101 protein-coding genes, 2 pseudogenes and 2 riboswitches (2 of these 105 cut by a window edge) are annotated in these 112,437 nt (G+C 71.8%); of the genes and pseudogenes, 48 read left to right on the top strand and 55 right to left on the bottom strand.

The features are described from left to right. Positions 1–322: the 5' portion of an ACT domain-containing protein gene (locus F7Q99_RS06715; RefSeq protein ID WP_153460485.1), read on the bottom strand. The gene continues 77 nt to the left of window position 1, outside the view; 322 of the gene's 399 nt are visible here — the first part of the coding sequence; it begins with the start codon at positions 320–322; its stop codon lies beyond the left edge, outside the window. Positions 323–478: 156 nt separating this feature from the next. On the opposite strand from F7Q99_RS06715, the gene F7Q99_RS06710 reads away from it, so the two are divergent. Further along, positions 479–1,147 (top strand): PadR family transcriptional regulator, encoded by a 669-nt coding sequence (locus F7Q99_RS06710; RefSeq protein ID WP_407697752.1) that lies wholly within the window; start codon positions 479–481, stop codon positions 1,145–1,147. 39 nt (positions 1,148–1,186) lie between these two features. Here the strand turns inward: F7Q99_RS06710 and F7Q99_RS06705 are convergent, their stop codons facing one another. Beyond that, positions 1,187–1,384, bottom strand: coding sequence for a hypothetical protein (locus F7Q99_RS06705; protein ID WP_153460483.1), 198 nt, complete (start codon positions 1,382–1,384; stop codon positions 1,187–1,189). Between the two features lie 44 nt (positions 1,385–1,428). Continuing rightward, the gene (locus tag F7Q99_RS06700; protein ID WP_153460482.1) at positions 1,429–1,656 is read right to left on the bottom strand and encodes a hypothetical protein; all 228 of its coding nucleotides are present in this window, start codon (positions 1,654–1,656) and stop codon (positions 1,429–1,431) included. Positions 1,657–2,138: 482 nt separating this feature from the next. Here F7Q99_RS06700 and F7Q99_RS06695 point away from each other — a divergent pair, with 482 nt between their 5' ends. Next, positions 2,139–2,840 (top strand): bifunctional DNA primase/polymerase, encoded by a 702-nt coding sequence (locus F7Q99_RS06695; protein WP_153460481.1) that lies wholly within the window; start codon positions 2,139–2,141, stop codon positions 2,838–2,840. Between the two features lie 33 nt (positions 2,841–2,873). Here F7Q99_RS06695 and map read toward each other — a convergent pair whose 3' ends face one another. After that, a complete protein-coding gene (gene map / locus F7Q99_RS06690) occupies positions 2,874–3,719 on the bottom strand; it encodes a type I methionyl aminopeptidase (protein ID WP_153460480.1) in 846 nt (281 codons plus the stop codon). A 122-nt stretch (positions 3,720–3,841) separates the two neighbouring features. Here map and F7Q99_RS06685 point away from each other — a divergent pair, with 122 nt between their 5' ends. Next, on the top strand, positions 3,842–4,069 hold the full coding sequence (locus F7Q99_RS06685; RefSeq protein ID WP_153460479.1) for a hypothetical protein: 228 nt from the start codon (positions 3,842–3,844) through the stop codon (positions 4,067–4,069). Between the two features lie 3 nt (positions 4,070–4,072). On the opposite strand, the gene F7Q99_RS06680 is transcribed toward F7Q99_RS06685, so the two are convergent. Both F7Q99_RS06680 and F7Q99_RS06675 read right to left on the bottom strand, forming a co-directional pair. Continuing rightward, positions 4,073–4,264: a hypothetical protein gene (locus F7Q99_RS06680; RefSeq protein ID WP_153460478.1), complete on the bottom strand. Its 192-nt coding sequence runs from the start codon at positions 4,262–4,264 to the stop codon at positions 4,073–4,075. Between the two features lie 184 nt (positions 4,265–4,448). Next, complete coding sequence (locus tag F7Q99_RS06675) at positions 4,449–5,054, bottom strand: hypothetical protein (protein ID WP_153460477.1); 606 nt, start codon at positions 5,052–5,054, stop codon at positions 4,449–4,451. A 47-nt stretch (positions 5,055–5,101) separates the two neighbouring features. Here F7Q99_RS06675 and npdG point away from each other — a divergent pair, with 47 nt between their 5' ends. Further along, positions 5,102–5,794 (top strand): NADPH-dependent F420 reductase, encoded by a 693-nt coding sequence (gene npdG, locus F7Q99_RS06670; RefSeq protein WP_153460476.1) that lies wholly within the window; start codon positions 5,102–5,104, stop codon positions 5,792–5,794. A 109-nt stretch (positions 5,795–5,903) separates the two neighbouring features. Then, a complete protein-coding gene (locus F7Q99_RS06665) occupies positions 5,904–6,089 on the top strand; it encodes a hypothetical protein (protein WP_153460475.1) in 186 nt (61 codons plus the stop codon). A 14-nt stretch (positions 6,090–6,103) separates the two neighbouring features. Here the strand turns inward: F7Q99_RS06665 and F7Q99_RS06660 are convergent, their stop codons facing one another. Next, positions 6,104–6,919, bottom strand: coding sequence for a site-2 protease family protein (locus F7Q99_RS06660; RefSeq protein ID WP_153460474.1), 816 nt, complete (start codon positions 6,917–6,919; stop codon positions 6,104–6,106). Positions 6,920–7,119: 200 nt separating this feature from the next. Here F7Q99_RS06660 and F7Q99_RS06655 point away from each other — a divergent pair, with 200 nt between their 5' ends. Further along, positions 7,120–10,473 carry an AfsR/SARP family transcriptional regulator gene (locus tag F7Q99_RS06655; protein WP_326846348.1) on the top strand — a complete coding sequence of 1,118 codons (3,354 nt, stop codon included), beginning with the start codon at positions 7,120–7,122 and terminating at the stop codon, positions 10,471–10,473. Between the two features lie 54 nt (positions 10,474–10,527). On the opposite strand, the gene F7Q99_RS06650 is transcribed toward F7Q99_RS06655, so the two are convergent. From F7Q99_RS06650 to F7Q99_RS06635, 4 genes are all read right to left on the bottom strand, one after another. Continuing rightward, entirely contained in the window at positions 10,528–11,340 is an 813-nt protein-coding gene (locus tag F7Q99_RS06650; protein WP_153460473.1) for an ABC transporter permease, read from the bottom strand. Continuing rightward, on the bottom strand, positions 11,337–12,359 hold the full coding sequence (locus tag F7Q99_RS06645; RefSeq protein WP_153460472.1) for an ATP-binding cassette domain-containing protein: 1,023 nt from the start codon (positions 12,357–12,359) through the stop codon (positions 11,337–11,339). Before F7Q99_RS06645 ends, F7Q99_RS06650 begins: the two co-directional genes overlap by 4 nt. Before the next feature lie 294 nt (positions 12,360–12,653). Continuing rightward, positions 12,654–13,154, bottom strand: a complete 501-nt coding sequence (locus F7Q99_RS06640) for an NUDIX domain-containing protein (protein ID WP_326846347.1) — start codon at positions 13,152–13,154, stop codon at positions 12,654–12,656. 29 nt (positions 13,155–13,183) lie between these two features. Next, positions 13,184–14,536 (bottom strand): tetratricopeptide repeat protein, encoded by a 1,353-nt coding sequence (locus F7Q99_RS06635; protein ID WP_326846346.1) that lies wholly within the window; start codon positions 14,534–14,536, stop codon positions 13,184–13,186. A 270-nt stretch (positions 14,537–14,806) separates the two neighbouring features. Here F7Q99_RS06635 and F7Q99_RS06630 point away from each other — a divergent pair, with 270 nt between their 5' ends. The 3 genes from F7Q99_RS06630 (at position 14,807) to F7Q99_RS06625 (ending at position 16,953) form a co-directional block, all read left to right on the top strand. Continuing rightward, positions 14,807–15,928 carry a radical SAM protein gene (locus F7Q99_RS06630; protein ID WP_153460471.1) on the top strand — a complete coding sequence of 374 codons (1,122 nt, stop codon included), beginning with the start codon at positions 14,807–14,809 and terminating at the stop codon, positions 15,926–15,928. Further along, positions 15,925–16,059, top strand: coding sequence for a hypothetical protein (locus F7Q99_RS42480; RefSeq protein WP_268267535.1), 135 nt, complete (start codon positions 15,925–15,927; stop codon positions 16,057–16,059). The genes F7Q99_RS06630 and F7Q99_RS42480 overlap by 4 nt, the downstream gene beginning before the upstream one ends. A gap of 66 nt (positions 16,060–16,125) precedes the next feature. Further along, a complete protein-coding gene (locus F7Q99_RS06625) occupies positions 16,126–16,953 on the top strand; it encodes a protein kinase family protein (protein WP_153460470.1) in 828 nt (275 codons plus the stop codon). Positions 16,954–17,170: 217 nt separating this feature from the next. Here F7Q99_RS06625 and panB read toward each other — a convergent pair whose 3' ends face one another. Then, on the bottom strand, positions 17,171–18,040 hold the full coding sequence (gene panB / locus F7Q99_RS06620; RefSeq protein WP_153460469.1) for a 3-methyl-2-oxobutanoate hydroxymethyltransferase: 870 nt from the start codon (positions 18,038–18,040) through the stop codon (positions 17,171–17,173). Between the two features lie 306 nt (positions 18,041–18,346). On the opposite strand from panB, the gene F7Q99_RS06615 reads away from it, so the two are divergent. The 3 genes from F7Q99_RS06615 to F7Q99_RS06605 all read left to right on the top strand — a co-directional run bounded on the left by F7Q99_RS06615 (position 18,347) and on the right by F7Q99_RS06605 (position 22,047). Beyond that, a complete protein-coding gene (locus F7Q99_RS06615) occupies positions 18,347–19,957 on the top strand; it encodes an MFS transporter (RefSeq protein ID WP_153460468.1) in 1,611 nt (536 codons plus the stop codon). 165 nt (positions 19,958–20,122) lie between these two features. Next, on the top strand, positions 20,123–20,764 hold the full coding sequence (locus tag F7Q99_RS06610; RefSeq protein ID WP_153460467.1) for a TetR/AcrR family transcriptional regulator: 642 nt from the start codon (positions 20,123–20,125) through the stop codon (positions 20,762–20,764). A gap of 224 nt (positions 20,765–20,988) precedes the next feature. Next, positions 20,989–22,047: an endonuclease/exonuclease/phosphatase family protein gene (locus F7Q99_RS06605; RefSeq protein ID WP_153460466.1), complete on the top strand. Its 1,059-nt coding sequence runs from the start codon at positions 20,989–20,991 to the stop codon at positions 22,045–22,047. 15 nt (positions 22,048–22,062) lie between these two features. On the opposite strand, the gene F7Q99_RS06600 is transcribed toward F7Q99_RS06605, so the two are convergent. Beyond that, positions 22,063–23,817, bottom strand: coding sequence for an NAD+ synthase (locus F7Q99_RS06600; protein WP_153460465.1), 1,755 nt, complete (start codon positions 23,815–23,817; stop codon positions 22,063–22,065). A gap of 219 nt (positions 23,818–24,036) precedes the next feature. Here F7Q99_RS06600 and F7Q99_RS06595 point away from each other — a divergent pair, with 219 nt between their 5' ends. Both F7Q99_RS06595 and F7Q99_RS06590 read left to right on the top strand, forming a co-directional pair. Further along, entirely contained in the window at positions 24,037–25,398 is a 1,362-nt protein-coding gene (locus F7Q99_RS06595; RefSeq protein WP_153460464.1) for a glutamine synthetase family protein, read from the top strand. A 163-nt stretch (positions 25,399–25,561) separates the two neighbouring features. Beyond that, positions 25,562–28,585 carry a bifunctional [glutamine synthetase] adenylyltransferase/[glutamine synthetase]-adenylyl-L-tyrosine phosphorylase gene (locus tag F7Q99_RS06590; protein ID WP_153460463.1) on the top strand — a complete coding sequence of 1,008 codons (3,024 nt, stop codon included), beginning with the start codon at positions 25,562–25,564 and terminating at the stop codon, positions 28,583–28,585. 49 nt (positions 28,586–28,634) lie between these two features. On the opposite strand, the gene F7Q99_RS06585 is transcribed toward F7Q99_RS06590, so the two are convergent. After that, positions 28,635–29,600, bottom strand: a complete 966-nt coding sequence (locus F7Q99_RS06585; protein ID WP_153460462.1) for a phosphatase PAP2 family protein — start codon at positions 29,598–29,600, stop codon at positions 28,635–28,637. Positions 29,601–29,916: 316 nt separating this feature from the next. Here F7Q99_RS06585 and pulA point away from each other — a divergent pair, with 316 nt between their 5' ends. The 3 genes from pulA (at position 29,917) to F7Q99_RS06570 (ending at position 40,348) form a co-directional block, all read left to right on the top strand. Then, a complete protein-coding gene (gene pulA / locus F7Q99_RS06580) occupies positions 29,917–35,421 on the top strand; it encodes a pullulanase-type alpha-1,6-glucosidase (RefSeq protein WP_326846345.1) in 5,505 nt (1,834 codons plus the stop codon). Positions 35,422–36,011: 590 nt separating this feature from the next. Further along, positions 36,012–38,348, top strand: a complete 2,337-nt coding sequence (locus F7Q99_RS06575; RefSeq protein WP_153460461.1) for a M4 family metallopeptidase — start codon at positions 36,012–36,014, stop codon at positions 38,346–38,348. Positions 38,349–38,611: 263 nt separating this feature from the next. Then, positions 38,612–40,348, top strand: coding sequence for a carbohydrate-binding module family 20 domain-containing protein (locus F7Q99_RS06570; RefSeq protein WP_326846344.1), 1,737 nt, complete (start codon positions 38,612–38,614; stop codon positions 40,346–40,348). A gap of 71 nt (positions 40,349–40,419) precedes the next feature. On the opposite strand, the gene F7Q99_RS06565 is transcribed toward F7Q99_RS06570, so the two are convergent. Then, complete coding sequence (locus tag F7Q99_RS06565) at positions 40,420–41,163, bottom strand: SDR family oxidoreductase (protein WP_153460459.1); 744 nt, start codon at positions 41,161–41,163, stop codon at positions 40,420–40,422. Between the two features lie 428 nt (positions 41,164–41,591). On the opposite strand from F7Q99_RS06565, the gene F7Q99_RS06560 reads away from it, so the two are divergent. Next, positions 41,592–42,647 (top strand): alpha/beta hydrolase, encoded by a 1,056-nt coding sequence (locus F7Q99_RS06560; RefSeq protein ID WP_326846343.1) that lies wholly within the window; start codon positions 41,592–41,594, stop codon positions 42,645–42,647. Between the two features lie 64 nt (positions 42,648–42,711). On the opposite strand, the gene F7Q99_RS06555 is transcribed toward F7Q99_RS06560, so the two are convergent. Further along, on the bottom strand, positions 42,712–43,572 hold the full coding sequence (locus tag F7Q99_RS06555) for a hypothetical protein (RefSeq protein ID WP_153460458.1): 861 nt from the start codon (positions 43,570–43,572) through the stop codon (positions 42,712–42,714). 39 nt (positions 43,573–43,611) lie between these two features. Next, positions 43,612–44,121 (bottom strand): SigE family RNA polymerase sigma factor, encoded by a 510-nt coding sequence (locus F7Q99_RS06550; RefSeq protein ID WP_153460457.1) that lies wholly within the window; start codon positions 44,119–44,121, stop codon positions 43,612–43,614. 227 nt (positions 44,122–44,348) lie between these two features. Between F7Q99_RS06550 and F7Q99_RS06545 the strand changes: the two genes are divergently transcribed. Both F7Q99_RS06545 and F7Q99_RS40925 read left to right on the top strand, forming a co-directional pair. Further along, positions 44,349–45,083 (top strand): hemerythrin domain-containing protein, encoded by a 735-nt coding sequence (locus F7Q99_RS06545; RefSeq protein ID WP_153460456.1) that lies wholly within the window; start codon positions 44,349–44,351, stop codon positions 45,081–45,083. A 64-nt stretch (positions 45,084–45,147) separates the two neighbouring features. Next, positions 45,148–45,341 (top strand): annotated as a pseudogene (locus F7Q99_RS40925) (hypothetical protein); the annotation flags it as partial. A 38-nt stretch (positions 45,342–45,379) separates the two neighbouring features. Here the strand turns inward: F7Q99_RS40925 and F7Q99_RS06535 are convergent. Together F7Q99_RS06535 and F7Q99_RS06530 are read right to left on the bottom strand one after the other, a co-directional pair. Further along, complete coding sequence (locus tag F7Q99_RS06535; RefSeq protein ID WP_153460455.1) at positions 45,380–45,925, bottom strand: DUF1707 and FHA domain-containing protein; 546 nt, start codon at positions 45,923–45,925, stop codon at positions 45,380–45,382. Positions 45,926–46,057: 132 nt separating this feature from the next. Further along, on the bottom strand, positions 46,058–46,606 hold the full coding sequence (locus tag F7Q99_RS06530; protein ID WP_326846342.1) for a DUF1697 domain-containing protein: 549 nt from the start codon (positions 46,604–46,606) through the stop codon (positions 46,058–46,060). A gap of 110 nt (positions 46,607–46,716) precedes the next feature. Between F7Q99_RS06530 and F7Q99_RS06525 the strand changes: the two genes are divergently transcribed. Then, positions 46,717–47,187 carry a pyridoxamine 5'-phosphate oxidase family protein gene (locus F7Q99_RS06525; protein ID WP_153460454.1) on the top strand — a complete coding sequence of 157 codons (471 nt, stop codon included), beginning with the start codon at positions 46,717–46,719 and terminating at the stop codon, positions 47,185–47,187. Positions 47,188–47,234: 47 nt separating this feature from the next. Here the strand turns inward: F7Q99_RS06525 and F7Q99_RS06520 are convergent, their stop codons facing one another. Next, positions 47,235–47,591: an arsenate reductase family protein gene (locus F7Q99_RS06520; RefSeq protein ID WP_153460453.1), complete on the bottom strand. Its 357-nt coding sequence runs from the start codon at positions 47,589–47,591 to the stop codon at positions 47,235–47,237. A 116-nt stretch (positions 47,592–47,707) separates the two neighbouring features. Here F7Q99_RS06520 and F7Q99_RS06515 point away from each other — a divergent pair, with 116 nt between their 5' ends. After that, entirely contained in the window at positions 47,708–48,925 is a 1,218-nt protein-coding gene (locus tag F7Q99_RS06515) for a cytochrome P450 (protein WP_153460452.1), read from the top strand. A gap of 39 nt (positions 48,926–48,964) precedes the next feature. Here F7Q99_RS06515 and F7Q99_RS06510 read toward each other — a convergent pair whose 3' ends face one another. Continuing rightward, the gene (locus tag F7Q99_RS06510) at positions 48,965–49,591 is read right to left on the bottom strand and encodes a 3'-5' exonuclease (protein ID WP_153460451.1); all 627 of its coding nucleotides are present in this window, start codon (positions 49,589–49,591) and stop codon (positions 48,965–48,967) included. 245 nt (positions 49,592–49,836) lie between these two features. Between F7Q99_RS06510 and F7Q99_RS06505 the strand changes: the two genes are divergently transcribed. Next, complete coding sequence (locus F7Q99_RS06505; protein ID WP_153460450.1) at positions 49,837–51,069, top strand: trypsin-like serine peptidase; 1,233 nt, start codon at positions 49,837–49,839, stop codon at positions 51,067–51,069. 201 nt (positions 51,070–51,270) lie between these two features. Further along, positions 51,271–51,624, top strand: coding sequence for an amphi-Trp domain-containing protein (locus F7Q99_RS06500; RefSeq protein WP_153460449.1), 354 nt, complete (start codon positions 51,271–51,273; stop codon positions 51,622–51,624). Positions 51,625–51,817: 193 nt separating this feature from the next. Here F7Q99_RS06500 and F7Q99_RS06495 read toward each other — a convergent pair whose 3' ends face one another. The 3 genes from F7Q99_RS06495 to glnA all read right to left on the bottom strand — a co-directional run bounded on the left by F7Q99_RS06495 (position 51,818) and on the right by glnA (position 55,388). After that, positions 51,818–52,387 (bottom strand): phosphatase PAP2 family protein, encoded by a 570-nt coding sequence (locus F7Q99_RS06495; protein WP_153460448.1) that lies wholly within the window; start codon positions 52,385–52,387, stop codon positions 51,818–51,820. Then, positions 52,380–53,735, bottom strand: coding sequence for a diacylglycerol/lipid kinase family protein (locus F7Q99_RS06490; RefSeq protein WP_326846341.1), 1,356 nt, complete (start codon positions 53,733–53,735; stop codon positions 52,380–52,382). Before F7Q99_RS06490 ends, F7Q99_RS06495 begins: the two co-directional genes overlap by 8 nt. 240 nt (positions 53,736–53,975) lie before the next feature. Then, positions 53,976–55,388, bottom strand: coding sequence for a type I glutamate--ammonia ligase (gene glnA / locus F7Q99_RS06485; RefSeq protein WP_153460447.1), 1,413 nt, complete (start codon positions 55,386–55,388; stop codon positions 53,976–53,978). 275 nt (positions 55,389–55,663) lie between these two features. On the opposite strand from glnA, the gene F7Q99_RS06480 reads away from it, so the two are divergent. Beyond that, on the top strand, positions 55,664–56,131 hold the full coding sequence (locus F7Q99_RS06480) for an RDD family protein (protein ID WP_326846340.1): 468 nt from the start codon (positions 55,664–55,666) through the stop codon (positions 56,129–56,131). Positions 56,132–56,232: 101 nt separating this feature from the next. Here F7Q99_RS06480 and F7Q99_RS06475 read toward each other — a convergent pair whose 3' ends face one another. The 7 genes from F7Q99_RS06475 to F7Q99_RS06445 form a co-directional block, all read right to left on the bottom strand. Continuing rightward, positions 56,233–56,934: a DUF4191 domain-containing protein gene (locus tag F7Q99_RS06475; protein WP_407697751.1), complete on the bottom strand. Its 702-nt coding sequence runs from the start codon at positions 56,932–56,934 to the stop codon at positions 56,233–56,235. A gap of 126 nt (positions 56,935–57,060) precedes the next feature. Beyond that, the gene (locus F7Q99_RS06470) at positions 57,061–57,252 is read right to left on the bottom strand and encodes a hypothetical protein (RefSeq protein WP_153460445.1); all 192 of its coding nucleotides are present in this window, start codon (positions 57,250–57,252) and stop codon (positions 57,061–57,063) included. Positions 57,253–57,435: 183 nt separating this feature from the next. Beyond that, complete coding sequence (gene lipA, locus F7Q99_RS06465) at positions 57,436–58,389, bottom strand: lipoyl synthase (RefSeq protein ID WP_326846339.1); 954 nt, start codon at positions 58,387–58,389, stop codon at positions 57,436–57,438. Between the two features lie 140 nt (positions 58,390–58,529). After that, positions 58,530–59,327, bottom strand: coding sequence for a lipoyl(octanoyl) transferase LipB (gene lipB / locus F7Q99_RS06460; protein WP_153460444.1), 798 nt, complete (start codon positions 59,325–59,327; stop codon positions 58,530–58,532). A 145-nt stretch (positions 59,328–59,472) separates the two neighbouring features. Then, positions 59,473–61,407 carry a helix-turn-helix domain-containing protein gene (locus F7Q99_RS06455; protein ID WP_153460443.1) on the bottom strand — a complete coding sequence of 645 codons (1,935 nt, stop codon included), beginning with the start codon at positions 61,405–61,407 and terminating at the stop codon, positions 59,473–59,475. Positions 61,408–61,465: 58 nt separating this feature from the next. Beyond that, positions 61,466–62,839: an MFS transporter gene (locus F7Q99_RS06450; protein ID WP_153465875.1), complete on the bottom strand. Its 1,374-nt coding sequence runs from the start codon at positions 62,837–62,839 to the stop codon at positions 61,466–61,468. 261 nt (positions 62,840–63,100) lie between these two features. Continuing rightward, positions 63,101–63,862, bottom strand: a complete 762-nt coding sequence (locus F7Q99_RS06445; protein ID WP_153460442.1) for a 3-hydroxybutyrate dehydrogenase — start codon at positions 63,860–63,862, stop codon at positions 63,101–63,103. A gap of 311 nt (positions 63,863–64,173) precedes the next feature. Between F7Q99_RS06445 and F7Q99_RS06440 the strand changes: the two genes are divergently transcribed. Continuing rightward, a complete protein-coding gene (locus F7Q99_RS06440) occupies positions 64,174–66,048 on the top strand; it encodes a regulator (protein WP_230210165.1) in 1,875 nt (624 codons plus the stop codon). 238 nt (positions 66,049–66,286) lie between these two features. On the opposite strand, the gene F7Q99_RS06435 is transcribed toward F7Q99_RS06440, so the two are convergent. Continuing rightward, positions 66,287–67,618: an FAD-dependent oxidoreductase gene (locus F7Q99_RS06435; RefSeq protein WP_326846338.1), complete on the bottom strand. Its 1,332-nt coding sequence runs from the start codon at positions 67,616–67,618 to the stop codon at positions 66,287–66,289. 385 nt (positions 67,619–68,003) lie between these two features. Then, positions 68,004–68,909: a TIGR01777 family oxidoreductase gene (locus F7Q99_RS06430; RefSeq protein ID WP_153460440.1), complete on the bottom strand. Its 906-nt coding sequence runs from the start codon at positions 68,907–68,909 to the stop codon at positions 68,004–68,006. Positions 68,910–69,004: 95 nt separating this feature from the next. Between F7Q99_RS06430 and F7Q99_RS06425 the strand changes: the two genes are divergently transcribed. Both F7Q99_RS06425 and F7Q99_RS06420 read left to right on the top strand, forming a co-directional pair. Beyond that, positions 69,005–69,505: a GNAT family N-acetyltransferase gene (locus F7Q99_RS06425; protein ID WP_153460439.1), complete on the top strand. Its 501-nt coding sequence runs from the start codon at positions 69,005–69,007 to the stop codon at positions 69,503–69,505. 111 nt (positions 69,506–69,616) lie between these two features. Then, positions 69,617–70,645 (top strand): DUF2510 domain-containing protein, encoded by a 1,029-nt coding sequence (locus tag F7Q99_RS06420; RefSeq protein ID WP_195911003.1) that lies wholly within the window; start codon positions 69,617–69,619, stop codon positions 70,643–70,645. Here F7Q99_RS06420 and F7Q99_RS06415 read toward each other — a convergent pair whose 3' ends face one another. The 7 genes and pseudogenes from F7Q99_RS06415 to cobU form a co-directional block, all read right to left on the bottom strand. Further along, positions 70,646–71,161, bottom strand: a complete 516-nt coding sequence (locus F7Q99_RS06415) for a DUF4240 domain-containing protein (RefSeq protein WP_153460437.1) — start codon at positions 71,159–71,161, stop codon at positions 70,646–70,648. It abuts the gene before it with no gap. 125 nt (positions 71,162–71,286) lie between these two features. Beyond that, positions 71,287–73,044, bottom strand: coding sequence for a 2-oxoglutarate dehydrogenase, E2 component, dihydrolipoamide succinyltransferase (gene sucB / locus F7Q99_RS06410; RefSeq protein WP_153460436.1), 1,758 nt, complete (start codon positions 73,042–73,044; stop codon positions 71,287–71,289). Positions 73,045–73,099: 55 nt separating this feature from the next. Then, the gene (gene lpdA / locus F7Q99_RS06405; RefSeq protein WP_153460435.1) at positions 73,100–74,506 is read right to left on the bottom strand and encodes a dihydrolipoyl dehydrogenase; all 1,407 of its coding nucleotides are present in this window, start codon (positions 74,504–74,506) and stop codon (positions 73,100–73,102) included. A gap of 402 nt (positions 74,507–74,908) precedes the next feature. After that, entirely contained in the window at positions 74,909–76,408 is a 1,500-nt protein-coding gene (locus F7Q99_RS06400; RefSeq protein WP_326846337.1) for a leucyl aminopeptidase, read from the bottom strand. Positions 76,409–76,667: 259 nt separating this feature from the next. Next, the gene (locus F7Q99_RS06395) at positions 76,668–77,447 is read right to left on the bottom strand and encodes an adenosylcobinamide-GDP ribazoletransferase (protein WP_326846336.1); all 780 of its coding nucleotides are present in this window, start codon (positions 77,445–77,447) and stop codon (positions 76,668–76,670) included. A 37-nt stretch (positions 77,448–77,484) separates the two neighbouring features. Continuing rightward, positions 77,485–78,600 carry a nicotinate-nucleotide--dimethylbenzimidazole phosphoribosyltransferase gene (locus tag F7Q99_RS06390; protein ID WP_153460434.1) on the bottom strand — a complete coding sequence of 372 codons (1,116 nt, stop codon included), beginning with the start codon at positions 78,598–78,600 and terminating at the stop codon, positions 77,485–77,487. A gap of 28 nt (positions 78,601–78,628) precedes the next feature. Continuing rightward, positions 78,629–79,186: pseudogene (cobU, locus tag F7Q99_RS06385) on the bottom strand (bifunctional adenosylcobinamide kinase/adenosylcobinamide-phosphate guanylyltransferase); the annotation flags it as partial. Positions 79,187–79,297: 111 nt separating this feature from the next. On the opposite strand from cobU, the gene F7Q99_RS06380 reads away from it, so the two are divergent. After that, positions 79,298–79,498 carry a hypothetical protein gene (locus F7Q99_RS06380; protein ID WP_153460432.1) on the top strand — a complete coding sequence of 67 codons (201 nt, stop codon included), beginning with the start codon at positions 79,298–79,300 and terminating at the stop codon, positions 79,496–79,498. Between the two features lie 27 nt (positions 79,499–79,525). Here F7Q99_RS06380 and F7Q99_RS06375 read toward each other — a convergent pair whose 3' ends face one another. Beyond that, entirely contained in the window at positions 79,526–80,236 is a 711-nt protein-coding gene (locus F7Q99_RS06375) for a class I SAM-dependent methyltransferase (RefSeq protein WP_407697842.1), read from the bottom strand. A gap of 203 nt (positions 80,237–80,439) precedes the next feature. Continuing rightward, a complete protein-coding gene (locus F7Q99_RS06370; RefSeq protein WP_326846335.1) occupies positions 80,440–81,039 on the bottom strand; it encodes a DUF3043 domain-containing protein in 600 nt (199 codons plus the stop codon). A gap of 300 nt (positions 81,040–81,339) precedes the next feature. Here F7Q99_RS06370 and F7Q99_RS06365 point away from each other — a divergent pair, with 300 nt between their 5' ends. Together F7Q99_RS06365 and pspAA are read left to right on the top strand one after the other, a co-directional pair. Further along, positions 81,340–82,140, top strand: coding sequence for a PspA/IM30 family protein (locus F7Q99_RS06365; RefSeq protein WP_153460431.1), 801 nt, complete (start codon positions 81,340–81,342; stop codon positions 82,138–82,140). Between the two features lie 37 nt (positions 82,141–82,177). Continuing rightward, the gene (gene pspAA / locus F7Q99_RS06360; RefSeq protein WP_153465869.1) at positions 82,178–82,471 is read left to right on the top strand and encodes a PspA-associated protein PspAA; all 294 of its coding nucleotides are present in this window, start codon (positions 82,178–82,180) and stop codon (positions 82,469–82,471) included. Between the two features lie 80 nt (positions 82,472–82,551). Here the strand turns inward: pspAA and nadA are convergent, their stop codons facing one another. Continuing rightward, positions 82,552–83,736: a quinolinate synthase NadA gene (gene nadA, locus F7Q99_RS06355; RefSeq protein ID WP_326846334.1), complete on the bottom strand. Its 1,185-nt coding sequence runs from the start codon at positions 83,734–83,736 to the stop codon at positions 82,552–82,554. Positions 83,737–83,956: 220 nt separating this feature from the next. Here nadA and F7Q99_RS06350 point away from each other — a divergent pair, with 220 nt between their 5' ends. The 3 genes from F7Q99_RS06350 to F7Q99_RS06340 all read left to right on the top strand — a co-directional run bounded on the left by F7Q99_RS06350 (position 83,957) and on the right by F7Q99_RS06340 (position 87,046). After that, positions 83,957–84,880 (top strand): NADP-dependent oxidoreductase, encoded by a 924-nt coding sequence (locus tag F7Q99_RS06350; protein WP_153460429.1) that lies wholly within the window; start codon positions 83,957–83,959, stop codon positions 84,878–84,880. A 137-nt stretch (positions 84,881–85,017) separates the two neighbouring features. After that, the gene (locus F7Q99_RS06345; protein ID WP_153460428.1) at positions 85,018–85,482 is read left to right on the top strand and encodes an Lrp/AsnC family transcriptional regulator; all 465 of its coding nucleotides are present in this window, start codon (positions 85,018–85,020) and stop codon (positions 85,480–85,482) included. A 196-nt stretch (positions 85,483–85,678) separates the two neighbouring features. After that, positions 85,679–87,046 carry a pyridoxal phosphate-dependent decarboxylase family protein gene (locus tag F7Q99_RS06340; protein WP_326846333.1) on the top strand — a complete coding sequence of 456 codons (1,368 nt, stop codon included), beginning with the start codon at positions 85,679–85,681 and terminating at the stop codon, positions 87,044–87,046. A 94-nt stretch (positions 87,047–87,140) separates the two neighbouring features. Here the strand turns inward: F7Q99_RS06340 and F7Q99_RS06335 are convergent, their stop codons facing one another. Beyond that, a complete protein-coding gene (locus F7Q99_RS06335; RefSeq protein WP_153460427.1) occupies positions 87,141–88,001 on the bottom strand; it encodes a GNAT family N-acetyltransferase in 861 nt (286 codons plus the stop codon). 244 nt (positions 88,002–88,245) lie between these two features. Between F7Q99_RS06335 and erpA the strand changes: the two genes are divergently transcribed. Continuing rightward, positions 88,246–88,599, top strand: a complete 354-nt coding sequence (erpA, locus tag F7Q99_RS06330) for an iron-sulfur cluster insertion protein ErpA (RefSeq protein ID WP_153460426.1) — start codon at positions 88,246–88,248, stop codon at positions 88,597–88,599. 75 nt (positions 88,600–88,674) lie between these two features. Here erpA and F7Q99_RS06325 read toward each other — a convergent pair whose 3' ends face one another. After that, entirely contained in the window at positions 88,675–89,133 is a 459-nt protein-coding gene (locus tag F7Q99_RS06325; protein ID WP_153460425.1) for a hypothetical protein, read from the bottom strand. Between F7Q99_RS06325 and F7Q99_RS06320 the strand changes: the two genes are divergently transcribed. Then, entirely contained in the window at positions 89,132–89,380 is a 249-nt protein-coding gene (locus tag F7Q99_RS06320; RefSeq protein WP_153460424.1) for a hypothetical protein, read from the top strand. The genes F7Q99_RS06325 and F7Q99_RS06320 overlap by 2 nt on opposite strands. A gap of 121 nt (positions 89,381–89,501) precedes the next feature. Here the strand turns inward: F7Q99_RS06320 and F7Q99_RS06315 are convergent, their stop codons facing one another. Beyond that, positions 89,502–89,711, bottom strand: a complete 210-nt coding sequence (locus F7Q99_RS06315; protein WP_153460423.1) for a hypothetical protein — start codon at positions 89,709–89,711, stop codon at positions 89,502–89,504. A 263-nt stretch (positions 89,712–89,974) separates the two neighbouring features. Here F7Q99_RS06315 and F7Q99_RS06310 point away from each other — a divergent pair, with 263 nt between their 5' ends. After that, positions 89,975–90,952 (top strand): carbohydrate kinase family protein, encoded by a 978-nt coding sequence (locus tag F7Q99_RS06310; protein WP_326846332.1) that lies wholly within the window; start codon positions 89,975–89,977, stop codon positions 90,950–90,952. Here F7Q99_RS06310 and F7Q99_RS06305 read toward each other — a convergent pair. Then, positions 90,945–92,363, bottom strand: a complete 1,419-nt coding sequence (locus tag F7Q99_RS06305; protein ID WP_326846331.1) for a cysteine desulfurase/sulfurtransferase TusA family protein — start codon at positions 92,361–92,363, stop codon at positions 90,945–90,947. The genes F7Q99_RS06310 and F7Q99_RS06305 overlap by 8 nt on opposite strands. Before the next feature lie 368 nt (positions 92,364–92,731). Between F7Q99_RS06305 and ctaC the strand changes: the two genes are divergently transcribed. From ctaC to F7Q99_RS06285, 4 genes are all read left to right on the top strand, one after another. Beyond that, on the top strand, positions 92,732–93,586 hold the full coding sequence (gene ctaC, locus F7Q99_RS06300) for an aa3-type cytochrome oxidase subunit II (RefSeq protein WP_326846330.1): 855 nt from the start codon (positions 92,732–92,734) through the stop codon (positions 93,584–93,586). Beyond that, positions 93,583–95,358, top strand: coding sequence for an aa3-type cytochrome oxidase subunit I (gene ctaD, locus F7Q99_RS06295; RefSeq protein WP_407697750.1), 1,776 nt, complete (start codon positions 93,583–93,585; stop codon positions 95,356–95,358). Before ctaC ends, ctaD begins: the two co-directional genes overlap by 4 nt. Continuing rightward, positions 95,358–95,774, top strand: coding sequence for a cytochrome c oxidase subunit 4 (locus F7Q99_RS06290; protein WP_153460421.1), 417 nt, complete (start codon positions 95,358–95,360; stop codon positions 95,772–95,774). Before ctaD ends, F7Q99_RS06290 begins: the two co-directional genes overlap by 1 nt. A gap of 171 nt (positions 95,775–95,945) precedes the next feature. After that, positions 95,946–97,199 carry a L,D-transpeptidase gene (locus F7Q99_RS06285; protein ID WP_153460420.1) on the top strand — a complete coding sequence of 418 codons (1,254 nt, stop codon included), beginning with the start codon at positions 95,946–95,948 and terminating at the stop codon, positions 97,197–97,199. Between the two features lie 7 nt (positions 97,200–97,206). Here F7Q99_RS06285 and F7Q99_RS06280 read toward each other — a convergent pair whose 3' ends face one another. The 5 genes from F7Q99_RS06280 to ctaE form a co-directional block, all read right to left on the bottom strand. Continuing rightward, positions 97,207–97,578, bottom strand: coding sequence for a GntR family transcriptional regulator (locus F7Q99_RS06280; RefSeq protein ID WP_326846329.1), 372 nt, complete (start codon positions 97,576–97,578; stop codon positions 97,207–97,209). A 111-nt stretch (positions 97,579–97,689) separates the two neighbouring features. Further along, on the bottom strand, positions 97,690–99,354 hold the full coding sequence (gene qcrB / locus F7Q99_RS06275) for a cytochrome bc1 complex cytochrome b subunit (RefSeq protein ID WP_153460418.1): 1,665 nt from the start codon (positions 99,352–99,354) through the stop codon (positions 97,690–97,692). After that, entirely contained in the window at positions 99,351–100,403 is a 1,053-nt protein-coding gene (qcrA, locus tag F7Q99_RS06270; protein WP_195911002.1) for a cytochrome bc1 complex Rieske iron-sulfur subunit, read from the bottom strand. The genes qcrB and qcrA overlap by 4 nt, the downstream gene beginning before the upstream one ends. An 8-nt stretch (positions 100,404–100,411) precedes the next feature. After that, a complete protein-coding gene (gene qcrC / locus F7Q99_RS06265; protein ID WP_326846328.1) occupies positions 100,412–101,221 on the bottom strand; it encodes a cytochrome bc1 complex diheme cytochrome c subunit in 810 nt (269 codons plus the stop codon). A gap of 186 nt (positions 101,222–101,407) precedes the next feature. Continuing rightward, positions 101,408–102,028, bottom strand: a complete 621-nt coding sequence (gene ctaE / locus F7Q99_RS06260) for an aa3-type cytochrome oxidase subunit III (protein ID WP_153460416.1) — start codon at positions 102,026–102,028, stop codon at positions 101,408–101,410. A gap of 397 nt (positions 102,029–102,425) precedes the next feature. On the opposite strand from ctaE, the gene F7Q99_RS06255 reads away from it, so the two are divergent. Together F7Q99_RS06255 and trpD are read left to right on the top strand one after the other, a co-directional pair. After that, positions 102,426–102,851 carry a response regulator gene (locus tag F7Q99_RS06255; RefSeq protein WP_153460415.1) on the top strand — a complete coding sequence of 142 codons (426 nt, stop codon included), beginning with the start codon at positions 102,426–102,428 and terminating at the stop codon, positions 102,849–102,851. 117 nt (positions 102,852–102,968) lie between these two features. Next, positions 102,969–104,045 carry an anthranilate phosphoribosyltransferase gene (trpD, locus tag F7Q99_RS06250; RefSeq protein ID WP_153460414.1) on the top strand — a complete coding sequence of 359 codons (1,077 nt, stop codon included), beginning with the start codon at positions 102,969–102,971 and terminating at the stop codon, positions 104,043–104,045. 67 nt (positions 104,046–104,112) lie between these two features. On the opposite strand, the gene F7Q99_RS06245 is transcribed toward trpD, so the two are convergent. Then, positions 104,113–105,336 carry an IS30 family transposase gene (locus F7Q99_RS06245; protein WP_153460101.1) on the bottom strand — a complete coding sequence of 408 codons (1,224 nt, stop codon included), beginning with the start codon at positions 105,334–105,336 and terminating at the stop codon, positions 104,113–104,115. A gap of 128 nt (positions 105,337–105,464) precedes the next feature. Next, a riboswitch (SAM riboswitch) is annotated at positions 105,465–105,582 on the top strand. Between the two features lie 52 nt (positions 105,583–105,634). Between F7Q99_RS06245 and F7Q99_RS06240 the strand changes: the two genes are divergently transcribed. Beyond that, positions 105,635–106,999, top strand: coding sequence for an aminotransferase class V-fold PLP-dependent enzyme (locus F7Q99_RS06240; RefSeq protein ID WP_153460413.1), 1,365 nt, complete (start codon positions 105,635–105,637; stop codon positions 106,997–106,999). Between the two features lie 7 nt (positions 107,000–107,006). On the opposite strand, the gene F7Q99_RS06235 is transcribed toward F7Q99_RS06240, so the two are convergent. Both F7Q99_RS06235 and F7Q99_RS06230 read right to left on the bottom strand, forming a co-directional pair. Continuing rightward, positions 107,007–107,288, bottom strand: a complete 282-nt coding sequence (locus F7Q99_RS06235) for an Lrp/AsnC ligand binding domain-containing protein (RefSeq protein WP_326846327.1) — start codon at positions 107,286–107,288, stop codon at positions 107,007–107,009. A gap of 41 nt (positions 107,289–107,329) precedes the next feature. Beyond that, a complete protein-coding gene (locus tag F7Q99_RS06230) occupies positions 107,330–108,106 on the bottom strand; it encodes a rhomboid family intramembrane serine protease (protein WP_230210164.1) in 777 nt (258 codons plus the stop codon). 211 nt (positions 108,107–108,317) lie between these two features. Between F7Q99_RS06230 and F7Q99_RS06225 the strand changes: the two genes are divergently transcribed. The 4 genes from F7Q99_RS06225 to F7Q99_RS06210 form a co-directional block, all read left to right on the top strand. Continuing rightward, complete coding sequence (locus F7Q99_RS06225) at positions 108,318–108,596, top strand: hypothetical protein (RefSeq protein ID WP_153460412.1); 279 nt, start codon at positions 108,318–108,320, stop codon at positions 108,594–108,596. Between the two features lie 326 nt (positions 108,597–108,922). Further along, positions 108,923–110,212: an NYN domain-containing protein gene (locus F7Q99_RS06220; RefSeq protein WP_153465862.1), complete on the top strand. Its 1,290-nt coding sequence runs from the start codon at positions 108,923–108,925 to the stop codon at positions 110,210–110,212. A gap of 210 nt (positions 110,213–110,422) precedes the next feature. Further along, the gene (locus F7Q99_RS06215; protein ID WP_153460411.1) at positions 110,423–111,460 is read left to right on the top strand and encodes a C40 family peptidase; all 1,038 of its coding nucleotides are present in this window, start codon (positions 110,423–110,425) and stop codon (positions 111,458–111,460) included. Between the two features lie 330 nt (positions 111,461–111,790). Further along, a riboswitch (cyclic di-AMP (ydaO/yuaA leader) is annotated at positions 111,791–111,944 on the top strand. A gap of 10 nt (positions 111,945–111,954) precedes the next feature. Beyond that, positions 111,955–112,437, top strand: partial view of an NlpC/P60 family protein gene (locus F7Q99_RS06210; RefSeq protein ID WP_326846325.1) — the start only. It continues 651 nt past the right edge of the window; 483 of the gene's 1,134 nt are visible here — the first part of the coding sequence; the start codon lies at positions 111,955–111,957; its stop codon lies beyond the right edge, outside the window.

Below are 112,437 nucleotides of genomic sequence, written 5' to 3'. Positions count from 1 at the left end.
CGTGGTGGAAGCCGGCCACCACGTTGCAGCTGATCCCCTCCTCGGCGAGCCGCCCGGCGACTGCCGCGGTCAGTCCGACGGCCTCCAGCGCCGAGTGGATCTGCAGGGTGATCCAGGCCGCCACGTACTCGTAGCGCAGCCCGAGCGCGTCCGCCTCCTCCTGGGCGACCACCACCGTCACCCCTTCGGGTTCGGCGACGGTCACCACGGGCCGCATCCCGGCGGGCACCTTCGCGGGCAGCGTGCAGTAGACGTACCGCCCCGGGTTGAGCAGCGGGCGCATTCCGCCCAGCAGCGTCGCGAGATCTCTTTCACCGGCCATGCCCGCCACCGTAGCGGCTCGGGCGCGGCCGGGTGCTGCGTGCGGCGGCCGTGTCGGAAAGCGTTGAATCCATTGACGACCGACAGTCGCCGATATATCGTCGAACTATCGAGACAGTGACTCGACTGTTTCGATAACTCAGAGGAGGTGGGCGCCATGCGCTCAGGAATGCGATTTCGTGGGGAGGGCCCCCGCGGCGGACGCCGCCGCGGACCGGGCCCGGAGTTCGCGGGGATGCCCGAGGGCGGTTTCGAGGCCCGAGGGGCGTTCGGCGGCTTCGGTCCGCCGTTCGGCGGTCCCGGCCACCCGATGGGCGGCCCGTTCGGGCACGGCTTCGGCGGTCGCGGCGGACGACGCGGCGGGCCGCACGGCCGGCGGGGCGGCCGGGCCCGGCGCGGGGACGTCAGGGCCTCGCTGCTGGCGCTGCTCAAGGAGCGGCCGATGCACGGCTACGAGATGATCGCCGAGATCACCGAGCGGACCGGCGGGGCCTGGCGGCCCAGCCCGGGCTCGATCTACCCCAACCTCCAGCTGCTGGAGGAGGAGGGCCTGATCGTCGCCGAGGAGGTCGGCGGCAAGCGGCTGGTCTCGCTCACCGAGGCGGGCCGGGCCCAGGCCGAGGCGGGGCCCGCCGAGCCGTGGGCGGAGGCCGGCCGGGAGGTCGACTGGGAGGCCGTTCAGGAGGTCGGCCAGGCACTGGCCGCGGTCGACCAGGCGATCCGTCAGGTCATGGCCACCGGTACGGAGGCGCAGCGCGCGAAGGGCCTGGCGGTGCTCAACGAGGCCCGCAAGAAGATGTACCTGATCCTCGCCGAGGATGACTGACCGGCGCGGGGGGATTTTGGTGACGGGCGGTGCGGCTGCTCAGGGGTGGATCGCGAACAGGGCCACACAGGCGAGCAGCAGCACCGCCCAGCCGAACCAGAGCCAGCCGTCGGGCCCGATCGCGGCGGAGTAGAGGCTGACCGCCACCAGCAGTACGGCGGTGACGCCGGCCACCTGCCGGTTGTGGTGCGCGACCGCGTCGGACCTGCTCCTGGGGTGCCGTACGGTTCTCGCCATGGCCGTCCTCCCGGGGAGGCTGCGAAAGGGCGGCGGGCGCGGCGTCAGCCGGACGCGCGCTCGGTGGCCGCCTCGTCGTACTCGTAGCGCCAGAACCAGCTGGTGCCCCGCACCTGCTTGGACCGGACGTAGACCAGTGTGCGCGCGGGCGTGTCGCCGTGCGCGGGGACCGGCACCTGGTAGGTCTTGGGCACGCCGAGCATCATCCCCAGCTCGATGGCGAGGATCTGGCCGTCCAGGGGGCCGCCGACGAATTCGGTGTCCGCTTTCACCCCACCAGGGTCTCACCTCCGCACGGGTGTCCGAAGCCGGTGTCCGAAGCCGGCGACCGGAGCGAGCGGCAGGAGCCCGGTCGGGAAGCCGCTCGGGAATCCGGGACGAGAAGCCCGTGTGACGGCCGCGTGCCGGGAGTGTGACCGGAGAGGCACCGCCCCCGGTCATCCGAAGGCCCCGCGCACCCTTATCCTTCCTGTACGCCCTCGGGGTTCACCCGGGTCAGCGGGCCCCGTGCGGGCCGGGCGAGGCGCGAATCGGCGTGCTCTCCGGGCCTGTGAGCCGCAGCCTGTGCGCTGCCGTGACTCCGTACCGTGACCCGGGCGTCGGCCGTCCGGTGATCCCGGCCGCGGTCGGCAGGGCGCGGACGGCAAGGCCGAGCACCGACCCGGGAAGCAGCCGGGGGGCGCCGCGCGTTGCGTCGGAGTGGTACGTCGAACGCTGTGTCGCACCAGGCACGGCAGTGCGCGGAAGGGGCCCGATGGAAGCCGGCAGCAGGTGGACGACCTGGTGGCAGAAGCGTGAGCGTCAGCGGGTCCGCCCGGGCGACGCGGATACGCCCGCCGCCCGACTTGATCAGCTGCTCGGCGCGGTCGGCGCCGGTTTCCCGCTCGCACCCGCCGCCCATCCGGCCGGCTACCGCTGTTCCTGCGACCGCGTCGCCTGTCCGGCCCCCGCCCAGCATCCGGTGTCCTTCGCCTGGCAGACCCAGGCCACCACCGACCCCGAGCAGGTGGCCCGGTGGCTCTCCCGCGACCCGCGGGCCAACTTCGTGACCGCCACCGGCCGCGTGCACGACGTCCTGGACGTCCCGGCCGAGGCGGGGAAGCTGGCGTTGGAGCGGCTGACCGCGCTCGGCGTCGAGGGTCCGGTGGCCGCCGTCGGCGAGGAGCGCTACCTGTTCTTCACCGCCACGCGCGGCACCCCGCAGGACGAGGACGAGTGGTGGCCGAGCGCCCTCGACTCCACTCCGGACACCATGTCCGAGCACCCCGGCCTGCGTTGGCACTGCCGCGGTTCGTACACCCTGCTCCCGCCGGCCGCGCTGCCGGACGGCTCCCAGGTGCGGTGGCTGCGCGGGCCCGAGCAGCCCTTGCCGGACCCGCTGCGCGTGCTGGACGTGCTCACCGACGCCTGCACCGAGGTCGGCGCCGTGGCCGAGGAGCAGTGGCTCATCGGCTGAGGCGCCCGACCGAACGGTGCCACGGCGACGCGGTCACGGCAGGGTGAGGATCTCCGCGCCGTTCGCCGTGACCACCAGGGTGTGCTCGAACTGGGCGGTGCGCTTGCGGTCCTTGGTGACGACCGTCCAGCCGTCCGCCCAGATCTCGTAGTCGTAGGTGCCCAGGGTCAGCATCGGCTCGATGGTGAAGGTCATCCCCGGCTTGATCACCTCAGTGGCCCGCTCGCTGTCGTAGTGCGGGACGATCAGGCCGGAGTGGAACGACGTGTTGATGCCGTGCCCGGTGAAGTCCCGCACCACGCCGTAGTCGAAGCGCTTGGCGTAGGACTCGATGACCCGCCCGATCACGTTGATCTGACGGCCCGGCTTGACGGCCTTGATCGCCCGGTCGAGCGACTCCCTGGTCCGCTCGACCAGCAGCCGGGACTCCTCGTCCACGTCGCCGACCAGGTAGGTGGCGTTGAGGTCGCCGTGCACCCCGTGGATGTACGCGGTGGCGTCGATGTTGACGATGTCGCCGTCCTGCAGCACGGTCGAGTCCGGGATGCCGTGGCAGATCACCTCGTTGATCGAGGTGCAGACCGACTTGGGGAAGCCCCGGTAACCGAGGTCGGACGGGTAGGCGCCGTGGTCGCACATGTACTCGTGGGCGACGGCGTCCAGCGCGTCGGTGGTGACGCCGGGGGCGATCAGCTTGGCCGCCTCGGCCATCGCCCGCGCGGCGATCCCGCCCGCGATCCGCATCTTCTCGATCGTCTCGGCGGTCTGCACCTCGGGCCCGGTGTACGGCGCCGGCGCGGGCCGGCCGACGTACTCGGGGCGCGCGATGTGCGCCGGGACCTTGCGGGTGGGGGACTGGATGCCGGGTACGAGAGCCATGCCCGCGAGTCTATCGGCCGGGTCCCGCCGGCCTGGGTGGTGTGCGGAGCGGCCCCGCGCGGGGAATGATCTGTACCGGCCCATCCGTCCGAACGGGCCCACTGTCTGAACGGGAGGGCGCCATGCCCCTGGGATTCCACCGCAAGCCGACCGGCAGGCCCGGCGAGTGGTTCTACTGCATCAAGCACGCCAAGGTGGAGGAGGGCCCAGAGTGCCCCGCCAAGGACCGCCTCGGCCCGTACGCCACTCCCGACGAGGCCGCCCACGCCCTCCAGCTCGCCGACGAGCGCAACCGCGAGTGGCAGAACGATCCGCGCTGGCGCGACGAGCCGAGGCCGGACGCCGAGTAGCCGTCAGTTCGCAGCCGTGGCCGGGCTTTCCCCGGCGGCGGCTGCCGCGCGTTCGTGGTCGGCGCGGACGGCGGCGGTGTGCGGGTCGGTGCGGTCGTCGTAGCGCAGCAGGCTCGGCAGGGCGGCCGTGACCGCGAGGACGGCGAGTACGCAGGCCAGGCCGCCGCTCCAGACGGCGGCGCGGACGCCGACCACGCCGGCCACGGTGCCGGCCCGGACCGCGAGGACCGCCAGGGCGTGAGGTCGGGGCGGAGCGCGCGCAACAGCGTGCGCAACCGACCGGCACGCCGACCGGTATGTGGTGGTTCGTCGTCGTTCACGAACCACCATCCTCGGACGCCCACTCGGGCCCCCGCAACGCGTTTTCGCCGTCGCGGGTCTACCAGCGGCTGATCGGCGGCGCGGTGGTGAGCCGGACGGCCAGATCGGCGAGCCGGCCCAGCGCCGAACGCCGGGCCGGGGACTGCCCGGCGGCCGCGCCGACCAGGTGCTGGGCGAGGTCGAAGGGCTCCTCCGCGGCCGTGCCGACGGCCAGCCGCTCGTGCGCGAGCCCGCCGAGATCCCCGGTGTCCGCCGCGGCCGCGCCGTCCAGCGCGAGCACCGTCGCGCCGTGCCGACGGGCGTCCCGTATCCGCTCCAGCAACGGCGCGCCCGCCGCCTCGCGCGCCACCACGAGGACGGTCGCGCCGCGCCGGGCCTCGGCGAGCCGCGGCAGGCCCTGCGTCAGGTGCACCGGCGCCCCGGCCGGCGGACGGTGCCGCAGCAGCGTGGGCGCCAGCCCGGGGACGTCCGACCAGGCGGCCTCGTCCTCCAGGTGGGCGGCCAGATGCCACGGCTCGTACGCCTCGGTGCCGACCAGCAGCAACTCGCCCGCCCCGCGCCGGGACACCGACCGCCGCAGCGAACCGGCGAAGACGCCGACCGCCTCCAGCCAACCGGTGCCCGCCAGATGCTCCCGGAGTGCCGAAACTCTCACCACGTCCATGCGGCCCACGATGTCGCGACCGGCGCGGGATTTGGCAGGATCGGCCCATGACTTCCCTCGATTCAGCGACAAACCCGGCCCACCAGCTGCCGGACGTCTCGCAGCTGGTGGTCGGCGTCCTCGGCGGCACCGGCGACCAGGGGCGCGGGCTGGCCCTGCGACTGGCCAAGGCCGGCCAGCAGGTGATCATCGGCTCGCGCGACGCCGCCCGCGCCGAGGCCTCCGCCGCCGAGCTGGGCCTCGGCGTGCGCGGCGCCGACAACGCCACCGCCGCGCGGGAGAGCGACATCGTGATCGTCGCGGTGCCCTGGGACGGGCACGCCGCCACCCTCGCCGCCCTGCGCGAGGAACTGGCCGGCAAGATCGTGGTGGACTGCGTCAACCCGCTCGGCTTCGACAAGCAGGGCGCGTACGCGCTCGTCCCGGAGGAAGGCAGCGCCGCCCAGCAGGCCGCCGCGCTGCTGCCGGACTCCCGGGTCACCGCCGCCTTCCACCACCTGTCGGCGGTGCTGCTCCAGGACGAGTCCGTCGAGCGGATCGACACCGACGTGATGGTGCTCGGCGACGAGCGGGCCGCCACCGACATCGTGCAGGCCCTGGCCGCCCGGATCCCCGGCATGCGGGGCATCTTCGCGGGCCGGCTGCGCAACGCCCACCAGGTGGAGTCGCTGGTGGCCAACCTGATCTCGGTCAACCGCCGCTACAAGGCGCACGCGGGACTGCGGATCACGGACGTCTGAGTCCGGCCGTGTCGTGTCGGCCTCACCCCGGACCTGCTCCGGAGGTGAGGTCGGCGACAATGGGGTCCGGCCGCGACCGGCCGACTTCCCGCCTTAGGAGCACCCAGCCATGCCCCGTACGTCCCTCTTCGCCCTGATCGTCGTCGTCCTCGCACTGGCCGCCGCCGTGGTCTCGGTGGCCCAGGGCTTCTGGCTGGGGCTGATCTGGGTCCCGATGGCCGGCGTGGCGAGCAACGTGCTCTGGATGAACCGGCGCCGGGCGAAGCTGGCCTCGCAGAGCGCCGAGCAGGGCTAGTTCTTCCAGCAGCCCTAGTTCTTCCAGAAGGTGAACAGGTAGTGGCCGAGCGACGCGTAGTCGGCGTCCACGCCGAACAGGCTCATCAGGCCGTGCACGACCCCGAAGAAGAACGAGTTGACCTGCGGCTGCCACAGCAGCGCGAACACCGCCAGCATCCCGTACGGCGCGAACGGCTCGACGGCGCGCCGCACGTTGTACGACAGCCAGGGCTCGACGATCCCGTAGCCGTCCAGGCCGGGCACCGGCAGCAGGTTCAGCAGCGCCGCACTGAGCTGGAGGAGGCCGAGGAAGCCGAGCGCGCCGGAGAACGGCGAGACGGTCAGCTCGTAGCCCTGCAAGACCGCGTGCACCTGCGGGTCGTCCAGCCAGCCGGCGCCGATCGGGATCAGCAGCACCGCCGCGAACACCAGGTTCACCAGCGGCCCGGCCGCCGAGATCAGGCTGTGCTTGAGCCGGCCCTGGATCCGGTGACGCTCGATCCAGACCGAGCCGCCGGGCAGGCCGATGCCGCCGAGGATCACGAACACGATCGGCAGCACGAAGCTGAGCAGCACGTTGGCGTACTTGAGCGGGTTGAGCGTCAGATAGCCCTTGGCGCCGACGCTGATGTCGCCGCCGTGCAGCGCGGTGCGCGCGTGCGCGTACTCGTGCAGGCAGAGCGAGACCATCCAGCCCGCGACGACGAACAGGAACACCCCGAACCGGGCGTTGCCGTACCCCTCGTACAGTGCCCAGCCGGACGTGCCCAGTACGGCGAGGAGCACCCAGAACACCGGGCTGATCCGGCGGTCGTCGCTGCGCGAGCGCTGCGTTGCGGCGAAGGTCATGGCGTGGTGCTCCGGGTCTGTCGGGAAAAAGATGGGCTCTGGGTCCTGGAGGGACCGATCATGCCGGGCGCGCCGGTGACGGACAAGCCGTCCGGGGTGAACGTCCGGCGCCCCCGTCCGGGTTCCGGGCCGGCCCGCGCTCGATCCGGGGCCTGCACAATTGTGCGCCCGCATCCCCGGGCATCGACCAGAATGGTTCAGTGCATTACGGCATCCTCGGAACCACCACCGCCCACCACGACGACGGCACGCCGGTCCCGCTCGGCGGCGCCCGGCTGCGGGCGCTGCTCGCCGCACTGGCCCTGCGGCAGGGCCGCCCGGTGCCGGCCGACCTGCTGGTGGACGAGGTGTGGGACACCGAACCGCCGCAGGACTCCTCGGCCGCCCTGCAGACCCTGGTCGGCCGGCTGCGCCGCACCATCGGCCGGGACGAGGTCGGCTCCGGCCCGGCCGGGTACTGGCTGACCGGCCCGGCCACCGACGTCGCCGAGTTCAGACGGCTGTCCACCGAGGGGCGCCACGCCCTCGACGCCGGCGACCACGCCCTGGCCGCCGAGCGGCTGCGCGCCGCCCTGGCGCTCTGGCGCGGCCCGGCACTGGCCGACCTGCCGGACCGCAGCGGCCCGGCCGCCCGGCTGGAGGCCCAGCGCGACGAGGCCCGGCGCCACCGCATCACCGCCGACCTCGGGCTCGGCCGGGCCGCCGAGCTGGTCGCCGAGCTGGCCGAACTCTGCGACCGGCGCCCGCTGGACGAACCGTGGCAGTACCTGATGGTCCGGGCCCTGCACCAGAGCGGACGGACGGCCGAGGCGCTGCGCCACTACGAGCGGACCAGGCGCGCCCTCGCGGACGAGCTCGGCGTCGACCCGGGACTTCAACTCCAGTCCCTCCACGCCGAGTTGCTGGCACCCGAGGTTGCCCCGGCGCAAGCCGCGAGCGAAGCTCCGGCAAAGCCCGCGCCGCCGTCACCGCCCCAACTCCCGCGCGCCGCGGGCAACCTGCGCGGCCGGCTTACCAGCTTCGTCGGCCGCGAGAGCGATCTCGCAGCCCTGCGCCAGACCCTGACGACAAGTCGGCTGGTCACCCTGACCGGCCCCGGCGGCTCCGGCAAGACCAGCCTCTCGGTCGAGGCCGGCCGCGCCGAGCAGTCCGCCGCGCACTGGCCGGACGGTGTCTGGGTGGCCGAGCTCGCCCCGCTGGAGAGCCCGGACGCCGTCCCCGCCGCCGTGGTCTCCGCGCTCGGCCTGCGCGAGATCGTCCTGCGCAGCGGCAGCATGGTCGCCGAGGTGATGGAGAAACGCGCCGAGGACCCGCTGCGCCGGCTGGTCGAACACTGCGGCCACCGCCGGATGCTGCTCGTCCTGGACAACTGCGAGCACCTGATCCAGGCCGCCGCCGACCTCGCCGAGGTGCTGCTCGTCGAGTGCCCCGGCCTGACCGTGCTCGCCACCAGCCGCGAACCGCTCGGCGTGCCCGGCGAAACCGTCCTGCCGGTCGAGCCGCTGCCCGACCCGGTCGCGCTGCGCCTGCTCGCCGAGCGCGCCGCCGCCGCCCGCCCCGGCTTCGACCCGCGCAGCGAACCCGAGGCCTGCGCCGAGATCTGCCGCCGCCTGGACGGCCTGCCGCTGGCCATCGAACTCGCCGCCGCCCGGCTGCGGGTGATGACGGCCCGCCAGATCGCCGACCGCCTCGACAGCCGTTTCGGCCTGCTCACCGCGGGCAGCCGCACCCTGCTGCCGCGCCAGCAGACCCTGCGCGCGGTCGTCGACTGGAGCTGGGACCTGCTGGGCAAGCGCGAACGGGCCGTCCTGCGCCGTCTCTCGGTGTTCGCGGGCGGCTGGCGCCTGGAGGACGCCGAGGCGATCTGCGCCGACGACGCCGAGGTGCCCCGCGAGGAGGTCGCCGACCTGCTGCTCTCCCTGGTGGACAAGTCCCTGCTGGTCGCCGACCTCGGCGGCGGGGGCCTGCCGCGCTACCGGATGCTGGAGACCATCCACGAGTACGCAGTGGAGCGGCTCGCCGAGTCCACCGAGGCCGCCGACACCGAGGGCCGCCACCTTGCGCACTTCCGTGAGGTGGTCGCCACCGCCGACCTCAACATCCACGGCCCGCAGCAACTCCACTGGCTGGCGGTGCTGGAGACCGAGCAGGACAACGTCCGCGCCGCACTGCGCCGCGCGATCGACCGGCGGGACGAGGAACAGGCGCTGGTCATCACCCTCGGCATGAGCTGGTACTGGTCGCTGCGCGGCTACAGCATGGAGGCCCGCGGCTGGTACAACGCGGTGGCCGCGCTCGGCCCGGACCCGTTCGACCCGGCCGGACCGGCCCCCGCGCCGCTGGAGCGGAACGTGCTCGCGTACGGCCTGCCGATGCCCGAGGGCGTGCCCGAGGAGGCCCGCCGGCTGCTCGCGATGTACCGGCTGGTCGGCCTGTTCGAGGGGAACCTGGAGGTGCTCGGCGACCCGGAGGCGATCGCCGTCTCCCAGCAGCTGGTCGACGTCTACACCCCGGACCTGCCGCAGTCCTACCGCTTCCCGGCGCTGATGCGGGTGTTCGGCGCCTTCCTGGCCGGCCGGCTGGAACTGATGAAGGACATGCTCGACGACGCGGTGCGCGGCTGCGAGGTGCACGGCGGTCCGATGGACATGGCGTTCATCCTGCAGATCCGGGCCAAGATGATGAACGACTGGCCCGGCGGGGCGGAGCAGGGCATCCGCGACGGCGAGCGCTCCCTGGAGCTGTGCCGGCAGGTCGGGGACCTCTGGGGGATCTCCCAGGCGCTCGCGGCCCGCGGCGAGGCGCTGGCCAGCCGGGGCGAGCCCGAGCAGGCCGCCGCCGCGTACGAGCAGGCGATCGAGCTGGCCCTGGAGCTGGGCGCGCCGCAGGAGGTGCCGATCCTCCGGGTGAACCTCGGCAGCGCCCTGCTGGAGCTGGACCTGGACCGCGGCGAGCGGATCATCCGGGAGACGCTGGACGGACTCGACGCCACCGGGGCGAACCAGGCCGTCACCGGTGCGCTGCTGTTCGGCCACCTGACGCTCTGCGGCATCCACGCCCACCGCGGCGAGCACCGCAAGGCCCTGGCCGAGCTGGACCGGCTGGACGTGAGCAGGGTCGGCGGCTTCGCCCCCGGGGTGGTGGCCGGGCTGCTGCTGACCGCCCGGGGCTGGATCACGGCCCAGGCCGGCGAGCCGGAACAGGCGCTCACCCTGATGCAGGACGGCCGGCGGCTGCTGCGCTCGATGGAGGCCGCGAGCGGCTTCGCGGAGCAGATGACGGTCATGGTGGTGCCGGCCGTGGTGGGGGTGCTGCGCTCCTTCATCGAACGGGACGGCGACCCCGCCAAGGCGCGGCTGGGCGCCCGCCTGCTCGGTGCGCACAACGGGCTGAACGGCCCGAAGGGCGGCTACCTGGACCGCATGGAACGCGATCGCTCGGCAGCCGCCCTGCGGGCCTTCCTGGGTGACGACGAGTTCGAGGCCGCCCACTCCGCCGGGCTGGGCATGACCCCGCGCCAGACCAGGGACCTGCTGGACGAACTGATCGGCTGAGGCCGACTGGCCGGTCCTCCTCCTCCCCCCCCGCGAAGGGCCGGCCGGCCCGTCTCAGGTCCGCTTGCGGAACCGCGCCACCGCGAGCGGGGCGAAGATCGCGGTGGTGACGACCGACCAGATCAGCACCACCATCACCGGGTGGGCCACCGCCCCCTGGCCGTTGAGCAGGGCGCGGGCGGCGTCGGCCAGCGCCGACAGCGGGTTGACCTTGGTGAAGGCCTGCAGCCAGCCCGGCATGGTGTCGGTCGGCGCGAAGATCGAGCTGCCGAACTGCAGTGGCATCAGCACCAGCATGGAGACGCCCTGGACGGCCTGGGCGCTGCCCAGCGACATGCCCAGCAGCATCGAGATCCAGACAATCGACATGCCGAACACCAGCGACAGGCCGACCGCGGCCAGCAACTCCAGCGGGCCGGTCTTCAGCTCGAAGCCGAGGATGAAGCCGAAGCCGAGCAGGATCGCCGAGGAGAGCAGCGCCCGCAGGGTCTCCGCCACGATCTTGGACAGCAGCACGGAGGCGCGCCCGATCGGCAGGGTGCGGAAGCGGTCCATCACCCCGGTCTGGAAGTCGCTGTTCAGGCCGGTGCCGACGGCCAGCGCCAGGGTCATGCCGGTCTGCCCGAGCAGCCCGGGGATCATGTACTGCTTGTACGCGTCCGGGTCCTTCGAGATCGCGCCGCCGAAGACGTAGACGAACAGCACGGTGAAGATGATCGGCATCAGCACGGCGTCGAACATCGACTCCGGGTCGGCCTTGATCCGCATCAGGTTGCGCCGGGTCAGCGCGCCGACGTGGCGAATCGTTCCGGCCAGGCCGATCCGGGTGTCCTCGACCCGGGCGGCGGCGAGCGTGGCGGTGGTCATGCGACGGGCTCCTTGGCGAGGCTGGGGGCGGCGTCCGCGACGGTCGCGGGCTTGCCGGTGATGGCGAGGAAGACCTCGTCGAGGCTGGGCACCTTGGTGTCGATGCCGGCGATCGCGAAGCCGCGGGTACCGAGCACGGCGACGACGGCGGTCAGCTGCTCGTCGTCGGTGAGCGGCACGGCGAGCAGGCCGGTGTCGGGGGAGACGGTGGCGGTGGTGATGCCGCTCCCGTGCAGGCAGCGGGCCATCTCGGGCAGGTCGGCCGGGTGCACCGGGCGGACCTGCAGGGTCTGGCCGCCGACCCTGGCCTTGAGCTCGGCGACGGCGCCGTTGGCGATCACCCGGCCGCGGTCGATGACGGTCAGCTCGTTCGCGAGCTGCTCCGCCTCCTCCATGTACTGGGTGGTGAGCAGCACCGTGCTGCCCTCGGAGACCATCCGCTGCACCTCGTCCCAGACCTCGTTGCGGGTGCGCGGGTCCAGGCCGGTGGTGGGCTCGTCCAGGTAGAGCACCCGGGGGCGGCCGATCATGCTGGCGGCCAGGTCGAGGCGGCGGCGCATGCCGCCGGAGTAGGTCTTGGCGGGGCGTTTGGCGGCCTCGGTGAGCGAGAAGCGCTCCAGCAGCTCGGCGGCGCGGGCCTTGGCGTCGCGGGCGGAGAGGTCCAGCAGCCGGCCGATCAGGTACAGGTTCTCGTACCCGGACAGGAGTTCGTCGACGGAGGCGTACTGGCCGGTCAGGCCGATCGTGCGGCGCAGCTGCTTGGGCTGGCGCAGGACGTCGTAGCCGCCGACGTACGCGGTGCCGGCGTCCGGCTTGATGAGCGTGGAGAGGATCCGGACCAGGGTCGTCTTGCCCGCGCCGTTGGGGCCGAGCACGCCGAGGACGGTGCCCTCCCGAACGGTGAGGTCGACGCCGTCGAGGGCCTTGGTGGCGCCGAAGTGCTTGACGATGCCGTGGACCTCGACGGCGTTGCGCGCGGCGGTCCGCCGGTCGTTCGGGGCGGTGGCGATTCGTGTCATGCCCCCAGGCTGTCCGGTCCGGCTGTCAGCTTCCTGTCACCGGACCGGTCCCGCTGTCGGGCCGCTGTCACCCAGCTGTCATCGCTGTGCGCGTGTGTGCCCACACAACATTTCAGCACCACAGAAAAGATTCTGAATTCAGTGGCGCCTCCTCGATGGAGGAGGCGCCACTGAAAATAAATTCTGAACAAACAGGGCAGGATCAAGCACCGCCCCCTCGGAGGCCCGAGGGGCCGGGATTGGGAAGGCGCCCGCGACAGGAAGAAATCTTCTAACGATTAGATTGGGGCGACGTCAGTCCTGCCACGAGTCAAGGGAGACGCTTGGACCCTCATTGAGGTAGCTGATCAGAGCCGCTTTGGTGGTGCCGACGAATTCCTCCGGTACAGCGTCGGTTCCAACCCATGCAACTTCCGAGTGTTTGGCGGGTTCCCTGTTCGCGAGTTCACCGGACCACCGGTGGGCGGCGAAGACGACGGTCAGGAAGCCGTTGGGCGCCTCGACGCCTCGGGCGCCGTGGATGACATGCGCCAGACGCAAGTCCTCGGGAGCGACCATGAGCCCGGTCTCCTCCCTGAGTTTGCGGACTGCGGTTTCCGTGATCGGTTCGCCGGGTTCACTCTTGCCGACAGGAAGATCCCACATGCCTTGGGCGAATTTGGCCTTTGGCCCTCGCCGAAGGAGGACAAGGCGCTGGGCTTCAAGGTCATGAACGATAACTGCGGCGACCAGCAGGGTCATCGACTCCGTAGCCGGATAGAGAGTAGTGGTCTGATCAACGGTCGACTGAGCCACCTCGGTGGGTCCTTCCTGTGGTACGGCTGTCAGGCCCGTGCTTCTCGCGCTCGGCGTTCCAGGTCGACGGCTCCTGGAACGCCGCGTCTACGGTAGATCGCCAGGCAGGGGCGCATTGCAGAGATCGCTTTCTTGGTCCGGTCCGAGGTCATGCCGTCCATGAGGTCGAGGGCGCGCCCCCAGGTTGCTACCGCCTCGTCCGCTCGAGCTTGGGCAGCCAAGCTGTCCCCCAGATCTGCGTAGGTGAGGGCGTGAACACGTCTGTACTTTTCGGCGTCCCAACGAATCAGCGCGTCACGGTGCTGTTGTTCGGTTCCTGCATGGTCTCCGAGATCAGTGAGAGTGCGGGCCGTATGGCTGGCGACGGTACCGGCTGCTGGACCGCTGACGAGCGAGAAGCTCGACTGTGGAGCACTGTCACGTGTAAGGGCGTTCTCCGCAGCCAGGAGCGCCTTGGCTGCGGCGCGTTTGTCACGGGTGGCGGCGAAAGCGCGGGCGTGGGTGATGTGGAGAAGCGCCTCGGTCCTTCCGTCCACGTGGCCAATGCTTCGGGCGAGCGCATTCTCGATCAGCGCTACACAGTGGTGGGGCTGCTTGAGGCTGAGTGCCTGGTGGGCCAGGGCGCGCATCATCCATCCGGCATGGCCATGGGGGTCCGCCTCCACCGCGAGTTGGTAACCGACCTGGTAGTAGTGCTGAGCCGCGCCTTCCTGACCGAGGTCGTGGTGTTTCCACCCTGCGAGGTAGGCGAGTTCGGCCACGGCTCCGAAGGCCCGACGTCGTGCGCTCTCGTTGGGGAAGCGGCCGTCGAGCATCGGGGCTGCCGTGTCGGCGAGGTAGGCGGTAACGGTGGTCAGCCCGTGACCGCCGCCAAGTCGTTCATCTGCCGCGCTGAACATGGCGGTGATCTGCCGGACGACCTCGACCTCTTCAGCGCCGACCCGAGCCATGCCGGTCCGAGCCCGCATCAGACGCGAGATCGGTTCCGGGTCGTAGAGCAGCGGCATGGCCACCCCGGCGGTCGTGAATGCGGCAACGGCTAGAAAGGTGCGGCGCTCGACATCTGCACGACCGAGGTTGGCTACCGCCTCGACCGGATCGCTACTCACCGCGAAGGACTCTTCCGGGGTTGCGAAGCCGAGTTCGGCCAGGGTGATCCGACGACCGGAGCGGCGGGACAGCGCCTCGGCGATGTAGCGGCCCACCTGCCCTGCCGGCTGCGTGCCGTTGATCCAGTGGGCCACAGCGGACTTGTTGGTGAGGAGCGTCTCGCCATTCTCCGCACCGATGCGCCGTACGGCGTTGGCCAACGCCTCGTACGTCCATCCAACGGTTGAAATCGCCTCTCTGAGGCGCTGGTTGGGCTCCTTGCGTGTGGCCACGATGAATCCCCTGAGGTGGAGGAGCTGTAAACCGCATAAACCACTCTACGTGTCGGCAAGCCTACCGATCGTGCTGTTGCGCCGGTTCATGAATGCCAGCCGCTCGTGGCATCGAGCCCAGCTCCTCAAGGTCGAACCCTCCGATCGGCTGCCCTACCGCCTGCCGATCAACTCCTCAGTCTGGGAGGGCTGATGAACACCGAGGACTGCAGATGCGGGAGACCCGGGAGGTGCGGCCGACAACGAGCAACTATGTGAAGGAGGAGCACCATGCACGACCTGATCGCGAGTCCGTTCCTCAACGGCTTCGTTCTGCTGCGACCGGGCCGACTGGAAGGCATCAAGTTACCCGAACGGCGGTTCCGGGACTTGGCGCAGGCCCGTGACTCCGGGAGCGGCATTCCGTCCTGGCTCGCCGAGGCCACCCGCACGCGATGGGCCGTCCAACTGGCCCCTCGTTCGGTAGGTGATGCCACCCTGATCCGCGACGCCCCCGCGTACGGGCACAGTCGGGCGAGCTGGGAGATCAACCTCGGCTGCGACCTGGACTGTGAGCACTGCTACCTCGGGCCGAAGCGGTTCGCCGGTCTGGACGAGGAGGGCAAGCACCGCCTGCTTTTGATCCTGCGGGACTCCGCAGTCCTGTGGCTCCAAATCACGGGCGGCGAGGCGCTGATCGACCCCCACTTCGCCAGTTGCAGTCAGCTGGCGCACGACCTAGGGATGATGATCGAGGTACTGACGAACGGGACTCGGCTCTCGAACTCCCGGACCCTGGAGGTGCTCGTCGCGAGCAGGCCGTACAGGGTCACAGTCTCCCTCTATGGGGCGACTGCTGAGACCTACGACTCGTTCACCCGTCGCCGGGGGGCCTTCAAGAAGGTTACGCGTGGACTGGCCGCGGGGATCGAAGCCGGCCTTCCCCTGCAACTGGCGCTGATCGTCACCGCGCAGAACGCGCACGAGCACGACCAGATGCGCGCAGCGGCGGACGAACTCGGGCTTCCCTACAAGGAGTACAGCCACATGTCGCCGACGATCTACGGCGGCGCCGAATCGCTTGCGTCCCAGTCGCCCGCTCATCTGAAGCTGCTTCAACGGTTCGCGGGCTGCAACGCGGGACACACGTTCCTCCACGTCGACCCGCACGGAAGGGCCTCGATCTGCAAGGTCGGTCGCGATGAGCAGATCGACCTCATGACCGAAGGCGTCCAGGGTCTTGCCCGGCTCGGCGGAATCGCCGACCGCCTCATGCTTCGCACCGGTGGATGCTCCGGTTGCCAGCTCTCCGGGAACTGCTCGGTTTGCCGGCCGCTGGCCAAGCGCTACCAGGAGGCGAAGGCACCACTGAACACCTACTGCCAGCACGGACAGAAAGGAACCGCAACATGACCGCTGTCATGGTCGAGATGACCACCACCCGACGCGAGCAGGACGACGAGATGTTGGAGTTCATCGACAACATGGAGGACTTCGGCGCTGATGCCCTCCCCGGGTGCAGTGACGACAACCCGTACCGGTAAGTCGCAACCCAACCCCCGGAGGCCGACGGCTGTGGTGCCGTCGGCCTCCGGGCTGACTCTGGGAACATGGACACCGTGACCACCACCCGCATTCACTGGGCAGACCTGCCCGGATCCGTGCACCGGGGCGTCACCGCCCGTCTCGGCACACCGATCGTTGCCACGGAGACCGTCTCGGCCGGTTTCAACTCCGAGATCGCCGCCAAGCTCACCACCTCCAGCGGCGCTGTCTTCGTCAAGGGAATGCAGTCGAGCCACCCCCGCGTGTGGACACAGCAGCGCGAGGCGGAGATCAATCACCACGTGGCAGGTCTCGCTCCCACGCTGCTGTGGCATCTGGAGGTTGGCGGCTGGAGCCTCGTCGCGTTCGAGCACGTCGAGGCCCGCCACGCCGACTACAGGGTGGTGGGGGACCTGGAGCTGATGGTCGACACCCTCAGCCAACTCGGGCGCACCCCGTGCCCTCCGACCGAGCTTCGCCGGGCCGAGCAACGATGGGCAGCCTACGTGGACGACTCGGGGATGCTGGCCCGGTTCGCTGGCAGTTCCCTGTTGCACACCGACCTGAACAACGAGAACGTCCTGATTCGGGGGAACCAGGCACTTCTGGTCGACTGGGCGTGGTCGACCCGCGGGGCCCCTTGGATCGACCCGGCCCTATGGGTGATCTGGTTGGTCGCTGCCGGCGGCCACAGCCCGGCTTCGGCCGAAGCCTGGGCTGCCAGGATTCCCGCTTGGAGTCTTGGCGACCCCACGCTGGTGAACGTCTTCGCGAAAGCTCAGGCCCGCATGTGGGCCGACATCGCGGGAAACGATCCGGACCCGTGGACCGCTGGCCTGAACCAGGCAGCTCAGCAATGGGACCGCTTCCGAGAGGGCAGCTGCGCATTCTGAGTCCCAACCGGCCTGATGCGCTCTGCTTGCAGGCCGGGCCTTAATTTGTGGCGGTACAGCCCTGGGTCTGGGGGGACGCCGCTGCTTCGGCCTCGCCGAAGCAACGGCGGTAAGAATTCGTCTCGTCCCGCATCTCACCCTCCCGTCTTGCGGGAGGGGACTGCGGTGCCGCGCAGGAAGTCGGCCTCGCCGACTTCCTGCGCATAGGCAGACGCCGTCAGCGGAAGCTGTGCTCGGCCGCCGGGAAGGCGCCGCCGCGGACGTCCTCGGCGAACGCGCGGGCGGCGTCGCCGAGCACGGCCCGCAGGTTGGCGTACTGCTTGACGAACTTGGGCACCCGGCCCGCGGTCATGCCCGCCATGTCGGTCCAGACCAGCACCTGGGCGTCGCAGTCGGGCCCGCCGCCGATGCCGACGGTCGGGATCGCCAGCTGCTCGGTGACCTGGGCGGCCAGCTCGGCGGGCACCGCCTCCAGCACGACCGCGAAGGCGCCGGCCTGCTGGACGGCCTTGGCGTCGCGCAGCAGCTGGTGCGCCGCCTCGTCGCCGCGGCCCTGGACCGGGTAGCCGCCGAGGGCGTGCACGGACTGCGGGGTGAGGCCGATGTGGGCCATCACCGGGACGCCGGCCTCGACCAGCAGCTCGATCGAGCGGGCGCTGCGCTCGCCGCCCTCCAGCTTGACCGCGCCGACGCCGGCCTCCTTCATCAGCCGGGCCGCGTTGTGCATGGCCTGCGCGGGGGACTCCTGGTACGAGCCGAACGGCAGGTCGGCGACGATCATGGCCCGCTGGGTGCCGCGGACGACGGCGGCGGAGAGCATCACCATCTGATCCATGGTCACCGGCACGGTGGTCTCGTAGCCGAGGTGGCAGTTGCCGGCCGAGTCGCCGACCAGCAGGACGGGGATGCCCGCCTCGTCGAACACGCCTGCCGTGAGGGCGTCGTAGGCGGTGAGCATGGACCACTTCTCGCCGCGCTGCTTGGCGGCGGCGAGGTCGCGGACGGTGACGCGTCGGTTGGTGACCCCGCCGTAGAGGGTGGCGGACGACGCCTGGTTCTGGGCAGGCGAAGGCGAAGAAGCGTTCATCGAACGGGCTCCTGAAGGGTTGTCGTCTCGTGGCGCCGTACGGCGTCCCCGGATCACCTCCATGCTTGCACGCCCCGGCGTGCGCGCAAAGACCCGTGCATGGCGCCGGGTGCGATCTGCGGCACACCGGGTGCGACGCAGGGGTGCCCCGGTCGAGGCGCAGGGTGCCCGGCCCGGCTTTGCCTCATTTTTACGAAACGGGGTCGTCTCGTATCGAAAATGCCGCTACATTGATCCGGGGGGTTACGAGACGTCCGCGACTCGGAAAGCCCGCCAGTGCCACACCACCACGGACGGGGAAGCCCAATGACCACCGCAGCCGCGCCACCTCGAGTACCGGAAGCCATCCACCGCCGCCGCTGGGCGATCCTCGGCACCCTGGTGCTCGCCCTGCTCGTCGTCGTGCTCGACAACTCGATCCTCAACGTCGCGATGAAGACCATCGCCACCCCGGCGCCGGTCGGACTCGGCGCCACCCAGAGTGACCTGGAATGGTCGATCAACTCCTACACCCTGGTGTTCGCCGGGCTGCTCTTCACCTCGGGCCTGCTCGGCGACCGCTTCGGCCGCAAGCGCGCGCTGCTCGCCGGCATGGTGGTCTTCGGCATAGCCTCGCTGCTGTCCGCCCTGGCCGGGTCTCCCGGTGAACTCGTCGGCTACCGCGCCGTGATGGGCGTCGGCGCCGCGCTCGCGATGCCCGCCACGCTGGCCATCATCATGAACGTCTTCGAGCGCTCCGAGCAGCCCAAGGCGATCGGCATCTGGGCGGGTGCGGTCGGCCTCGCCATCGCCGTCGGCCCGATCACCGGCGGCCTGCTGATCGAGCACTTCTGGTGGGGCTCGGTCTTCCTGATCAACGTCCCGATCGTGATCGTCGCGCTGATCGCGATGGTGATCCTGGTGCCGGAGTCCAAGGACCCGAACCCGGGCAAGCTCGACCCGGTCGGCGTGCTGCTGTCGATCATCGGCCTGGTCGCGCTGATCTACGGCATCATCAAGGGCGGCGAGCTGGCCGACTTCACGGCCGTCGAGGCCTGGGCGCCGGTGCTGGTCGGCCTGGTGGCGCTGGCCGCCTTCGTCTGGTTCGAGCGCCGCACCGCGCACCCCGCGCTCGACGTCACCTGGTTCCGCAACAAGGTGTTCAGCGCCTCCGTCGTGGTCGTCGGCGTGGTGTTCTTCGCGCTGATGGGCGTCTCCTTCTTCGGCGTCTTCTACATCCAGAGCGTGCGCGGCTACAGCGCGCTCCAGGCCGGTGAGCTGATGCTGCCGCTGGCCGTCGCCCAGCTGCTGTTCGCGCCCCGGGCCCGGCTGGTCGTCGACCGCTTCGGCGTCGCCGCCACCGCCGCCGTCGGCATGCTGCTGATCGGGGTCGGCTTCGTCGGCTACACCCTGCTGACCGCCACCACGCCGATCTGGGTGCTGATCGTGATCGGCCTGGTCATGGGCACCGGCATGGCCCACGTCATGCCGCCGGTCACCGTCGCGATCATGGGCTCGCTGCCCCGCGAGAAGGCCGGCGCCGGCTCGGCCGTCAACAACACCTTCCGCCAGGTCGGCGGCTCGCTCGGGGTCGCCGTGCTCGGCGCGGTGCTCTCCAGCGTCTACCGCGACGGCATGACCGACACCCTCAACCAGCTGCCGGAGGGGCTGCGCGACAAGGCCGGCGAGTCCCTGGAGGCCACCCTGGCCATCGCCGGACGGATGGGCCCGAAGGGCGAGGCGCTGCTCGGCCCGGCCAACGACTCCTTCATCAGCGCCATGCACGTGGTGGCAGGGCTCTCCACGGGCATCACCGTGGCCGGCGCCGTGATCGCCTGGTTCCTGCTCCCGCGCAAGGCGGCCGGGCCCGCCGGCGGGCCCGCGAGCCCGGACGGACAGGCCGCCGACCGGCGGGAGCCCGCGGCGGCGGACGCCTGACCCACCGTCGCACTGAGCGACAATGGCCCTGCCGCCCCGGGTACGCCCGGAGCGGCAGGGCCACAGTCCAGGACTCCCGGCCACCACCCGGTCGGGCCCCTCGGACGGCCATCGGAAACGGAACGGCGCCCGTGCGCCCGCGCAGATCCAGGGAGAAACAGCGGGATGAAGACGGACACCCCGGCCGCCGAGGCCGCTCAGCCCTGCGCCGCCGCGCGCCGTGGCCGGCCGCGCAGCGAGGCCGCCGAGCAGGCCATCTTCACCGCCGTCGAGGACCTGATGGCGGGCGGCACCGCGCTGTCCGAGCTCACCATCGAGGGCATCGCCACCGCCGCCGGCGTCGGCAAGGCCACCATCTACCGGCGCTGGCCCAACAAGGAGGCCCTGCTGGTCGACGTGGTCAGCCGACTGGAGGTCCCGATGCCGGAGCCGACCGGCGGCGGCGCCCGGGACGACCTGGTCGCCGTGATCGACTACATGCGCCGGCGCGGCCTCGCCAAGCGCAGCCGCTGGCTGCTCAAGGCCGCCTTCGGCCAGCTGCACAGCCTCCCCGAACTGTCCGCCGCCTACCGCGACCGGGTGGTCAGGCCGCGCCGCGAGGCGGCGCTCGAACTGGTCCGCCGGGCCGTAGACGAGGGCGTGCTCCGCTCCGACCTCGACGTCGACCTGCTCTGCGACCTGCTGATGGGCCCGATCCTGTACCGGAGCATCCTCTGGGACGACTCCGACCTGGAGGACCCGGAGCTGGCCCGCACGATGGTCGACGCCCTGCTCGACGGCCTCGCGCCGCGGCCCGCGGCCTCCTGAACCGCGCCCGACGACTCAGCCCGACGGCTCCGCCCGACGTGTGGGCCTGACGTGTCCAAGCTCACCAAACCCGGCCACGCCGGAACCCGCTCCGGAGGCCTCGCGTCTGTCCCGGCATAGGCTGAGCCGGTATCCGAACGAACCGGCACCAGTCCGGTTCAGCGCCCGCGATCCGACGGGCCCGACACCGGACCGGCGGACGGCACGAGCGAACGGGAGCACGGATGACGCAGGCGGACGGGACCGACCGGACCACCGACCCGGCCCCGGGCGAGGAGAGCGCCCCGGCAGTCGAAGACCGTCCCGGGCGCCTCCTGGGCCTGCGGCACTGGGGCCGGGACAGCCGCGGCAGCACCACCTGGCGGCGCGGCCTGGTCGTCGCCGGCCTGGCCCTGCTCACCGCCGTGCTGCTGGCCTTCCACGCGGAGGTCCCGAACGGCGTCGGCAACCTCGGCAGCCTGCTGGAGACCTTCCTGCCCTGGCTCGGCCTGGCCGTCCCGCTGCTGCTGGTCCCCGCGCTGCTGCGGCGTTCGGCCACCGCGCTGATCGCCCTGCTGGTGCCCGCCGTGCTCTGGCTCAACCTGTTCGGCAGCCTGCTCACCGACAAGAACGGCGGCTCGGGCGACTTCACGGTCGTCAGCCACAACGTGGCCGCCGAAAACACCGACGTGTCGGGCACCGTCCGCCGGCTGGTCGACTCCGGCGCCCAGATCGTCGCCCTCGAGGAGCTGGCCGGTCGGGCGCTGCCCGGCTACGAGACCGGGCTGGCCGCGGCGTACCCGTACCACGCGATCGAGGGCACCGTCGGCCTCTGGTCGAAGTACCCGATCGCCGACGTCACGCCGGTGGACCTCAGGATGGGCTGGACCCGGGCCTTCCGGGCGCGGGTCACCACCCCGCAGGGCCCGCTGGCGGTGTACGTCGCGCACCTGCCCTCCGTCCGGCTGAAGGCAGAGGGCGGCTTCACCGTCGACCAGCGGGACGTCAGCGCGCAGGCGCTCGGCGACGCGATCCAAGCCGAACAGGTGAAGAAGGTGCTGTTGCTCGGCGACCTCAACGGCACCATGAACGACCGCAGCCTGGCGCCCATCACCTCGCAGATGCGCTCCGCCCAGGGCGCGGCCGGGGACGGCTTCGGCTTCAGCTGGCCGTCGGCCTTCCCGATGGCGAGGATCGACCAGATCATGAGCAAGGGCGGGCTGAAGCCGGTCGACTCCCGCACCCTGGCCCGGGACGGCAGCGACCACCTCGCGGTGGCCGCCACCTACCGGTACGCCTCGTGACCCCACGAGGTGGGATCAACCGCGCCGCCAGCGGTTGGTGATCGGTAGGCGGCGGTCCCGGCCGAAGTTCTTGAGCGAGACCTTCGGGCCCGGCGGGTACTGGCGCCGCTTGTACTCGGCGGTGTCGACCAGCCGGACGACCCGGTCCACCACGGCCGGGTCGAAGCCGGCCGCGACGATCGCGTCCCGGCCCTCGTCGCCCTCGATGTACCGGTCCAGCAGGCTGTCCAGCAGGTCGTAGTCGGGCAGCGAGTCGGTGTCCTTCTGGTCCGGCCGCAGCTCGGCGGACGGCGGCTTGGTGATGGTGTTCTCCGGGATCGGCGGTACCTCGCCGCGCCGCTCGGCCTCCTCGTTGCGCCAGCGGGCCAGCCGGAAGATCAGCGACTTGTAGACGTCCTTGATCGGCCCGAACGCGCCCACCGAGTCGCCGTACAGGGTCGAGTAGCCGACCGCCAGCTCGCTCTTGTTGCCGGGCGCGAGCACGATGTGCCCCTCCTGGTTGGAGATCGCCATCAGCAGGGTGCCGCGCAGCCGGGACTGCAGGTTCTCCTCGGCCAGGCCGGTCAGCTCGGTGGCGGCCATGTAGGCGTCGAACATCGGGGCGATCGGGACGGTCCGGAAGTTCAGCCCCGTCCGGCGGGCCAGCTCCGCCGCGTCGTCCCTGGAGTGCTGCGAGGAGTAGCGGCTCGGCATCGAGACGCAGTACACGTTCTCCGCGCCGATCGCGTCCACCGCGATCGAGGCGACCAGCGCCGAGTCGATGCCGCCGGAGAGGCCGATCAGCACGGACCGGAAGCCGTTCTTGGCGACGTACGCCCGGGTGCCGGAGACCAGCGCGGCCCAGATCTCGGCCTCGTCGGACAGCCGCGGCGCGACCTCGGCGGCCAGCCTGTCGGCGGGGGCGGGCTGCGCCTCGCCGCCCAGCTCGGTGCGGACCAGGTGCAGGCCGTCGCTCAGCAGCAGACCGTCGGTGTGGTCGCTGCTGGCGGCCGGCAGGTCGAGGTCGAGGACCAGCAGGTGCTCCTCGAACTGCGGGGAGCGGGCCAGCACCTCGCCGTCCGCGCCGACTACGATCGAGTCACCGTCGAAGACCAGCTCGTCCTGGCCGCCGACCATGTTGACGTAGGCCAGCGGGCAGCCCGCCTCGGCGGCCCGGCGCCGGACCAGCTCCAGCCGCTGGTCGTCCTTGTTCCGCTCGTACGGCGAGCCGTTGACCACCAGCAGCAGTCCGGCCTCGGCCTCGCGGGCCGCGGTGACCCGGCCGCCGTCCTGCCAGATGTCCTCGCAGATCGCCAGCGCGACGTCCACCCCGTGCAGCCGCAGCACCGGCAGCTGGTCGCCGGGGACGAACCAGCGGTACTCGTCGAACACGCCGTAGTTGGGCAGGTGGTGCTTGGCGAAGCGGGTCACCACCTCACCCCGGTGCAGCACCGCCGCGCAGTTCTGCGGCGAACCGGCCGGGCGGCCGAACCGCGGCGAGGCGTGCTCGGAGCGCCCCAGGTAGCCGACCACCACCGGCACCTCGCCGAGCCCGTCGTCGGCCAGCCGCCCGGCCAGCTCGACCAGCGCGCCGCGGGACGCCTCGACGAAGGAGCTGCGCAGGGCGAGGTCCTCGACCGGGTAGCCGGTCAGGACCATCTCGGGAAAGGCGACCAGCTGGGCGCCGGCCTCCACGGCCTGCTTGGTCCAGCGCACCACCTCGTCGCTGTTGCGGGCGATGTCACCGACCCAGGGGTCGATCTGGCTCAGGGCGAGTCGGAGATTCGGCATGCCTCCGAGTGTAATCGTCGATCTGACGCAATGTCGCCGCCGGGGGTCGGCGAGGAGTCCGTGAGGCGTCCGTGAGGGGATCGCGAGGGGATCGAGAGTGGGCTGGTGAGGGGGGCGGCACTGCCGGTGGCCGCGATGATCGGCCATGATGGGGGCAATCGCTTTCGGTGGCCTTCCGGGCGTAACACGAGCGTAAAGAGCAGAGGTGAGACTGTCCCCATGGGCAAGCAGCAGCAGTTCGTGCTTCGGACGCTCGAGGAGCGTGACATCCGGTTCGTCCGGCTGTGGTTCACCGACGTGCTCGGGTTCCTGAAGTCGGTCGCGGTGGCGCCGGCCGAGCTGGAACAGGCCTTCGAGGAGGGCATCGGCTTCGACGGCTCCGCGATCGAGGGCTTCGCCCGCGTCTACGAGTCCGACATGATCGCCAAGCCGGACCCGACCACCTTCCAGATCCTGCCGTGGCGCTCGGAGACGCCGGGCACCGCCAGGATGTTCTGCGACATCCTGATGCCCGACGGCTCGCCCTCCTTCGCCGACCCGCGGTTCGTGCTCAAGCGCACCCTGGAGAAGGCCTCCGACCAGGGCTTCACCTTCTACACCCACCCCGAGATCGAGTTCTTCCTGCTGAAGAACCTGCCCGGCGACGGCACCCCGCCGATCCCCGCCGACCACTCCGGCTACTTCGACCACACCCCGCGCGGCGTCGGCCACGACTTCCGCCGGCAGGCGATCACCATGCTGGAGTCGATGGGCATCTCGGTGGAGTTCTCCCACCACGAGGGCGCGCCCGGCCAGCAGGAGATCGACCTGCGCTACGCCGACGCGCTGTCCACGGCCGACAACATCATGACCTTCCGCCTGGTCATGAAGGAGGTCGCGCTGGAGCAGGGCGTGCACGCGAGCTTCATGCCCAAGCCCTTCTCCGAGCACCCCGGCAGCGGCATGCACACCCACGTCTCGCTGTTCGAGGGCGACCGCAACGCCTTCCACGAGTCCGGCGCCGAGTACCAGCTCTCCAAGGTCGGCCGCTCCTTCATCGCCGGCCTGCTCCGGCACGCCGCCGAGACGGCCGCCGTCACCAACCAGTGGGTCAACTCCTACAAGCGCATCTGGGGCGGCTCCCAGCGCACCGCCGGCGCCGGCGGCGAGGCCCCGTCGTACATCTGCTGGGGCCACAACAACCGCTCGGCGCTGATCCGGGTGCCGATGTACAAGCCCGGCAAGCAGGGCTCCACCCGGGTCGAGGTCCGCTCGCTGGACACCGGCTGCAACCCCTACCTCGCCTACGCGGTGACCCTCGCGGCCGGCCTCAAGGGCATCGAGGAGGGCTACGAGCTCCCGCCCGGCGCCGACGACGACGTCTGGGCGCTGTCCGACTCCGAGCGCCGCGCGCTGGGCATCCAGCCGATGCCGCAGAACCTCGGCGAGGCGATCGACCTCATGCAGCGCAGCGAACTGGTCGCCGAGACGCTCGGCGAGCACGTCTTCGACTTCTTTCTGCGCAACAAGCGCCAGGAGTGGGAGGAGTACCGCTCCGAGGTCACCCCGTTCGAGCTGCGCAAGAACCTCCAGGTGCTCTGAGCGCGCGAAGTCCTTACGGCCCGCCGCCGTCCGACCGGACGACGGCGGGCCGTCGTTCTGGGAGGGATCGGCAGCGGAAGAACGCGCGGGTCCCGCCCGTCGTCACGCCCGGCGCCGGGCCGTTCGGGCGCGTAACCTGCTGGAGCGGACGGATGGAGGGGCCATGGCGGTGGAGGAGCAGCGGGCCGGGAGCCGAGTCAGCCGGCCGGAGATCCGGCTGGTGCGGCGCGGGTTCACGGACCCCGCGCGGGCGGTCCGGCTGCTGGCCGGGCCCGGCCTGGAAGGGCTGGCCGACGACCCCGTCCTGCTGGACGCCCTCGGCGCCACCGCCGACCCCGACCTGGCCCTGCTCGGCCTGGCCCGGCTGCTGGAGGCCGCCGACGAGACCGACCGGCACACCCTGCGCGACACCCTCACCACCTCCAAGCCGCTGCGCGACCGGCTGCTCGGCGTCCTCGGCGCCTCCACCGCGTTCGGCGACCACCTGGCCCGGCACCCGCACGACTGGCACGCCCTGGTCACCTTCGAGCTGCGCGACATGCACCCCGGCCCGGAGGACTTCCGGCGCGCCCTCGCCGAGGACGTCCGGGACGGCGGCCGCCGGAGCCCCGCCGACGCGCTGCGCATCGCCTACCGCCGCTGCCTGCTCGCCATCGCCGCCCGCGACCTCACCGGCACCACCGACCTCGCCCAGACCGCCGCCGAACTCGCGGACCTGGCCGGCGCCACCCTGCAGACCGCCCTGGACCTCGCCGCCGCCCAAGACCCGGACGCCGCCCGGGCCTGCCGGCTCGCCGTGATCGGCATGGGCAAGTGCGGCGGCCGCGAGCTCAACTACGTCTCCGACGTGGACGTCATCTTCGTCGCCGAACCGCAGGAGGGCGTCGACGAGCACGAGGCGGTCAAGGCCGCCACCCGGCTCGCCGCCGCGCTCACCCGGCTCTGCTCGGACACCACCGGCGAGGGCACCATCTGGCCGGTGGACGCCAATCTGCGCCCCGAGGGCCGCCACGGCCCGCTGGTGCGCACCCTGGCCAGCCACCTCGCGTACTACCAGCGCTGGGCCAAGACCTGGGAGTTCCAGGCGCTGCTCAAGGCCCGCCCGGTCGCCGGGGACGCCGAACTCGGCGCCGCCTACCTGGAGGCGCTGGCCCCGATGGTCTGGCAGGCCGCCGCCCGCGAGAACTTCGTCGCCGACGTCCAGCAGATGCGCCGCCGGGTGATCGACTCCATCCCCGCCACCGAGCTGGACCGCCAGCTCAAGCTCGGCCCCGGCGGGCTGCGGGACGTCGAGTTCTCCGTCCAGCTGCTCCAGCTGGTGCACGGCCGCACCGACCCGGCCCTGCGCAGCGGCAACACCCTGGAGGCGCTGGCCGCGCTCTCCCGCGGCGGGTACGTCGGCCGGGCCGACGCCGCCTCGCTGGACGTCGCCTACCGCTTCCTGCGCACGCTGGAGCACCGCATCCAGCTGCACCGGCTGCGCCGCACCCACCTGATGCCCACCGGGGAGGAGGACCTGCGCCGGCTGGCCCGCTCACTCGCCTCGCTGATCAACGACGACACCCGGGCCGACCCGGTCGCCGCGCTCCAGCGGGAGTGGAAGCGGCACGCCGTCGAGGTCCGGCGGCTGCACGAGAAGCTGTTCTACCGCCCGCTGCTCGATGCCGTCGCCGAACTGCCGCCGGGCGCGGCCGGACTGACCCCGGACGCGGCCCGGGCCCGGCTGGAGGCGCTCGGCTACGCCGACCCGGCCGCCGCGCTGCGCCACATCAGCGCGCTCGCGTCCGGGGTCAGCCGCAAGGCGGCGATCCAGCGCACCCTGCTGCCGGTGCTGCTCGGCTGGTTCGCCGACTCCGCCGACCCGGACGCCGGGCTGCTCAACTTCCGCCAGGTCTCCGACGCCCTCGGCCGCACCCCCTGGTACCTGCGGCTGCTACGGGACGAGTCCGCCGCCGCCGAGCAGCTGGCCCGGGTCCTGTCGGCCGGCCGGCTGGCCCCCGACCTGCTGCTGCGCGCACCCGAGGCGGTCGCCATGCTGGGCGACCCGCAGGGCCTGGAGCCGCGCGGCCGGGCCGCCCTGGAGGGGGAGATCCTGGCCGCCGTCGGCCGGGCCGACTCCACCGCCGCGGCCGTCGCCGCCGCCCGCTCGGTGCGCCGCCGGGAGCTCTTCCGCACGGCTGCCGCCGACGTCCTCGGCCGCCTCGGCGACGACTCGGCCGAGGCCCTGGACACCGCGGGGGAGGCGCTGACCGCGCTCAACGCCGCCACCCTGCAGGGCGCGCTGCGCGCCTGCATCGCCGGCTGGGAGGCCGAGAACGGCGACCTGCCGACCCGGATCGCGGTGATCTCGATGGGCCGGTTCGGCGGCCACGAGCTGGGCTACGGCTCGGACGCGGACGTGCTCTTCGTCCACGAGCCGCTGCTCGGCTCGCTGGAGCAGGAGGCCGCCAAGGCCGCCCAGGCGGTCTGCCACGAGCTGCGGTCGCTGCTCGGCGCGCCGTCCACCGAGCCGCCGCTGCTGGTCGACGCCGACCTGCGGCCCGAGGGCCGCAGCGGCCCGCTGGTGCGCACCCTCGCCTCGTACACGGCGTACTACCGGCGCTGGTCGCACGCCTGGGAGAGCCAGGCGCTGCTGCGCGCCGAGCCGGTGGCCGGGGACGAGCAGCTGGGCGCGCGGTTCCGGCAGCTGATCGACCCGCTGCGCTACCCGGGCACCGGGGTGCCGGAGCGGGACCTGGTGGAGATCCGCCGGATCAAGGCCCGGATCGAGGCGGAGCGGCTGCCGCGCGGTGCCGACCCGACCACGCACACCAAGATCGGCCGGGGCGGGCTGGCGGACGTGGAGTGGACCGTCCAGCTGTTCCAGCTCCAGCACGGGCACGAGCTGCCCGCCCTGCGCACCACCCGGACCAGGGCGGCGCTCGCCGCCGCGGCCGAGGCCGGGCTGGTCGCGCGAGGCGACGCGGCGGTGCTGGACGCCGCCTGGGTGCTGGCCTCCCGGGTGCGCTCGGCGGTGATGCTGGTGCGCGGCCGGCCGGGGGACAGCTTCCCCGGGGAGGCCCGGGAGCTGTCCGGGGTGGCCCGCTACCTCGGGTACGGCGCCGGGCACAGCGGCGAGCTGGTGGACGACTACCGGCGCACCACCCGGCGGGCCCGGGCGGTGGTGGAGCGGCTGTTCTACGGGTGAGCCCGGCCGGAGAAAGAAAAGGGGCCCCGGTCGGGGCCCCTTTTCGTGACTAGCGCCGTGCGGTACTGACCGCCGGCTCGCTCCACTGCTCCGGGACGGTGATCGGCTCGTCCGCCGTCTCCCGGGCGGGTACCTGGGGCAGCCGGTAGACCCAGGAGTGGTACAGCCAGCGGGCGGTGAGGAAACCCACCAGCAGGCAGAGCACGCCCCCGACGGCGTCCATCCAGAAGTGGTTGGCGGTCGAGACGATGACGAGGAGGGTGGCCGCCGGGTAGAGCAGGCCGAGCAGCCGGACCCACGTCCGGCGGGCCAGGAAGAAGATGGCCAGGCCGCACCACATCGACCAGCCGATGTGCATCGAGGGCATCGCCGCGTACTGGTTGGAGACGTGCGCGGCGGGCCCGGAGGCCATCGAGCCCCAGGTGCCGTGGGTCTTCACGGTGTCGATGAACCCGCCGTCGGTCATCAGCCGGGGCGGAGCCAGCGGGAAGAAGTAGAAGCCGACCAGGGCGATGGCGGTGGTGACGAACAACACCGTGCGGGCGGCGACGTAGCGGCCGGGGTGGCGGCGGTAGAGCCAGACGAGCACGCCGATCGTCACGATGAAGTGCAGCGTCGCGTAGTAGTAGTTCATCCCGGTGATGAGCCACCCGACGCCGTCCATGGCGTGGTTGATCGAGCGCTCGACGGTGATGCCGAAGGTGTGCTCCAGGTCCCAGATCCAGCGGGCGTGCTTCTGGGCCACCGCCTCCTGTTCCGGGACGGCGTTGCGCACGATCGAGTAGATCCAGTAGCTGATCCCGATCAGGGCCAGCTCGAACCAGATCCGCGGCCTGGCCGGCGAGCGGCGCTGGTCGCGGACGCGGGTGCGAAGCACCGCGGTGCGGGACTGGGTGGCACGGGTGGCTCCGTCGGGCAGATCGCCGGACGAGGCCGGGTGCGCTCCGGAACCGCCACCGTGCTCCGTGTCGGCGCGCTGCGCGCCGATCTGCTGGATCTCGGTCGGTTCCCCCATGGACGAGAAGTCTGCCAGACGTCCCGTAGCCGTCTGCTCATCCTCCGGAAGTGGATTCTTCACCGGCTGTCCCCCTTGAGGGTTAGGGGGCGGCTCCCACCGGGGTAGGGGGTGCGGTCGGGTCTGGTGCTTACCGGTGGGACGGGCATATGACCCATTGTCGCGCCGACCGGTTAGGGGTGGGTAGTCAGGGTCCCCGGGACGGCCGGCGGGCGGGATTTTCCCGCCACGAAACGGTTTCTGCATCTTGCTGAAACATATTGCAGCCCGCTAGCTTCCTGGAAACTCGATCACCCCTTCCCCAAGGGAGCCCTCAGTGGCCGATGTCCCGCGCCGCCCCCGACGGAGCACCCCCCGACGCAGACCCGGCCGCACGGCCGTCCTGCTCGCCGCCGCCCTGACCGCCGCCACCCTCGGCAGCGCCCCCGCGGCCCTCGCCGCGGGCCCGCCCGCCCCGCCCTCGGACGCCGCGCTGGCGGCCACCGCCGGGCGGCACGACCTCACCCGCGAGCAGTTCTACTTCGTCCTGCCCGACCGCTTCGCCAACGGCGACGGCGCCAACGACACCGGCGGCATCACCGGCGGGCGGCTGGAAAACGGCTTCGACCCGGCCGACAAGGGCTTCTACCACGGCGGCGACCTGGCCGGCCTGATCCAGAAGCTCGACTACATCCAGAACCTCGGCACCACCGCGATCTGGATGGCCCCGATCTTCAAGAACAAGCCGGTCCAGGGCGCCGGCGACCAAGCCTCGGCCGGCTACCACGGCTACTGGATCACCGACTTCACGCAGGTCGACCCGCACTTCGGCACCAACGACCAGCTGAAGGAGCTGATAGCCAAGGCCCATGCCCGCGGCATCAAGGTCTTCTTCGACGTCATCACCAACCACACCGCCGACGTCATCGACTACGCGGAGCAGCAGCACACCTACCGCTCGACCGGCGCGTACCCGACGCTCGACGCGGACGGCAACCCGGTCGACGAGACCGCGATCGCCGACGCGGGCGCCCCCTGGCCGCGGACCACCAAGGACTCCTTCCCGTACACCCCGGTCCTGCGCACCCTGGCCGACGCGAACGCCAAGAGCCCGTCCTGGCTCAACGACCCCGCGCTCTACCACAACCGCGGTGACTCGACCTTCGTCGGCGAGTCCGCCACCGAGGGCGACTTCAGCGGCCTGGACGACCTCGACACCCAGAACCCCCGGGTGGTGAAGGGCTTCGAGAAGGTCTACCAGCAGTGGGTCCAGGACACCGGCGTGGACGGCTTCCGGATCGACACCGTCAAGCACGTCAACATGGCGTTCTGGCAGCAGTGGGCGCCCGCGCTCAAGGACTTCGCCGCGAAGCACGGCAACCGGAAGTTCTTCATGTTCGGCGAGGTCTACTCCGGCGACCCGGCGGTCACCTCGCCCTACGTCACCAAGGGCAGGCTCCAGGGCACCCTCGACTTCCCGTTCCAGGGCGCCGCCCGCTCCTACGTCTCCCAGGGCGGCTCGGCGAGGAACCTCGCCGACGTCTACGGTCAGGACTACCGCTACACCAGCGCCGACACCGACGCCTACGAGCTGCCGACCTTCCTCGGCAACCACGACATGGGCCGGTTCGGCTCCTTCCTGCTCGCCGACAACCCGGGCGCCGACGAGGCCACCCTGCTCAGGAAGGACCGGCTCGCCAGCGAGCTGCAGTTCCTCACCCGCGGCCAGCCCGTCGTCTACTACGGCGACGAGCAGGGCTTCACCGGCGCGGGCGGCGACAAGGACGCCCGGCAGGACATGTTCGCCTCGAAGACGCCGTCGTACAACGGCGACCGCGTACTCGGCGGCACCTCCGGCCCGGCCGACCGGTACGGGCAGGGCGGCGAGCTCTACCAGGGCGTCGCCACGCTGGCGAAGCTGCGCCGCGACAACCCGGCGCTCGCCGACGGCGCCCAGATCGAGCGGTACGCGGCCGACGGCGCGGGCGTGTACGCGTTCTCGCGGATCGACGCCGGGCAGCAGATCGAGTACCTGGTGGCGGTCAACAACGCCGCCGAGGCGAAGACCGTCACGCTCGACACCTTCTCGGCCGGCATGGGCTTCGACCGGATCTACCCGGCGGCGGGGGAGAAGGCGACCAGCGGCGCCGACCGCAAGGTCACCGTCACCGTGCCCGCGCTCTCCTCGGTCGTGTTCAAGGCCGGCGCCAGGCTCGCCCCGACCGCCGCGGCGCCGCAGATCTCCGTGCAGCCGCCCGCGGACCGGTCGACCGGCACCGTGACCGTCGGCGCCAAGGTCGACGGCGGCGGCTTCGACCGCGTCACCTTCGCCGCCCAGATCGGCAACGGGCCCTGGCAGACCCTGGGCACCGCCGACACCGGCAAGTACGCCGTCACCCAGGACCTCAGCGCGGTGGCGCCCGGCACGGTCGTGCAGTACAAGGCTGTCGTGCAGGACTCCAGCGGCCACCTCCGCTCCGCCACCGGCAGCTTCACCACCGGCACCCCCGCACCCAAGCCGGTGCCCACCGCCACCGCCCGCCCGTACGCCGTCGTGCACTACAACCGGCCCGACGGCGACTACGACGGCTGGAACCTCTACGGCTGGGGCGACCTCGCCGACGGCGAGGGCACCCAGTGGCCGGCCGGGCACGGCTTCGTCGGCCGGGACGCGTACGGTGCCTTCGCGTACGTGAGGCTCAAGCCGGGCGCCTCCGACGTCGGGTTCATCGTCGAGAAGAACGGCGTCAAGGACGTGGACGCCGACCGGCACATCGACGTCGGCAGCACCGGCGAGGTCTGGGTCAAGCAGGGCGACCCGACCGTCCGCACCGCCAACCCCGGCCCGGCCAACACCCAGCCGGCCAACACCGCCGTCATCCACTACAACCGGGCCGACGGCAACTACGACGGCTGGGGCCTGCACGACTGGACCGGCGCCGCCAACCCCACCGACTGGGGCAAGCCGCTGATGCCGGTGCGCCGCGACGCCTTCGGTGCCGTCTTCGAGGTGCCGCTCGCCCCCGGTGCGACCAGCCTGAGCTACATCCTGCACAACGGCAACGACAAGGACCTCCCCAACGACCAGTCGCTGGACTTCGCGGTCAACGGGCACGAGGTCTGGATCCTCGGCGGCCGCGAGGGCTACCTGCTGCCGCAGAACGCCGCCGCCTCTTCGCAGCTGGACCTCGGCACCGCCAAGGCCCAGTGGATCGACGAGAAGACCGTCGTCGTCCCGGCGAACTACGGCGCGAGCGACGCGGCCCTGGCCGGCGGCACCAGCGCCCAGCTGGTCTACGACCCCGAGGGCGGCATCCGCGCCGACAAGGGCGTGCTGACCAAGCCCGGCAAGTGGATCCGGCTCACCCCCGTCCAGGGCGGGCCGACCGACGCGCAGAAGGCCAAGTTCCCGCACCTTGCGGGCTACCGCGCCTTCACCGTGGACGCCCGCGACACCGCCCGCGTCCCGGCCGCGCTGCGCAGCCAGCTGCTGTTCACCGAGCACCTGCCGAGCGGCGCCGTGCTGGCCGCCACCGGTGTGCAGATCCCGGGCGTGCTGGACGACCGGTACGCGCGCCACACCGGCCGGGTCGACTTCGGCCCCGCGTACTACGACGGCAAGGTGGCGCTGTCGGTGTGGGCGCCGACCGCGCAGGAGGTGTCCGTCCAGGTCTTCGACAGCGCGACCGGGGGCACCCCGAGGACGCTGCCGCTGAAGCTGGACGACGAGACCGGCGTGTGGGAAGTCGTCCGTGACAAGGCCGAGTTGGACGGCAAGTACTACCTGTACCAGGTGAAGGTCTGGGCGCCCTCGGTGCAGCAGGTGGTCGTCAACACCGTCACCGACCCGTACTCGGTGGCGCTGTCCACCGACTCGAAGCGGAGCCTGGTCGCCGACCTCGCCGCCAAGGAGCTCAAGCCGCAGGGCTGGGACGACCACGCCGTCCCGAAGGCCGTCCCGCCCGCGCAGCAGCAGATCCAGGAACTGCACGTCCGGGACTTCTCGGTGGAGGACACCACCGTCCCGGCCGCCGAGCGCGGCACCTACCTGGCGTTCACCGAGTCCAAGTCGGCCGGCATGCAGCACCTGCGGGAGCTCGCCAAGGCCGGGGTGACCACCATCCACCTCCTGCCGACCTTCGACATCGCGACCATCCGCGAGAACCGGGCCGACCAGAAGCTGCCCGCCTGCGACCTCAAGTCCCTTCCCCCGGACAGCCCGAAGCAGCAGGAGTGCGTGGCCGCCGTCGCCGCCGACGACGCGTACAACTGGGGCTACGACCCGCTGCACTACAACGTGCCCGAGGGCTCGTACGCGACGGAGCCTGGGGGCACCGCCCGCACCGTGCAGTTCCGGCAGATGGTGCAGGCGATGCACGAGGCCGGGCTGAGGGTCGTGCTGGACGTCGTCTACAACCACACCGCCGCCAGCGGCCAGGCCGACCACTCGGTGCTGGACAAGGTGGTCCCCGGCTACTACCACCGGCTGGACGCCAACGGCAAGGTCACGACGGACAGTTGCTGCTCCGACACCGCGCCCGAGCACGCCATGATGAACCGGCTCGTGGTCGACTCGGTGACCACCTGGGCCCGCGAGTACAAGGTGGACGGCTTCCGCTTCGACCTGATGGGCCTGGACCCGAAGTCCACCATGCTGGACGTGCAGGCCGCGCTGCGGAAGATGACGCCGGACTCCGACGGCGTCGACGGGAAGAACGTCTTCCTCTACGGGGAGGGCTGGAACTTCGGCGTCGTCGCCAACAACGCCCGGTTCGAGCAGGCCACCCAGGTCAACATGGCCGGCACCGGCATCGCCACCTTCGACGACCGGATCCGCGACGCCGCCCGCGGCGGCAACTTCATGCTGGGCTCCGCCCCGCAGCAGGGCTTCGCCTCGGGCCTGTACACCGACCCGAACGGCTCGCCCGCCAACGGCACCCCGGAGCAGCAGAAGGCCCGACTCCTGCACCAGATGGACCAGTTGAAGGTCGGGCTCACCGGCAACCTGGCCGGCTACTCCTTCACCGACAGCTCGGGCAGGACCGTCACCGGGGCCCAGGTCGACTACAACGGCGCCCCGACCGGGTACGCGGCCAAGCCGGGCGAGGCGGTGGAGTACCTGGACGCCCACGACAACACCGACCTGTTCGACGCGTTCGCGTACAAGCTGCCGACCGGCACGTCCCCCGCCGACCGGGCCCGGATGCAGGCGCTCGGCCTCTCGCTCACCGCGCTCACCCAGGGCGCGGGCTTCGCCCAGGCCGGCAGCGACATGCTGCGCTCCAAGTCGCTGGACGCCAACGCCTACGACTCGGGCGACTGGTTCAACGCCATCCACTGGAACGCTTCCGAGGGCAACGGCTGGGGCCGCGGCCTGCCGATGGCAGCGGACAACAGGGAGATGTGGCCGACCGCCCAATCCCTGCTGGCCAACCAGAAGTTGACCGTGGGCGCGGCCGACATCCGGGCGACCGCGGCGCAGTTCCAGGACTTCGTGCGGATCAAGCAGTCCTCGCCGCTGTTCTCCCTGCCCACCCTCGCCGACGTCCAGCAGCGGCTCTCCTACCCGCTCTCCGGAACCGCCGGCGAGACGCCCGGGGTGATCACCCTGCACCTGGACGGCACCGGGCTGGCGGGCGCCGAGAAGGGCGTCACCGTGGTCTTCAACGCCACGCCCACCGCGCAGAGCCAGACCGTGGCGGCCCTCAAGGGGACGGCCCAGGCCCTGCACCCCGTGCAGGCGGGCGGCGCCGACCCGGTGGTCAAGCAGTCCGGCTTCGACGCCGCGACCGGCACCTTCACCGTGCCGGGCCGCACCGTGGCGGTGTTCGTCCAGGGCTGACCTTCGGTTCAAAAAAACTGTATTGAGCCACAGTTAAAAGGAACTCCCGGGCCCCGTACCGCTGTTGAGGTGGTACGGGGCCCTTGGCGCGTCAGCGCGCAGTGGCCGGAATCCGTCGCTGGCGCGACCGGAAAGGTGACGTGCCGCGCCCGACCGGCGCTGCGTCCCGTGAGGGCAGCCTCATCGCGGACCTGAGTGCTGGTCAATGCCACTGCGGGTCAGGTGAAGCGCGCGTGGTCATGAAAACCGTGGTCACAAGTTCGCGTGCCCGTAACACAGTTGGGCGTCCGTGCGATGACCGGACGCGGGTGCGAATCGGCCATTCCATGGCATGCATCTGTCATCAGCGGCTCATTTGCTGTCACGATTCCTCCGGCTGCAGGTTGAGGGGCCCCACCCCCCGGATACAGCCGGCCAGTTCACGTGCAGCGCATCCCCCCTCCGGAACGCCCTGCACCGCAACGACAGGTGAGCACTGCTACGCACCCCCGTCGCACACAGCCGCCGGGGGCCCCCACTGCGCCGCAACCCTGCGGCCCAGGTCGCCCTCCACCGTGCGCGTACCCGCGCCGGTCGGTTAAGGAGTCCGCATGTCCCGCTACGCTCACGCCCGGAAGGCGGCGGTCGTCATGGCCGCCACCACCGCGCTCGTGGTGACCGGTATGCCGGTCATCGCGCAAGCGTCCAGCCCCGACGCGCCGACCGCCGTCGCCCAGCAGCTCTCCGCCCGTGCGCAGCTGATCTCCGCCGCCAGCCAGCAGGCCCCGGCCCTCGCCCAGAGCATCGGGCTGGGCGACCAGGAGAAGCTGGTCACCAAGGACGTCGTCCAGGATGCCAGCGGCGCCCGCCACCTCCGGTACGAGCGCACCTACGCCGGACTGCCCGTCCTCGGCGGCGACCTGATCGTCCACCAGGACGCCTCCGGCGCCACCAAGAGCGTGACCAGGGCCAGCGAGGCCGTGCTGACCGGCGTGAACACCACCCCCGCCCTGGCCGCCCCCAAGGCCCAGGCCGCCGCCATCGCCGCGCAGAACGGCGCCGGCGTAGAGGTCGCCCCGCGCCTGGTCGTGTGGGCCGCCGACGGCACCCCGCGGCTCGCCTACGAGACCGTCCTCAACGGCAAGGAGGCGGACGGCACCCCGAGCAAGCTGCACGTCGTCACCGACGCCACCACCGGCGACGTGATCAGCAAGTCCGAGGGCATCCAGACCGGCACCGGCACCGGCGTGTTCGTCGGCACCGTCCCGCTGACCACCACGAACAGCGGCGGGCAGTACCAGCTCAAGGACGCCAGCCGTGGCGGCCAGTACACGACCAACATGAACAACGGCACGTCCGGCAACGGCACGCTGTTCGCCAAGTCGTCCGACACCTGGGGCAACGGCCAGGCCAGCAACCCGGAGTCGGCCGCCGTCGACGCGCAGTACGGCGCCGGCGCCACCTGGGACTTCTACAAGAACACCTTCGGCCGCAACGGCATCCGCAACGACGGGGTCGGCGCCTTCAGCCGCGTGCACTACGACAGCAACTACACCAACGCGTTCTGGGACGACTCCTGCTTCTGCATGACCTACGGTGACGGCGCGAGCAACACCCACCCGCTCACCGAGATCGACGTCTCCGGCCACGAGATGAGCCACGGCGTCACCGCCGCCACCGCCAAACTGAACTACTCGGGCGAGTCCGGCGGCCTCAACGAGGCGACCTCCGACATCATGGGCACCGGCGTCGAATTCTACGCCAACCTGCCCTCGAACCCGCCGAACTACTGGATCGGCGAGCTCATCAACCTCAACGGCAACGGCACGCCGCTGCGCTACATGGACAAGCCCTCCAAGGACGGCTCCTCGGCCGACTCCTGGTACTCGGGCGTCGGCAACCTGGACGTGCACTACTCGTCCGGCGTCGCCAACCACTTCTTCTACCTGCTGTCCGAGGGCAGCGGCGCGAAGACCATCAACGGCTTCAACTACGACAGCCCGACGGCCAACGGCGTCACCGTCGCCGGCATCGGCCGGGACAAGGCGCTCCAGGTCTGGTACAAGGCGCTGACCGCGTACATGACCTCGACCACCGACTACGCCGCCGCCCGCACCGCGACCATCAACGCGGCCACCGACCTCTACGGCGCGAACAGCACCGAGGTCTACCAGGTCGGCGTCGCGTGGGCGGCCGTCAACGTCGGCCAGGTGCCCCCGAACCCGGGCGGCGTCAGCGTCACCAACCCGGGCAGCCAGTCCACGGCGCTGAACGGTTCGGTGAACCTGCAGATCCAGGCGTCGGGCGGGACGGCTCCGCTGTCGTACTCCGCGACCGGGCTGCCGACCGGTCTGTCGATCAACTCCTCGACGGGTCTGATCTCCGGCACCGCCTCCGCCGCGGGCAGCTACAACGTGACGGTCACGGCGAAGGACTCGGCGGGCAAGACCGGGACGACCAGCTTCAGCTGGACCGTGTCCGGTGGTGGCGGCGCCTGCACCCCGACGCAGCTGCTGGGCAACCAGGGCTTCGAGACGGGTTCGGCCGCGCCGTGGACGGCGTCGGCGGGCGTGATCGACAACAGCGCCTCGCAGCCGGCCCACGGCGGCAGCTGGAAGGCCTGGCTGGACGGCTACGGCAGCAGCCACACCGACACGCTGTCGCAGACGGTGACGATCCCGGCGGGCTGCAAGGCGACGCTGAGCTTCTGGCTGCACATCGACACCGCCGAGTCGGGCACCACGCCGTACGACAAGCTGACCGTGTCGGTGAACGGCACCACGCTGAAGACGTACAGCAACGTGGACGCCGCGGCCGGCTACCAGCAGCGCACGTTCGACCTCTCCGCCTACGCGGGCAAGAGCGTCACGCTGAAGTTCACCGGCGTCGAGGACTCCTCGCTGCAGACGAGCTTCGTGATCGACGACACGTCCATCCAGACCGGCTGAGCGCCGGAAGGGACTTCCCGGCCCGGTGAAGTCCCGGTGAGTCCTGGTGCGTGAAGACAGGTGAGGGGCCCGGCAGCCACGGCTGCCGGGCCCTTGTCGTTCTCGTCGTCACCACTGTCGATACTGATGCGGAAACGTTTCGTCCGCTGTCTTGACGGTGTCTCCCGGCAGCCCTAAGTTCGCTGCAAGTTTCCGGCAAGTTACAGAAACTTCCTGCAGTTCCCCTCCCCGGCTGTCCCACCCCAGCCACCCCAGGAGACGACGTGGTCACCACCGCCCCCACCCGCCGGCCTGCCCGCGCGGCCGGCGCGCTCGCAGCCTCGGCGGCGCTCGCGCTCTCGCTCGGCGCGAGCCTCGGCACCCCCGCCGCCCAGGCCACCCCGCCCGCCAACAACGGCAAGGACGTCACCGCCACCCTCTTCGAGTGGCGCTTCGACTCCGTCGCCCAGGCCTGCACCTCCACGCTCGGCCCGAAGGGCTACGGCTTCGTCGAGGTCTCGCCGCCCCAGGAGCACATCCAGGGTCCGCAGTGGTGGACCTCCTACCAGCCGGTCAGCTACCAGATAGCCGGGCGGCTCGGCGACCGGACGTCCTTCAAGAACATGGTCGACACCTGCCACGCGGCCGGGGTCAAGGTCATCGCCGACGCGGTGGTCAACCACATGAGCGCCGGCTCCGGCACCGGCACCGGCGGCACCGTCTACAGCAAGTACAACTACCCCGGCACCTACCAGGACCAGGACTTCCACTCCTGCCGCCAGCCGATCACCAACTACAACGACCGCACCAACGTGCAGACCTGCGAGCTGGTGAACCTCGCCGACCTGGACACCGGCAGCACGTACGTCCAGCAGACCATCGCGCACTACCTGGACGACCTCGGCTCGCTCGGCGTGGACGGCTACCGGATCGACGCGGCCAAGCACATCGCCGCCACCGACCTGGCCGGGATCAAGGCCAAGATGGCCAACCCCAACGCCTACTGGGTACAGGAGGTCATCTACGGCGCCGGCGAGCCGATCCAGCCCACCGAGTACACCGGCAACGGCGACGTCGACGAGTTCCGCGTCGGCACCGACCTCAAGCGCATGTTCACCAGCGACAAGCTCGCCAACCTCAACGGCTGGGGCGCCTCCTGGGGCTACCTGCCCAGCGGCCAGGCCCGCAGCTTCCTCGACAACTGGGACACCGAGCGCAACGGCTCCACCCTCAACTACACCTACGGCAACACCTACACGCTGGCCAACGTCTTCCTGCTGGCCTCGACCTACGGCTCGCCGAACATCTACTCCGGCTACAGCTTCACCAACAAGGACGACGGCCCGCCCAACGGCGGCACCGTCAACGCCTGCTACCAGGACGGCTGGAACTGCACCCACGCCTGGCGGCAGGTCGCCAACATGGTCGGCTTCCGCAACGCCGTCGCCGGCACCGGCGTCACCAACTGGTGGTCCAACGGCAACAACGCCATCGCCTTCGGCCGCGGCAACCGGGGCTACGTCGCGATCAACCACGAGACCGGCGCGATCACCCAGACCTTCCAGACCGGCCTGCCCGCCGGCACCTACTGCGACGTCCAGCACGGCGACCCGCAGCCGGGCGGCGGCTGCACCGGCCCGACGTACACCGTCGGCGCGAACGGCCAGTTCACCGCGACGGTCGGCGCGGGCGACGCGGTCGCGCTGTACGTCCCGAGCGGCACGAACGTCACCGGCGCCTCGTTCAACGTCAACGCGACCACGTCGTTCGGCCAGAACGTCTACGTCGTCGGCGACAACCCCGCGCTGGGCGCCTGGGACCCGGCCAAGGCACTGCCGCTCTCCTCGGCCGGCTACCCGGTCTGGTCGCTGGCGCTCTCGCTGCCGGCCGGCACGTCCTTCCAGTACAAGTACGTCCGCAAGGACGGGAGCGGGGCGGTGACCTGGGAGTCCGGCGCCAACCGGACGGCGACGGTGCCCTCCTCGGGCACGGTCACGCTGAACGACACCTGGCGGCCGTAGGACGTCATCGGAGGGACCCCCGTCGGCCTGGCGCGACGGGGGCCCTCTCGGCGTGTCCCGCCCGACCGCCTCTAACCGCGACCGATGTACGGCATGGCGGTCGCCATCACCGTCGCGAACTGCACGTTCGCCTCCAGCGGCAGCGAGGCCATGTGCCGCACCGTGCGCGCCACGTCGGCCACGTCCATGGTCGGCTCGGGCGCGATCCGCCCGTCCGCCTGCCGCACCCCGGCGCTCATCGCCGCCGTCATGTCGGTCGCCGCGTTGCCGATGTCGATCTGCCCGCAGGCGATCCGGTACGGGCGGCCGTCCAGCGACAGCGACTTGGTCAGCCCGGTCACGGCGTGCTTGGTCGCCGTGTACGCGATCGAGTGCGGGCGAGGGACGTGAGCCGAGATCGAGCCGTTGTTGATGATCCGGCCGCCCTTCGGGTCCTGGGCCTTCATGACCGTGAAGGCGGCGCGGGCGCAGAGGAAGGCGCCGGTCAGATTGAGGTCGACCACCGCCCGCCAGTCGTCCACCGCCAGCTCGTCCACCGGGACGGCCGGGCCGAAGCTGCCCGCGTTGTTGAACAGCAGGTCCACCCGGCCGAAGCGCTCGACGGCCGTGGCGAACAGCGCGTCCACCGCCGCCGGGTCGGTGACGTCGGTGGGCAGGACGGCGGCGGAGGTGCCGCTCAGCCGGGCCGTCTCGTGCAACGGGTCGGCCCGCCGCCCGGCCAGCACCGGCTGCCAGCCGGCCGCGGCCAGTTCGACCGCGACGGCCCGGCCCACCCCGGACCCTGCTCCGGTCACGACGGCGATCTGCTGGGGCATGGCGGGCTCCTCGTCTCGGGGATCCTGGGTCTCGGGGGTCCCGGGCGTCTCGGGTGTGAGGCCTCGGGCGTGAGGTCTCGGGTGTGAGCCGATCGTTCCGGATGCGCCCGGCGCCGTCACTGGTGGAACGGCCCAGAGTTCCGGCGGCCCGGCCGGTCGGCGGCTGTGCACCCAGCCGTTCGGCGCCCGTCGCTCGGCGGGGATCTGTGAAGACCTTTACCTGATCGCGAACAAACATTGGATTGACGGTGGCCGACGCGCAACCGGCCCACCCCGACCCACGTCATAAGATCGCAGGCGGCGCGCGTCGGCGCGCCGCACTCCGGGGACCGCGTCCCACCGCGCCCCGGGGTCTGTGTCCGGCCCCACCGGGGGGCCGCCGCCCGGCCAGACGGACCGGGCGTGACATCGGTCGGAGAGTCCTCACCGTGCTAAGGCAGTCGTCTCGTTCCCGCGCCGTTCTGACCGGCGTCGCCGCGCTCACCCTGGCCGCCTCACTCGCGGCCTGCGGGAGTTCCGGCGGCGGTAAGGGGGACAGCGCCAAGGCGGACGGCACCCCGAGCGCCACCGGCAGCGCGGCCCCGGGCAGCCCGGCCGCCGCGAGCGCCGCCGCGCCCAGCACGACCGCCGCGGCCTCGAACGGCAAGGTGCTGATGCCCACCGGCCCGGCCGCCAACCTGACCAAGGCCCGGGACACCGCCGCCGGCCCGATCATGATGACCAAGGTGACCGGTGCGAAGTCCGGTGTCACCGGCCAGGTCTGGGTCTGGCTGCCGCCCGAGTACAACGACCCCAAGTACGCCAAGACGGGCTTCCCGGTGCTCACCCTCTACGCGGGCGGCCAGAGCAACGGCTACAACACCTGGACCGACAACCAGCTGCCGATCCAGGAGGAGGACGAGCAGCTGGTCAAGGCGGGCAAGGCCCACCCGTTCATCATGATCATGCCGGTGCAGAACTTCAACAGCGACGAGAACAACGCGCTGGACTGCTCCGACATCCCGGGCCAGCCCAAGATGGGCACCTGGATGGCCCAGGACATCCCGGACTGGGTCCGCGCCAACTTCCGCACCCTGAAGGGCCGCGACGGCTGGGGCATCATGGGCGCCTCCACCGGCGGGTTCTGCAGCGCCAAGCTCTCGCTCCAGTACCCGGACGTGTACAAGGCCGCCGTCCCGATCGACGGCTACTTCATCCCGGACTCCCACCTCTGGAAGGGGCACGAGACCGAGCGGCAGGCCAACGACCCGGACGTGCTGGTCACCCAGGGCAAGGCCGACGTGAAGATGCTGGTCACGGCCGGCGGCGCCAACGGGTACGAGAAGGGCGTCGTCAAGAGCTGGGTGGCCAAGGCCGCCCCGCCGGTGTCCATCGAGTACTACGAGCAGCCCGGCGGTAAGCACCTGACCTCGGACTTCAAGAAGATGATCCCGGACACGCTGCAGTGGCTGACCAAGAACCTGGCGGGCCCGGCCTCCGACTGACCCCGCCCGACCGTCATCCGCCGGTGCCAGGGACACCCCCGTGTTCCCCGGCACCGGCGGTGGTCTATCGGGCGGGCTCCTTGGCCTTGTAGTACCAGCCGTCGCGGATCGCCTCCAGGAAGCCCGGCGCGGCTGCCAGGTCCAGCAGCTGGGGGAGGGCGATGGTCTCGTCGGTCGGCTGGAACGGGGGCGTGCCCACCCGGCCGAAGGCCAGGCCGTATCGCCTGTTCTGGGGGGTCACCACGGAGAGCGCGCTCCACTGACCCCGGCCCGGGTTCAGCGGGTGGTAGGCCCAGGCGACCGAGCCGTCCGGCAGGGTCCGGCGCTCGCAGTCCCTGCCGACGGGGGGCACCGGGCCCCACTTGCTCGAGTTCGTCTCGCAGGGCGAGGCCTGGCCGCCCTCCGTGTCGACGTACAACTCGTCCTCCCGCCACGCCGCCACGGCGCCGCCGTCCTTCCTGGTGAAGTTGTACGACCGTGAGTTCCCGCCGTCGGTCATGCTGCTGAAATCCTCCGGCAGGTGGGCCTGGAGCACCTTCAGCAGGGCCTGGTGCCCGGCCGCGTTGACCTGGCGGTCCCACTCGCGGACCGCGGCCTGGTCCCACGGGGCGGGCGGTGGCGGGAAGCTGCTGGGCGCCGGGCTGGGTGCGGCCGAGGCGCTCGCCGACGCCGTTGGCCCCGCCGGGACGGTCGTGCGCTCCGCCGCAGTCCGTCCGTCGACCGCCCACCCGGCGGTGCCCAGCAGCGCCACCGCGGCCACCGTGGCGCCCAGCGCCGTCAGCCGGCGCCGTCGCCGCAGCCGCCCGCCCGCGTGGCGGACCTCCGGCAGGAGCGCCGGGGGAGCGGTGGGCTCCGGCTGGTCCAGCACCGTACGGAACAGTGCGCCCATCTCGTCGGCGCCGAACGCCGGATCGTCCCGGTTCATCCCGGTTTCCTCTCCTCTTCCGTGTTCGTCATCCCGTGCTCAGAGCGCCGCGATCTCGTGCAGCGAGTCGCCGAGGATCGTCCGCAGCTGGGCCAGTCCCCGGCTGGTGTTGGACTTCACCGTGCCGGTGCTCTGGCGCAGGACCGCTGCCGTCGCCTCGATCGTCTGGTCCTCCCAGAACCGCAGCACCAGCGCCGCCCGGTAGGCCGGGGTGACCTGCGCCAGCGCGGACAGCAGGGCCAGCCGCCGCTCCGGGTCCTCCGAGGCGCCAGCGCCGGGCGCGTCGGGTACGTCCGGTGCCGTCACCTCGTGCGAGCGGCGCCGCCGCCGGGTGTCGATGTAGCTGCGCACCAGCGTGGTGCGGGCGTAGCCGGCAGCGGACTCCGGGTCGCGCAGCCGGGGCCAGCGCGCGTACAGCTTCACCAGCGTGATCTGCACGAGGTCCTCGGCGAGGTGCCAGTCGCCGCTGAGCAGGTACCCGGTGCGGCGCAGCGCGGTGTACCGGCCCGCGACGAACTCGTCGAACGACTGCTCCAGGTCCGGTGACATGCGGCCTCGCTGTTCCTGTGGGTTCCGGCGCGCGGCGCGCGGCGCGCGCCCTCGCCCGGATACACGGGACGGGCGTCGCAAACTGTTGCGTCCGGCCGCCGAAACGGCTGTGACCTGCGCGTCAATCGGACATTGATTCACCTCTGATCGACTGAGCGCACTGTGAATGGGGCCGCCTTCCCGGAGGCCGTGACCCGGACGCCCTGCCGACTCGTGAAGAGAGTGTCATGCCGATCCACCTGCTGCCCCAGCCGTCCCCCGTCGCGCCGGAGCGCGCCGAGGACGAGGACCCGGCGGCCATCCGCTTCGCCGGACTGCGGCTCGTGCACGCCGCGCTCCGCCGGGACCTCGCCCGGCTGCCCAACGCGCTGCGGCTGCTCCAGCCCGGCGAGGACGACAAGGGCGAGGCGCTGCTGCGGCACTGGGACTTCGTCACCGCGATGCTGACCTGCCACCACGAGCAGCAGGACACCCGGATCTGGCCGATCGTGCGCCGCTTCGCGCCGGAGCTTCGGCTGCTGCTCAACTGGCTGGAGGCGGACCACCACAACCTCGACCACTCGTTCACGCGGGTCACCACCCTGGTCCGGATCGCCAGCCGGGACACCGGCAGCATCTGGCCCGTCGCGTACGCGATCGAGGACCTGGCGGCCCGGCTGGAGACGCACCTGCGGATCGAGGAGCGGCAGTTGCTGCCGCGGATGGAGCTGGTGTTCACCGCCCACTCGCGGCTCGGCGGCCTGGCCGAGCTGCTGGACCTGCTGCGCTCCGCGGACGGCCCGGGCACGGCCGACGCGCTGGCCTGGCTGCTGGAGGGCGTGGAGCCGGCGGCGGTCGAGCGGCTGCTCGCCGAGTGCGACGACGACGTGGCCCGCAGCTGGCCGCACTGGCAGTCGACGTACCAGCGCTGCACCTCGCCGCTGTGGGGTCCGGCGGACGACTGGGAGGTCGTCCCCGACTGACCGGGCCCTCTCCGCGGGTCCCCGATCTACGCGCGTGGCACGGGCTCGACCCGTCCCACTCCACCTGGGTTTCGGCATCGACGCCTACCACGGCGTCAACCACTCGCTGGTGCTGGAGAACCTTGCCTCCCTGGAACCGAGCACCGCTACCTGGGCCGGATCGAACACACCATGCTGATGCGACAGATCAGCACCGTCATCGAGGAGTTCCGGGACCGGCTGGCGCGCCAGCGCCCGCCCAGGCAGTTCCCGCACTGACCGCGGCCGGCCGTCCAGCCGTTCGTCCAGCCCTTCCGTCAGCCGTTCGCGAGCCGGAACTCCAGGTTGCCGAACCGGACCTGGTCGCCGGGGTGCACCCGTACGCCGCCGGCGATCCGCTGCCCGTTCACGTGCGTGCCGTTGGTCGAGCCGAGGTCGTACAGCACCCAGCCGCCGTCCTCGTGCCGCAGCTCCGCGTGGTGGCGGGACACCGAGGCGTCGTGCAGCCGCAGCCCGGAGCCTGGCAGCCGGCCGATCGTCAGCTGCCGGGCGCCGGCCTGCGGCAGGTTGAGGCCGGGCAGCCGCTCGGTGCGCCAGGCCCGGCCGAGCCGCTCCCCGAAGCCGGAGATCCGGCCCACCGTCCGCAGCACGAAGCGCTCCACCGGGCTTCCGGTCGGGAGGTCGGCCATCGCCGTGTCGAGCTCGGCGCGGCTCGTGGCGTGCAGGACGAGCTCCATGCGGCCGAGGAAGGTGTCGTGCGACAGCCGGCCGCTGCTCGCGCCGTCCCGCAGCACCCCGAGCGCCTGGTCCCGCTCGGCCTCGGACGGCCGGACCATGTTGGTCCGGATCTCAGGAGGCGTCATGTTCAAGATTGTCAGTGCCCCCGTGCACGCTGTCCAGATTCCGGCCGCCGGGCGACGAGCTCGAAGGACGCCCCCCACCTCACAGGACACCGGGGCCGCATCCTGCGGTTCCCGCGCCTCGCCGAAACCTCGTCAGGGCTTCCTGGCCGCCGCCAGGATCTTCTCGGTGGTGTGCAGGAACCGGGAGGTGACCGAGCCCCCGTAGCCCTTGCCGAACAGCTCGCCGGTGACCCACTTGCCGTTCTTCAGGTGGATCACCACGTACGCGGCGCCGTCGTCGGCGCCGATCACCTCGTGGTCGCCCTTCGGCGAGGTGTACGGGATCGCGAGGTCCGCGGGCAGCGGCTCGGAGAGGAAGGCGACGACCAGCCGGACGTCGGACGTCACCTCGACGCCGCGGAACGGCTCGGCCGCCAGCAGCTCGGCCACCTCGTCGACCGTCCGCAGCAGCACCGGGACGGGATAGCCGAGCGCCTCTTCCAGGTGCCGCTCGATCCGCCGGGTCAGGGCGGCGCGGTCGGGCTCGTCGGTGGTGAAGAAGACGTTGCCGCTCTGGATGTACGAACGGACGTTCCCCAGCCCCAGCTCCGCGAAGAGCGCCCGCAGCCGCTCCATCTTCACCGTCCGGCCGCCGACGTTGATGGCTCGCAGGAAGGCGATGTACGTGGTCGTGGTGGTCACCCCGCCAGTCTGGCACCGCCCACCGACAACGCTCCGGCACCGGGTGTCGCCCGGCGCCGGACGGCCGCCGGTGCCGGGCGGTTGTCGGTGCCTGGTGCCAGACTGGCGCCATGGCTACCTGGCAGGATTTCGAGCACGAGGCACCCGATCTCGCGCCCCTGGTACGGGCACGGTTCGAGGCCAACAAGCACCACGTCCTGGCGACGCTGCGCAAGGACGGATCGCCCCGGGTGAACGGCACCGAGATGGACTTCATCGGCGCCGACGTGATGCTCGGGTCGATGTACGGCTCGGTCAAGGCGCGCGATCTCCAGCGCGACGGCCGCTTCGCGATCCACTCCCACCCGGGGGACGAGACGATGGCGGGCGGGGACTCCAAGCTCTCCGGCCGCGCCGTGGAGATCACCGACGAGGTCGAACTCGCCGCCTACGTCGCCGATCTGCCCGAGCCGCCGCCCACCCCGTTCCACGCCTTCCGGCTGGACCTGGAGCAGGTGGTGCACACCGGCCTGGAGGACGGCCACCTCTGGGTCTTCAACTGGCACCCGGGCCGGCCGGTGGAGCGCATCCGGCTCCACTGACCGGCTCCCGGATCCTGCGGCGCAGTTCCTCCTGCGGAAGGATCCTGCTATGGCAGAACGGACTTGAGGGCCTCGGGGGTCCGGGCCACGACGGCGTGGCCGTCGTCCGCGGTGATGATCGGGCGCTGGATCAGGATCGGGTGCTCGGCCATCGCCGCGATCCAGCGCGCCCGATCGCCCGGCTCCCGGGTCCACTGCTTCATCCCGAGGTCCTTCGCGGCCTGCTCGTCGATGCGCGTGATGTCCCACGGCTCCAGGTCGAGCCGCTCCAGCACCGCCTCCAGCTCGGCCGCGGTCGGCGGGTCCTCCAGGTAGCGTCGCACGGTGTACTCGGCCCCGACGGCGTCCAGCTCGCCGAGCGCCGCCCGGCACTTGCCGCAGCGCGGGTTGATCCAGATCTCCATGCCGCCAGCCTACCCAGGCCCGCCCCGCGCCGGACGAACCGGCGCGGAGCGGGAACTCCCGCCCGCCCTTCGGTGGTTCACGAACCGGGACCACGAATCCGTGAGGGGAGCACCGGATGGACGGCACGGCGATCATCGAGCAACTGCTGACCAGCGAGGGCAGGGCGGATCCGTACCCGCTCTACGCGCGGGCGCACGAGCTGGGCACCGCGGTGTCCGCCGGGCCGGGCACCCTCCTCGCCCTCGGCCACGGCACCGCCGACAAGGTGCTGCGCACCGCCGGCTTCGGCGTCGCGACGGCCGAGATGCAGGCCGGGCTGGCCCCGGAGTTCGCCGAGCACTCGTCCCTGGCGCTGTTCGGCCGCTCGATCCTGGAGCGGAACGCGCCCGACCACGCCCGGGTCCGTTCGCTGATCGCCTCAGTGTTCACCGCCCGCCGGGTCGCCGCGCTGCGGCCGGCCGTCGAGGCGGCCGTCGCCGGCCTGCTGGACGAGATGGCCGAAGCCGGCTCCGACGGCTCGGCCGTCGACTTCATGGACGCCTTCGCCTTCCGGCTGCCGGTAGGCGTGATCTGCGAACTGCTCGGCGTGCCCGCGCGGGACCGCTACCGCTTCCGCGGCCTCGCCGGGGACCTCACCGTCGCCCTGGAGTTCGTCCAGGACCTCGCCGAGCTCGGCGCCGCCGACGCGGCGGCCGACGAGCTGGCCGGCTACTTCACCGAGCTGGCCGCCCAGCGCCTCGCCCACCCGCAGGACGACCTGGTCACCGACCTCGCCCGGATCGCCGCCGAGGACGCGGAGCGCCTCTCCGCCCAGGAGCTGCTGGCCAACCTGGTGCTGCTGCTCGTGGCCGGCTTCGAGACCACCACCAACCTGCTCGGCAACGGCCTCGCCCTGCTCTTCCGCCATCCCGACGTGATGGCCGGCCTGCGCACCGGCACGCTCGCCCCGGCCGGATTCACCGACGAGGTGCTGCGCTACGACTCGCCGGTCCAGCTGACCACGCGGATCGCGCTCACCGACGGCCTCGCCGTCGACGACCTGCCCGCGCCGCCCGGCAGCATGGTGCTCGTGATGCTCGGCGCGGCCAACCACGACCCGGCCCGCCACCACCGCCCGGAGGTCTTCGACCCGAGCCGCACCGGCAGCCAGCCGCTGAGCTTCGGCGGCGGCCCGCACTACTGCCTGGGTTCCCAGCTGGCCCGCCTGGAGGCCGAGGTCGCGGTGCCGGCCCTGCTGGACCGCTTCCCCCGGCTCACCCCGGGCGGCGTGCCGACCCGTCGTGACCGCCTGGTCCTGCGCGGCTACGAGACCCTGCCGGTCACCGTCCGCTGAGCCCGCCAGGGCCGGTCACCGTCCGGCGACCGGCCCTGATCAGGCGCGTTCGGCCGCGTCGACGCCCGGCCACTCCAGGAGGTTCGCGAACAGCACCGCCTGCTCCCGCGCATCGTCCAGCGCGTGGTGCGTGTGCGGCAGGTCCGGCAGCAGCTCCGGCGGCATGGACCGCTTCCCGACGCCCGCGAACGGCACGCCCGCCCGGGCCGCGTACAGCGTCTTCAGGTCCATGCACCCGGAGTGCCCGAACGGGCTGGAGCCGGTGAACCGGATCAGGTACCAGTACACGAACTGCCAGTCGTACACGGCCGGGTAGGCCACCATCACCGGCCGGTACCGCCGCCCGCCCGGCCCGGTCCGCAGCCGCTCCACCCACTGTGCGAACTCCCGCATCGCGGCCGCCGGTTGGGCTCCGCCCGCCTCCAGCGCGGCCCGGTCCAGCCCCGACACGGCGAGCGCCTCCGGGTTGTAGTCCGCACTGATCGGTCGCAACTCCCGGTAGAACGAGGCCGCCTGCCCGCCCGCCCGTCGGAACCCGTCGGCGTCGTGCCAGCCGGCCACCGCCGCCCCGAAGCTCACCATCGAGTACGGCCCCGGGATCGGCCCGTCCGCCTCCACATCCACCGACACGTACACCGTCGGCGTCACACCACGATTGCTCCCCATGCCGCCGATCCAACACCCCGTAGCCCCGGTCCCGCCAAGCGATTTACCGGCACGGAGCGCAGCCGGCCGGCCCGGGTCGTGGAACCGCACCTCCCTCCGTCGGCCACCGCCGTCGGCGGCCGGAGACGATCTCCGGCTCATGACAGGTCCGTGATAGGGGCTTCGATCATGCTGCTTGCGACCGGGCACGCGGGGGCGTGCTGACACCCGGCGCTTCATCAGTTTCACGGGGGAGTTGGAAACCCATGTCATCTGCTCGTAGAGCCAAGCGTTCCGCCCGTGCCGTCCTCGGGACGGCCGCGCTGGCGCTGACTGTGCTCACCACCACGTCGGCCTGCGGGCCGGACAACAGCCCGGGCGACGCGGCGACCACCGCGGCGGCTGCCAACAACGCGCCGAACCTCGGGCTGCCGGCCAACCTCGACGACCTCAAGAAGTGGAACTTCCAGGACTGGGAGAAGTGGGCCAAGGATTACGCCCTCCCAGCCGCAGTCAAGGGCTACTGGACGCTGGAGAAGATCCTCAGCGCCAAGCCGGTCGAGCCGCGGAACCCGCCGACCCCGGGGCCGCAGCCGACGAAGTCCGCGCAGCCGCCGGCTCCCAAGCCGACGAACACGCAGGCTCCGACCTCGCAGCCCTCGCAGTCGCCCGACGACGGAAACGACCCGCTGCCCACCACGGTCAACGCGCAGGCCGTGCCGCACCCGTACGCAAAGAACCTGGCCGTGAACGGCAAGATCCTCTTCGACGAGCCCGGTAGCACGGGGGGCCTGAAGGGCAGCTACGAGTGCTCCGGCACGGTCGTGGCCGACCCGGCCCATCCCGGCAAGAGCAACCTGGTGTGGACCGCCGCCCACTGCGTCCACCAGGGCAAGGGGGGAGCGGCCTTCAGCCACATCACGTTCATCCCGGGCTTCAACAGCAGCGGTGCGCTCAGCGGCGGCAAGAAGGCGACGGAACTCTCGCAGTTCGCCCCCTACGGCGCCTGGGCCGCGAGGGGGCAGGTCACCTCGCCGGTGTGGAAGGCCGAGGGCGGTGAGAAGGGCAACGCGGCGTCGCAGTACGACTTCGCGATCCTCCGGGTGGAACAGCCCGACGGTGACACCGGCAAGTCGCTGGAGGAGACGGTCGGCGGCGCGGTGCCGGTCTGGTTCAACGCCCCGCGCGACCAGCTGAACCTCTCCGAGTACGGCTACCCGGGCGCGGCTCCGTACGACGGCCTCGAGCTGAACCACTGCGAGAGCGGCAGGCCCGTCCGGCTGTCCTTCACCACCGAGCGCCCGGCGATGCTGGCCGTCGGCTGCAGCATGACGGGCGGCTCCAGCGGCGGTGGCTGGTTCACCGTCAAGGACGGCAAGCAGACCCTGGTCAGCAACGTCTCCATCGGCAAGCACGACGGCGAGCCGAAGATCCAGGCCGGTCCGTACCTGGACGACGTCGCCAAGGGCATGTTCGAGTTCATCTCCAAGAAGGGCTGACCCGGCCCCGCGAACGGCTGCCCCCCGCACCCGAGTCAGCCCGGGTGCGGGGGGCAGCGCCAAGTGTGGGGCGAGGTCTACAGGTCGTAGCAGAGCGTGAACATGCCCCTGAACAGGTCGTTCTGGTCGTCATCCTGCGGCTCCCCGGCGTGTTCGTGCACCTGATCACGCGGGACAGCGGATGGTGGTCACCTGCCAGGAATGCCCGGGACGGAGATCAGCGCGGCTCTTGAAGTCACCTGGTCTTCTTTACGGTTGGAGGAAGTCGTGAAGGACCTCAAGTTCGAGCAGAAGTCCTCACTGTCGCGCCTTGAGGCCGCGGATCTGCTGTCGGCGCTTGCGGCCGCGCTGCGGCACGGCGACGGTGCTCAGCTGGAGCTCGGCCCGGGGACGGTGAGCCTGCGGATCCCAGAGGAACTCCGAAGTGAGATCGAGATCGAGGTCGGCGATGGCGAGCTCGAACTCGAAGTCGAGCTCAAGTGGCCGGTCGCGCAGACCGACAAGGCTTCGGCTCGGTCGGCATCCGGCCCGCAGGACGAGTCCTCACCGAGCTGATGCCTCCATCACCCACCGCCACGGCCGACCGCTGGGCGGTCGCTTGTGCAGCGGTGTGAGAATTCGCTGCCCGCCGCCACTCGGTCGCTCGACGGATCGCCCTCGTCGCGCACGGCGCACTGCCCTCGGATGACGAAGCCGCAGGTGGCAATCATGGTGAGCGACCAGAACGGGTTGCGAAATCGGAGCGTGGTCACCGGCAAGGGGGCCTCGGTGCCCAGTGGTTCGCGCCGGCCGTGACGGCGGCGGCGCTGGCGATGCCGATCAGTGCTCCAGCCGCCACGTCGCCCGGGTAGTGGACTCCGGTGTGGACACGGGAGTACCCGACCGCGCAGGCGAGCGTGCCGAGGGGGAACGCGAGCGCGGGCAGAGCGGACCCGGTGACCGCGGCGAAGGCGACCGCGGCGGCGGTGTGCCCGGAGGGGAGGGAGGGCGAGGAGGGCATCCGGACGTGGCGCTCGGCGCTGCTCGCGGTCGCCAGTCGATCCGGTCGCGGCCGTCGTATCAGCTGTTTGACCACCAGGTTCGCACCGGCCGAGGCCAGACCTACGGCAAAGACGCCGAGCACTGCCGCGCGCCGCGTCCGCCCGGGACGAAGAGCGAGCAACCCGGCTGCGGCCAGAGAGAGCTTGGAGTGGTCGGCTGCGGATGACAGGCGTCGCAGACCGCGGTCGAGAGCCGGGGTCTCGGTGGCGGCCACCGCGGCGTAGACGGCGCTGTCGAGGACCATCAGGTCGCGTACCACGTCACGGGCGCTAACCATCGGAGTAGTCCGACGCGGTCGGGGCTGATCGGGGCCGGCCGAGGGCGAGCTTGAGCAGTTCGGGCCAGTCGAGGGGCGGAGCCGCCGTCGGCGTGCCGGGCCGGTTCCTGGGCACCAGGACCCGCAGGGCGCCCGGGTGGATGTCGCAGGTGACGGGGGTCGGCAGCTGGAGCGCTTCTCCGTCGACGGCGACCGCGATGAGGTCCGTGTCCGAGTCCACCGTGACCCGGGGAGACGTCAGGATGCTCAGCCCGGGAGCCCGAGAACCACGGAGAGCGACCTGCGCCGCCTGAGCGGCGTTGCTCACGTGGATCCCGACGACACCCAGCGTGCCGAGATCGAGCCGGGGTCTGCGGCCGACCAGGGCTGCGGGCTGGGGCGCGGCGTAGGGGTTGTTGCTGATCAGGAGGGCCTGCTGGGCTTCCAGCCGGGCAGTTGCCGTCCGTGCGTTGAGCGGGTGGCCGGAGTACCCGTGCAGCAGGTCGGGCAGCGCGTCCAGAGTGGCGCCGGCCTTGGCATCGCGGTACTCGGGGCGCTGCACGATCTGCGCGTACACCCCGAACGAGACCGTGTTCACGAACGGCCGGCCGTCGACCGTGCCCAGATCGACGAGTAGTTCCTCGCCGTCGCTGAGCGCGTCGAGGCATCGGTCGGGAGCGTCGCGGTCAAGGCCCAGGTCCATGGCGAAGTGGTTGCGGGTGCCTGCGCAGATCACCAGGAACGGCAGGTTGTGCTCGGCGGCGACCGCGGCCACCAGGGCCTGGGAGCCGTCGCCGCCAGCGACCCCGAGCAGGTCCGCGCCGTCGGCCACGGCGCGACGGGCGATCGTTCCGATGTCCGTCCGGGCGGACGTGTCCAGCAGGACGACCCGGGCACCGAGAGCCTCGGCCTTCTCCATCAGCCCGAAGCGCCCGACTTTGCCGCCCCCGGACTTCGGGTTCATGATCAGCACCGGATACCTGAGAGCGGGGGATGCGACCGCTCGCATGCCCTGGGGCCCTTGGATCACGCGCAGGGCCGACCTGGCGCATAGCGCCGCTGCCTCGAGGAACGCGACCGCGGTCAGTGCGGCGGGCCACAGACTCGCCCGGGTGTAGAGCACCAGCACGGCCACGGGAGCGGCGAGTGCGAGCAGAGTCCCGGCTACCCGCACGGCACCGTGGCGCGACAGTACCCACCAGGTCCCGGCCGCTGTGACGATCAGGCAGGCCACCCCGATCACGACGATCAGCAGGCCACCACGTCCGCCCAGGGTAACCAGTGCCACCAGAGAGCCCAGCACGAAGGCCAGTGCCAGCCGCGCCAGCAGACGTCCTTGCGCAGCCGCGGGGGCATCGATCGATCTCACGTCCGCTCCCTCCTGCGGCCTCTGCCTGTCAGGATGGGCGCCATCCGCCGACCGAGCACCTGGTGAGGGCTGAACGGCTGATCGTCACAGGCCGGCCGACCCGTTGCAGCGGTATTCGAGGCGCACATCGCGAAAACGAGGCAAAGTCACCTACTCGCGCAGCGTCGGTGCAGGTCAGCGACTCGCTGACCTGCACCGACGCAAGTGGTCCGATCTGCATTCCCGCAGGTCAGATGCCCCTTACAGGTCGTAGTACAGCTCGAACTCGTACGGGTGGGGGCGCAGGGCGATCGGGGCGATCTCGTTGGTGCGCTTGAAGTCGATCCAGGTCTCGATCAGGTCCGGGGTGAAGACGTTGCCCGCGAGCAGGTACTCGTGGTCGGCCTCCAGCGCCTCCAGGACGGCCGGGAGCGAGGAGGGCACCTGCGGGACGTTGGCGTGCTCCTCGGGAGCCAGCTCGTAGAGGTCCTTGTCGACCGGCTCCAGCGGCTCGATCTTGTTGCGGATGCCGTCGAGGCCGGCCATCAGCATCGCCGAGAAGGCCAGGTAGGGGTTGGACGACGGGTCCGGCGCGCGGAACTCGATGCGCTTGGCCCTGGCGTTGGAGCCGGTGATCGGGATGCGGATCGCGGCCGAGCGGTTGCGCTGCGAGTACACCAGGTTGACCGGCGCCTCGAAGCCCGGCACCAGGCGGTGGTAGGAGTTCATCGACGGGTTGGTGAAGGCCAGCAGCGAGGGGGCGTGCCGGAGCAGGCCGCCGATGTAGTAGCGGGCGGTGTCGGAGAGACCGGCGTAGCCCTGCTCGTCGTAGAAGAGCGGCGAGCCCTCGCTCCACAGCGACTGGTGGACGTGCATGCCCGAGCCGTTGTCGCCGAAGATCGGCTTCGGCATGAAGGTGGCGGTCTTGCCGTTCCTCCAGGCGACGTTCTTGATGATGTACTTGAACAGCATCAGGTCGTCGGCGGCGTGCAGCAGGGTGTTGAACTTGTAGTTGATCTCCGCCTGGCCGGCCGTGCCGACCTCGTGGTGCTGGCGCTCGACCTCCAGACCGGCCTTGGCCAGCTCCAGCGACATCTCGGCGCGCAGGTCGGCGAAGTGGTCCACCGGCGGGACGGGGAAGTAGCCGCCCTTGTACTTGACCTTGTAGCCGCGCACGTCGCCCTCGGCGGCACCGGTGTTCCAGGCGCCGGCCTCGGAGTCGATGTGGTAGAAGGACGCGTTGGCGCTGGTCTCGAACCGCACCGAGTCGAAGACGTAGAACTCGGCCTCGGGCCCGAAGAACGCGGTGTCGGCGATGCCGGAGGAGGCGAGGTAGGCCTCCGCCTTCTTGGCGACGTTGCGCGGGTCGCGGCTGTAGGACTCGCCGGTGACCGGGTCCTGGATGAAGAAGTTGATGTTGAGGTGCTTCTCGGTCCGGAAGGGATCGAGCCGGGCCGTGGCGAGGTCCGCGACGAGGGCCATGTCGGACTCGTGGATGGCCTGGAAGCCGCGGATCGACGAGCCGTCGAACATCAGGGTGTCGGCCGGGTCGAAGGTCGCCGCAGGTACGGAGAAGTGCTGCATGACGCCCGGCAGGTCGCAGAAGCGGACGTCGACGAACTTCACGTCGTTGTCCTGGATGAACTGCTTCACTTCGGCGGCGTTGTTGAACATCCATCCTCCTCGGCGTGCGAATGGGGCTCACCCTAGGAATGGTCCGTTTCCGACCGGTGACCCGCTCGTTTCCTAGATGTTAACCGCGACCGTTGAGCGGGCGGCAAAGGCGTACGGGACGGGACAAAACGCTCTGCCTGCCAGGATGCCACTCGTGAAGTGGTCTGGACCACTTGGTAAGTCCCGGAACGGGGATTCACCCGGTCGGGGGCGACGCCGCCGACCACGGGGGAGCCGGTGGCGGCGCGGACGGGCCGCCCGGTTAGTGTGGATTCGTGGACACCAGAGAAGCGTTGGGATCGTGGATCGACGGCCCGAAGGCGGCCGCCGAGAAGATGGGCGCCGACTTCGGCTACCGCGGTGAGCGCCTCGGACTGCCCCAGGAGGGCCCCGGCTCGATCGCCGGCCCCGGCCGCCGGATCGGCGCCGTGTTCGTGGACGGCTGGCTCGTCTCCCTGGTCGCCTACGGGATGATCGCCAACGGCGCCGTCGTCTCGGCCAACCTGTGGACGACGCCCCTGTTCTTCGCCGTCACCGCGCTGCTGCTCTCCACCACCGGCACGACGGTCGGCAAGCGGCTGTTCGGCCTGCGGGTGGTCCGGCTGGACGGCGGCCGCGCGACCATCCCGCAGGTGATGCTGCGCACCCTGCTGCTCTGCCTGCTGGTGCCGCCGCTGGTCTGGGACCGCGACGCCCGCGGCCTGCACGACAAGGCGGTCGGCACCGTCGAGGTCCGGATGTGACGTCGTCCGTATCGACACACGTGTGACGTCCGTGTCGAAACGCCGAACGGCCCCGCTGCGAAGAGTTCCGCAGCGGGGCCGTTCCGGTGTCGACGGGGGAGTCAGCGGGCCTGGCCGCCCTTGGGCATCCGGGCGCCCTTGGGCATCGGGCCCTTGGGGATCGGCGCCTTGGAGAGCAGGTCGCCCAGCGCGCGCAGGCGGTCGTTGGTCTCGGTGACCTGGGCCGGGGTGATGGCGCGGGGCAGGCGCATCAGGTGGATCTGCAGCTTCTTCAGCGGGATCTCGCCCTCGCCGTCGCCCACCACGATGTCGTGCACCGGCACCCCGTCGCCGACCACACGGGCCATCTTCTTCTTCTCGGCGGCCAGCAGCTGGCGCACCCGGTTCGGGTTGCCCTCGCCGATCAGCGCGATGCCGGCCCGGCCCACGGCGCGGTAGACCGCGTCCTGGTTACGGGTGACCGCGACCGGGGTGGAGCTGGAGCTCCAGCCGCGCCGGATGTTGTTCAGCACCGCCGCGACGGCGCCCGGCTGCCCCTCCATCTGCCCGAACGCGGCGCGCTCGGCCCGGCGCCCGAAGACGATCGCCATGGCCAGGAAGGCCACGATGAAGCCCAGGATGCCCAGATAGACGGGGTGGTCGATCGCGAAGCCGATGGCGAGGAACACGCCGAAGGTCAGCAGGCCGACGCCGGCGATGATCAGGCCGATCTTGGTGTCGACCTTCTTGGTCATGGTGTACGCCAGGCGGATCTGCTTCAGTCGCCCGGGGTTCTCGGATGTTTCCCTCGCCATAACGCTCATGGTACGTGGCGCGGGTGCGGGATATCCAAGCCCGGGTACCCGTTCGCCCGAACCGTGACCTGCGCGGCGGCCCTCCGGCGCGGACAGTGACGGGTCGGCGACGGCCGGGCTCAGCCGCGGCCGGACTCAGCGGCGTGCGGACGTCACGCCGGCCCCGGCCCCGGCCGCCGGCACGTCGTTCCGGCGGTCCGCCGCGTACCGGCGGTTCTCGCAGACCGCCGCCCAGGCGTTGCGCCGGGCCTGTCGTTGGCCCCCGGCCATCAGAACGCTCTCGGCGAACCGCAGCGCCATCCCCACCGACCGGATCCGCAACCGCATCCCGAACAGCTCCTCTCGTGGCTGAGAAGAATCGAACGATCGCAACGAGTCCATCGTCACCACTTCGTGTTACCAGCCCGTGACCTGCCAGTCAAAGCCTGGTGAAGGCGAAAGGGCGGAGCCGAGGCTCCGCCCTTCGAATGGCCGTACGCGGCGCACAGCCGCATGGCGGCGCCGGCTGCGTCAGACCGCGGCCTGTGCGCGCCGCTCCAGCGCCTGCCGGTAGAGCCGGCCGGCCCGGTACGACGAACGCACCAGCGGGCCCGACATGACCCCGGCGAAGCCCAGCTCCTCGGCCTCCTGCTGGAGCTCGACGAACTCGTGCGGCTTCACCCAGCGCTCGACCGGGTGGTGGCGCAGCGACGGCCGCAGGTACTGGGTGATGGTGATCAGCTCGCACCCGGCACCCACCAGGTCGGCCAGCGCCTGGCTGACCTCCTCGCGGGTCTCGCCCATGCCGAGGATCAGGTTGGACTTGGTCACCAGCCCGGCCGCGCGGGCCTGGGTGATGACGTCCAGCGAGCGCTCGTAGCGGAACGCCGGACGGATCCGCTTGAAGATCCGCGGCACCGTCTCGACGTTGTGCGCGAGCACCTCGGGGCGCGAGGAGAAGACCTCGGCCAGCTGCTCCGGCACCGCGTTGAAGTCGGGGATCAGCAGCTCGACGCCGGTGCGGCCGCTCTCGCGGCCGGCCGTCATCTCGTGCACCTGGCGCACCGTCTCCGCGTACAGCCAGGCGCCGCCGTCCGGCAGGTCGTCGCGGGCGACGCCGGTGATGGTGGCGTAGTTGAGGTCCATGGTGACGATGGACTCGGCGACCCGGCGCGGCTCGTCGCGGTCGAACTCGGCGGGCTTGCCCGTGTCGATCTGGCAGAAGTCGCAGCGGCGGGTGCACTGGTCACCGCCGATGAGGAAGGTCGCCTCGCGGTCCTCCCAGCACTCGAAGATGTTGGGGCAGCCGGCCTCCTGGCAGACCGTGTGCAGCCCCTCCTTCTTCACCAGCGACTGGAGGGCGTTGTACTCCGGGCCCATCTTCGCGCGGGTCTTGATCCACTCGGGCTTCCGCTCGATGGGGGTCTCGCTGTTGCGGACCTCCAGGCGGAGCAGCTTCCTGCCGTCGGGCGCGACAGCGGACACGTGAGGCTCCTAGAACTAGACGGGGTACCCCCAGGGTACGCCTGTGGTTGTACGGCCTTCGCCGGGCCTACCGCCCTGCAATCGCAGGGCAACAGAGCTACCGGCCGGTAGATTCCCCGGGGTGCTCCCAGGACTGGGGCTCAGCGGTTGAGCGCCGGCTCGGGCAGCTCGGCGAGCACCTCCGCCAGGTGCCGCTCGACCACCGGCAGCGCCTCGCCGACGGGGAGGTCGCGGGTCAGCTCGTTGGAGAGCGAGGTGACGCCCGCGTCCCGGATGCCGCACGGCACGATCTTGTCGAAGAAGGTCATGTCCTGGGCGCAGTTCAGCGAGAAGCCGTGCATGGTGACCCCGCGGGCGACCCGCACACCGATCGCCGCGAGCTTCCGGTCGTCGCCGCGCTGCCCGGCGTTGGACGGCGCGTACTCGGGGCCGGCCAGCCGAGGGTCGATGCCCAGCGGCAGGCCCAACCGCAGGGTGAGCTTGCCGATGTCCACCACCTGGGCCGGATCCACCACCGCGTCCGGGATGGTGTCGCCCAGCACCCAGACCCCGCTGCGGCCCTCGACGCGGGTGGTCTCCACACCGAACGCGGAGCTGGCCCGGATCAGCGCCTCCTCCAGCCGGCGGACGTACGCGATGACGTCGATCGGGTCCGGCAGCTTGATGATCGGGTAGCCGACCAGCTGGCCGGGGCCGTGCCAGGTGATCTCCCCGCCCCGGTTGACCTCGACCACGGGCGTGCCGTCCAGCGGCAGGTCTGCGGGGTTGGTGCGCTTGCCCATCGTGTAGACGGACTGGTGCTCCAGCAGCAGCACGGTGTCGGGGATCTCGTCCGCGACCCGCAGCGCGTGCAGCCGCTGCTGCTCCTCCCAGGCCTCCTGGTAGGGCACGGTGCGCTCACCTATGCCCATCCGGACGAACCGCACGTTCTCGCTCATGCGCCCACCTTGCTCCGCTCGGCGGCCGCTTCGCGAGACGCGCCGCTCTTCATCGTCCGCTCGCTCCGCTCGCGCACCGATACCGCTCCTTGCCGGGCGTTCGAGACCAACCTCGCCACTGTACGCCCACGCCTCCTGCGGCGGTTCAGCCGCCCGAGAGCAGCTGCAGCCGCAGTGCCAGCCGGAGTTCGAGCGAGCGCTCCGGATGGTTCCAGTCCCGCCCGAGCAGTACCTCTACCCGGTCCAGCCGCTGCACGACGGTGTTCACGTGGACGTGCAGCTCGTCCTTGGCCCGGGTCAGGCTGCCGCCGCAGTCGAAGTACGCGCGCAGGGTGCGGACCAGCTCGGTGCCGCGCCGGGCGTCGTAGTCGAGCAGCGGGCCGAGCGTCGCGCCGACGAAGCCGTCCACGTCGTGACCGTCCCCGAGCAGCACCCCGAGGAAGCCGAGCGCCCGGGCCGAGGCGCCCTCCCCGGCACGGCCGAGCACTCGCAGCGCCCGCAGGCAGCGCAGGCCCTCGGCGTACGAGGCGGCCAGCGCCGGCGGCCCGGCGGCGGGTCTGCCCGCGCCGACGGTGACCGGGAACCCGGCCAGGCGGGCCAGGCGTTCGGCGGCCTGCCGGGCGGCGCCGTCGGGATCGCCGGCCTCCGGCACCAGGAGCACCACCGCGTCGCCGTGCTCGGCGCTGATGCCCCGGGAGCCGAACAGGTACCGCCCGGCCGCGCCCGCGAGCCGGCCGCGGTCGGCCGGTGCCATGGCGGGGGTGCCTGGGGCGCCGGCCGGTGCGGCTGGTTCGGCCGGCCCGGCGACCAGGACGACGTGCGGGCGCGCCAGGTCGACGCCGAGCCGTCGGCCGCGCGCGGTCAGCCCGGCCGGGTCGCGGTCGGGGGCGGTGAGCAGGTCGGTGAGCAGCTCGCCGCGGACCCGGTTCTCCGTCTCGGCCACCGAGCGGCGCAGCAGCAGGAGGAGCGCGGTGACCACGCCGGCCCGCTCGAACAGCCGCCGGTCGGCGTCGTCGAGGTCGGGCCGTCCGCGCAGCACCAGCGTGCCGAGCGCGTCCTGTCCGGCCAGGACGGCGCACACCCACAGCTCGCCGTGCCGTACGGACCGCCCCTCGGCCCGCGACGCGGCGACCGCCTCGGCGAGCGCGGCGGCGGGCGCGGGCCCTCCGGCCAGTGGCTCACCCTCGACGTCGAGTACGGCCGTCTCGCCGCCCAGCAGGGTCGCGACGGCGGCGGCGACGTCCGGCACCTCGGCGCCGCGCAGCACCAGGTCGGTGAGCCGGTCGTGGGCCTGCTCGGCGCGCTGGACGGCGGCGGAGTGGGCGCGGACCAGCTCGTTGGCGGTGTTGAGCTCGGCGAGCGCGGCCCGGGTGTCGGCCAGCGACTTGGCGGTGTCGAGGGCGATCGCGGCGTGCGCGGCCAGCGTGCAGAGCAGCGCGACCTCGTCGGGGGAGAAGGCGCGCGGCGAGCGGTCGGCGGCGAACAGCACGCCGATGACCCGCCCGCCGAGCAGCAGCGGCACGCCGATGATCGCCACCAGGCCCTCGTCGAGCACGCCCGCGTCGATGGTGTCGGTGTGGTGGAAGCGGTCGTCGGTGCGGTAGTCGGGCGTCGCGTACGGGCGGGCGGTCTGCGCGACGAGCCCGCCGAGGCCGTCGCCGAGGCCGAGCCGAAGGGTCTGGAAGAGGACGGAGACCGAGCCGTCGGTGACCCGCATGTAGGTGTCGCCCGCAGCCTCGTCCGGGAGCGTCAGGTAGGCGGTGTCGGTGCCGAGCAGCATCCGGGCCCGGCGGACGATCGCCTGGAGCACGGTGTCGAGGTCCCGGGAGGCGGCGAGGTCCCCGGCGGTGTCGAACAGTGCCGTCAACTCGGCTTCGCGGCGCCGGTGTTGACGAAGGGTGCGGTGCACGCGCAGGGCCTGCCAGGTGGCGTCGTCGATCTCGGTGAGCACGTCGGCCGGCGCCCCCTCGCGGCGGGCGTCGGCCAGCACGTCGGCGAAGGCCTCGGTGGCGGCGCCGGCGGCGAGCAGGTCGAGCAGCCGCCGCAGGGCGGGCGCGGCGCTGGCGTGCGGGTCGTTCATGGTGCGTGCCGCCAATCGGCGTCGGGTCCGAGGAAGCGCGATGGTAGCGGCTGGGCCGTCAGGCGGTGGCCGGTTCTCCGGCCGCGTCGACGGCCTCCGTCTCCACCTCCCCCTTCACGTCGGCCAGATCCTGCCCCCTGGTCTCCCGCCCGCACAGCACCGCGAGCACCGTCAGCGCCGCCGCGACGGCGACGTACACCGAGATCGGCGTCGCACTGCCGTAGTCCTTGAGCAGCGCCGTCGCGATCAGCGGAGCCGGCGCCCCTGCCACCACTGACGAGAACTGCGCCCCGATCGAGGCACCCGAGTACCGCATCCGCGTGGCGAACAACTCGGAGAAGAAAGCCGCTTGAGGCGCGTACATCGCACTGTGGAACACCAACCCGACCGTCACCGCGAGCAGCAGCGACCCGAACGACTTCGTGTCCACCAGCCCGAAGAAGACGAACGCCCAGACCCCCACCCCCGCCGCGCCCACCAGGTACACCGGCTTGCGTCCGACCCGGTCCGACAGCGCTCCGAACATCGGAATCAGCGCGAACTGGATCGCGGAGGCGATCAACACCGCGTTCAGCGCGGTCTGCTTGGAGAAGTGCGCATGCGTGACGGCGTAGGCCAGCACAAACGTGGTCATCACGTAGTACGAGATGTTCTCCGCCATGCGGGCACCCATGGCCACCAGCACCTCCCGCCAGTGATGCCGCAACACACTGACCAGCGGCGGCTGTTCGGCGATCTCCCTCTCCTTCTGGGCTGCCAACGCCTGCTGGAACAACGGGGATTCGTCCACCGCGAGCCGGATCCACATGCCGACCGCCACCAGCACCGCCGACATCAGGAACGGCACCCGCCAGCCCCACGCCAGGAACGCGTCGTCCGGCTGCACCGTCGTCATCAACGACAGCACGCCCGCCGCCAGCAGATTCCCCGCCGGTGCCCCACCCTGCGGCCACGACGCCCAGAACCCCCGCCGTCGCTGATCCCCGTGCTCCGACACCAGCAGCACGGCCCCGCCCCACTCCCCGCCGAGCGCGAACCCCTGCACCAGCCGCAACGCCGTCAGCAGCACGGGCGCCGCCACCCCGATCGCGTCGTACGTCGGCAGAACCCCGATCAGCGTGGTCGACCCGCCCATCAACAGCAGGCTCACCACCAGGAGCTTCTTCCGCCCGACCCGATCCCCGAAGTGCCCGAACACCAGGGCCCCGAGCGGCCGCGCCGCGAACCCGATCGCGTAGGTGAGGAACGACAGCAGCGTCCCCGTCAGCGGATCACTGTTCGGGAAGAACAACTTCCCGAACACCAGGGCGGCGGATGTTCCGTACAAGAAGTAGTCGTACCACTCAATCGTGGTCCCGATCAGACTGGCAGCCACCACTCTCGGCAGTGAGCGGCTCGCTGTCGGAGCGGGTGCGGATGCAGGGGCGGTCATGGTCACCACTTCCAGGCCGGGGAGACGATGTCGCCACAAGGTAGGAAGCGCCGGTCTCCGGGACTATGTGGCCAACCCACATAGTCACAAAGGCGGATATGACTGCGACGCCCATGGGGGGCGAAGGCGTGCTCGAGAATCGGAGCAGTCGAAGGCCCTTCCAGTCCGGCAGGTGACTGATCGGCCGTTTGGTGCTGCCCCTCGGCCTGCCGAGGGCAGCACCATCTACCTGCTGTCCGTCGCATTCCATCGGGCCCGGATTCAGTGCGCCGTCCACCCTCCGTCGACCGGGAGGCTGGCCCCCGTGATGTAGGAGGCGTGGGGGGTGCAGAGCCAGAGGGCCAGGTGGGCCACCTCGGCCGGGTCGATGAGGCGCTTGATGGCGGGGCGGGCGAGCGTGATCTGCCCCACCACCTCGTCCTCGGGGATGCCGTGGGCCTGGGCCTGGGCGGCGATCTGGCGCTCCACCAGGGGAGTTCGGACGTAGCCCGGGTTGATGCAGTTGCTGGTGACGCCGTACGGCGCGGCTTCCAGGGCGACGGTCTTGCTCAGGCCTTCCAGGGCGTGTTTGGCGGTCACGTAGGCGGACTTGAAGGCGCTGGCCCGCAGGCCGTGGACGGAGGAGATGTTGATGATCCGGCCCCACTCCCGCGCGTACATGTGCGGCAGGGTGCGGCGCAGGATGCGGAACGGGGCCTCGACCATGACGCGTTGGATGAGGGTGAACCGGTCGGGCGGGAACTCGTGCACGGGGGCGACGTGTTGGAGGCCGGCGTTGTTGACGACGATGTCGGCGTCGTCCGGCAGGGCGTCCACGGCCTCCGGGTCGGCGAGGTCCGCGACGACGGCGCGCCCGCCGATCCGCGCCGCGAGGGCCCGGGCCGGGGCGGCCGCGACGTCGACGACGTAGACCCGGGCGCCGGCCTCGGCGAGGGCCTCGGCGCAGGCCCGGCCGATGCCCGAGGCGGCCCCGGTGACCAGGGCCGTGCGGCCGTCGAGCGGGCGGGCTGAAGTGGTGTCCATGGTCGAGAACGGTAGGAATCCGGCAGCTTGGCTCCCAATGTGGTGGGCCGCTACAGCATCCTGGTGGACTGTGGTGGTCGTCGCCATGACGCTCGATCGACGGTTCGATCCCGGAAGGCCAAACCCATCCTGTCTCGGCTTCCCCACAATGGGCGCGGATGCTTCACCCGTTCGGAGGATTGCTCGGTCAGATCCGCCCATAGCGCCCGAATGCTCGCTACATTCACGCCGATTCCCGACAGGGGGCGCCGCCACGGGCAGCCGAAGTGCTGGTAGAGCCCGGTGCGGCGTCCGAGAGGTGTTGACTGACTATGCCCCAACGGCCTGCAACCGACAGCCCGGCGTACGGACCGCTCGACCCGCTCGGCCAGCACCGAGGGCCGATCGGCCGGGCCCTTTCGGACGCCCCTGACGCCCTGACCGCCGACGCCCTGACCGATGCCTCGGCCGCCGACGAGCTGCGGCTGCCCGAGCAGGCCCCCACCGACCGGCTCCAGTCCGGTGCGCCCGCGCCCGCCCGCGCGGCCGCCGCGTCAGCCTCCGGCCACTCCGGACCGGCCCCGCAGAACGGCCAGCTGGCCGCGCTGATCGAGGAGGCCGGCTTCTCCCACGCGGGCCTGGCCCGCCGGGTCGACCAGCTCGGCCTGGAGCACGGCCTCGACCTGCGCTACGACAAGACCTCGGTCACCCGCTGGCTGCGCGGCCAGCAGCCGCGCGGCGCCACTCCGGCGCTGATCGCCGAGGTCTTCACCCGCCGCCTCGGCCGCCGCCTCACCGCCCAGGACCTCGGCCTGGACGCCTGCGCCCCGGTCTACGCGGGCCTGGAGTTCGCCGAGACCCCTCAGGAGGCGGTGGACATCGTGGCGAGCATGTGGCGCAAGGACATCGGCCCGCAGTCCGAGCTGCGCCGGATCGCCTTCACCCCGGCCGGCCTGGTCGTGCCCAGCCGGGACTGGCTGATCGGCCGCACCGACGAGCGGGTCGCCCGGGACGGCTCCACCCTGGCCCGCCCGGACGCCGCCACCGGGCCACCGCCCGCCGGAGGGCCCACGAACGCCACGAACAGCCCGAACAACCCCAACACGCACACCGCGCCCGGCGCGACGGCCACGAGCCCGGCGCGCGTCCAGGCCTCAGGTGCGCCCGGCTCCCGCACGACGGCCGCCCCAGGGGCCGCGGGCGCCCACTCCCTCAGTCGCGTGCCCAGCCAGAGCCGCCGCCCGCCGGCCGTCGTAGAGCCGCCGCACGCCGACCCGACCCGCGAGCAGCGCCCCGCCCTGCGCGTCGGCCGCGGCGACATCGCTGCCATCCGCGCCGTCGGGGACCTCTTCCGCGCGCTCGACCACGCCTACGGCGGCGGGCACGCCCGCCAGGCCCTGGTCCGCTACCTGGAGAGCGAGGCCGAGCCGATGCTGCGCGGCCGGTACGGCGAGCAGATCGGCCGGGCCCTGTTCGGCGCGGTCGCCGACCTGACCAGGCTGGCCGGCTGGACGTCCTTCGACATCGCCGCCCACGGCCTCGCCCAGCGCTACTTCGTCCAGGCACTGCGCCTCTCCCAGGCCGCGGGCGACCGCGCCCTCGGCGGGTACGTGCTGGTGACGATGAGCCAGCAGGCCGTCCACCTCGGCCACGGCCGGGAGGCGGTCCAGCTGGCCCGCGTCGCGCAGCAGGGCGTGGGCACCGCCGTGCCGCCCGTCGTCCAGTCGCTGCTGCACGCCGCCGAGGCGCGCGGGCACGGCCTGCTGGGCGACGTCCGGGCCTGCACCACCGCCCTGGTGCGCTCCGAACGGTCCCTGGCCGCCGCCCGCACCGGTGACGAACTGCCGCCCTGGGCGCGGTACTTCGACGAGGCCCAGCTCTCCGACGAGTTCGCCCACTGCTACCGCGACCTTCAGCAGTGGCGCACCTCCGCCCAGCACGCCGAGAAGTCGCTGCGGCTGCGCTCACCCGCCTACGCCCGCAGCCGGATCTTCTGCCGGCTGGTGCTGGCCACGGCCAGGCTCGGCATGGGCGACCTCGACGAGGCCTGCACGATGGCCACCGACGCGCTGCGGGCGGCGGGGGAGATGCGCTCGGCCCGGTCGCTGGAGTACGTCCGGGACTTCCACCGCCGCCTGACGCCGTACCGGGGCAGCCCGGTGGCCCGCGCGTTCGAGGAAACGGCCCGCCAGGCAGGGGTGATCTGACCTACCGGATCCGACCTGCCGGACGGGCGACGGCGGGACGTGACGCAGGGCCGAGTGCACACCAGCTCCCGGCCCGCACCCGCGGCCGCCTCCGAACGCCATTGAGCCGGTCCCGGTAGACCAGCACGCCGACCCCGAGGGCGACCGCGGGCGCCACCAGCCGCGCGGCGCCCGCCTGTGACGGCGAGCGGGCGCCAACGATCCGAGAAGTGGCCGGACCGGCAGCCACGGAGCGGCTCTACGCCGCCGCCTCAGCCGCCCGGGCGTCGGCCGGCAGCCCGAGGTCGCGCAGCACCGCCTGCGCCGCCCGCCGCCCGGAGACCAGCGCGCCCTGCACGGTGCTGGTGTCCCTGTGGTCGCCGGCCACGTACAGCCCGGCCAGCACCCGCACCGGCCGCCGCGGGTTGTGAGGCGGCGGCATGGCGGGAAGCGCATCCGGGACGTGCCGCACGCTGAGGAACTGCCAGCCCCGGGTCGACGTCCCGTACAGCTCGGCGAGCTTGGCCCTGACCGCCGGTTCCAGCCCGGCCGGGCCGCCCGCGTCGAACGAGCGCCGCCCGAGCACGGTGGTCGCGATCAGCGCCTGCCCGGAAGGGGCGTACGAGGGGTGCAGCTCGCTGAGCACCAGTGAGTGCGAGACCAGCGGCGGGTGGCCGCCGGGCCGGTCGGCGTCCAGCAGCAGGACGGCCTCGCTCAGCGGGGCGCGGTCGGCCGCGTGGTAGAAGGTGGTGACGGGGTGGAAGTCCGGCAGCCGCAGCCCCGGCAGGAGGTCGACGGCGGAGCGCGCGTCGGTCGCGACGAGCACGGCCTGCGCGCCGATCCGGCCGTGCCGGGCGGTCTCCACGCCGTCCGCGGCGATCGCGGTGACCTGGACCCCGGTGCGCACGGTGCCGGCGGGCAGCGCGGCGGCCAACTGGGCCGGCACGGCCGCGATTCCGCCGGCGGGCAGGCAGAGCCGGCCGCGCGCGTAGCAGCGCAGCACCAGTTCGGCGATCCGGCTGCTGGTGCCGAGGGCCGGGTCGCCGAGCAGGGCGCTGAGCAGCGGCCGCAGGAAGCCGTCGACGGTGCGCGGCGCGAGCCCGTGGCCGGTGAGCGCGCGGGCCGTGGTGGTCTCCGGGCGGGCCTGGATCCGGGTGGCCGGGGTGGCGGCGAGCCGGGCGAGCCAGCTGCCGAGCCGGGCCTTGTCGAGCGGACTGCCGAGCGGGGCCCGGGTGGCGGCCTGCCGGGCGGTGGTGAGTTGCGGGTCCCCGGCGCGGTACCGGCGGCCGGCACTGTGCACGAGTACGCCGGGCGCGAGCGGGCGCAGGTCCAGGCGGTCGAGGTCGAGCGCGTGGCGCAGTTCGGGGAACGCGGTGTTGAGCAGATGGTTGCCGTCGTCGAGCCGGAATCCGTCCAGCTCGCGGGTGGCCGTACGGCCGCCGATCCGGTCGCTGCTCTCCAGGAGCTGGACGGTGAGGCCCTGGCCGGTGAGCGCGCGGGCGGCGGCCAGGCCCGCGAGTCCGGCGCCCACCACGACGACGTCAGGGTCGGACGGTCGGCGGGCGCGGCGAGTGAAGTCGTACGTGGGCACTGGCGTGCTCCCTCCCTGGTTCCGGGGCTCCGGCCGACGCGGGCAGCGAGGTGCCGGGCACGGTCCGACGATGTGATGCCCAGTCAGTATGGGTGTCAGACAAGCGCATCGGACCGATCCGGTTCCCGGAAAGGTTTGGGCGGGGGCACGGTCACGGACTGTGCGCCGCGGCGGCCGGTTCGGGGGTCGGCGGGCGCGTACGGTCACTGGGGGCGTGAAGCGCGCCCGCCGCGTGCTCCCGTGCGCCCCCGCCCCGAGCCCCGTCCGACCCCCGCCCGGCATATGCCCCTGGCCAGGGCGAATGCCGTAGCCGCGATACGCCACCGGGCTACAGCACCCCCGCGCCACGCCACCGGCTACAGCACCCCCGCGGCACACACCCGGGCTACAGCGCCGCGCGCACCGCCGCGTCCACGTCCGGGTGCGCGAAGCGGAACCCGGCGTCCAGCAGGCGCCGCGGCACCACCCGGTGGCTGCCGACGACCTCGATCGCCAGCTCGCCGAGCACCGCCTTCAACACCGCCTCCGGGACGGGGAACGGGGTCGGCCGCCCCAGCGCGCGCCCGAGGGCCGCGGTCAGCTCGGCGTTGGTCACCGGCTCGGGCGCGGTGAGGTTGAAGGCGCCGGAGAGGTCCTCCCGGTCGATCAGGAGGCGCAGCGCGGCGATCTCGTCGGCGAGCGAGATGAAGCTCCAGTACTGCCGCCCGTTCCCGAGCCGCCCGCCCAGGCCCAGCCGGAAGAGCGGGAACAGCCGCCCGCCGGCCCCGCCGGAATCGGAGAGCACCAGCCCGGTGCGCGGGTGGACCACCCGGATCCCGGCCCGCTCGGCCGGCCGGGCGGCGGCCTCCCACTCCACGCAGACCTCCGCCAGGAAGTCGTCGCCGGCAGGGGAGTCCTCGTCGATCACGCGGTCGCCGGTCTGCCCGTACACGCCGACCGCGGAGGCGCTGACGAGGACCCGGGGCGGCTCCTTGAGTTCGGCCAGCGCGGCCGCGATCGTCTCGGTGCCGAGCACCCGGCTCTCCCGGATCTCCCGCTTGTAGGCGTCCGTCCAGCGGTGGTCGCCGACCCCGGCGCCGGCCAGGTGCGCGACGGCCTCGACGCCCTCCAGCCCGGCCCGGTCGACCTGGCCGAGCAGCGGGTTCCAGCCGATCGCGGTCGTACCGTCCGGCTGCGGGCCGGTCCTGGACCGGTGCCGGACGAGCCGCACCACCTCGTGACCGTCCGCCAGCAGGGAGCGGACGAGTGCCGAACCGATCAATCCCGTGGAGCCTGTGACAGCGATGCGCATGCGCCCATCCTCGCAGTTCTTGATTCCCGCGCCCCTTCAATGGGCGGGAGTTAATGGGTGGGAGGGGTCGGAGCCCCTCTCCTAGGCTGACGCGCATGAGCCACGACGATCTGATCATCCGACCAGCGAAGCCCGAGGACGAACGCGAGCTCGCCGTTCTCGACCGCGCCTCCTGGTCCACCCTCTCCGACGTCTCCCCGCAGCCGCGCGAGGAGGCGGACGGCGTGTTCGACGAGCGGCACACCCCGGACCAGTACCTGCTCGCCCTCGCCGACGGCCGGATCGTCGGCTACGTGCGCCACGTCCCGCCCACCCCGCTGGCCACCAACCGGCACGTCCGCCAGATCCAGGGACTGGCGGTGGACACCGCGGCCCGCGGCCGGGGCATCGGCCGGAAGCTCGTCGAGGCCGCCTGCGAGGCGGCGAGGGCCGACGGCGCGCGCAGGATGACCCTGCGGGTGCTCGGCTGGAACGCCCCGGCGCGCCGTCTCTACGAGAGCTGCGGTTTCGTCGTCGAGGGCTCGCTCGCCGAGGAGTTCGTGATCGACGGGACGTACGTCGACGACATCCTGATGGCCCGCTCCCTGTCGGACTGAGCCGCGGCTCGTCGGCACGCACCTGACGGAGCGTCAGATGTGCGCGGGTGGTGCAGAGTCGTGACGCACCCGCTCTGTCTGGAGCGGCATCCCGCCGGGTACGGTACGCCCGTGAGCAACTCGACGCCTCCCGGGTGGTACCCGGTACCGGGTGCGGACGGCACGGCCGGTCACGAGCGCTGGTGGGACGGCAACGCCTGGACCGCCGACGTCCGCCCGCTCCAGGGCGGCGCGGCCCAGCTCGCCGACGCCCCGACCCAGGGCTGGCAGCCCCCGGCGCAGACCCCGCCCGGATACGGCTACGGAGGCCCACCGCAGGGCGGCGCCGGCTACGGGTACCCGGGCCCCCAGGCCCCGGGCTACGGCTACCCGGGACCCCAGCCGGGGTACGGCTACCCGCCGCCGTCCGGATCGGGCCGGGTGAACCCCGGCGTGGTCATCGGCATCGTGCTGGCCGTCCTCACCGTCGCCGGCGTGATCCTCGTCCTCACGCTCAACAGCGACGGCTCCCCGTCGGCCGATCCGACCCCGAACCCGACGGTGACGGCCACCGGGAGCGCGAGCCCCAGCCCGAGCCCGACCTACCGCCTGCCCACCACGGTGCCGACGCCCACGCTGCCCGCGCCCAAGCCCGCGCCGGTCCTCAAGAGCACCGTGCCTGACTCCCAGCACGCGATCACCATCCCCGTCTTCGACGGCTGGGACGCGTCGACCATCGGCACGAGGTCGACGGTCTCCCTCGGCACCGGCCGCTACACCTGCTCGGACGGCAACTCCTGCATCCGCGGCCAGTTCGCGGTCGAGAAGGACACCGCCCAGGGGGCCACCGCCAAGGCCGCCGCCGAGGCCACCATGCCCGGCTACGCGGGCAAGATCTTCACCGGGATCACCTCGCACACCGACTCCGGCTCCGGCTACGTCACCGTGGCGGGCGTCCTCGGCTACGCCTCCCGCTGGCACGTCCGCACCTCGGACGGCACCCAGGGCTACGTCCTGCTGGCCGCCGTCCCGGCCAAGGGCGGCGGGTACGTGGTGTTCGAGGGCGGCGTGGACGACGACCCGGCCGCGCCCGACGCCTCGGTGCTGGACCAGATCCTCAAGGGCATCAAGCAGGACAGCTCGTCCGCCGGCACCACCTGATCATTCCCCGTAGCGCTCCCAGAGCTTGGGAAACCGTTTCGCCATGACGTCCGGGTCGTCGAAGTCCAGCGACGCCCCGGACGGCCGGCCCGCCTGCCGCCCGCCCACCTCGGGCAGCGGCAGTCCGGTCAGCTGCTCGTACGCCTCGTCGGCGGCGTAGCCGAGGTCCTCGGCCTCGCCGTCCTCCTCCTCGTCGAACTCGGGCAGCAGGTCCGCCAGGTCGTCCGGGTCGTGCAGCCCGCCCTCGAACACGTCCCGGCCCTGGCCGATCAGCCAGCAGCGGAAGAAGTCGAAGGTGTCCTCGGAGGCGCCGTCGAGCAGCAGGTAGGCGGCGCCCCACAGGTCGTACCGGTAGGCGCGCTGGAACCGGGCCTCGAACAGCCGGGCGAAGTCGATCACGTCGTCCGGTGTCAGCTGGACGAGGCGCTCCACCAGCCGGTCTGCCTGCTCGTCGGGGTCGCCCTCGGCGGCCTCCCGGGTCTCGTCGATGATCTGCCAGAAGTCGGTCTCGTCCATCACCGCTCCAGCATCCCCGTTCGCCCGCCTCCTCGCATGCCATGGCCCGGCGAAACGCCAGGGCGAATACGGCGGAACCCCGCGCCGCCCGAAGGCGACACGGGGTTCCGTACGACCGTGACGGGTCAGAGGCCGAGCTCGACCTCGAACTCGCCGGCCTCCAGGATCTCCTTGACCGCGACCAGGTAGCGGGCGGCGTCGGCGCCGTCCACCAGGCGGTGGTCGTAGGAGAGCGACAGGTAGGTCATGTCGCGGATGCCGATGGCGGTGCCGCCGTCGGACTCGATGACCACCGGGCGCTTGACGGTGGCGCCGATGCCCAGGATGGCGGCCTGGTTCGGCGGCACGATCACGGTGTCGAACAGCGCACCGCGCGAGCCGGTGTTGCTGATGGTGAAGGTGGCGCCGGACAGCTCGTCCGGGGTGATCTTGCTGTCGCGGACCTTGGCGGCCAGCTCGGCGGTCTTCTTGGAGATACCGGCGATGTTGAGGTCGCCCGCACCCTTGATGACCGGGGTCATCAGACCCTTCTCGGAGTCCACCGCGATACCGATGTTCTCGGTGTCGAAGTAGGTGATGGTGCCCTCGGCCTCGTTGATCCGGGCGTTGACGACCGCGTTGGTCTTCAGCGCCTGGGCGGCGGCCTTGACGAAGAACGGCATCGGGGAGAGCTTGACGCCCTCGCGGGCGAGGAAGCCGTCCTTGGCCTTGGCGCGCAGCGACATGATCTTGGTGACGTCCACCTCGACCACGCTGGTCAGCTGGGCCTGCTCGTGCAGGGCCTTCATCATGTTGTCGCCGATGACCTTGCGCATGCGGGTCATCTTGACCGTCTGGCCGCGCAGGGCGGACGGCGCGGCGGCGGCCTTCGGCGCGGCGGCCGGGGCGGCAGCGGCGGCCGGGGCCGGAGCGGCCTTGGCGGCCTCCGCGGCGGCGATGACGTCCTGCTTGCGGATGCGGCCGCCGACACCGGTGCCGGTGACGGCCGACAGCGCGATGCCGTGCTCGGCGGCGAGCTTGCGCACCAGCGGGGTGACGTAGGCCTCGCCCTCGTCGGCCACCGGGGCGGCGGGGGCGGCGGGGGCGACCGGAGCCGGAGCGGCCACCGGGGCCGGAGCGGCCGGGGCGACCGGAGCCGGAGCGGCGGCGACCGGGGCCGGAGCAGCCGGAGCGGCAGGGGCGACGGGGGCCGGAGCCGGGGCAGCTGGGGCCGGGGCGGCGACCGGAGCCGGAGCGGCAGCCGGGGCCGGAGCGGCAGCGGCGGCACCCGGGGCACCGATCAGCGCGAGCTGGGCGCCGACCTCGGCGGTCTCGTCCTCGCCGACGAGGATCTTGACGACGACACCGGCGACCGGCGACGGGATCTCGGTGTCGACCTTGTCGGTGGAGACCTCGAGCAGCGGCTCGTCGACCTCGACCGTCTCGCCCTCGGCCTTCAGCCAGCGGGTGACGGTGCCCTCGGTGACCGACTCGCCCAGCGCGGGCAGCAGGACCGGGGTGGCGTCGCCGGCCGGAGCGGCCGCGGCGGCCGGGGCGGCGACCGGGGCCGGAGCCGGAGCGGCGGCCGGAGCCTCGGCCACCGGGGCCGGGGCGGCGGCGGGCGCGGCCTCGGCGGCCGGGGCGGGGGCCGCGACCGGGGCGCCGGTGCCGTCGTCGATGATCGCCAGCTCGGCGCCGACCTCGACGGTCTCGTCCTCGCCGACCTTGATCGCGGCCAGGATGCCGGAAGCCGGCGCCGGGATCTCGGTGTCGACCTTGTCGGTCGAGACCTCGAGCAGCGGCTCGTCGACCTCGACACGCTCACCCTCGGCCTTCAGCCAACGGGTGACGGTGCCCTCGGAAACGCTCTCGCCCAGCGCGGGCAGTGTTACTGAGACCGCCATGGTTTCAGCGACTCCTATCAAGTCTTGCGTACTGGAAATGGGGGGTGGGGCGCGATCAGTCGTGCGCGTGCAGCGGCTTGCCGGCCAGCGCCAGGTGCGCCTCGCCGAGGGCCTCGGACTGGGTCGGGTGCGCGTGGATGAGCTGCGCGACCTCGGCCGGCAGCGCCTCCCAGTTGTAGATCAGCTGAGCCTCGCCGACCTGCTCGCCCATGCGGGCGCCGACCATGTGGACGCCGACCACGGCGCCGTCCTTGACCTGGACGAGCTTGATCTCGCCGGCGGTCTTCAGGATCTTGCTCTTGCCGTTGCCGGCCAGGTTGTACTTGAGGGTGACGACCTTCTCCTTGCCGTACAGCTCGACGGCCTTGGCCTCGGAGATGCCGACGGAGGCCACCTCGGGGTTGGAGTAGGTCACGCGCGGGACGCCGTCGTAGTCGATCGGCATCGGCTTGAGGCCGGCCAGGCGCTCGGCGACGAGGATGCCCTCGGCGAAGCCGACGTGGGCCAGCTGCAGGGTCGGGGCGAGGTCGCCGACGGCCGAGATGGTGGGCACGTTGGTGCGCATGTACTCGTCGACCAGGACGTAGCCGCGGTCCATCGCGACGCCGTTCTCCTCGTAGCCGAGGCCGGCCGAGACCGGGCCGCGGCCGATGGCGACGAGCAGCAGGTCGGCGTCGATCTGCTTGCCGTTCTCGGTGGAGACGCGGACACCGGTCTCGGTGTACTCGACGCCCGAGAAGCGGGCCTTCAGCTCGAACTTGATGCCGCGCTTGCGGAACGCGCGCTCCAGCAGCTTGGAGGAGTTCTCGTCCTCCAGCGGGACGAGGTGCGGCAGCGCCTCGACGATGGTGACCTCGACGCCGAAGGACTTCCAGACCGAGGCGAACTCGACGCCGATCACGCCGCCGCCGAGGATGACGGCCGACTTCGGGATGCGGTCGAGCTTGAGGGCGTGGTCCGAGGAGATGACGCGGTTGCCGTCGATCTCCAGGCCCGGGATCGAACGCGGCACGGAGCCGGTCGCGAGGACGATGTGGCGGCCCTCGATGCGCTGGCCGTTGACGTCCACCGAGGTCTGCGAGGAGAGCTTGCCCTCGCCCTGGATGAAGGTCACCTTGCGGGAGGCCACCAGGCCCTGCAGGCCCTTGTACAGGCCGGCGATGACGTCGTCCTTGTACTTGTGGACGCCGTTGATGTCGATGCCCTGGAAGGTGGCCAGCACGCCGAACTCGGCGGCCTCCTTCGTCTCGTCGGCGATCTCCGCCGCGTGCAGCAGGGCCTTGGTCGGAATGCAGCCGCGGTGCAGGCAGGTGCCGCCCAGCTCACCCTTCTCGACCAGGGCAACCTTCAGGCCCAGCTGAGCGGCGCGGAGCGCCGCGGCGTAACCGCCGCTTCCGCCTCCGAGAATGACTACGTCGAAAACGGTGCTGGCGTCGTTCGCCACGTCACGTCCTCCATGCAATGGGGTGTGGATCGCCGGGCCGGTCACGGTCCGGTGGGTCGGAAGCCCTTGTGGGGCGCCCAGTCGTGCCGGAAATACATCTTCGCACTTGTTCGCGGCCGCTGATGTCCGGGTCCACGCCAGGGGTGTCCCCCCGGGTGGTCACCGGGGTGCGAACACCCCCGACGGAAGGGCATCATCGCAGCTCAGTGCGGTGTTGGCAGCCGCCGGACGGGCGCCGTAGACGGGCCCGGGCGCGGCGGCTTCCACAGTATGGAACAAAGTTTCGCCCGCAGCGAACAGGGGTGCGGACCTGCGCCGGGCCCTACTTGCGGGTAACCACGCCGGAACGCCGACGGGGCCCGGCGCACACGCGCCGGGCCCCGTCGAAGCGGGTGCCGGGTCGGGCCCTACGGCCGGGGATCAGCCCTTGGCCGCGGTCTGCTCCGCGTAGCGGACCAGGGTGCGCACCGCGCTCCCGGTGCCGCCCTTCGGGGTGTAGCCGAACGGCGCGCCCTCGTGGAACGCCGGGCCGGCGATGTCCAGGTGGGCCCAGTCGGTGCCCTCGGTCACGAACTCCTTCAGGAACAGACCGGCCACCAGGCCGCCGCCCATCCGCTCGCCCATGTTGGACAGGTCGGCGATGGTCGACTCGGTCATGCCCTTGCGCAGGTCGGCCGGCAGCGGCATCGGCCAGGACTGCTCGCCCGCCTCGCCCGCGATGGTGTGCAGGGCGTCGCGCAGACCGTCGTTGTTGGACATCACGCCGAAGGTGCGGTTGCCCAGGGCCAGCACCATGGCGCCGGTCAGGGTGGCCACGTCGACGATGACGTCCGGCTTCTCCTCGCCGGCCCGCACGATCGCGTCGGCCAGCACCAGGCGGCCCTCGGCGTCGGTGTTCAGCACCTCGACGGTCTTGCCGCCGTACATGCGCAGCACGTCGCCCGGGCGGGTGGCGGAGCCGGACGGCATGTTCTCGGCCAGCGCCAGCCAGGCGGTGATGTTGACGACCAGGCCGAGGCGCTTGGCCGCGACCACGGCGGCGAACACGGCGGCGGCGCCGGACATGTCGCACTTCATGGTCTCGTTGTGGCCGGCCGGCTTCAGCGAGATGCCGCCCGAGTCGTAGGTGATGCCCTTGCCGACGAACGCCAGCGTGGCCTTGGCCTTCGGGTGGGTGTAGGCCACCTTCACCAGCCGCGGCGGGTTGGCCGAGCCGCCGCCGACGCCCAGCAGGCCGCCGAAGCCGCCCTTGGTCAGGGCCTTCTCGTCCAGCACCTCGACCTTGAGGCCGTGCTCCTTGCCGGCCGCCTGGGCGATCGCGGCGAAGCTCTTCGGGTTCAGGTCGTTCGGCGCGGTGTTGATCAGGTCGCGGGCGCGGTTCATCTCCTCGCCGACCGCGACGGCGCGCTCCACAGCGGCCTTGCTGTCCTTGCTGCCCTTGCGCGGGGCCAGCACGACCAGCTCGCCGACCGGCTCCTTGCCGTTGCCGTTGCCCTTGTAGGTGCCGAAGGCGTACGAGCCGAGCAGACCGCCCAGCGCGACGGCCTCGACCTCGTCCGCGGACTCGGCCGGCAGGGCCAGCGCGGCCTTCTTGGCACCGGCCAGGGTGCGGGCGGCGACACCGGCGGCGCGGCGCAGCGTCTCCAGCTCGTAGCGGTCCTCGGCCGCATCGCCGAGGCCGACCGCGAGCACGAGCGCGGCCTTCAGGCCGGCGGGGGAGGGGACCTTGACGGCCTCGCCCTCGGCGCCGCTCGCGCCCAGGGTGGTGAGGACCTCGGCCAGCTTGCCCTCGAACGCCTCGTTCACGGCCTCGGTACCGGGGGCCAGCACGATGCCCTTCGGTCCCTTCGCGACACCGACCACCAGGGCGTCCGCGCGCAGCGAGGCGGCGGAGGAGGTGCTCACAGACAATGCAGTCACGTAATGCGTCCTGTTCTTCAGCGGTCCACGGCCGGTCGCGGCGAGGTGCCGCACCGGCGCAGCCCGGCGGGCGTCACGGCCGTCCCGCCGTCGCGGGCCGGGTCCGGGGCCCCTGGTGTGCGCGGCCGCGATCGGCGGACACGCACACCAGAGGCCCCGGCTCCTCGGTACGCGCCGGGCGGGCAGGACCTGCGACGGTGCAGGGCTGCGGTGCTCCCCGCATGGTAGTCCGCATGCTGGGATCACGCGCCGCCCGGTGTCAGCCGAGCAACGCCAGGGCGAACAGCGAGCAGGTCGCGGCGGTCTCGGCCATGGCGCCGAGCACGTCCCCGGTGATTCCGCCGAACCGTCGCACGCAGCGGCGCAGCAGCAGCCAGGAGCCGCCCGTGCCGAGCGCAACGGCTGCCGGGAGGCGGAGAGCAGACGATCCGTCAAGCGCGCCGAGGGCGGCGAGGGTGAGCGCCGCGGCGGCCGTCCCGGCCACCGCCGCCGGCGGGGTGACGGTGCTTGCGACCATCGCCCCGAGCCCGCCCGGCCGGGCGGGCGGCACCGACCGCAGACAGCCCCAGGCGAGCGCGCACCGCGCGGCCACCGCGGAGGCGAGCACCGCGAGCGCTCCGCGTCCGGTGGAGGCGTCGAACTGCCCGGCCAGCGCGGCGACCTGGGCGAGCAGCACGAGAACGAGGGTGAGTACGCCGAACGGGCCGATGTCGGACTGCTTCATGATGCGCAGCGCGTCCTCGGCCGGCTTGCCGCTGCCCAGCCCGTCGGCGACGTCCGCCAGCCCGTCCAGGTGCAGGCCGCGGGTCAGGGCGGCCAGCACCCCCACCGCCGTCACCGCTGCGAGCAACCCGCCGGCCCGCCACGCCACCAGCGCTCCCGCACCGGCCGCGACCGCGCCGAGCACCAGCCCCACAGCCGGCGCGGTCACCATCGCCCGCCCGCCGGCCGCGCGATCCCACCGCTCGACCCGCACCCGCAGCACGGACAGCGTCCCGAAGCCGAACCGCAGCCCCTCGGCCCAGCTGGCGCCCTTCACGACGTACTTCCTCCGTAGCCGGGTGACCCGCGTCCCGCTAGAACCGCCGCAGCAGGTCCGCGGCCGACGGCAGCTTCGGCTGCTCCTTCGGCGCCGGCGGCTCGTACGGCTGCGGGGCCTCGTCCGCGAGGGCGTCCCCCGCGGCCTGGAGCAGCGGCAGCGCCAGCACCGCGCCGACGCCCTCGCCCATGGTGATCCCCTGGTCCTGCAACGGCGTCAGGGTGAGCCGGTCGTACGCCTTCGCCTGGGCCGGCTCGCCGCTGGACTGCCCGGCCCGCCACCACTCCGGCGCCCGGAAGGCGATCCGCTGCGCGACCAGCGCGCAGGCCGCCGAGACGACCCCGTCCAGCACCACGGGGAGCCTGCGCACCGCGGCCTGGAGGAGGAAGCCGGTGATCGCCGCGAAGTCCGCGCCGCCGGTGGCGCCGAGCAGCGCCAGCTGGTCGCCGAGCACCGGCCGGGCCCGGCGCAGCGAGTCCCGGATGGTCGCGCACTTGACCATCCACACCCGGTCGTCGATGCCCGAGCCGCGCCCGGTCACCGCGGCGGCGTCCGTGCCGCACAGCGCGCCGACCAGCACGGCGGCGACGGTGGTGGAGCCGACCCCGAGGTCGCCGAGCAGCACCAGGTCGGTGCCTGCGTCGGCCTCCTCGTCGGCGACGGCCATGCCGGCCCGGAAGGCCTGGACGGTCTCCTCGGGAGTGAGGGCGTCCTCGACGTCGATCCGGCCGGAGCCGCGGCGGATCCGATGGGTGACCACCTCGTCCGGGAAGTCCGCCGGGTCGGTGTCCACCGCGACGTCGACGATCCGCACCTCGGCGCCGTAGCGCCGGGCCAGCCGGGCGACCGGCGCGGTGCCGTCGAGCACCGCCCGGACCCGCGCGGCGGTGCCGCCCTCGGCGGGCAGCCGGGACACCCCGAGCGCCGCCACCCCGTGGTCGGCGGCGAACAGCAGCACCTTGGGCGACGAGACCGGCCGCACCGGGGAGCGCCCCTGTACGGACGACAGCCAACTGCCCAGCTCCTCAAGCCTGCCGAGCCCGCCGCGCGGCCGGTCGGCCGCCTGCCAGCGCTCCTCGGCGGCCCGCCGGGCGCTCTCGTCGGGGCGTTCGACGAGCGAGGAGAACGAATCGAGATCCACGGTCGTGTCCATCGGTCGGAAGGCTACACGCCGCCGGAGTTCAGCCCGCGGCTGGCTTGACCGTCAGAACCTGCCCGGCCACCACCAGCAACACACGCTCCGAGGCGTCCGCCACCGCCATGTTGAGCCGGCCCAGGGTGTCGCGGAAGCGGCGGCCGGCGGCGGTGGCGGGGACGACCCCCATGCCGACCTCGTTGCTCACCGCGACGGCGTACCGGCCGGTCGTCGCCCAGGCCCGCGCCAGCGCGTCGCAGCGCCGCTGCACCGCGGCCTCCCCGCCGTCGGCCCAGACCGCGTCGTCCCAGGCGTCGCACTCGTCCATCACCGCGGTCAGCCACAGCGCCAGGCAGTCGATCAGCACCGGCGCCGGGTCGGCGGTGTCCGCCAGGACGGCCTCCAGGTCGCGGGTCTCGGCGGTGCGCCAGCTCGCCGGCCGGCGTTCGCGGTGCAGGGCGACCCGCTGGGCCCACTCGGCGTCGCCGTCCCGGGTCCCGCCGGTGGCCACGTACAGGACGTCCGGCCGGTCGGCCAGCAGCTGCTCGGCCCTGGTGGACTTGCCGGAGCGCGCCCCGCCGAGGAGCAGCGTGCGGGAGGGTACGAGGTGGGTCGCCATGGCGCCCATCCTGCCCGACCAGGCATACGGAAGATCGGGCCGGGCAGGCTAAGGTGCGCAGCACACAGGCAGCGTCGTCAGTGGGAGGAGCCGGGCATGGTCTGGACGTGGCGGTACGAGAAGGCGGACGGCACCGTGGTGACGCCGGACGGCGGCCAGGAGGAGTTCGCCGGCCAGGGGGACGCCGAGACCTGGATCGGGGAGAGCTGGAAGCAGCTCGTGGAGGACGGCGTCGACACCGCCGTCCTACTCGACGACGACCGGGTGGTCTACGCGATGAGCCTGCACGAGGCCTGAGCGGGCGGGTGAGGGCCGCTGCTCGTCCTACTTGGATCCGATGACGTGCAGCAGCGCGGCGACCTGCCGGTACGGGTCGGTGCGCCCGGCCCGGTCCTCGGCCTCCAGCAGCTGGGCCAGCTGACGGCCGTCGACCGGCGGCGCCGCGTCGTCGGGCGCGTTGTCGGTGAAGACCCGCACGCCGTACCAGTGCTTCAGCGGCACCGACACCTCGGAGAGGGTGACGGACAGGTCGGCGAGCCGGTCGGCGCGGGCGGCCAGCCCGAGCCGGTTGTAGTAGCGGTCGCTCTCGAAGGCGTGCAGCGCGGCCCGCCAGTCGCCGGCGGCGGCGGGTCGCAGGGCGAGCGCGTCACGGTTGCGGACCAGCAGCGAGAGCAGTCCACCGGGCGCCAGCAGCCGGGCCAGCGAGGCGATCATCGGGTCCGGGTCGGGCAGGTACATCAGGACGCCGTGGCAGAGGACGACGTCGAAGCTGCGCGGGCCGAACCAGCGCCCGCACTGGTGGCCGTCGCCGCTGAGCAGCTGTATCCGGCCGCGGACCTCCGCGGGCTCCTCGGCCAGCGCCCCCTGGGCGACGCCGAGGGCGACCGGGTCGGAGTCGATGCCGGTGACGTAGTGGCCGGACCGGGCCAGGCGCAGCGCCTGGGTGCCCTGGCCGCAGCCGATGTCGAGGACGCGCTGGGCGGTGCGGCCGGTCAGCTGCTCGGCGAGTTGCCGGGCGACCAGCTCCTGGCGCACGAAGTTGCGCAGCCCGCCGAGGCGATCCAGCCAGGCGCCGGTGCCACCGGCGAAGGAGCCGCTGCGCGAGGGCAGCCGTCGGTCCTGGACGTGCCGTCCCTGGCCGAACCGGTCGTGGCCGCCGTCGCCCTGGCCCGGCAGCGCGTACAGGCCGGGCCCCTCCCAGGACGGCGGGGCCCAGCCGGAGTCCACCGGTTCGGCGGTCAGGGCCTCTCCCCGCGACGCACCTGCGGCTTGGGCAGTCGCAGCCGGCGCAGCTGCAGGACGCGCATCAGGCCGTAGGCGACCGCGCCGCGGCTGTTCTGGCCGGCGAAGCGCTCGCCGAGCTGCTTGCGCAGGCCGAAGCCGAGGCGGACGAAGTCCAGTGCGACGAGCACGAAGAACAGCAGGAACAGCAGCGAGGAGAGCAGCTGGATGGCCGGCACCTTGACGATGCTGAGCACCAGGATCAGCACGGCGGCCGGCAGGAAGAACTCGGCCAGCGACCAGCGGGCGTCCACGTAGTCACGGGTGAACCTGCGCACCGGGCCCTTGTCGCGGGCCGGCAGGTGGCGCTCGTCGCCCTCCAGCAGTGCGGTGCGCTGCTTCTCGCGCTCGGCCCGCATGCGCTCGCGCGCCTGGCGGGAGGCCTCCTTGCGGTCCTTGGGCACGGTCACCCGGGTACGCCGGTTGGATTCGGCGTCACTGCGCTTGGGCGTGGGCCGACCCTTCTTGGCCTCCGGGTGGCGGGCCTGGGTCGTCTCGTCCTGCTTCTCCAGCACGGCGGCGGAGGCGGCGGCATCATCTGAACGGCGTCGGAACACACAACCAGCGTACGGGGTGCGGAACGCCTTCACGGGGTGCCGTTGGACCCAAACGCATATCGATCCGCGAGGTGGGAGCCCGGGTCGGGTTCTCCGGCCCCTTCCCGTAAGGGATCAGTCGGATGGAGGATAGGGGGGATGAGAGCCGGATCCACCCCGGGGATGAGGCAGTGGCGCGCAGCGCTGTAGCAGTCTTGTTGCAGGCAGGTGCACTGCGGCGACGGGCTCGCTGCACATACACTCGTCGTGTCTGGTAACGAGATAAACACCGCAGGCCGGAGAAGGGGGCACCCGAGGCCCATGAGCGACGGAATCATGAAGCGTATGGGGCTGATCTTCCGCTCCAAGGCGAACAAGGCCTTGGACCGGGCGGAGGATCCCCGTGAGACGCTCGACTACTCCTACCAGAAGCAGCTCGAACTGCTGCAGAAGGTACGGCGTGGTGTCGCGGACGTCGCGACCTCGCGCAAGCGCCTGGAACTCCAGCTGACCCAGCTCCAGCAGCAGTCCGCGAAGTACGAGGACCAGGGCCGCAAGGCGCTGTCGCTCGGCCGCGAGGACCTCGCGCGCGAGGCGCTGACCCGCAAGGCCAACATGCAGTCCCAGATCACCGACCTGGAGACGCAGTACCAGGCGCTCCAGGCCGAGGAGGAGAAGCTCACGCTCGCCTCCCAGCGGCTGCAGGCCAAGGTGGACGCCTTCCGCACCAAGAAGGAGACCATCAAGGCCACCTACACCGCGGCCCAGGCGCAGACCCGCATCGCCGAGTCCTTCTCCGGGATCTCGGAGGAGATGGGCGACGTCGGCCTCGCCATCCAGCGGGCCGAGGACAAGACCGCCCAGATGCAGGCGCGTGCCGGCGCGATCGACGAGCTGCTGGCCTCCGGCGCGCTCGACGACGCCAGCGGTCTCGGCCGCAAGGACGACATCGAGGCCGAGCTGGAGCGGGTGGCCGGCGGTTCGGACGTCGAGCTGGAGCTGGCCCGGATGAAGGCCGAGCTGTCCGGTGGTTCCCCGTCCGGTCCGGCCGCGATCGAGCAGGGCAAGCCGCAGGACGCGCAGCCGCAGCAGGACACCCCGCGCATCAACTACAACAAGTGACATGAGCTCCACCCCACGAACCAGGGAGACGCACGGCATGATCATGAGGGTCATGGGTGAGGGGCAGTTCGAGGTCGGCGACGACCACCTGAACCTGCTCAACGAGCTCGACGCCGAGCTCGTCACCGCAGTGGACTCGGGGAACGAGGAGCTCTTCCGCCACGCGTACGCCAAGCTGCTCGCCGCGGTGAAGCAGTACGGCACTCCGCTGCCGCTGGATTCGCTGGAGCCGTCCGAGCTGATCCTGCCGAACGCCGAGGCGACGATCGACGAGGTCCGCGAGCTGCTGATGGCCGACGGCGAGGGCGTCATCCCGGGCTTCCCCGAATAGCCTCCGCGCCGCTTTGCCAGACGAAAGGGCGGGCCCCCTCCGAGTGGAGGGGGCCCGCCCTTTCGCGTACCGGCCGGGTGTTACGGCAGGGCCAGCATCCGGTCCAGCGCGGCCTTGGCGTACTTCTCGGTCTCCGGGTCGACGGTGATCACGTTCGGCACCCGGCCCTCGACCAGCGACTCCAGCGCCCAGACCAGGTGCGGCAGGTCGATCCGGTTCATGGTCGAGCAGAAGCAGACCGTCCTGTCGAGGAAGACGATCTCCTTGTCCGGGTGGGCCTTGGCCAGCCGGCGGACCAGGTTCAGCTCGGTGCCGATGGCCCACTTGGAGCCGGGCTCGGCGGCGTCCAGCGCCTTGATGATGTACTCCGTCGAGCCGACCATGTCGGCGGCCGTGACGACCTCGTGCCTGCACTCGGGGTGCACCAGGACGGTGACGCCCGGGATGCGCTCGCGGACGTCGTTCACCGAGTCCAGGTTGAACCGGCCGTGCACCGAGCAGTGGCCGCGCCACAGGATCATCTTGGCGTTCCGCAGCTGCTCGGCGGTCAGGCCGCCGTTCGGCTTGTGCGGGTTGTACAGGACGCAGTCGTCCAGCGAGAAGCCCATCTCGCGCACCGCGGTGTTGCGGCCGAGGTGCTGGTCGGGCAGGAACAGCACCTTCTCGCCCTGTTCGAACGCCCACTCCAGGGCGCGCTTGGCGTTGGAGGAGGTGCAGATGGTGCCGCCGTGCCGGCCGGTGAAGGCCTTGATGTCGGCGGAGGAGTTCATGTACGACACCGGGACGGTCACGTCCGCTATGCCGGCGTCGGTCAGCACGTCCCAGCACTCGGCGACCTGCTCGGCGGTGGCCATGTCGGCCATCGAACAGCCGGCCGCGAGGTCGGGGAGGACGACCTGCTGGGCGTCGGTGGTGAGGATGTCCGCCGACTCGGCCATGAAGTGCACGCCGCAGAAGACGATGTACTCGGCCTCCGGGCGGGCCGCCGCGTCCCGGGCGAGCTTGAACGAGTCACCGGTGACGTCGGCGAACTCGATCACCTCGTCGCGCTGGTAGTGGTGGCCCAGGATGAAGACGCGGTCGCCGAGCGCGGCCTTGGCCGCGCGGGCGCGCTCGACGAGGTCCGGGTCGGAGGCCGGGGGGAGGTCACCGGGGCACTCGACGCCGCGCTCGCTGTTCGGGTCGGCCTCGCGGCCGAGCAGCAGCAGAGCGAGCGGCGTCGGGGTGGGGTCGACGCCGTAGGTCTCGGTGATGGTGGTGGTCACGGGCGGGTGCCCTTCTGTGCGGCCGATCAAGCGGTGAAGCCTTTTCGTCTATCTGACGCTATCTATTCTAACCGGTTAGCGTCAGAGTGACGATGGCCATCCTGTCGATGTGACGAGAACCGCTCGCCGGATCGGACCACCGAGGGAGCCGGATGAGCGATTCGGGGCAGTCCTCCCGTGGCCGAATCGATATCCGGGCGGCCCCGGGTATGGCTGGGCCATGAAGGCAATCGCGATCAACCGCTACGGCGGCCCCGAGGTGGTCGAGTACACCGATCTGCCCGATCCCAAGGTCGGGCCGGACTCGGTCCTGGTGGAGGTCCGGGCGGCCGGGGTGAACCCGGTGGACTGGAAGGTCCGCGAAGGTGCGCTGGACGGCCTGCTGGACGCCCACTTCCCGCTGGTCATGGGCTGGGACGCGGCCGGCGTCGTCCGGGCCGTCGGCGGCGGGGTCACCGAGTTCGCACCCGGCGACGAAGTCTACGGCTACGTCCGCAAGGACACCGTCGAGCACGGCACCTACGCCGAGCTGGTCGCCGCGCCCGTGCGCACCCTCGCCCGCAAGCCCGCCGCGCTCGACTGGGCGCAGGCCGGCGGCCTGCCGCTGGCCGGGCTCTCCGCCCTGCAGAGCCTCAGGGTGCTCGGGCTGAAGGAGGGGGAGACCCTGCTGGTGCACGCGGCGGCCGGCGGGGTCGGCCACCTGGCCGTCCAGCTCGCCCGGGCCAGCGGCGCGCGGGTGATCGGCACCGCCGCCGAGCGCAACCACGACTACCTGCGCGGCCTCGGCGCGGAGCCGGTCCGCTACGGCGAGGGCCTGGCCGAACGGGTCCGGGCGCTCGCCCCGGGCGGGGTGGACGCGGCCCTCGACCTGGTCGGCGGCGGAGCCGTCCAGATCTCGGCCGGTCTGGTCGCCGACCCGGCGCGGATCGCCTCGATCGCCGACTACGGCGTGAAGGCGCTCGGCGGCCACTACGTCTGGGTCCGCCCGGACGCGGCCGGCCTCGCCGAACTGGCCGCGCTCGCCGACGAGGGCCGCCTCACCGTCACCGTCGCCTCGACCTTCCCGCTCGCCCAGGCCGCCTCCGCCCAGGCGCTCAGCGCCGAGGGCCGCACCCGGGGGAAGATCGTCCTCCTGGTGGACTGACGCCTAACCACCGGCCGTCATCCGCCAGCAGTGGACTCGCTCCTGTCATCCGCCAGAATGGTGCCGAACCGTTTCGGCAGTGGCCGATGCCGTACCGGCCCGCCGATCCCCCGGACGACCCGTGGAGCCCCGCACCAATGACCAGCAGCCGAGCGCACGAGGTGGTCGGGGCCGACCTGGACGAGACCGACCGGCTGCTCCTCGCCCGCCTCGGCAGCGACGGCCGCGCCTCCTACGCCGAGATAGGCCTCCAGGTGAACCTCTCCGCCACCGCCGTCCGCCGCCGGATCGACCGGCTGCGGGCACGCGGGGTGGTGCGCGGCTTCACCGTGGTCCTCGACCCGGCGGTGCTCGGCTGGCAGACCGAGGCCTTCGTCGAGGTCTACTGCCGTGAGCGGACCGCTCCCGAGGAGATCCTCGCCAGCCTGCGCCAGTTCCCCGAGGTGGTCGCCGCCTGGACGGTCACCGGCGACCCGGACGCCCTGGTGCACCTGCGGGCCGCCGACATGCGCCACCTGGAGGGCGTCATCGAGCGCATCCGCAGGGAGCCCGGCGTCCAGCGCAGCCGCTCCTCCGTGGTCCTCTCCCAGCTGATCGGCTGATCCGCCCGGCGATCCGCCGCGCGCACGCAGGAATCCTGCGCGGACCGGCCCGAAGACGCTCGAAACCTGCCTGACCAGCCGCGTTCGGACGCGCGTCGCACCCCCTCCGCTGCCTAGGCTGATCAGGTCCGGGCGTCGCGGTGAACACTCCCGCCGGCCGGATCCCCCCGACACCCCACAGCCGAGAGGGACAGCCGTGTCCGCAGTACCCGACCGCATGCACCGGCCCGACAACGAACTGGTCGACCTGGTTTTCGACTACATGCGGGAGCGGCTGCAGTACGACCCCGTCCCCCTCGACCACCCCGGTGACGGCGAGCACCTGCGCGCCCAGCTGGCCGGCCTGATGAACCCGGACGGCAACGACCCGGCCGACGTGCTCAAGCTGTACGACCACGAGCTGTCCCGCGCGGTCATCTCCGCCGACAGCCCGCGCTACCTGTCCTTCATCCCGTGCGCCCCCACCAAGGCCGCGCTGCTGTTCGACATGGTCGTCTCCTGCGCCTCCCTCCAGGGCATCTCCTGGCTGGAGGCGGCCGGCGCGATCGCCGCCGAGAACCAGGTGCTGCGCCTGATCGCCGACCGTGCGGGCCTGCCCGAGACGGCTGGCGGCTGCTTCGTCTCCGGTGGCTCGGCGGGCAACCTGTCCGCGCTGGTGGTCGCCCGTGACACCGCCCGCCGCAAGCTCGGCGTCGGCCCCGAGGCGCGCCTGCGGATAGCCGTCGCCGACCAGGTGCACTCGTCGGTCAAGAACACCTTCAACATCATCGGCGTCGAGGCCTTCAAGGTCCCGACGGTGAACCGGCAGTTCACCGGCGAGGCGCTGCGCGCCGCGCTGGCCGCCGACCCCAACCCGGAGACGGTGATCGCGGTCGTCGGCACCGGCGGCACCACCAACGAGGGCATCGTCGACGACCTCCAGGGCCTCTCCGAGGTCGCCCGCGAGCGCGACATGTGGTTCCACGTGGACGGGGCCTACGGCGGCGCGGGCCTGTTCGCCCCCTCGGTCCGCGCCCGCTACAACGGCATCGAGCACGCCGACTCCTTCGTGGTGGACCCGCACAAGTGGCTGTTCGCCCCGTTCGACTGCGCCGCGCTGATCTACCGCAACCCGCAGCTCGCCCGTGCCGTGCACACCCAGGACGCCTCCTACCTCGACGTCCTGCACACCGAGGGCGACGAGTGGAACCCCACCGACTACGCCTACCACCTGACCCGGCGCGCCCGCGGCCTGCCGCTCTGGTTCTCGCTCGCCGTGCACGGCACCCAGGCGTATACCGACGCCATCGAGACCGGCCTCAAGCTGGCCCAGGACACCGCGCAGCTGATCCGCGAGACCGAGCACCTGGAGCTGCTGTTCGACCCGCAGCTCTCCGCCGTCTGCTTCCGCCGCAAGGGCTGGACCAACGACGACTACTACCGCTGGTCGCACCAGCTGCTCGCGGACCAGATCGGCTTCGTCACGCCCACCGGCTGGGACGGCGAGACGGTCGCCCGCTTCGCGTTCCTGCACCCGGGCACCACGATGGAGATGGTCCGGGAGATCCTGGACACCATGGCCTGAGCCGCAGCCTGACGCGACGACCCCCACCGGACGCCCCGGTGGGGGTCGTCGCGTTTGTTCTCGCGTTGTTCTCGCGTTGTCCAAGGAGCGCCTGTCAGAGGAACGCGCCGCTCGGCAGGTACGGCGCCGGCGGCCGCATCCCGTGCAGGCCGACGTAGCCCCGCGGCTCCGGCGTGAGCCCCACCTCCAGGCCGACGTCCAGCGCCCACTCCTGCTCGGCGGTCAGGAACTCCACGCGCGCCCGTGCCCCCTCCGGCACCCGGGACAGCGCCTCGCGCAGCAGCCGGACGGCGATCCGCTTGGTGGTGGCGGCCAGCAGCTTCACCGCACCGCCGTCCCGGTAGCAGTAGCCAGTGCCGGCGAGCGAGTCGGCGATCAGCAGTTCCTCGAAGTGGCCCAGCATCAGCTCGTGGTCCGGCCCGTGCGCGGAGCCGCGCAGCCGCCGGTCCACCGAGTCCAGCAGGTGCCGGTGGGTCGCGTTGCCGCGGTGCACCGGGATGTCCCCGGGGTCGACAAGCCCGGCCCGGTCCACCCGCCCGCTCAGCCGCATCGCCGGGTGCAGCGTGAACCCGGCCAGCCGGTAGCGGCGGGCCGCCGCCGGGGACCCCGACACGCAGACCATCCCGCGCAGGCACCCGCGCCCGTGCGCCGCCGCCCGTTCCAGCAGCAGCCGCCCGACGCCCTTGCCCTGCGCCTGCGGCCGGACCACGAACAGGGAGGGCATCCACAGCCCCTCCCGGCGCAGCGACAGCACCGCGCCGACCGCCTCGCCGCCGCTCTCCGCCAGCCAGCAGCCCTGCGGGTCGGTGCGGGCCAGGTGGCGGGTGCGGGCCAGCAGCACCGGCGTCGGCGCCGCGGCCGGAGCGGGGCCGTCCGGACCGGCGGACGCGGCGAGGGAGATCTCCTGGACGGTCTCCGCGTCGGCGGCGGTGTCCCTGACCGGGCGAAGGATCATGCCCACCATCCTGGCGTCCGCCGGGCCGCCGCGCGGCGGGTTCGCCCGGATCGGCGGCTCGGGCGGTGTCCGGGTCATCCGGGTTGTGCGAGCATTGGGGCGTAGGGGACGCGGGTGGCACACCCGGCCCACGGAAATTCCGCCGCCGAAAGGCCGGGAAAATCGCCACCGTCCGGGAAATGAATCCGGAGGGCCGGTGGTTGGCACTGGCGGCAGACCGTCGTCAAAGACCGGGAGAAAGCAGATGACCGTCCAGGACGAGACCACCGTCGAGAGTGGCATCCTCCTCACCGATGCCGCCGCGGCCAAGGTCAAGGCCCTGCTGGAGCAGGAAGGCCGCGACGACCTCGCGCTGCGCGTCGCCGTCCAGCCCGGTGGCTGCTCCGGCCTGCGTTACCAGCTGTTCTTCGACGAGCGCTCGCTCGACGGCGACGTGATCAAGGACTTCAACGGTGTGAAGGTCGTCACCGACCGGATGAGCGCCCCGTACCTGGGCGGCGCCACCGTCGACTTCGTCGACACCATCGAGAAGCAGGGCTTCACGATCGACAACCCGAACGCCACCGGCTCCTGCGCCTGCGGCGACTCGTTCAGCTAAGCCCGAGCAGCTGAGCCTGAGCTACTGAAGGCGGCCCCGGGGAGCACCCCGGGGCCGCCTTCGTCGTTCGACCGGTTACTGCCCGGCGATGTCGGGGGAGACCGGGTCCGGGCCCATGTGCGGGTCGGAGTCCAGCGGGATCTCGTGGCCGCTCGACAGGTCGGTCACCGTCCGCCCGGCCAGCGGCTGGCGCAGGTCGGCGGTCACCGTCTGCCGCTTGGCCAGCTCGCTGCACACCTGCCCGGACGGCACCGGCGCCGCCACCACGACCGCGACGTCGACCCGGCCCGGGTGCGACTCATCCGCCTTCAGCGCGTACTTCTGGCAGACCCCGCCGTAGAAGTAGACGGTCAGGTGGTTGGTGCCGTCCACCCGGTAGGTGGTCGCCGGGCGCGCGCCCGGCACCGTCCCGGCCGGGTTCGGCTCGCCGACCGCGATGCCGTTGCCCGGCGGAGTGGCCGCCGTGGGCTGCGCCGGGGCCGGCGGCGCCGAGCCCGGGGCGGTGCCGGCCGGCTTCGGGGCCTGGCTCGGCATGTCCGCGCCGGTGGAGGCGCTCGCCGTCGGCGCTCCGGCGGACCCGGTGGCCGACGGGCTCGCGGACGGGCTGCCGGACGGCGTCGGCGCCACCGGGGAGCCCGACGCCGACGCCGAAGCCGACGCCGTGGCCGCCGCCTCCGAGGACGACTTGCCGTCCCCGTTGCACCCGGCCACCGTCACCGCCGCCGCCAGCACCAGACCCGCCAGCGCCACCGTCCGTCGACCGCGCGGCATCCTCTCCTGATCCATCTGCACATCCTCCCGAGGGCTCAGCGGCGCCGCCTCAACGGCCCTACCGCGCGGATGTGACGTGGCCCGGACGGATCCGGTTCCCGCCCGGGCACCAGGAGTCCCTGCCTGGAGTGTCAGACGCCGTACTCGCCCATCCCGGCGACCAGCCGCTGTGCGCCGGAGGGGACGCGGAACCCCGCCCGCGCGGGGGCGCTCGGCTCCGGGCCGGCCGCCAGCAGCGGCCAGAACCGCCGCAGCCGCCGGGAGGAGTTCACCAGCGCGTCGAGGGTCTCGCCGTCCGCGTCGCCGCGCAGCACGAGGGGCGAGGAGTGACTGGGCATCATCGGGCACCGCTCCGATCCACTGTCGTGCCGTGGCCGCACCGCCACGGTCACCGAGGAGCCCTGCCGGGTCCGGCACGGCCCGTCCCCGCCGACCCTAGGACGACCTTCCGCCCCCCACCAGTGCTACCCGGAGGTAGTACACGTTCGCCCGTCCGCCGTGCCTTTTACGGCACTCTTGCTGCCCTCATGCCTTCGACCGGTACCGTGAATGGGTTCAACCCGTGCTTGTCCATGGCCCTGCCGCCATCCTGAGGAGACCTCCCGTGCGTATCGCCGTCGCCGGCTCGATCGCGACCGACCACCTGATGACCTTCCCCGGCCGGTTCGCCGACCAGCTGGTCGCCGAGCAGCTGCACACCGTGTCGCTGTCCTTCCTGGTCGACACCCTGGACATCCGCCGAGGCGGCGTCGCCCCGAACATCGCGTTCGGCATGGGTGTGCTCGGACTCCGCCCGATCCTCGTCGGCGCGGCCGGGGCGGACTTCGCCGAGTACCGCAGCTGGCTGGAGCGCAACAACGTGGACTGCCACTCGGTCCACATCTCGGAGACCCGGCACACCGCCCGGTTCATGTGCACCACGGACGAGGACCACAACCAGATCGCCTCGTTCTACACCGGCGCCATGGCCGAGGCCCGCAACATCGAGCTGAAGCCGATCGCCGACCGGGTCGGCGGCCTCGACCTCGTGCTGATCGGTGCCGACGACCCGCAGGGCATGGTCCGCCACACCCAGGAGTGCCGCACCCGTGGCTACGCCTTCGCCGCCGACCCCTCCCAGCAGCTGGCCCGCCTGGAGGGCGACGACATCCGCGAGATCGTCGACGGCGCCGCGTACCTGTTCACCAACGAGTACGAGGCCGCGCTGATCGAGAGCAAGACCGGTTGGGACGCCGATGAGATCCTGACCCGGGTCGGCACCCGGATCACCACCCTGGGCAGCAAGGGCGTCCGGATCGACCGCAAGGGCGAGCCGTCCATCCTGGTCGCCTGCGCCCCCGAGGAGGGCAAGGTCGACCCGACCGGCGTCGGCGACGCCTTCCGGGCCGGCTTCCTGGCCGGTCTCTCCTGGGAGCTGGAACTGGAGCGCGCGGCCCAGCTCGGCTGCATGCTCGCCACCCTGGTGATCGAGACCGTCGGCACCCAGGAGTACGAGCTGCGCCCGGCCGCCTTCCTGAAGCGCTTCGAAGGCGCCTACGGCGCCGAGGCCGCCGCCGACATCCGCGCGCACCTGGTCAAGTAGTCCGCCGTACCAGGTAGGCCGAGCCCCGGTCGCCGCCGAAGTCGGCGGCCGGGGCCTCGCCCACGTACTCCTGCCCGCGCATCTCGCACCAGGCCGGGATGTCCAGCCGCGCCGCCTCGTCGTCCGCGAGCACCGCGACCGTCCCGCCGGCCGGCACCTCGCCGATCCGCTTCGCGAGCTCGATCACGGGCAGCGGGCAGCGCTTGCCGAGCGCGTCGATCACCAGGGTCTCGGCCGTGGTGGCCTTCGGCGCCGGCAGGTCCAGCCCGAGCGGCGCCCGGACGCCCGCCACCACCTCCGGCAGGACGGTCAGGAAGCGCTCGACGTCCGCTTCGGCCGTGCCGTAGGGCAGCGAGACCCGGACGTTCCCCTCGGTGAGCACCCCCATCGCGGCCAGCACATGGCTCGGGGTGAGCGTGGACGAGGTGCAGGACGAGCCGGACGAGACCGCGAAGCCGGCCCGGTCCAGTTCGGTGAGCAGCACCTCGCCGTCCACGTACAGGCAGGAGAAGGTGACGATGTGCGGCAGCCGCCGCACCGGGTCGCCGACCACCTCCACCTCGGGCACCAGCTGCGGCACCCGGGCCCGGATCCGCTCCACCAGCGCGTGCAGCCGGGCGTTCTCCTGTTCGGCCTCGGCCCGGACGGCCCGCAGCGAGGCGGCGGCGGCCACGATCGCCGGGACGTTGACGTAACCGGGCACCCGGCCGCCCTCGCGCTCGTCGGCCGGCAGCGGCGACGCGTACCGGACGCCCTTGCGCACCGCGAGCACCCCGACCCCGGGCGGCCCGCCCCACTTGTGCGCGCTCGCGGTCAGCAACGACCACCCGGCGGGGACGTCCACCCGGCCGGCGCTCTGGGCGGCGTCGACCAGCAGCGGGACCTGCGCCTCCCGGCAGAACCCGGCGACCTCCTCGACCGGCTGGACGGTGCCCACCTCGTGGTTGGCGCTCTGCAGCACGGCCAGCGCGGTGTCCGCCCGGAGCAGCCCGGCGAAGCCGTCGGCCGAGACCCGCCCGGTCCGGTCCACCGGCACCACCGAGACGCTGCCCCCGTCGGCCTCTCCCCCAGCCTCCGGCCGGGGGGACCCCCATCGCTCCGCGACGTGCAACACGCTGGAGTGCTCCACCGCCGAGTGCACCAGGTGCCCGCCGCGCCGCCGGTTGCCGGCCAGGGCGCCCAGCATGCCGAGTTGCACGGCCTGCGTCCCGCTCGCGGTGAAGGCGATCTCGTCCGCCCGGGCGCCGAGCACCGCGGCCACCGTCTCGCGGGCGGCGTCCAGCAGCATCCGGGCCTGCCGCCCGGACCGGTACAGTCGCGCCGGATCGGCCCACCCCTCGTCCAGTGCGGCGGTCAGGGCCTGCCGCGCGACGGGGTGGAGCGGCGCCGTCGAAGCCACGTCGAAGTACACGGTCACATTTAACGCCACACGCGGGGGTGTTCGGGCTTGTCGGCGATGCCTATCGGCCGTCAGTCGATCACCCCGAATGTCCGCTTCGTCCGCGTCCGACGGACCGTCACCCCCGCTGTCCGAGGTGACCCCCCGATCGGGCGTACGGACCTCGAATGCCTGCGGTGACCTGCGGCGCAGCCCTTGCCGGGCCTGATCGGGCGACCGGGCGGCGCGTTACCGGGGGCTGCCCGTCAGGAGCGCATAAGGCTGGAGTAGGGTTTGGCCCGCATAAGCATTCAAACCGTGCCCGTGGACGGGTCGCCGGGGAGGCTCACAATCCTCCACGGGGCGACGCGAAGGCGGGCGAGACTTCGGGAAGGCGCTACGTGAGTCCCAACGGCTCCGACCGCTCGCCGCGGCGCACGATGCGGCGGAAGCTGCCTCAGGCGCTGGCACTGGGCCTCGTCATCGCGACCGCCACCGGCTGCTCGGCCAACGACCTCCCCAGGCTTGGCCTCCCGAGCCCCGTCACCAAGGAAGGGCCGTTGGTCCTCCAGATGTGGCAGGGGTCCTGGATCGCGGCGCTGGTGGTCGGCGTACTGATGTGGGGTCTGATCATCTGGAGTGTGATCTTCCACCGGCGCAGCCGCACCGGCGTGGAGATCCCCCCGCAGACCCGGTACAACGTGCCCATCGAGGCGCTCTACACCGCGGTCCCCATCATCATCGTGTCGGTGCTCTTCTACTTCGTCGCCCGTGACGAGTCGAGGCTGACCGCCGTCTCCGAGAAGCCGCAGCACGTCGTCAACGTGGTCGGCTTCCAGTGGAGCTGGGCGTTCAACTACGAGAACACCGAGACCCCCGACCCGGCCAACAAGGACGCCGCGTACGAGGTGGGCACCCCCAACAACGCGCCGACGCTCTGGCTGCCGGTCAACGAGACGGTGCAGTTCCGTCTCACCTCGCGTGACGTCATCCACGACTTCTGGCCCGTCAACTTCATGATGAAGATGGACGTCGTGCCGGGCGTGGTGAACAAGTTCGAGGTCACCCCGACCGTCAAGGGCGAGTACAGGGGCAAGTGTGCCGAGCTCTGCGGCACCGACCACTCGCGCATGCTCTTCAACGTCAAGGTCGTCGACCGCGTCGACTACGACAAGCACCTGACGGACCTCCGGGCCAAGGGCCAGAACGGCGCGGTGCCTTCGGGCGTCATCACCATGGGAAGTGAAGAGAAGTGACCATCCTCAACGAGCCCGCCGCGGCCGGCGGGGGCGCCGAGGCCGTCACGGTCGGGGCGCAGCGGACCCGGAAGCCGGGTTCGACCATCATCAAGTGGCTGACCACCACTGACCACAAGACGATCGGCACCCTGTACCTGGGCACGTCGTTCGCCTTCTTCCTGATCGGTGGCATCCTCGCCCTGGTCATGCGCGCCGAGCTTGCTCGTCCCGGGACCCAGATCCTGTCGAACGAGCAGTTCAACCAGGCGTTCACGATGCACGGCACGATCATGCTGCTGATGTTCGCGACGCCGCTGTTCGCCGGCTTCGCGAACTGGATCATGCCGCTGCAGATCGGCGCCCCGGACGTGGCGTTCCCGCGTCTGAACATGTTCGCGTACTGGCTGTACCTCTTCGGTTCGGTCATCGCCGTCGGCGGCTTCCTCACCCCGAACGGTGCGGCCAGCTTCGGCTGGTTCGCCTACTCGCCGCTGTCGGACGCCGTGCACTCGCCGGGTGTCGGCGGCGACATGTGGATCATGGGTCTGGCCTTCTCCGGCTTCGGCACGATCCTCGGTGCGGTCAACTTCATCACCACCATCATCTGCATGCGCGCGCCCGGCATGACGATGTTCCGGATGTCGATCTTCACCTGGAACGTCCTGCTGACCGCCGTGCTGATCCTGCTGGCCTTCCCGGTGCTGGCCGCCGCGCTGTTCGCCCTGGAGGCGGACCGCAAGTTCGGGGCGCACGTGTTCGACCCGAACAACGGCGGGTCGCTGCTGTGGCAGCACCTGTTCTGGTTCTTCGGCCACCCCGAGGTGTACATCATCGCGCTGCCGTTCTTCGGCATCGTGTCGGAGATCATCCCGGTCTTCAGCCGCAAGCCGATGTTCGGCTACTCCGGTCTGATCGCGGCCACCATCGCGATCGCCGGTCTGTCCGTGACGGTGTGGGCCCACCACATGTACGTCACCGGCCAGGTGCTGCTGCCGTTCTTCTCCTTCATGACCTTCCTCATCGCGGTCCCGACCGGTGTGAAGTTCTTCAACTGGGTCGGCACCATGTGGAAGGGCTCGCTGAGCTTCGAGACCCCGATGCTCTGGACGGTCGGCTTCCTGGTCACCTTCCTCTTCGGTGGTCTGACCGGTGTTCTGCTGGCCTCCCCGCCGATCGACTTCCACGTCTCGGACTCGTACTTCGTCGTCGCGCACTTCCACTACGTGGTCTTCGGCACCGTCGTCTTCGCGATGTTCGCCGGCTTCCACTTCTGGTGGCCGAAGATGACCGGCAAGATGCTGGACGAGCGTCTCGGCAAGATCACCTTCTGGACGCTGTTCTTCGGCTTCCACGCCACCTTCCTGGTGCAGCACTGGCTCGGCGCGGAGGGCATGCCCCGCCGCTACGCCGACTACCTGGCCTCGGACGGCTTCACCACGCTGAACACCTTCTCGACGATCGGCTCGTTCGTCCTCGGTCTGTCGATCCTGCCGTTCCTCTACAACGTCTGGAAGACGGCCAAGTACGGCGAGAAGATCGAGGTCGACGACCCGTGGGGCTACGGGCGCTCGCTGGAGTGGGCGACCTCCTGCCCGCCGCCGCGGCACAACTTCCTGACGCTGCCCCGGATCCGTTCCGAATCCCCGGCCTTCGACCTCCACCACCCGGAGATCGCCGCGCTGGACTACCTGGAGAACCACGGCGAGCCGGCCAAGCACCTCGCCGGTGTGACCCCCGCGAAGTACGACGCGCCGCAGCTGGGCAAGGGCAAGAAGGAAGGCGACGTCTGATGAAGGAACAGGGAAAGATCTTCCTCGGCCTGTCGGTCTTCGTCCTCGCGATGGCGATCACCTACGGCCTGTGGACCAACCACTCGGACCTCGGGATCGAGGCGGCCGGTACCACCGCGCTGTTCCTCGCCTTCGCGCTGTGTGCCTTCATCGGCTACTACCTCGCCTTCACCGCCCGCCGGGTGGACAGCGGCGCGGGTGACAACCCCGAGGCCGAGGTCGCGGACGACGCCGGTGAGCTGGGCTTCTTCGCCCCGCACAGCTGGCAGCCGCTCTCGCTGGCGCTCGGTGGCGCGCTCGCCTTCATGGGCGTGATCTTCGGCTGGTGGCTGATGTTCTGGGCGGCGCCGATCATCGTGATCGGTATCTTCGGCTGGGTCTTCGAGTTCTACCGGGGCGAGAACCAGAACCAGTAGGGTTCCGCTTCCTAGCAACAGGGCCGGTCCTCCCGCACGGGGGGACCGGCCCTGTTGCGTCCTCGGGGTGAGCGAACCACTCAGCCGGGTGAACGGGGGGTCGCTCGGATGTCGCTCCGGCTCACGTGGTTCCTACGATCTGAGCAATCGTGCGAACCCTCGGAGGCGGTCATGGCCGACAGGCGCGGAATCGCAGCTCTCGGCGGCATCTCGCTGACTCTCGCAGTGCTGACCCCGCTCGCCGCCTGCTCCGGCGGAGACGAACCCGCCAGGCCCCACAAGGTCGACGCGGCCCGGCTCGTCCGTCTCTCGGCCGAGGGCAAGGTCGACCCGTCCCAGTCGGTCACCGTGACCGCCGTGCAGGGCAGCCGGCTGACCGACGTCACCGTGGTCGGCCCGGACGGCCGGGTGGTGGCCGGCAAGCTCGCCGAGGACCAGCGCAGCTGGCAGACCACCGGCCGGCTGAAGGCCTCCACCGCCTACACCGTCCGGATCGCCGCCGACGACGGCAAGGGCGGCCGGGGCGACACCACCGCGGGCTTCAGCACCCTCGCCGCCCAGCGCCTGCTCACCGCCAAGCTGGGCCCGGACTCCTCCGGCACCGGTGTCTACGGGGTCGGCCAGCCGCTCACCGTGCAGCTCTCCGAGGCGGTGAAGGATCCGCAGGCCCGTCAGGAGGTCGAGCGGGCCCTCACCATCACCTCCCAGCCCGCCGTCACCGGCGCCTGGTACTGGGTGGACGACAAGAACCTGCACTTCCGCCCGCAGGAGTACTGGCCGGCCGGTACCACCGTGGGCCTGGCCTTCGACGGCACCGGCAGCCGGATCGCCGACGGCCTCTACGGCGGTGACCGCAGCAGCCTGAAGCTGCGGATCGGGGCGCGGGTCGAGTCTGTGGTCGACGCCGCGGCCCACGAGCTCACCGTCAAGCGCGACGGCGCGGTGATCCGGACCATCCCGGTGACCACCGGCAAGCCCGGCTTCGACACCCGCAACGGCGTCAAGGTGGTGCTCGGTCAGGAGCGCTCGGTCCGGATGAGCGGCGAGACGATCGGGATAGCGGCCGGCAGCTCGGAGTCCTACGACCTGAACGTCGAGTGGGCCACCCGGGTGACGTGGAGCGGCGAGTACGTCCACGCGGCGCCCTGGTCCGTCGGCTCGCAGGGCGTGGACAACGTCAGCCACGGCTGCACCGGCATGAGCACCGACAACGCCAAGTGGTTCTACGAGAACACCCGGGTGGGGGACCTGGTGACGGTGGTCAACAGCCGCGGCGCCACGATGGAGCCGTTCGGCAACGGCTTCGGGGACTGGAACGTCTCCTGGGCGGACTGGGTCAGGCACAGCGCCCTCGGACAGCCCGTCAGCACCACCGTCCCGCTCTCCCAGGCTCCCGCCGCCGGGATGATCCGCCCGGAGATCTGAGCGGCCCTCAGCCCTCCCGGAAGGCCAGCCGCAGGGCGGTCTCCACCGCGGCCAGGGCGTCCGCGGGCGACAGCCCGAGCCGGTGTGCCCGCTCGGCGTACTCGGTCGCCGCGGCGGCGGCGAGCCGGTGCGCGGTGTCGCCGGTGGCGGCGATCAGCGTGCCGCGCCGGCCGTGCGTCTCCACCACGCCGTCCGCCTCCAGCTCCCGGTACGCGCGGGCGACCGTCCCGGCGGCCAGCCCCAGTTCCTCGGCCAGGGCCCGGACGGTGGGCAGCCGCAGCCCGACCGGCAGTTCGCCGGACCGGGCCCGCTCGGCGATCTGGGCCCGGATCTGCTCGTACGGGGGAGTGGTGGAGGCGGGGTCGACGGTCAGCTGCACAGGAGCTCCAGGGATGCGAGGGGTCATGGCGAACCGGGAACGCCCGAGGGCCGCCGACCAGAAGAAGTCTGGTCAGCGGCCCTCGGGTGTGACGCTGCGGTGCGTACGGGATCAGTGGTGGCCGTGGCCGCTGGTGATCTCGTGGTGCTCCTCGGCGGTGGGCTTGGGGATCTGGCTGCCCTCGCCGTAGAAGCCGCGGGACAGCTTGGCCCGGGTGCGGGTGAAAACGCCGGCCTTGCGGGCCACGCCGTTCTCGTCCCGCTGGGCCGGCAGCTCGACCGGCTGGATCTGCTCGTGCGCGGTGAGCTTGTAGAGGTCCTGCTGCGGCAGCTGCGCGTGCACCTCGACGAACTCGCCGTGCGGCAGGCGCTTGATGACGCCCGTCTCGCGGCCGTGCAGCACCTTCTCCTTGTCGCGGCGCTGGAGGCCGAGGCACCAGCGCTTGGTGACGATGAAGGTGATGACCGGGACGGCGAAGAAGCCGACGCGGACGAAGTAGGTGATGGCGTTGAGCGACAGGTGCAGGTGGGTGGCGAACAGGTCGTTGCCACCACCGATCAGCAGCACCAGGTACAGGCTGATCCAGGCGGCACCGAGCGCGGTACGGACCGGGGCGTTGCGCGGGCGGTCCAGGATGTGGTGCTCGCGCTTGTCGCCGGTGATCCAGCCCTCGATGAACGGGTAGGCGCCGATCGCGACCAGCACCAGCGGGAAGACCACCATCAGCGGGATGAAGACACCCAGGTTGAGGGTGTGGCCGCCCCAGACGCTGATCTCCCAGCCCGGCATGACACGGATCAGGCCCTCGGAGAAGCCCATGTACCAGTCCGGCTGGGCGTCGGTGGACACCTGGTCGGGGCGGTACGGGCCGTACGCCCAGATCGGGTTGATCGAGGCGATCGCCGAGATGGCGGCGATGATGCCGAACACCAGGAAGAAGAAGCCACCGGCCTTGGCCATGTAGACCGGCATCAGCGGCATGCCGACGACGTTCTTCTCGGTCTTGCCCGGGCCCGCCCACTGGGTGTGCTTGTGGTAGAAGACCAGGATCAGGTGCGCCACCAGCAGGCCGAGCATGATGCCCGGGATCAGCAGCACGTGGATGGTGAAGAACCGCGGCACGATGTCGTGGCCCGGGAACTCGCCCCCGAACAGGAACATCTGGAGGTAGGTGCCGACCAGCGGGGTCGCCAGGAGGGCACCCTCCATGAACCGGATACCGGTACCGGACAGCAGGTCGTCGGGCAGCGAGTAGCCGAAGAAGCCGTCGAACATGCCCAGGATCAGCAGCAGGAAGCCGAAGACCCAGTTGATCTCACGCGGCTTGCGGAACGCGCCGGTGAAGAACACGCGCATCATGTGCACGAGCATCGCGGCCACGAAGACCAGCGCGGCCCAGTGGTGGATCTGGCGGATCAGCAGACCGCCGCGGATCTCGAAGCTGATGTCCATCGTCGACGCGTACGCCTCGGACATCGAGATGCCCTTGAGCGGAACGTACGAGCCGTTGTAGATGACCTCGCCCATGCTGGGCTTGAAGAACAGCGTCAGGTAGACGCCGGTCATGATGATGATGATGAACGAGTAGAGGCAGATCTCGCCCAGCATGAAGGACCAGTGGTCCGGGAAGATCTTGCGCAGGTTGGCCTTGGCGAGGGAGTAGATCCCCAGCCGGCCGTCCGTCCAGTCAGCCGCGGCCTCCCACTTGTTGGCGGGGTTGGCGCGCGTGCTGGCGGGCTTGGCGGCACCGGAGGTGGTGCTGCTCGCGCTACTCATCGAGCACGCTCCCAGTAGCTCGGGCCGACGGGCTCGTCGAAGTCGCCGGTGGCGACCAGGAAGCCCTTCTCGTCAGTGGTGATCTTCAGCTGCGGCAGCGGGTGGCCGGCCGGGCCGAAGATGACGCGTGCACCGTCCGCCAGGTCGAAGGTCGACTGGTGGCAGGGGCAGAGCGCGTGGTGGGTCTGCTGCTCGTACAGGCTGATCGGGCAGCCGACGTGGGTGCAGATCTTGGAGTAGGCGAGGATGCCCTGGAAGCCCAGCTCCTTGGACGTGTCGTCCTTGATGTCCTCCGGCGCGATGCGCACCAGCATCAGGGCGTCCTTGGCGATCCGCTGCTGGAAGTCCTCGTCGTGGGTGTGCAGGCCCTGGGGCATGGCGAAGGTCAGCGAGCCGATCACGATGTCGTCGGCCGTCATCGGAGAGTTGGTGCTCATGTTGATGAGCTGCAGCGGCTTCTGCGGGGTCGCCTCCTTCCAGCCCGTGTCCTTCAGCTTCTTCTCGGGAAGCGGGCCGAGGTCGCGGAGCAGGACCACGCCGGAGAGCGGGACCAGCGCCATCGAGCCGATGAGGGTGTTGCGGATCATCTTGCGGCGGCCGAAGCCGGACTCGGCGGCGCCGGTCCTGAACTGCTGGATGACGTCCGCGCGGACCTCGTCGTCGGCCTCGATCGGGTGACGCTCGGCCGGCATCTCGACGTCCGACATCAGGGTGCGGGCCCAGTGGACCGCGCCCGCGCCGATCAGGAACAGGGCGACGCCCAGGGTCATGCCGAGCGCGAAGTTCAGCGCGCTGACGTGACCGAGCGGGAAGATGTAGACGATCTTGTCCGGATCGATGGCCACGTACGAGGCGATGAAGCCGACGGTGGCGAGCATCGAGATCACGAACATCAGCGAGACCTGGCGCTCGGCGCGCTTGGCGGCCCGCTCGTCGATGTCGGTGCGACGGGGCTCGTGGGCCGGCAGGCCCGGGTCGGCGAACGGGTCGCCGTGGTCGGCCACCTCGCCGGCGGAGCCGTGGGACTCCGGAAGCTTCTCTTCTGACATGTCGTGGCTCATGACTTCTTGGCCTTGGTGGTGTGGGCGGCGACCCAGATCGCGACCGCGATGAGCGTGCCGAGACCGAAGATCCAGCCGAACAGACCCTCGGTCACCGGACCGAGGCTGCCGAGCGTGAGACCACCGGGGTTGGGCTCATCGGAGGTGGTGTGGCGGACGAAGGCCACGATCTGCTTCTTCTGCTCCTCGGGCATGGTGGTGTCCGGGAACGACGGCATGTTCTGCGGGCCGGTCTGCATGGCCTCGTAGATGTGCTTGGCGTCCACGCCCTCCAGCGACGGGGCGTACTTGCCCTTGGTCAGGGCACCGCCCTGGCCGGCGAAGTTGTGGCACTGGGCGCAGTTGGTGCGGAACAGCTCGCCACCCTTGGAGATGTCCTCGGGGTTGGTCGAGGTGTACTGCTCCTTGGTCGGCGTGACCGGGCCGGGGCCGAGCGAGGACACGAAGGCGGCGAGCTGGTCGATCTCCGCCTGCGTGTAGATGTTCTGCTTGCGCGGCACCTGGGCGCCGGGCTGCTGGGCCGGCATGCGGCCGGTGCCGACCTGGAAGTCGACGGAGGCGGAGCCGACGCCGACCAGGCTCGGACCGTCGCTGCTGCCCTGGCCGTTCAGGCCGTGGCAGGAGGAGCAGCCCACGGCGAAGAGCTTCTTGCCCTCATCGATCGCGAGCGACTGCGCGGCGACGTCGGCCTGCGCCTTGTCGGCGGGCGCGAACGCGGCGTACAGCCCCCCGGTTGCCGCCAGGGCGAGAAGTAGGACGACCAGCGCCGCCAATGGGTGGCGCCGTCGTGCGGAGAGCTTTTTCACGGAATAACCCCGGTGTCAGGATCTGGTCGACTGGTGGTTGCACCCGGCGGCCGGTCTGGCCGGCACGAGGCTGCCTGTCTAGGGCTGCGCGCGCGGTCGGTCGGTGGGAGCGTCGCCACCGGCAGAAGCGGCCCTGCGCCGGTGAGGGCGGGGCCGGAGCCGGTGGCCAGCGACCTGATCAGCTGGTTACTTGATCAGGTAGATGGTCGCGAACAGGCCGATCCACACGACGTCGACGAAGTGCCAGTAGTACGACACCACGATGGCGGCGGTGGCCTGCTCGTGCGTGAAGCGCTTGGCTGCGTACGTCCGTCCCAGGACCAGCAGGAAGGCGATCAGACCACCCGTCACGTGCAGACCGTGGAAGCCCGTGGTCAGGTAGAACACCGTGCCGTACGGGTCGGAGGACAGCGAGAGGCCGTCCTCCTTGACCAGCGAGGTGTACTCGAAGATCTGACCGCCGATGAAGATCGCGCCCATGATGAACGTGACCACGAACCAGGCGCGGAGCTTCTTCACGTCCCCGCGCTCGGCGGCGAACACGCCGAGCTGGCAGGTCAGCGAGGAGAGCACCAGGATCGTGGTGTTGACCGAGGAGAAGGGCACGTTGAGGGCGTGCGCCTTCTCGGTCCAGAACTCCGGCCCCTTCACGGAGCGGAGCGTGAAGTACATCGCGAAGAGGGCCGCGAAGAACATCAACTCGGAACTGAGCCAGACGATCGTTCCGACGCTGACCATGTTCGGCCGGTTGACCGATCCGTGCGCGTGCCCGGTTTCTACTGCTGTTGCTGTCGCCACGACGGACATTATGTCGGTCCCTTATTCCGTCTTCACGCCGGGGGGTGTCCCTCGGAGTGTCCGGTGCGTGCGGTATGCCCGCTTGGGGGGCGGCGGGGTGGCCGGACGGCACCTGAGCAGCGGCGTGTCCCTTTTCTGACGATTCCTCGGAGGGCTGTTCGACCCCGTTGCCCAGCGTGTCGTTGCCCGGTCGGCGCAGCGGCCGGAGGTAGGGGACGGGAGCATCCCGTCGGCCGTACGGGTGGACTGGGCGGGGCAGGGTGACGGGCCGTCCTCCGGACGGGTGAGCAACGGGCGCGGCGGCTTGAGAACCAACGTGCGCGAGGGGCCTCGGCGAGAGGGAAAACGGGAGTAGCATCCGGACCAGGCGAACGTGGTCCGGATCACACTTGAGGGAGCAGGGCCCATGGCGTACACGACCGACGAGACGCTCACCGTCCTCGTCTACAGCGACGACCGCAACACCCGCGAGCAGGTGCTGACGGCGCTCGGCCGCCGGCCCGCCGAGGACCTGCCGGAGCTGTCCTACCTGGAGTGCGCGACCACCCCCGCGGTGCTGAAGGCCCTGGAGAAGGGCGGCGTGGACCTCTGCATCCTGGACGGCGAGGCGGTGCCGGCCGGCGGGCTCGGGCTCGGGCGCCAGCTCAAGGACGAGATCTACGGCTGCCCGCCGGTGCTGGTGCTGATCGGCCGGCCGCAGGACTCCTGGCTGGCCGCCTGGAGCCGGGCCGACGCGGCGATCTCCCACCCGGTGGACCCGGTGGCGCTGGCCGGCGCGGTGGCCACGCTGCTGCGGGCGCGCCTGGCCAAGCGGGCGCCCGCCACCCGCTGAGCACTGCCGTCTCACTACTAGAGAAGGCAGCCCCGGAGGCGCCCCGCCGCTGGATAGGCTGACTCCATCCGTACGGGAGTCCCCGCTGTGGGGAACCGACAACAGCTGGAGTCAGCCATGGTGAACGCGAACCCTGCGAACGGCGGTACCGACCCCGCGCAGGTGGTCCGCACCTGGCCGGACCTCCTGGCGGCGCTGTTGAAGGGGGAGGACCTCGACCGCTCGGCCACCGCGTGGGCGATGGACCGGATCATGAGCGGCGAGGCGTCCCCCGTCCAGGTCGCCGGCTTCATGGTCGCGCTTCGGGCCAAGGGCGAGACCGTCGACGAGATCACCGGTCTGGTCGACGCGATGTACGCGCACGCCGAGCCGCTGGACATCCCCGGGCCTGCGGTGGACATCGTCGGCACCGGCGGCGACCGCGCCAAGACCGTCAACATCTCCACCATGTCGGCGATCGTCGCGGCGGCGGCCGGCGCCAAGGTGGTCAAGCACGGGAACCGGGCGTCCTCCTCGGCCAGCGGGTCCTCGGACGTGCTGGAGAAGCTCGGCATCAGCCTGGATCTGTCGGCCCGGCGGGTGGCCGAGGTGGCCGAGGAGGTCGGGCTCACCTTCTGCTTCGCGGCCCGGTTCCACCCGTCGATGCGGCACGCCGCCACCGCCCGGCGTGACCTCGGGGTGCCGACCGCGTTCAACATCCTCGGCCCGCTGACCAACCCGGCCAAGGTGACGGCGCACGCGGTCGGCTGCTTCGACACCCGGCTCGCCGGGCTGATCGCCGGGGTGCTCGCCCGGCGCGGCTCCAGCGCACTGGTGTTCCGCGGCGACGACGGCCTGGACGAGCTGACCGTCACCACCACCTCGCGGGTGTGGATCGTGCGGGACGGGACGGTCACCGAGACCGCCTTCGATCCGCGGGACGTGGGCATCGAGCTCGTCGGCATCGAGGCACTGCGCGGGGCGGACGCCTCGTACAACGCCGAGGTGGCCCGTCGGGTGCTGGCCGGGGAGCGCGGGCCGGTGCGGGACGCCGTCCTGCTGAACACGGCGGCGGCGCTGGTCGCGCTCGACCTGACCGGGGCGCCGCTCGCCGAGCAGCTGGCGGCCGGCATGGAGCGGGCCGCGGCGGCCGTCGACTCGGGTACGGCGCAGGAGCTGCTGCGGCGCTGGTCGGAGGCCACCAGCCGGATGTGACACGGCAGTTGGGGGCCCGCGGGAGTCGGGCGGTTTCTAGTGGTCGTTGCAACACGTGGTCGGTTGTCTAGGCCGCGAGGAGTTTAGCCAGACGCTCGGCTGGGGTTTCCCAGCCGAGCGTTTTGCGTGGGCGGCGGTTGAGCTGGTCGGCGACGGCGGCCAGGTGCTCGGGCGTGTGGACCGACAGGTCGGTGCCCTTGGGGAAGTACTGCCGCAGCAGGCCGTTCGTGTTCTCGTTGGAGCCGCGCTGCCAGGGACTGGCCGGGTCGCAGAAGTAGACCGGGATGTCGGTGGCCAGGCTGAACTCCGCGTGCCTGGCCATCTCGCTGCCCTGGTCCCAGGTCAGGGACCGCTTCAGCTGGACCGGGAGTGTCCGGGCGGTGGCCACTAGGGCGTCGCGGACGGTCTCGGCGGTGTGGTCGCCGGGCAGGTGCAGCAGCATCACGTAGCGGGTCGAACGCTCGACCAGGGTGCCGATCGCGGACTTGTGCTCCTTGCCGAGGATCAGATCGCCCTCCCAGTGGCCGGGGACGGCCCGGTCCTCGGCCTCGGCGGGGCGCTCGCTGATCATGACCATCGGGTCGGTGAAGCGGGAACGCCGGCAGTTGGCCTGCCGCTGGGGCCTGCGGCGGGCCCGGCCTGAGCGCAGGGCACCGGCGAGCTCGCGCCGCAGCTCGCCGCGGCCCTGGACGTAGAGCGCCTGGTAGACGGTCTCGTGGACCACGTGCATCTCCGGCCGGTCGGGGAACTGTCGACGTAGAGCGTGGCAGATCTGCTCCGGGCTCCACTGCTCGTCCAGCATCGCCTGGACGGCGGCGTGCAGCTCGGGGTTCTCGGTGATCTTGCGGGCCTTGGGGCGGGGCCGGCGAGCGTCCGCCCTGGCCTGGGCGGCGTGCGGACGGTAGTGCCACTGCCCGCGAGTGCCCTCGGTGCGGTTGCGGCGGATCTCCCGGCTGATGGTGGACGGACTGCGGCCCAGCTCCGCGGCGATGGCCCGCACGGTGGCCTTCTCCCGCAGCCGGTCGGCGATGTGGATCCGCTCGTCCTCGCTCAGATACCGGGAGACACCGGAAGGCGGCACCACCATGCGAATCGGTGGTGCCGCCTTCTGCCGCTGCTCGGCTCCGCGGCCGTGACGCCACTTCTGGCCGGTCCGGCGGGCGATGCCGACGATCCGGCACGCCTCGGTGTTCGTGTAGCCCTGCTGCATGAGCCGGGAGTATGCCTCCCGTTCCCGGCGCAGCTTCACAGGCCCCTGGGCCGTCCGGTCCTTGCGGATCTCGAAGTCCAATGCATCCCCTGAACTGGGGTGTTGCAACGACTCCTAGAACCCAAGTCGCTCCCGCGGGCCCTTCGCCGTGTCCGAATGGTGGATGTCCGTTTGACCGCTCGCCGGACGCGAACCTAGAGTCTTCGCCAGGTCATGAGTGACAGCGTCAAGCCCCAGCTTGCTGTCCGGCAACCCTCCGTCCGTGGCGGGGTGCCCTGGGTGAGGACCGGGTCGCGCGGCAGTCCGTCCGTGCGGCAAGCGCGGACGCCCGGTGACCAGCACTCCCGGGGTCCCTCGACCTCAGATGGAGTGCATCCTCATGTCTTCTCTCGCCACCGAGACCTGTGCCCCGCTCGCCGTCCTCGGCCACGACGTCCAGGTCCCGCTGGCCGGCGGTGGGAAGGTCGGCTACGCGGCGCTCGACTACGCGGCCAGCTCCCCGGCGCTCCAGCGGGTGTGGGACGACGTCGCCGCGTACGCCCCTTACTACGGCAGCGTGCACCGCGGCGCCGGGTACCTCTCCCAGCTGTCCACCGACCTGTTCGAGCAGAGCCGCCTGACCGTCGAGGAGTTCCTCGACCTCCGCGAGGGCGACCAGGTGGTGTTCACCCGGGCCACCACCGACTCGCTCAACCTGCTCGCCGCCGCCGTGCCGGCCGGCACCCGGGTGTTCGCCTTCGAGACCGAGCACCACGCCTCGCTGCTGCCGTGGGCCCACGCGGGGCTGAGCGTCACCTACCTGCGTGCGCCGCGCTCGCACGCCGAGGCCGTCGCCGCGCTGGACGCCGCGCTCGCCGCGGCGCCCGAGGGCCCCAGGCTGCTCTGCGTCACCGGGGCCTCCAACGTCACCGGTGAGCTGTGGCCGGTCGCCGACCTGACCGCGACCGCGCACCGGCACGGCGCCCGGGTCGTGCTGGACGCCGCGCAGCTCGTCCCGCACCACCGGGTCTCGGTGGCCGAGCTGGACGTCGACTGGATCGCCTTCTCCGGCCACAAGATCTACGCGCCGTTCGGCGCCGGGGTGCTGGCCGGCCGGGCGGACTGGCTGGACGCGGCCGAGCCGTACCTGGCCGGCGGCGGCGCGACCCGGACGGTGGCCCGGGAGACCGACGGCTCGGTGGCCGTCGAGTGGCGCACCGGCCCGGCACGGCACGAGGCCGGCTCGCCGAACGTGATCGGCGCCTACGCCATCGCCTCAGCCTGCCGGGCGCTGTCCGAGGCGGGCTTCGACGCGCTGGAGGCCCGCGAGCAGGCGCTGATCGCCCGGCTGAAGGCGGGGCTGGCGGAGATTCCGCAGGTCAGGGTGCTGAGCCTGTTCGGCCCGGTCTCGGCGCGAGTGGGCGTGCTGTCCTTCGTCGTCCAGGGCTGGAACAGCTCGCACTTCTCGGCCGCGCTCTCCGCCGAGTACGGCATCGGCGTGCGGGACGGCCTGTTCTGCGCGCACCCGCTGGTGCGGACCCTGCTGAACGACGAGGCGCCGGCCGTGGTCTCGACGTGTGGCGCTCCCGACCCGTCGCTGCCGGGCGAGCGCAGCCTGAACGCGATCCGGGTGAGCTTCGGGGCCGGGACGCCGGACGAGCACATCGACCGCTTCCTGACCGCCGTCCGCGAGCTGGTCACGGACGGCGCCGCGTGGAACTACCGCAACGAGGACGGCCGTTGCGTCGCCGACACCCGTCGTTGAGGGGCCGCTACTCGTCGAGGCCGAGGGCGAACGCGGCCTCCAGGTCGTGCTGGGAGTAGGTGCGGAAGGCGATCTGGGTCTCGGTGTGGGCCACGCCCGGGATCTTGTTCAGCCGGCCCGGGATGACGTCGGCCAGGTCGTCGTGCCTGCGCACCCGGACCATCGCCACCAGGTCGTAGCCGCCGGTCACCGAGTACACCTCGCTGACGCCCTCGATGGCCGCGATGGCCTCGGCGATCTCCGGGATGCGGTCGACACTGGTCTTGATCAGGACGATGGCGGTGATCACAGTTCCGGCTCCTTCGTGGGGTGCCGACAGGGTATCGGGCGTCAGCCGGGTCGTCGCGGGGGACGGCCGACCACGGTGCAGGCGTAGAGGAAGCCGGCCGAGAAGCCGATCACGTGGACCAGATAGGCGACGCCGGGGCCGGCCGCGTGCACCGACCACCCCTGCAGGACGAACCAGAGGCCGAGCACCAGCCAGGCCGGGAAGCGCAGCGGCAGGAAGAGCAGCAGCGGGACGAGCGTGGTCACCCGGGAGCGCGGATGGAAGCGCAGGTAGGCGCCCAGCACGCCGGAGATCGCACCGGAGGCGCCGATCAGCACCCGGGTCGAGTCCGGCGAGTGCGCCTCGGCGAGGGCGAAGCCGTACGTGGCCAGGCTGCCGACGGCCAGGTAGAAGAGGGTGAAGCGGGCCCGGCCGAGCCGCCGTTCGACGGTGGGGCCGAAGACATAGAGGAAGAGCAGGTTGCCCGCCAGGTGCAGCCAGCCGGCGTGCAGGAAGAGCGCGCTGAGGACGGAGAGCGCCGGGTGCTTGCCCGGGGTGGCGGCGGCCGGGCAGCCGGGGACCGGGTCCTCGGCCAGCTGCTCGGCGGAGAGCGGGCGTCCGGCGAGCAGTTCGGCGGGGACGGCGCCGAAGCGCTGCTCGTACCGCTGCTCGGCGCAGACCCGGGCCTGCCCGCTGCCGTAGAGCGGGTTGAGCCCGGCGGCCGGGCCGAGCAGGAAGACCAGGGTGTTGACCGCGATGAGGGCGTAGGTGACCGCCGGGGCGGGCACGGCCGGGCCGCCGTCCCGCATGTCGGTGTGGCCGGGGGCCGCGAGCGCCATGCGGTCAAGCATCCCTCCGGGCGCCCTTTGTAACACCGTGTTGTACGGCAGGTGGACTAGAGCCCGACTCCCGCTCCGGATCCCGCGAACCGGTGGCCGTGATGGTTGCCCCAGGCAATAGGCTTGGGCCGGGCATTCCCGCCTCCCGCCGCCGACGCCGGGGCCCCGGGGGAGCGCCCAGCCCATCCAGGGACCACCCGAGAGGACCCCGATGACCGTCCCCGCCCTGACCGCCGAGACGCGCTGGCGCTGCACCCTGTGCGGCAACCTCACCCGCTTCGACGTGACCCGCACCGCGCGGGTGACCGAGTTCCTGCACTTCGACCTGGCCGGCGAGTCCAAGGTCGAGGAGACCGAGGTCCTGAACGAGACGATCGAGTCGGTGCGCTGCCGCTGGTGCAACGCGGTGGACCAGGTCGAGCTGGTCGCCCGCCCGGGGGCAGAGGGCGCTGAGGCAGAGGGCGCTGAGGCCGCGGCCGAACAGGGCTGATGCCCCGCCGGTGCGGTGGACGGCGCGCGGCGCGGGCGTCCGCCGCACGGGACAATACAGACAGGACGCACGGAGCGTGACGACAGCGGCGGCGGCCGCGGGGCCGTGCGCGTTGGACCAGGATCGGAGCCGAGGACGTGGTGGACGCAGCGAGGGAGCCCACCGGGCCGCAGGGGCGCCAGCCCGCTGCGGGCGGGCGGGCGCCGGCCGCTGAGGCGGCGGAGACCGTCGTCGGGGCCACCTCGTCCGAGGCCGTCGAGGCCGCCGAGGCCGGCTCCGGGGCCGAGGAGGCGGCGGGCCGCCCGGTCGAGAAGCTCGACCGGCCGCTGCCCGAGGGAGTACGCCGGCGCGTGGTCGGCCTGGCGGCGGACGCGCTCGGCGGAATGCCTCCGGGCGAGCTGCCGCAGAGCCTCCGTCAGTACGCGAAGTTCACCCCTGTGCGGCGCGCCAAGTACGCGGCCACCGCGCTGGCCGCGGCGCTGGAGTCGGAGCCGGCCTTCCGGGTGCGGATAGCGGAACGGCTGCGGCTCGGGCAGCCGGACCTGGTGAAGGCGCTGGAGTCGGGCAGCGTCCCCGGCGCCGCCGATCCGATGGACGTCGCGGCCGCCGCCTACCTGGTGCGGTCGGCGGGCTGGAGCCGGCTGGTCGCCGAGGCCGGCGAGGAGGCCGAGCGGGCCGACGCCGAGGGCGCGGCGGCGGAGGCGGCCCGGCTGGCGGAGAAGCTCCAGGCCGAGCTGACCGAGGTGCGTGCGGCCGCGCGGGCGGACCTGGACCGGCAGCGGGCCGAGTCGGAGGACGTCCGCCGGGAGGCCGACGCGCTGCGCCGGAAGATGCGGTCGCTGGAGAGCGACACCCGCCGGGCGCAGGCCGAGACCCGCCGGCTGGCCGGGGAGCTGGAGACGCTGCGGGCGCAGGCGGCGGCCGAGCGCAGCGCCGCCGAGAGCGAGGCGCGGCGGCTGCGGCACCGGGTCTCCGAGCTGGAGAACGCCGCCGAGCAGGGCCGCCGGTCGGCTCGCGAGGGGCGCAGCGTCGAGGACATGCGGCTGCGGCTGCTGCTGGACACCGTGCTGCAGTCGGCGCAGGGGCTCCAGCGGGAGCTGGCGCTGCCGGTGTCGCAGATCCGCCCGGCGGACCTGGTGGAGGCGGTGGTGCCGGGTGCGGCCTCGCCGCACGACGTGGCCCGGCGCGGGCTGGCGGAGGACGATCCGGCGCTGCTGGACCAGCTGCTGGCGATCCCGCAGGTGCACCTGGTGGTGGACGGCTACAACGTGACCAAGACCGGCTATCCGACGCTGCCGCTGGAGCAGCAGCGGATCCGGCTGCTGGGCGGGCTGGCGATGCTGGCCCAGCGCACGCAGGCGGAGGTCACCTGTGTGTTCGACGGGCAGGACCTGGACGTGCCGGTCATCATGGCGCCGCCGCGCGGGGTTCGGGTACGGTTCAGCCGGACCGGCGAGACGGCGGACGAGCTGATCCGCCGCCTGGTGCGGGCCGAGCCGCAGGGCCGCCCGGTGGTGGTGGTCTCCACCGACCGGGAGGTGGCGGAGGGCGTGCGGAAGGCCGGCGCGCGCCCCGTCGCCTCGGTGCTGCTGCTGAATCGGCTGGCCCGGCCCTGACCGGGGGTGACCCCCTTCGGATCGGGATGATGCCTGGTCAGAACCCTTTTCGGGGGGATGGGGGGATCTGGTGAAGTCACTCTGAAGGTGTGAGTTCACGCCTTCGAGGGAGTGGCGGAACGCTTAGATCTTCACTAGGGTCTGGCGTCAAACCTATTTTCCGGATTCTCACTCGATCGGGTGAGGCCGATGGAAGAAGGAGCCCGTCCCTTGGCCTCCCACCGCCGTCCCAAGCAGCCGAGCCGCGCGCGGGTCTCCGTGCTCACCGCTGCCGCTGCGACCGCGGTCGCCCTCTCCGCCCAGGTGGCCGCGCACGCCGCGCCGCAGCCGAACAAGTCGGACGTCAAGGCGCAGATCGACCAGCTCCAGCAGGAGCAGGAGCAGGCGGCGGAGAAGTTCAACGGCGCCAAGGAGCGGGCCGACCAGCTGCGCAAGCAGGCCGACCAGCTGCAGGACCAGGTGGCCCGCGGCCAGGAGCAGATGACCCAGCTTCAGGCCGGCCTCGCGGGCGTGGCGGGCGAGCAGTACCGCACCGGCGGCATCGACCCGTCCGTGCAGCTGATGCTCTCCTCCGACCCGGCCGGCTACCTGGACAAGGCCTCCAGCGTGCAGCAGGCCAGCACCAGCGAGGCCGAGGCGCTCAAGGGCCTGCTGGACCAGCAGCGCCGGCTGGACCAGGAGAAGGCCGAGGCCGCCGCGGTGCTCGCCTCGCTCGACGCCACCACCAAGGACCTGAACCAGGCCAAGGCGGACGTCAACCAGAAGCTCAAGGCGGCGCAGGACCTGCTGAACTCGCTCAGCGCCTCCGAGCGCGCCGCGCTGCGCGCCCAGCAGGCGCAGGACGACCGCGCCTCGCGCGGCAGCGACCGGGTCGACCTCAGCAACCTGCCGCCGGCGAGCGGGTACGCGGCCGTGGCCGTCGCCAAGGCGATGAGCAAGCAGGGCTCGCCGTACGTGTGGGGCGCCACCGGGGAGAACACCTTCGACTGCTCGGGCCTGATGGTCTGGGCGTACGGGAAGGCCGGCGTCTCGCTGCCGCGCACCTCGCAGGAGCAGGGCGACGTCGGCACCCGGGTGCCCTCGCTGGACCAGGCCCAGCCGGGCGACCTCGTCATCTACGGCAGCGACCGGCACCACGTCGGGATGTACATCGGCAACGGCATGGTGGTGCACGCGCCGCACACCGGTGACGTGGTCAAGGTGATGAAGGCCGACGCGATGCCGATCAACACCATCCGCCGGGTCTGACGGCCCGACACCGAGGAGTCGTCGCCCCTGTGATCCGCGCCACCTCTGCACGGGGTGGCGCGTTCGCTTCTGTTCGCGCCGTACCCCAATTGGTGATCGGTGATCAGCTTTGCGTACGGCGGCGATCACCATCGGTCATCTTCACAAATGAACTTGGTTCCTCTACCGCTTTTTTTCTGACAAGGATTTGAACGGATCACGGTTCAGTTACTAGGGTCGTGCCCCGAACCACCGCACTGTCGATCACCCAGCCAGGGTGGCGGCGGTGGTTTCCGTCGAGTTCGTGAAGCAGCGGGGCAGGTCGAAGCGCCTGTCCGACGGGGAGCCCAGTGGTCGGGGGAGCTGTGGAACGGAGCCGGGGAACCACGTTCCTCCGGGGTGAATCGGCGCCAGGTCGGCCGGTGGAACGGCTGTGAGGCGTCGTAGGGCATGCTTCCGGCCCGAACCCGTCAGCTCACCCGGTAGGCGGACCTAGGAAGAAGGAGCCCGCCTTCGTGGCGTCCCATCGTCGTCCCAAGCCCGCCAGCCGCACCCGTGTGTCCATCCTGACCGGTGTCGCCGCTGCAACCGTCGCCCTCTCCGCGCAGTCCGGTGCCCACGCCGACCCGGCGCCGACCAAGGACCAGGTCAAGGAGCAGGTCGACCAGCTCAACGAGCAGGCCGAGGTCGCGACGGAGAAGTTCAACGCCGCCCAGGCCAAGCAGCAGGAGCTGCAGAAGCAGGTCGGCAGCCTGCAGGACCAGGTGGCGCGCCAGCAGGCGCAGGTGACCGACCTGCAGGGCGGACTCGCCGAGATCGCCGGCGAGCAGTACCGCAACGGGGGCATATCCCCGACCGTCCAGCTGATGTTCTCCGCCAGCCCGGACAACTTCCTCAGCCAGGCCGACGCCCTGAACCAGGCCGGCAGCACCCAGAAGGGTCAGCTGAAGGAGCTCCAGGAGCAGCAGCGCAAGCTCGACCAGGACCGCAACGAGGCC

The organism is Streptomyces kaniharaensis, from assembly GCF_009569385.1.
GTDB lineage: Bacteria > Actinomycetota > Actinomycetes > Streptomycetales > Streptomycetaceae > Kitasatospora > Kitasatospora kaniharaensis.
Note: the sequence above shows the minus strand (reverse complement) of the source record. Positions and strands in the feature narration are given on the sequence as shown.

Excerpts from the sequence above, each read along its gene's own strand:
- F7Q99_RS06225 (WP_153460412.1), top strand. The coding sequence starts at position 108,318 with ATGACCGTCCCCGCCCTGACCGCCGAGACGCGCTGGCGCTGCACCCTG.
- qcrA (WP_195911002.1), bottom strand. The coding sequence starts at position 100,403 with ATGTCAGAAGAGAAGCTTCCGGAGTCCCACGGCTCCGCCGGCGAGGTG.
- F7Q99_RS06440 (WP_230210165.1), top strand. The coding sequence starts at position 64,174 with ATGCCCCAACGGCCTGCAACCGACAGCCCGGCGTACGGACCGCTCGAC.
- F7Q99_RS06605 (WP_153460466.1), top strand. The coding sequence starts at position 20,989 with ATGACGCAGGCGGACGGGACCGACCGGACCACCGACCCGGCCCCGGGC.
- F7Q99_RS06575 (WP_153460461.1), top strand. The coding sequence starts at position 36,012 with ATGTCCCGCTACGCTCACGCCCGGAAGGCGGCGGTCGTCATGGCCGCC.
- F7Q99_RS06565 (WP_153460459.1), bottom strand. The coding sequence starts at position 41,163 with ATGCCCCAGCAGATCGCCGTCGTGACCGGAGCAGGGTCCGGGGTGGGC.
- sucB (WP_153460436.1), bottom strand. The coding sequence starts at position 73,044 with ATGGCGGTCTCAGTAACACTGCCCGCGCTGGGCGAGAGCGTTTCCGAG.
- npdG (WP_153460476.1), top strand. The coding sequence starts at position 5,102 with ATGACTTCCCTCGATTCAGCGACAAACCCGGCCCACCAGCTGCCGGAC.
- panB (WP_153460469.1), bottom strand. The coding sequence starts at position 18,040 with ATGAACGCTTCTTCGCCTTCGCCTGCCCAGAACCAGGCGTCGTCCGCC.
- F7Q99_RS06445 (WP_153460442.1), bottom strand. The coding sequence starts at position 63,862 with ATGGACACCACTTCAGCCCGCCCGCTCGACGGCCGCACGGCCCTGGTC.
- erpA (WP_153460426.1), top strand. The coding sequence starts at position 88,246 with ATGACCGTCCAGGACGAGACCACCGTCGAGAGTGGCATCCTCCTCACC.
- F7Q99_RS06645 (WP_153460472.1), bottom strand. The coding sequence starts at position 12,359 with ATGACACGAATCGCCACCGCCCCGAACGACCGGCGGACCGCCGCGCGC.
- F7Q99_RS06525 (WP_153460454.1), top strand. The coding sequence starts at position 46,717 with ATGGCTACCTGGCAGGATTTCGAGCACGAGGCACCCGATCTCGCGCCC.
- ctaE (WP_153460416.1), bottom strand. The coding sequence starts at position 102,028 with ATGTCCGTCGTGGCGACAGCAACAGCAGTAGAAACCGGGCACGCGCAC.
- F7Q99_RS06470 (WP_153460445.1), bottom strand. The coding sequence starts at position 57,252 with ATGCGGTTGCGGATCCGGTCGGTGGGGATGGCGCTGCGGTTCGCCGAG.
- F7Q99_RS06510 (WP_153460451.1), bottom strand. The coding sequence starts at position 49,591 with ATGGGGAGCAATCGTGGTGTGACGCCGACGGTGTACGTGTCGGTGGAT.
- F7Q99_RS06380 (WP_153460432.1), top strand. The coding sequence starts at position 79,298 with ATGGTCTGGACGTGGCGGTACGAGAAGGCGGACGGCACCGTGGTGACG.
- F7Q99_RS06320 (WP_153460424.1), top strand. The coding sequence starts at position 89,132 with ATGTCCGCGCCGGTGGAGGCGCTCGCCGTCGGCGCTCCGGCGGACCCG.
- F7Q99_RS06585 (WP_153460462.1), bottom strand. The coding sequence starts at position 29,600 with ATGGGGGAACCGACCGAGATCCAGCAGATCGGCGCGCAGCGCGCCGAC.
- F7Q99_RS06515 (WP_153460452.1), top strand. The coding sequence starts at position 47,708 with ATGGACGGCACGGCGATCATCGAGCAACTGCTGACCAGCGAGGGCAGG.
- map (WP_153460480.1), bottom strand. The coding sequence starts at position 3,719 with ATGGCTCTCGTACCCGGCATCCAGTCCCCCACCCGCAAGGTCCCGGCG.
- F7Q99_RS06455 (WP_153460443.1), bottom strand. The coding sequence starts at position 61,407 with ATGAACGACCCGCACGCCAGCGCCGCGCCCGCCCTGCGGCGGCTGCTC.
- F7Q99_RS06615 (WP_153460468.1), top strand. The coding sequence starts at position 18,347 with ATGACCACCGCAGCCGCGCCACCTCGAGTACCGGAAGCCATCCACCGC.
- F7Q99_RS06555 (WP_153460458.1), bottom strand. The coding sequence starts at position 43,572 with ATGAACCGGGACGATCCGGCGTTCGGCGCCGACGAGATGGGCGCACTG.
- glnA (WP_153460447.1), bottom strand. The coding sequence starts at position 55,388 with ATGTTCAACAACGCCGCCGAAGTGAAGCAGTTCATCCAGGACAACGAC.
- F7Q99_RS06335 (WP_153460427.1), bottom strand. The coding sequence starts at position 88,001 with ATGATCCTTCGCCCGGTCAGGGACACCGCCGCCGACGCGGAGACCGTC.
- F7Q99_RS06675 (WP_153460477.1), bottom strand. The coding sequence starts at position 5,054 with ATGGACGTGGTGAGAGTTTCGGCACTCCGGGAGCATCTGGCGGGCACC.
- F7Q99_RS06650 (WP_153460473.1), bottom strand. The coding sequence starts at position 11,340 with ATGACCACCGCCACGCTCGCCGCCGCCCGGGTCGAGGACACCCGGATC.
- F7Q99_RS06390 (WP_153460434.1), bottom strand. The coding sequence starts at position 78,600 with ATGGACACGACCGTGGATCTCGATTCGTTCTCCTCGCTCGTCGAACGC.
- F7Q99_RS06450 (WP_153465875.1), bottom strand. The coding sequence starts at position 62,839 with ATGACCGCCCCTGCATCCGCACCCGCTCCGACAGCGAGCCGCTCACTG.
- F7Q99_RS06315 (WP_153460423.1), bottom strand. The coding sequence starts at position 89,711 with ATGATGCCCAGTCACTCCTCGCCCCTCGTGCTGCGCGGCGACGCGGAC.
- F7Q99_RS06425 (WP_153460439.1), top strand. The coding sequence starts at position 69,005 with ATGAGCCACGACGATCTGATCATCCGACCAGCGAAGCCCGAGGACGAA.
- lipB (WP_153460444.1), bottom strand. The coding sequence starts at position 59,327 with ATGAGCGAGAACGTGCGGTTCGTCCGGATGGGCATAGGTGAGCGCACC.
- F7Q99_RS42480 (WP_268267535.1), top strand. The coding sequence starts at position 15,925 with ATGACCGCTGTCATGGTCGAGATGACCACCACCCGACGCGAGCAGGAC.
- F7Q99_RS06430 (WP_153460440.1), bottom strand. The coding sequence starts at position 68,909 with ATGCGCATCGCTGTCACAGGCTCCACGGGATTGATCGGTTCGGCACTC.
- F7Q99_RS06255 (WP_153460415.1), top strand. The coding sequence starts at position 102,426 with ATGGCGTACACGACCGACGAGACGCTCACCGTCCTCGTCTACAGCGAC.
- F7Q99_RS06325 (WP_153460425.1), bottom strand. The coding sequence starts at position 89,133 with ATGCCGAGCCAGGCCCCGAAGCCGGCCGGCACCGCCCCGGGCTCGGCG.
- F7Q99_RS06625 (WP_153460470.1), top strand. The coding sequence starts at position 16,126 with ATGGACACCGTGACCACCACCCGCATTCACTGGGCAGACCTGCCCGGA.
- F7Q99_RS06665 (WP_153460475.1), top strand. The coding sequence starts at position 5,904 with ATGCCCCGTACGTCCCTCTTCGCCCTGATCGTCGTCGTCCTCGCACTG.
- F7Q99_RS06535 (WP_153460455.1), bottom strand. The coding sequence starts at position 45,925 with ATGACGCCTCCTGAGATCCGGACCAACATGGTCCGGCCGTCCGAGGCC.
- F7Q99_RS06290 (WP_153460421.1), top strand. The coding sequence starts at position 95,358 with ATGAAGGAACAGGGAAAGATCTTCCTCGGCCTGTCGGTCTTCGTCCTC.
- F7Q99_RS06415 (WP_153460437.1), bottom strand. The coding sequence starts at position 71,161 with ATGGACGAGACCGACTTCTGGCAGATCATCGACGAGACCCGGGAGGCC.
- F7Q99_RS06500 (WP_153460449.1), top strand. The coding sequence starts at position 51,271 with ATGCCCGGGACGGAGATCAGCGCGGCTCTTGAAGTCACCTGGTCTTCT.
- F7Q99_RS06710 (WP_407697752.1), top strand. The coding sequence starts at position 479 with ATGCGCTCAGGAATGCGATTTCGTGGGGAGGGCCCCCGCGGCGGACGC.
- pspAA (WP_153465869.1), top strand. The coding sequence starts at position 82,178 with ATGATCATGAGGGTCATGGGTGAGGGGCAGTTCGAGGTCGGCGACGAC.
- F7Q99_RS06345 (WP_153460428.1), top strand. The coding sequence starts at position 85,018 with ATGACCAGCAGCCGAGCGCACGAGGTGGTCGGGGCCGACCTGGACGAG.
- F7Q99_RS06505 (WP_153460450.1), top strand. The coding sequence starts at position 49,837 with ATGTCATCTGCTCGTAGAGCCAAGCGTTCCGCCCGTGCCGTCCTCGGG.
- F7Q99_RS06545 (WP_153460456.1), top strand. The coding sequence starts at position 44,349 with ATGCCGATCCACCTGCTGCCCCAGCCGTCCCCCGTCGCGCCGGAGCGC.
- F7Q99_RS06350 (WP_153460429.1), top strand. The coding sequence starts at position 83,957 with ATGAAGGCAATCGCGATCAACCGCTACGGCGGCCCCGAGGTGGTCGAG.
- F7Q99_RS06475 (WP_407697751.1), bottom strand. The coding sequence starts at position 56,934 with ATGAGCGTTATGGCGAGGGAAACATCCGAGAACCCCGGGCGACTGAAG.
- F7Q99_RS06550 (WP_153460457.1), bottom strand. The coding sequence starts at position 44,121 with ATGTCACCGGACCTGGAGCAGTCGTTCGACGAGTTCGTCGCGGGCCGG.
- F7Q99_RS06285 (WP_153460420.1), top strand. The coding sequence starts at position 95,946 with ATGGCCGACAGGCGCGGAATCGCAGCTCTCGGCGGCATCTCGCTGACT.
- F7Q99_RS06630 (WP_153460471.1), top strand. The coding sequence starts at position 14,807 with ATGCACGACCTGATCGCGAGTCCGTTCCTCAACGGCTTCGTTCTGCTG.
- F7Q99_RS06365 (WP_153460431.1), top strand. The coding sequence starts at position 81,340 with ATGAGCGACGGAATCATGAAGCGTATGGGGCTGATCTTCCGCTCCAAG.
- F7Q99_RS06590 (WP_153460463.1), top strand. The coding sequence starts at position 25,562 with ATGGCGGTGGAGGAGCAGCGGGCCGGGAGCCGAGTCAGCCGGCCGGAG.
- trpD (WP_153460414.1), top strand. The coding sequence starts at position 102,969 with ATGGTGAACGCGAACCCTGCGAACGGCGGTACCGACCCCGCGCAGGTG.
- F7Q99_RS06600 (WP_153460465.1), bottom strand. The coding sequence starts at position 23,817 with ATGCCGAATCTCCGACTCGCCCTGAGCCAGATCGACCCCTGGGTCGGT.
- qcrB (WP_153460418.1), bottom strand. The coding sequence starts at position 99,354 with ATGAGTAGCGCGAGCAGCACCACCTCCGGTGCCGCCAAGCCCGCCAGC.
- F7Q99_RS06230 (WP_230210164.1), bottom strand. The coding sequence starts at position 108,106 with ATGGCGCTCGCGGCCCCCGGCCACACCGACATGCGGGACGGCGGCCCG.
- F7Q99_RS06595 (WP_153460464.1), top strand. The coding sequence starts at position 24,037 with ATGGGCAAGCAGCAGCAGTTCGTGCTTCGGACGCTCGAGGAGCGTGAC.
- F7Q99_RS06495 (WP_153460448.1), bottom strand. The coding sequence starts at position 52,387 with ATGGTTAGCGCCCGTGACGTGGTACGCGACCTGATGGTCCTCGACAGC.
- F7Q99_RS06685 (WP_153460479.1), top strand. The coding sequence starts at position 3,842 with ATGCCCCTGGGATTCCACCGCAAGCCGACCGGCAGGCCCGGCGAGTGG.
- F7Q99_RS06705 (WP_153460483.1), bottom strand. The coding sequence starts at position 1,384 with ATGGCGAGAACCGTACGGCACCCCAGGAGCAGGTCCGACGCGGTCGCG.
- F7Q99_RS06695 (WP_153460481.1), top strand. The coding sequence starts at position 2,139 with ATGGAAGCCGGCAGCAGGTGGACGACCTGGTGGCAGAAGCGTGAGCGT.
- F7Q99_RS06660 (WP_153460474.1), bottom strand. The coding sequence starts at position 6,919 with ATGACCTTCGCCGCAACGCAGCGCTCGCGCAGCGACGACCGCCGGATC.
- F7Q99_RS06610 (WP_153460467.1), top strand. The coding sequence starts at position 20,123 with ATGAAGACGGACACCCCGGCCGCCGAGGCCGCTCAGCCCTGCGCCGCC.
- F7Q99_RS06240 (WP_153460413.1), top strand. The coding sequence starts at position 105,635 with ATGTCTTCTCTCGCCACCGAGACCTGTGCCCCGCTCGCCGTCCTCGGC.
- F7Q99_RS06520 (WP_153460453.1), bottom strand. The coding sequence starts at position 47,591 with ATGGAGATCTGGATCAACCCGCGCTGCGGCAAGTGCCGGGCGGCGCTC.